At 72.2% G+C, this 114,124-nt stretch carries 102 protein-coding genes, 1 tRNA gene and 1 pseudogene (1 of these 104 cut by a window edge); 63 read left to right on the forward strand and 41 right to left on the reverse strand.

The window, feature by feature from the left end:
* Positions 1-73 precede the first annotated feature (73 nt).
* From Plo01_RS18205 to Plo01_RS18265, 13 genes are all read left to right on the forward strand, one after another.
* Positions 74-544, forward strand: coding sequence for a septum formation initiator family protein (locus tag Plo01_RS18205; RefSeq protein ID WP_239316592.1), 471 nt, complete (start codon positions 74-76; stop codon positions 542-544).
* A gap of 39 nt (positions 545-583) precedes the next feature.
* Complete coding sequence (locus tag Plo01_RS18210; RefSeq protein WP_203891821.1) at positions 584-1,177, forward strand: DUF501 domain-containing protein; 594 nt, start codon at positions 584-586, stop codon at positions 1,175-1,177.
* A complete protein-coding gene (locus tag Plo01_RS18215) occupies positions 1,174-2,136 on the forward strand; it encodes a Ppx/GppA phosphatase family protein (protein ID WP_203891822.1) in 963 nt (320 codons plus the stop codon). Before Plo01_RS18210 ends, Plo01_RS18215 begins: the two co-directional genes overlap by 4 nt.
* 202 nt (positions 2,137-2,338) lie before the next feature.
* The gene (locus Plo01_RS18220; RefSeq protein ID WP_203891823.1) at positions 2,339-3,703 is read left to right on the forward strand and encodes a hypothetical protein; all 1,365 of its coding nucleotides are present in this window, start codon (positions 2,339-2,341) and stop codon (positions 3,701-3,703) included.
* A 203-nt stretch (positions 3,704-3,906) separates the two neighbouring features.
* Complete coding sequence (locus Plo01_RS18225) at positions 3,907-4,704, forward strand: uracil-DNA glycosylase (RefSeq protein WP_203891824.1); 798 nt, start codon at positions 3,907-3,909, stop codon at positions 4,702-4,704.
* A gap of 172 nt (positions 4,705-4,876) precedes the next feature.
* On the forward strand, positions 4,877-6,193 hold the full coding sequence (locus Plo01_RS18230; protein ID WP_203891825.1) for an NAD(P)/FAD-dependent oxidoreductase: 1,317 nt from the start codon (positions 4,877-4,879) through the stop codon (positions 6,191-6,193).
* A gap of 94 nt (positions 6,194-6,287) precedes the next feature.
* Complete coding sequence (locus Plo01_RS18235) at positions 6,288-6,785, forward strand: glycine cleavage system transcriptional repressor (protein ID WP_203891826.1); 498 nt, start codon at positions 6,288-6,290, stop codon at positions 6,783-6,785.
* Positions 6,785-7,444 (forward strand): peptide deformylase, encoded by a 660-nt coding sequence (def, locus tag Plo01_RS18240; RefSeq protein ID WP_203891827.1) that lies wholly within the window; start codon positions 6,785-6,787, stop codon positions 7,442-7,444. The genes Plo01_RS18235 and def overlap by 1 nt, the downstream gene beginning before the upstream one ends.
* 39 nt (positions 7,445-7,483) lie before the next feature.
* Positions 7,484-7,556: transfer RNA gene (locus Plo01_RS18245), tRNA-Leu, on the forward strand.
* A gap of 354 nt (positions 7,557-7,910) precedes the next feature.
* Complete coding sequence (locus Plo01_RS18250) at positions 7,911-8,822, forward strand: SPFH domain-containing protein (protein WP_203891828.1); 912 nt, start codon at positions 7,911-7,913, stop codon at positions 8,820-8,822.
* Between the two features lie 4 nt (positions 8,823-8,826).
* The gene (locus Plo01_RS18255; protein WP_203891829.1) at positions 8,827-9,042 is read left to right on the forward strand and encodes a type II toxin-antitoxin system antitoxin; all 216 of its coding nucleotides are present in this window, start codon (positions 8,827-8,829) and stop codon (positions 9,040-9,042) included.
* A gap of 1 nt (position 9,043) precedes the next feature.
* Positions 9,044-9,664 (forward strand): GOLPH3/VPS74 family protein, encoded by a 621-nt coding sequence (locus Plo01_RS18260; protein ID WP_203891830.1) that lies wholly within the window; start codon positions 9,044-9,046, stop codon positions 9,662-9,664.
* 279 nt (positions 9,665-9,943) lie between these two features.
* A complete protein-coding gene (locus Plo01_RS18265) occupies positions 9,944-11,203 on the forward strand; it encodes a GAF domain-containing sensor histidine kinase (protein WP_203891831.1) in 1,260 nt (419 codons plus the stop codon).
* On the opposite strand, the gene Plo01_RS18270 is transcribed toward Plo01_RS18265, so the two are convergent.
* Entirely contained in the window at positions 11,200-11,760 is a 561-nt protein-coding gene (locus Plo01_RS18270; RefSeq protein ID WP_203891832.1) for a protein kinase domain-containing protein, read from the reverse strand. The genes Plo01_RS18265 and Plo01_RS18270 overlap by 4 nt on opposite strands.
* A 397-nt stretch (positions 11,761-12,157) precedes the next feature.
* Here Plo01_RS18270 and Plo01_RS18275 point away from each other — a divergent pair, with 397 nt between their 5' ends.
* The 3 genes from Plo01_RS18275 to Plo01_RS18285 all read left to right on the forward strand — a co-directional run bounded on the left by Plo01_RS18275 (position 12,158) and on the right by Plo01_RS18285 (position 14,051).
* Positions 12,158-12,940, forward strand: coding sequence for a Bax inhibitor-1/YccA family protein (locus Plo01_RS18275; RefSeq protein ID WP_203891833.1), 783 nt, complete (start codon positions 12,158-12,160; stop codon positions 12,938-12,940).
* 227 nt (positions 12,941-13,167) lie between these two features.
* Positions 13,168-13,392, forward strand: coding sequence for a DUF4287 domain-containing protein (locus Plo01_RS18280; RefSeq protein WP_203891916.1), 225 nt, complete (start codon positions 13,168-13,170; stop codon positions 13,390-13,392).
* Positions 13,393-13,640: 248 nt separating this feature from the next.
* The gene (locus Plo01_RS18285) at positions 13,641-14,051 is read left to right on the forward strand and encodes a PPOX class F420-dependent oxidoreductase (RefSeq protein WP_203891834.1); all 411 of its coding nucleotides are present in this window, start codon (positions 13,641-13,643) and stop codon (positions 14,049-14,051) included.
* Positions 14,052-14,059: 8 nt separating this feature from the next.
* Here Plo01_RS18285 and Plo01_RS18290 read toward each other — a convergent pair whose 3' ends face one another.
* The 3 genes from Plo01_RS18290 to Plo01_RS18300 all read right to left on the reverse strand — a co-directional run bounded on the left by Plo01_RS18290 (position 14,060) and on the right by Plo01_RS18300 (position 17,943).
* Positions 14,060-15,277 (reverse strand): acetyl-CoA C-acetyltransferase, encoded by a 1,218-nt coding sequence (locus Plo01_RS18290; RefSeq protein ID WP_203891835.1) that lies wholly within the window; start codon positions 15,275-15,277, stop codon positions 14,060-14,062.
* Positions 15,278-15,566: 289 nt separating this feature from the next.
* Positions 15,567-16,916 carry an outer membrane protein assembly factor BamB family protein gene (locus Plo01_RS18295; RefSeq protein ID WP_203891836.1) on the reverse strand — a complete coding sequence of 450 codons (1,350 nt, stop codon included), beginning with the start codon at positions 16,914-16,916 and terminating at the stop codon, positions 15,567-15,569.
* Positions 16,917-16,968: 52 nt separating this feature from the next.
* Positions 16,969-17,943: an SGNH/GDSL hydrolase family protein gene (locus tag Plo01_RS18300; RefSeq protein ID WP_239316594.1), complete on the reverse strand. Its 975-nt coding sequence runs from the start codon at positions 17,941-17,943 to the stop codon at positions 16,969-16,971.
* Between the two features lie 189 nt (positions 17,944-18,132).
* Here Plo01_RS18300 and Plo01_RS18305 point away from each other — a divergent pair, with 189 nt between their 5' ends.
* Positions 18,133-19,503: a cystathionine beta-synthase gene (locus tag Plo01_RS18305; protein WP_203891837.1), complete on the forward strand. Its 1,371-nt coding sequence runs from the start codon at positions 18,133-18,135 to the stop codon at positions 19,501-19,503.
* Between the two features lie 53 nt (positions 19,504-19,556).
* Here Plo01_RS18305 and Plo01_RS18310 read toward each other — a convergent pair whose 3' ends face one another.
* On the reverse strand, positions 19,557-20,732 hold the full coding sequence (locus Plo01_RS18310; RefSeq protein ID WP_203891838.1) for a sensor histidine kinase: 1,176 nt from the start codon (positions 20,730-20,732) through the stop codon (positions 19,557-19,559).
* A 139-nt stretch (positions 20,733-20,871) separates the two neighbouring features.
* On the opposite strand from Plo01_RS18310, the gene Plo01_RS18315 reads away from it, so the two are divergent.
* Together Plo01_RS18315 and Plo01_RS18320 are read left to right on the forward strand one after the other, a co-directional pair.
* Positions 20,872-21,087, forward strand: coding sequence for a hypothetical protein (locus tag Plo01_RS18315; protein ID WP_203891839.1), 216 nt, complete (start codon positions 20,872-20,874; stop codon positions 21,085-21,087).
* 126 nt (positions 21,088-21,213) lie between these two features.
* Entirely contained in the window at positions 21,214-22,353 is a 1,140-nt protein-coding gene (locus Plo01_RS18320) for a cystathionine gamma-synthase (RefSeq protein ID WP_203891840.1), read from the forward strand.
* Between the two features lie 43 nt (positions 22,354-22,396).
* Here the strand turns inward: Plo01_RS18320 and Plo01_RS18325 are convergent, their stop codons facing one another.
* The 3 genes from Plo01_RS18325 to Plo01_RS41000 are packed head-to-tail and all read right to left on the reverse strand — an operon-like array spanning position 22,397 to position 23,325.
* Positions 22,397-22,828, reverse strand: a complete 432-nt coding sequence (locus tag Plo01_RS18325) for a hypothetical protein (RefSeq protein WP_203891841.1) — start codon at positions 22,826-22,828, stop codon at positions 22,397-22,399.
* 10 nt (positions 22,829-22,838) lie between these two features.
* Complete coding sequence (locus Plo01_RS18330; RefSeq protein WP_203891842.1) at positions 22,839-23,144, reverse strand: hypothetical protein; 306 nt, start codon at positions 23,142-23,144, stop codon at positions 22,839-22,841.
* Positions 23,145-23,196: 52 nt separating this feature from the next.
* A complete protein-coding gene (locus tag Plo01_RS41000; protein WP_275415400.1) occupies positions 23,197-23,325 on the reverse strand; it encodes a hypothetical protein in 129 nt (42 codons plus the stop codon).
* 292 nt (positions 23,326-23,617) lie between these two features.
* Between Plo01_RS41000 and Plo01_RS18335 the strand changes: the two genes are divergently transcribed.
* Positions 23,618-24,034 carry a DUF6292 family protein gene (locus tag Plo01_RS18335; RefSeq protein WP_203891843.1) on the forward strand — a complete coding sequence of 139 codons (417 nt, stop codon included), beginning with the start codon at positions 23,618-23,620 and terminating at the stop codon, positions 24,032-24,034.
* Positions 24,035-24,152: 118 nt separating this feature from the next.
* Here the strand turns inward: Plo01_RS18335 and Plo01_RS18340 are convergent, their stop codons facing one another.
* Positions 24,153-26,102: a vWA domain-containing protein gene (locus Plo01_RS18340; protein ID WP_203891844.1), complete on the reverse strand. Its 1,950-nt coding sequence runs from the start codon at positions 26,100-26,102 to the stop codon at positions 24,153-24,155.
* A 47-nt stretch (positions 26,103-26,149) separates the two neighbouring features.
* The gene (locus Plo01_RS18345; protein ID WP_203891918.1) at positions 26,150-27,556 is read right to left on the reverse strand and encodes a sigma 54-interacting transcriptional regulator; all 1,407 of its coding nucleotides are present in this window, start codon (positions 27,554-27,556) and stop codon (positions 26,150-26,152) included.
* Between the two features lie 255 nt (positions 27,557-27,811).
* On the opposite strand from Plo01_RS18345, the gene Plo01_RS18350 reads away from it, so the two are divergent.
* Both Plo01_RS18350 and Plo01_RS18355 read left to right on the forward strand, forming a co-directional pair.
* Positions 27,812-28,972, forward strand: coding sequence for an FIST signal transduction protein (locus Plo01_RS18350; protein WP_239316596.1), 1,161 nt, complete (start codon positions 27,812-27,814; stop codon positions 28,970-28,972).
* Positions 28,973-30,019, forward strand: a complete 1,047-nt coding sequence (locus Plo01_RS18355; protein ID WP_203891845.1) for an ROK family protein — start codon at positions 28,973-28,975, stop codon at positions 30,017-30,019. It begins immediately after the preceding gene.
* A gap of 67 nt (positions 30,020-30,086) precedes the next feature.
* Here the strand turns inward: Plo01_RS18355 and Plo01_RS18360 are convergent, their stop codons facing one another.
* Together Plo01_RS18360 and hppD are read right to left on the reverse strand one after the other, a co-directional pair.
* Positions 30,087-31,559 carry a M1 family metallopeptidase gene (locus Plo01_RS18360; protein ID WP_203891846.1) on the reverse strand — a complete coding sequence of 491 codons (1,473 nt, stop codon included), beginning with the start codon at positions 31,557-31,559 and terminating at the stop codon, positions 30,087-30,089.
* A gap of 256 nt (positions 31,560-31,815) precedes the next feature.
* Positions 31,816-32,925: a 4-hydroxyphenylpyruvate dioxygenase gene (hppD, locus tag Plo01_RS18365; protein WP_203891847.1), complete on the reverse strand. Its 1,110-nt coding sequence runs from the start codon at positions 32,923-32,925 to the stop codon at positions 31,816-31,818.
* A 102-nt stretch (positions 32,926-33,027) separates the two neighbouring features.
* Between hppD and Plo01_RS18370 the strand changes: the two genes are divergently transcribed.
* Entirely contained in the window at positions 33,028-33,507 is a 480-nt protein-coding gene (locus Plo01_RS18370; protein WP_203891848.1) for an Lrp/AsnC family transcriptional regulator, read from the forward strand.
* Between the two features lie 105 nt (positions 33,508-33,612).
* Complete coding sequence (locus Plo01_RS18375) at positions 33,613-35,856, forward strand: transglycosylase domain-containing protein (protein ID WP_203891849.1); 2,244 nt, start codon at positions 33,613-33,615, stop codon at positions 35,854-35,856.
* A 27-nt stretch (positions 35,857-35,883) separates the two neighbouring features.
* Here the strand turns inward: Plo01_RS18375 and Plo01_RS18380 are convergent, their stop codons facing one another.
* Positions 35,884-37,917 carry a thioredoxin domain-containing protein gene (locus tag Plo01_RS18380; RefSeq protein WP_203891850.1) on the reverse strand — a complete coding sequence of 678 codons (2,034 nt, stop codon included), beginning with the start codon at positions 37,915-37,917 and terminating at the stop codon, positions 35,884-35,886.
* A gap of 479 nt (positions 37,918-38,396) precedes the next feature.
* Between Plo01_RS18380 and Plo01_RS18385 the strand changes: the two genes are divergently transcribed.
* The 4 genes from Plo01_RS18385 to fxsT all read left to right on the forward strand — a co-directional run bounded on the left by Plo01_RS18385 (position 38,397) and on the right by fxsT (position 46,301).
* Positions 38,397-38,570, forward strand: coding sequence for an FxSxx-COOH-like cyclophane-containing RiPP peptide (locus Plo01_RS18385; RefSeq protein WP_203891851.1), 174 nt, complete (start codon positions 38,397-38,399; stop codon positions 38,568-38,570).
* Between the two features lie 21 nt (positions 38,571-38,591).
* On the forward strand, positions 38,592-41,069 hold the full coding sequence (locus Plo01_RS18390) for an FxsB family cyclophane-forming radical SAM/SPASM peptide maturase (RefSeq protein ID WP_203891852.1): 2,478 nt from the start codon (positions 38,592-38,594) through the stop codon (positions 41,067-41,069).
* Positions 41,070-41,175: 106 nt separating this feature from the next.
* Positions 41,176-42,405 (forward strand): TIR-like protein FxsC, encoded by a 1,230-nt coding sequence (locus Plo01_RS18395; RefSeq protein ID WP_203891853.1) that lies wholly within the window; start codon positions 41,176-41,178, stop codon positions 42,403-42,405.
* 2 nt (positions 42,406-42,407) lie between these two features.
* Positions 42,408-46,301 carry an FxSxx-COOH system tetratricopeptide repeat protein gene (fxsT, locus tag Plo01_RS18400; RefSeq protein ID WP_203891854.1) on the forward strand — a complete coding sequence of 1,298 codons (3,894 nt, stop codon included), beginning with the start codon at positions 42,408-42,410 and terminating at the stop codon, positions 46,299-46,301.
* A gap of 118 nt (positions 46,302-46,419) precedes the next feature.
* Here fxsT and Plo01_RS18405 read toward each other — a convergent pair whose 3' ends face one another.
* Positions 46,420-47,286, reverse strand: a complete 867-nt coding sequence (locus Plo01_RS18405) for an alpha/beta fold hydrolase (RefSeq protein ID WP_203891855.1) — start codon at positions 47,284-47,286, stop codon at positions 46,420-46,422.
* 134 nt (positions 47,287-47,420) lie between these two features.
* Between Plo01_RS18405 and Plo01_RS18410 the strand changes: the two genes are divergently transcribed.
* The gene (locus Plo01_RS18410) at positions 47,421-48,569 is read left to right on the forward strand and encodes a hypothetical protein (RefSeq protein ID WP_203891856.1); all 1,149 of its coding nucleotides are present in this window, start codon (positions 47,421-47,423) and stop codon (positions 48,567-48,569) included.
* A 73-nt stretch (positions 48,570-48,642) separates the two neighbouring features.
* Here the strand turns inward: Plo01_RS18410 and Plo01_RS18415 are convergent, their stop codons facing one another.
* Positions 48,643-48,882 carry a hypothetical protein gene (locus Plo01_RS18415; protein ID WP_203891857.1) on the reverse strand — a complete coding sequence of 80 codons (240 nt, stop codon included), beginning with the start codon at positions 48,880-48,882 and terminating at the stop codon, positions 48,643-48,645.
* A gap of 34 nt (positions 48,883-48,916) precedes the next feature.
* Complete coding sequence (gene mca / locus Plo01_RS18420) at positions 48,917-49,801, reverse strand: mycothiol conjugate amidase Mca (RefSeq protein ID WP_203891858.1); 885 nt, start codon at positions 49,799-49,801, stop codon at positions 48,917-48,919.
* A 222-nt stretch (positions 49,802-50,023) separates the two neighbouring features.
* Here mca (Plo01_RS18420) and Plo01_RS18425 point away from each other — a divergent pair, with 222 nt between their 5' ends.
* The 3 genes from Plo01_RS18425 to Plo01_RS18435 all read left to right on the forward strand — a co-directional run bounded on the left by Plo01_RS18425 (position 50,024) and on the right by Plo01_RS18435 (position 52,723).
* Positions 50,024-50,452 (forward strand): DUF4307 domain-containing protein, encoded by a 429-nt coding sequence (locus Plo01_RS18425; protein WP_203891859.1) that lies wholly within the window; start codon positions 50,024-50,026, stop codon positions 50,450-50,452.
* A gap of 105 nt (positions 50,453-50,557) precedes the next feature.
* Positions 50,558-51,061 (forward strand): transcription elongation factor GreA, encoded by a 504-nt coding sequence (gene greA, locus Plo01_RS18430; protein ID WP_203891860.1) that lies wholly within the window; start codon positions 50,558-50,560, stop codon positions 51,059-51,061.
* 381 nt (positions 51,062-51,442) lie between these two features.
* Positions 51,443-52,723, forward strand: coding sequence for a C40 family peptidase (locus Plo01_RS18435; protein ID WP_239316598.1), 1,281 nt, complete (start codon positions 51,443-51,445; stop codon positions 52,721-52,723).
* 90 nt (positions 52,724-52,813) lie between these two features.
* Here the strand turns inward: Plo01_RS18435 and Plo01_RS18440 are convergent, their stop codons facing one another.
* Positions 52,814-53,413 carry an acyl-CoA-like ligand-binding transcription factor gene (locus Plo01_RS18440; protein WP_203891862.1) on the reverse strand — a complete coding sequence of 200 codons (600 nt, stop codon included), beginning with the start codon at positions 53,411-53,413 and terminating at the stop codon, positions 52,814-52,816.
* Between the two features lie 119 nt (positions 53,414-53,532).
* Between Plo01_RS18440 and abmR the strand changes: the two genes are divergently transcribed.
* From abmR to phoH2, 7 genes are all read left to right on the forward strand, one after another.
* Positions 53,533-54,060 (forward strand): ATP-binding transcription factor AbmR, encoded by a 528-nt coding sequence (gene abmR, locus Plo01_RS18445; RefSeq protein ID WP_203891863.1) that lies wholly within the window; start codon positions 53,533-53,535, stop codon positions 54,058-54,060.
* Between the two features lie 291 nt (positions 54,061-54,351).
* Positions 54,352-56,151 carry a phosphoenolpyruvate carboxykinase (GTP) gene (locus Plo01_RS18450; protein WP_203891864.1) on the forward strand — a complete coding sequence of 600 codons (1,800 nt, stop codon included), beginning with the start codon at positions 54,352-54,354 and terminating at the stop codon, positions 56,149-56,151.
* 167 nt (positions 56,152-56,318) lie between these two features.
* Entirely contained in the window at positions 56,319-57,305 is a 987-nt protein-coding gene (locus Plo01_RS18455; protein WP_203891865.1) for a TIGR04222 domain-containing membrane protein, read from the forward strand.
* Complete coding sequence (locus tag Plo01_RS18460; protein WP_239316600.1) at positions 57,298-58,104, forward strand: MbnB/TglH/ChrH family RiPP precursor modification enzyme; 807 nt, start codon at positions 57,298-57,300, stop codon at positions 58,102-58,104. Before Plo01_RS18455 ends, Plo01_RS18460 begins: the two co-directional genes overlap by 8 nt.
* Positions 58,097-58,546: an SCO6045 C-terminal-like domain-containing protein gene (locus Plo01_RS18465; RefSeq protein ID WP_203891867.1), complete on the forward strand. Its 450-nt coding sequence runs from the start codon at positions 58,097-58,099 to the stop codon at positions 58,544-58,546. Before Plo01_RS18460 ends, Plo01_RS18465 begins: the two co-directional genes overlap by 8 nt.
* A gap of 149 nt (positions 58,547-58,695) precedes the next feature.
* A complete protein-coding gene (locus tag Plo01_RS18470; RefSeq protein ID WP_203891868.1) occupies positions 58,696-59,463 on the forward strand; it encodes an isoprenyl transferase in 768 nt (255 codons plus the stop codon).
* A gap of 240 nt (positions 59,464-59,703) precedes the next feature.
* Positions 59,704-61,026, forward strand: a complete 1,323-nt coding sequence (phoH2, locus tag Plo01_RS18475) for an RNA 5'-3' helicase PhoH2 (protein WP_203891869.1) — start codon at positions 59,704-59,706, stop codon at positions 61,024-61,026.
* 18 nt (positions 61,027-61,044) lie between these two features.
* On the opposite strand, the gene Plo01_RS18480 is transcribed toward phoH2, so the two are convergent.
* The 3 genes from Plo01_RS18480 to Plo01_RS18490 are packed head-to-tail and all read right to left on the reverse strand — an operon-like array spanning position 61,045 to position 63,686.
* Positions 61,045-61,590: a hypothetical protein gene (locus tag Plo01_RS18480; protein ID WP_203891870.1), complete on the reverse strand. Its 546-nt coding sequence runs from the start codon at positions 61,588-61,590 to the stop codon at positions 61,045-61,047.
* Positions 61,587-62,993, reverse strand: a complete 1,407-nt coding sequence (locus tag Plo01_RS18485) for an ATP-binding protein (RefSeq protein ID WP_203891871.1) — start codon at positions 62,991-62,993, stop codon at positions 61,587-61,589. The genes Plo01_RS18480 and Plo01_RS18485 overlap by 4 nt, the downstream gene beginning before the upstream one ends.
* Before the next feature lie 18 nt (positions 62,994-63,011).
* Positions 63,012-63,686, reverse strand: a complete 675-nt coding sequence (locus tag Plo01_RS18490; protein ID WP_203891872.1) for a response regulator — start codon at positions 63,684-63,686, stop codon at positions 63,012-63,014.
* A gap of 303 nt (positions 63,687-63,989) precedes the next feature.
* On the opposite strand from Plo01_RS18490, the gene Plo01_RS40350 reads away from it, so the two are divergent.
* Positions 63,990-64,772, forward strand: a complete 783-nt coding sequence (locus tag Plo01_RS40350; RefSeq protein ID WP_239316602.1) for an aggregation-promoting factor C-terminal-like domain-containing protein — start codon at positions 63,990-63,992, stop codon at positions 64,770-64,772.
* Positions 64,773-64,842: 70 nt separating this feature from the next.
* Entirely contained in the window at positions 64,843-66,819 is a 1,977-nt protein-coding gene (locus Plo01_RS18500) for a glycosyltransferase family 2 protein (protein WP_203891873.1), read from the forward strand.
* Here Plo01_RS18500 and Plo01_RS18505 read toward each other — a convergent pair.
* The 5 genes from Plo01_RS18505 to Plo01_RS18525 form a co-directional block, all read right to left on the reverse strand.
* Positions 66,804-68,159, reverse strand: a complete 1,356-nt coding sequence (locus Plo01_RS18505) for a tannase/feruloyl esterase family alpha/beta hydrolase (RefSeq protein ID WP_203891874.1) — start codon at positions 68,157-68,159, stop codon at positions 66,804-66,806. The two genes, Plo01_RS18500 and Plo01_RS18505, sit on opposite strands and share 16 nt — an antisense overlap.
* Positions 68,156-69,487 (reverse strand): MFS transporter, encoded by a 1,332-nt coding sequence (locus tag Plo01_RS18510; protein ID WP_203891875.1) that lies wholly within the window; start codon positions 69,485-69,487, stop codon positions 68,156-68,158. The genes Plo01_RS18505 and Plo01_RS18510 overlap by 4 nt, the downstream gene beginning before the upstream one ends.
* A gap of 128 nt (positions 69,488-69,615) precedes the next feature.
* Positions 69,616-71,544, reverse strand: a complete 1,929-nt coding sequence (locus Plo01_RS18515) for a helix-turn-helix domain-containing protein (RefSeq protein ID WP_239316604.1) — start codon at positions 71,542-71,544, stop codon at positions 69,616-69,618.
* A 67-nt stretch (positions 71,545-71,611) separates the two neighbouring features.
* Complete coding sequence (locus Plo01_RS18520) at positions 71,612-72,370, reverse strand: 3-hydroxybutyrate dehydrogenase (RefSeq protein WP_203891877.1); 759 nt, start codon at positions 72,368-72,370, stop codon at positions 71,612-71,614.
* Between the two features lie 83 nt (positions 72,371-72,453).
* Positions 72,454-73,104 carry a TetR/AcrR family transcriptional regulator gene (locus Plo01_RS18525; protein ID WP_203891878.1) on the reverse strand — a complete coding sequence of 217 codons (651 nt, stop codon included), beginning with the start codon at positions 73,102-73,104 and terminating at the stop codon, positions 72,454-72,456.
* A gap of 88 nt (positions 73,105-73,192) precedes the next feature.
* Between Plo01_RS18525 and Plo01_RS18530 the strand changes: the two are divergent.
* Both Plo01_RS18530 and mca (Plo01_RS18535) read left to right on the forward strand, forming a co-directional pair.
* Positions 73,193-74,140 (forward strand): annotated as a pseudogene (locus Plo01_RS18530) (RNA polymerase sigma factor); the annotation flags it as partial.
* A gap of 135 nt (positions 74,141-74,275) precedes the next feature.
* Entirely contained in the window at positions 74,276-75,133 is an 858-nt protein-coding gene (gene mca / locus Plo01_RS18535) for a mycothiol conjugate amidase Mca (RefSeq protein ID WP_203891922.1), read from the forward strand.
* On the opposite strand, the gene Plo01_RS18540 is transcribed toward mca (Plo01_RS18535), so the two are convergent.
* From Plo01_RS18540 to Plo01_RS18565, 6 genes are all read right to left on the reverse strand, one after another.
* Complete coding sequence (locus Plo01_RS18540; protein ID WP_203891879.1) at positions 75,123-75,509, reverse strand: tautomerase family protein; 387 nt, start codon at positions 75,507-75,509, stop codon at positions 75,123-75,125. The two genes, mca (Plo01_RS18535) and Plo01_RS18540, sit on opposite strands and share 11 nt — an antisense overlap.
* 25 nt (positions 75,510-75,534) lie before the next feature.
* The gene (locus Plo01_RS18545) at positions 75,535-76,926 is read right to left on the reverse strand and encodes a class II fumarate hydratase (RefSeq protein ID WP_203891880.1); all 1,392 of its coding nucleotides are present in this window, start codon (positions 76,924-76,926) and stop codon (positions 75,535-75,537) included.
* 175 nt (positions 76,927-77,101) lie between these two features.
* Complete coding sequence (locus Plo01_RS41005; RefSeq protein ID WP_203891881.1) at positions 77,102-79,564, reverse strand: serine/threonine-protein kinase; 2,463 nt, start codon at positions 79,562-79,564, stop codon at positions 77,102-77,104.
* Positions 79,565-79,599: 35 nt separating this feature from the next.
* Entirely contained in the window at positions 79,600-80,742 is a 1,143-nt protein-coding gene (locus Plo01_RS18555; RefSeq protein ID WP_203891882.1) for a serine/threonine-protein kinase, read from the reverse strand.
* Positions 80,743-80,947: 205 nt separating this feature from the next.
* Positions 80,948-82,600 carry a fumarate hydratase gene (locus Plo01_RS18560; RefSeq protein WP_203891883.1) on the reverse strand — a complete coding sequence of 551 codons (1,653 nt, stop codon included), beginning with the start codon at positions 82,598-82,600 and terminating at the stop codon, positions 80,948-80,950.
* A 197-nt stretch (positions 82,601-82,797) separates the two neighbouring features.
* Complete coding sequence (locus Plo01_RS18565; RefSeq protein ID WP_203891884.1) at positions 82,798-83,841, reverse strand: DMT family transporter; 1,044 nt, start codon at positions 83,839-83,841, stop codon at positions 82,798-82,800.
* Positions 83,842-84,010: 169 nt separating this feature from the next.
* Here Plo01_RS18565 and Plo01_RS18570 point away from each other — a divergent pair, with 169 nt between their 5' ends.
* Positions 84,011-85,522, forward strand: coding sequence for an aminotransferase-like domain-containing protein (locus tag Plo01_RS18570; protein ID WP_203891885.1), 1,512 nt, complete (start codon positions 84,011-84,013; stop codon positions 85,520-85,522).
* Positions 85,523-85,573: 51 nt separating this feature from the next.
* Here the strand turns inward: Plo01_RS18570 and Plo01_RS18575 are convergent, their stop codons facing one another.
* The 3 genes from Plo01_RS18575 to Plo01_RS18585 form a co-directional block, all read right to left on the reverse strand.
* Positions 85,574-87,091: a PH domain-containing protein gene (locus tag Plo01_RS18575; RefSeq protein WP_203891886.1), complete on the reverse strand. Its 1,518-nt coding sequence runs from the start codon at positions 87,089-87,091 to the stop codon at positions 85,574-85,576.
* Between the two features lie 119 nt (positions 87,092-87,210).
* Positions 87,211-87,699 carry a PH domain-containing protein gene (locus Plo01_RS18580; protein WP_203891887.1) on the reverse strand — a complete coding sequence of 163 codons (489 nt, stop codon included), beginning with the start codon at positions 87,697-87,699 and terminating at the stop codon, positions 87,211-87,213.
* A complete protein-coding gene (locus tag Plo01_RS18585) occupies positions 87,696-88,322 on the reverse strand; it encodes a TetR/AcrR family transcriptional regulator (protein WP_203891888.1) in 627 nt (208 codons plus the stop codon). The genes Plo01_RS18580 and Plo01_RS18585 overlap by 4 nt, the downstream gene beginning before the upstream one ends.
* 155 nt (positions 88,323-88,477) lie before the next feature.
* Here Plo01_RS18585 and Plo01_RS18590 point away from each other — a divergent pair, with 155 nt between their 5' ends.
* The 6 genes from Plo01_RS18590 (at position 88,478) to iolD (ending at position 95,169) form a co-directional block, all read left to right on the forward strand.
* Entirely contained in the window at positions 88,478-89,461 is a 984-nt protein-coding gene (locus tag Plo01_RS18590; RefSeq protein ID WP_203891889.1) for a Gfo/Idh/MocA family protein, read from the forward strand.
* Positions 89,458-90,342, forward strand: a complete 885-nt coding sequence (locus Plo01_RS18595) for a TIM barrel protein (protein ID WP_203891890.1) — start codon at positions 89,458-89,460, stop codon at positions 90,340-90,342. Before Plo01_RS18590 ends, Plo01_RS18595 begins: the two co-directional genes overlap by 4 nt.
* A 41-nt stretch (positions 90,343-90,383) precedes the next feature.
* On the forward strand, positions 90,384-91,376 hold the full coding sequence (iolC, locus tag Plo01_RS18600) for a 5-dehydro-2-deoxygluconokinase (protein ID WP_203891923.1): 993 nt from the start codon (positions 90,384-90,386) through the stop codon (positions 91,374-91,376).
* Positions 91,369-92,265, forward strand: a complete 897-nt coding sequence (locus Plo01_RS18605; RefSeq protein ID WP_203891891.1) for a Cgl0159 family (beta/alpha)8-fold protein — start codon at positions 91,369-91,371, stop codon at positions 92,263-92,265. The genes iolC and Plo01_RS18605 overlap by 8 nt, the downstream gene beginning before the upstream one ends.
* A gap of 187 nt (positions 92,266-92,452) precedes the next feature.
* Positions 92,453-93,289, forward strand: coding sequence for a 5-deoxy-glucuronate isomerase (gene iolB / locus Plo01_RS18610; RefSeq protein WP_203891892.1), 837 nt, complete (start codon positions 92,453-92,455; stop codon positions 93,287-93,289).
* A gap of 38 nt (positions 93,290-93,327) precedes the next feature.
* Positions 93,328-95,169: a 3D-(3,5/4)-trihydroxycyclohexane-1,2-dione acylhydrolase (decyclizing) gene (gene iolD, locus Plo01_RS18615; RefSeq protein ID WP_203891893.1), complete on the forward strand. Its 1,842-nt coding sequence runs from the start codon at positions 93,328-93,330 to the stop codon at positions 95,167-95,169.
* Positions 95,170-95,289: 120 nt separating this feature from the next.
* Here the strand turns inward: iolD and Plo01_RS18620 are convergent, their stop codons facing one another.
* Positions 95,290-96,483: an MFS transporter gene (locus Plo01_RS18620; RefSeq protein WP_239316606.1), complete on the reverse strand. Its 1,194-nt coding sequence runs from the start codon at positions 96,481-96,483 to the stop codon at positions 95,290-95,292.
* A gap of 189 nt (positions 96,484-96,672) precedes the next feature.
* Between Plo01_RS18620 and Plo01_RS18625 the strand changes: the two genes are divergently transcribed.
* Positions 96,673-97,278 carry a TetR/AcrR family transcriptional regulator gene (locus tag Plo01_RS18625; RefSeq protein WP_239316608.1) on the forward strand — a complete coding sequence of 202 codons (606 nt, stop codon included), beginning with the start codon at positions 96,673-96,675 and terminating at the stop codon, positions 97,276-97,278.
* Between the two features lie 55 nt (positions 97,279-97,333).
* Positions 97,334-97,936: a DUF1707 SHOCT-like domain-containing protein gene (locus tag Plo01_RS18630; RefSeq protein WP_203891895.1), complete on the forward strand. Its 603-nt coding sequence runs from the start codon at positions 97,334-97,336 to the stop codon at positions 97,934-97,936.
* Positions 97,937-98,052: 116 nt separating this feature from the next.
* Here the strand turns inward: Plo01_RS18630 and glpX are convergent, their stop codons facing one another.
* Entirely contained in the window at positions 98,053-99,087 is a 1,035-nt protein-coding gene (glpX, locus tag Plo01_RS18635) for a class II fructose-bisphosphatase (RefSeq protein ID WP_203891896.1), read from the reverse strand.
* A gap of 83 nt (positions 99,088-99,170) precedes the next feature.
* On the opposite strand from glpX, the gene Plo01_RS18640 reads away from it, so the two are divergent.
* Both Plo01_RS18640 and Plo01_RS18645 read left to right on the forward strand, forming a co-directional pair.
* Positions 99,171-99,776: a TetR/AcrR family transcriptional regulator gene (locus tag Plo01_RS18640; protein WP_203891897.1), complete on the forward strand. Its 606-nt coding sequence runs from the start codon at positions 99,171-99,173 to the stop codon at positions 99,774-99,776.
* A 147-nt stretch (positions 99,777-99,923) separates the two neighbouring features.
* Positions 99,924-100,547: a DUF4245 domain-containing protein gene (locus Plo01_RS18645; RefSeq protein ID WP_203891898.1), complete on the forward strand. Its 624-nt coding sequence runs from the start codon at positions 99,924-99,926 to the stop codon at positions 100,545-100,547.
* Positions 100,548-100,614: 67 nt separating this feature from the next.
* On the opposite strand, the gene Plo01_RS18650 is transcribed toward Plo01_RS18645, so the two are convergent.
* Entirely contained in the window at positions 100,615-100,839 is a 225-nt protein-coding gene (locus tag Plo01_RS18650; RefSeq protein ID WP_203891899.1) for an exodeoxyribonuclease VII small subunit, read from the reverse strand.
* 50 nt (positions 100,840-100,889) lie between these two features.
* On the opposite strand from Plo01_RS18650, the gene Plo01_RS18655 reads away from it, so the two are divergent.
* Positions 100,890-101,363, forward strand: a complete 474-nt coding sequence (locus Plo01_RS18655; protein WP_203891900.1) for a GNAT family N-acetyltransferase — start codon at positions 100,890-100,892, stop codon at positions 101,361-101,363.
* Here Plo01_RS18655 and xseA read toward each other — a convergent pair.
* Entirely contained in the window at positions 101,338-102,549 is a 1,212-nt protein-coding gene (gene xseA, locus Plo01_RS18660; RefSeq protein ID WP_203891901.1) for an exodeoxyribonuclease VII large subunit, read from the reverse strand. The genes Plo01_RS18655 and xseA overlap by 26 nt on opposite strands.
* 51 nt (positions 102,550-102,600) lie before the next feature.
* Positions 102,601-103,596, reverse strand: a complete 996-nt coding sequence (locus Plo01_RS18665) for a hypothetical protein (protein ID WP_203891902.1) — start codon at positions 103,594-103,596, stop codon at positions 102,601-102,603.
* A 109-nt stretch (positions 103,597-103,705) separates the two neighbouring features.
* Between Plo01_RS18665 and Plo01_RS18670 the strand changes: the two genes are divergently transcribed.
* A complete protein-coding gene (locus tag Plo01_RS18670) occupies positions 103,706-104,677 on the forward strand; it encodes a 4-hydroxy-3-methylbut-2-enyl diphosphate reductase (protein WP_203891903.1) in 972 nt (323 codons plus the stop codon).
* Positions 104,678-104,743: 66 nt separating this feature from the next.
* Here Plo01_RS18670 and Plo01_RS18675 read toward each other — a convergent pair whose 3' ends face one another.
* Both Plo01_RS18675 and Plo01_RS18680 read right to left on the reverse strand, forming a co-directional pair.
* A complete protein-coding gene (locus tag Plo01_RS18675; protein ID WP_203891904.1) occupies positions 104,744-105,268 on the reverse strand; it encodes a DUF6542 domain-containing protein in 525 nt (174 codons plus the stop codon).
* A 79-nt stretch (positions 105,269-105,347) separates the two neighbouring features.
* Positions 105,348-106,661: a DNA recombination protein RmuC gene (locus tag Plo01_RS18680; RefSeq protein WP_203891905.1), complete on the reverse strand. Its 1,314-nt coding sequence runs from the start codon at positions 106,659-106,661 to the stop codon at positions 105,348-105,350.
* Positions 106,662-106,822: 161 nt separating this feature from the next.
* Here Plo01_RS18680 and Plo01_RS18685 point away from each other — a divergent pair, with 161 nt between their 5' ends.
* From Plo01_RS18685 to Plo01_RS18715, 7 genes are all read left to right on the forward strand, one after another.
* Positions 106,823-107,629, forward strand: a complete 807-nt coding sequence (locus Plo01_RS18685; protein WP_203891906.1) for a hypothetical protein — start codon at positions 106,823-106,825, stop codon at positions 107,627-107,629.
* A gap of 11 nt (positions 107,630-107,640) precedes the next feature.
* Positions 107,641-108,729, forward strand: coding sequence for a redox-regulated ATPase YchF (ychF, locus tag Plo01_RS18690; RefSeq protein WP_203891907.1), 1,089 nt, complete (start codon positions 107,641-107,643; stop codon positions 108,727-108,729).
* A gap of 197 nt (positions 108,730-108,926) precedes the next feature.
* The gene (locus Plo01_RS18695) at positions 108,927-109,100 is read left to right on the forward strand and encodes a hypothetical protein (protein ID WP_203891908.1); all 174 of its coding nucleotides are present in this window, start codon (positions 108,927-108,929) and stop codon (positions 109,098-109,100) included.
* A gap of 664 nt (positions 109,101-109,764) precedes the next feature.
* Positions 109,765-110,589: a conjugal transfer protein gene (locus Plo01_RS18700; RefSeq protein ID WP_239316610.1), complete on the forward strand. Its 825-nt coding sequence runs from the start codon at positions 109,765-109,767 to the stop codon at positions 110,587-110,589.
* Between the two features lie 127 nt (positions 110,590-110,716).
* Entirely contained in the window at positions 110,717-111,037 is a 321-nt protein-coding gene (locus Plo01_RS18705; RefSeq protein WP_141704251.1) for a hypothetical protein, read from the forward strand.
* A gap of 48 nt (positions 111,038-111,085) precedes the next feature.
* Complete coding sequence (locus Plo01_RS18710; RefSeq protein ID WP_203891910.1) at positions 111,086-113,635, forward strand: TcpE family conjugal transfer membrane protein; 2,550 nt, start codon at positions 111,086-111,088, stop codon at positions 113,633-113,635.
* A gap of 167 nt (positions 113,636-113,802) precedes the next feature.
* On the forward strand, positions 113,803-114,124 hold the beginning of the coding sequence (locus Plo01_RS18715) for an ATP-binding protein (protein ID WP_203891911.1). The gene runs 2,171 nt beyond the window's last position; only the first 322 of its 2,493 coding nucleotides appear in the window; its start codon is at positions 113,803-113,805; the stop codon falls past the right edge of the window.

Raw genomic sequence — 114,124 nt, forward strand, 5'->3', positions numbered from 1 at the left:
GTGCGCCCGCCGGTCGGTGGGCGCACGCCGTACCCGAGGAGCGAAGGAGCCTATGAACCCGCGAGGGGACGCCATGAGCCCGCGAGAGGACGCCGCACCGAACGCCGCGCCGACCACGGCGCCGACCACGGCGTCCGGGGGCAGGAGACGGCCGCAGCTGACGGGACGGGCCGCGGTGCTCGCGGTCGTGGTGTGCGCCATCGCCGTGAGCCTCGCCTATCCCATCCGGGAGTACATCACGCAGCGCCGCAACATCGCCGAGCTCGAACAGCAGCGATCCCAGCTGCTCGCCGAGATCAAGGTGCTGGACGACCGGCGCAGGCAGCTGGCGGATCCCGCCTACAAGGACCGGCTCGCCAGGGAGCGGCTCTTCTACTGCGAGCCGGGCATGACGTGCCACGTCGTCATGGGCGACGAGCCCGCCAAGGACGCGAAGGCCGCGCCGGAACGGCAGGTCGCCGCGCCGCCGTGGTACCAGACGCTCTGGGAGTCGGTCGAGGCCGCGGACACGGGCAAGGGCAGGAAGGCGATCGGCGGCCGGTGACCGATACCCTGGAGGCCGTTCTTCAGGAGGGGTCCGGCGATGGTGGATGACCGCGACGTGGCGGCGGTGCGACGGCAGCTCGGCCGGGCGCCGCGAGGACTGCGGGCGGTGGCGCACCGGTGCCCGTGCGGGCTGCCCGACGTGGTGGAGACCGCGCCGCGGCTGCCGGACGGCTCGCCCTTCCCGACGCTGTTCTACCTGACGTGCCCGCGGGTCAACTCCGCCATCGGCACCCTGGAGAGCACGGGGATGATGAAGGACATGCGGGCCAGGCTCGCCGAGGACCCGGAGCTCGCCGCGGCCTACCGGGCCGCCCACGAGGACTACCTCGCCCGCCGCGACAAGGCCGCCGCCGAGGAGGGCCTGGAGCCGCTGCCGCGGGGCATGCAGAGCAGCGGCGGGATGCCGGACCGGGTCAAGTGCCTGCACGCGCTGGTCGCGCACGAGCTGGCGGCGCCGGGGACCAACCCCTTCGGCCGGGAGGCTCTCGACGCGCTCGGCGAGTGGTGGGCCGAGGGGCCGTGCTGTTCCGCCGGACCCGAGGATCCCGCGGAGCTCGCGGAGCTCGACGGATCCGCCGGGACAGGCGGGCCCAGCGCGCCCGCGACGCTCGTTGAGGAGGACGACAAGTGACGCGCCGCGTCGCCGCGATCGACTGCGGCACCAACTCCGTCCGTCTGCTCATCGCGGACATCGCCCATGACTCCCTGCACGACGTCGAGCGGCGGATGGAGATCGTCCGGCTCGGCCAGGGGGTGGACGAGACCGGCAGGCTGGCCCCCGAGGCCCTGGACCGCACCTTCACCGCGATGCGGGGCTACGCCGCGCTGATCGAGCGGCACGGGGCCGTCGCGGTCCGGGTGGTGGCGACCAGCGCCACCAGGGACGCCGCCAACCGGCAGGACTTCACGGACGGCGTGCGGGAGATCTTCGGCGTCGAGCCGGAGGTGGTCTCGGGCGCGGAGGAGGCCGACCTGTCGTTCGCCGGGGCGACCCGGGAGTTCGGGCGCCTGTCGCCGGAGACCGGCCTGCCCACTCCCGACGGCACGCGCCCGCCGTACCTCGTGGTGGACATCGGCGGCGGCTCCACCGAGTTCGTGGTCGGGTCGACGCACGTGGACGCGGGCCTGTCGGTGGACATCGGCTGCGTCCGGCTGTCCGAGCGGCACCTGCGAGGCGCGGGAGACCCGCCGGGCGCCGAGGCCGTCGAGGCGATGACCGCCGACATCGACGACGCGCTCGACCGGGTGCCGCAGGAGGTCCCGGTGGAGCGGGCGCTGACTCTCGTCGGGCTCGCGGGCTCGGTGACGACCGTCGCCGGAATAGCGCTTGATCTGGACGAATATGACCCGCATAAAATTCATCACTCACGCATAGCGGCGAATGAAGTACACGCTGTTTCCCGGCGCCTGCTGGAGATGTCCCACGCGGAGCGGGCGGCGATGGGGGTCATGCACCCCGGCCGCGTGGACGTCATCGGGGCGGGGGCGCTCATCCTGGACCGGGTCGTGCGGCGGTACGGCTTCGCGGAGGTCGTCGTCAGTGAGCGCGACATTCTCGATGGAATCGCCTGGTCGATAGCTAAAGCGTAACAACATCTGGACAAAGCCCCCAAGCGGGAGTATTGGAGATCGTTCCGTTTTATGGTTAGGTAAAGAAGCTTTAGTGAGGCTTTGCCGTGGGGCCCGGCACAGCTGTTGTCGGGGCGGCAACCGTCTCCGGAGCGGACTTTCGCTTCCCAACGAAACGGAGCACCCCCTCATGAAGTCCGGATTAGCGCGCAGGTTAGCTGCCATGGGAGCCAGCGCGGCCATGCTGGCGACCATGGCGACGGGTCTGTTGGCCTCCCCCGCAGCGGCGGCCACCGGATCCACCCAGGGGAAGACGACTTCCTCGACCTACACCAAGCCCAAGGCCAAGCCCGCGGTCTTCGCCGGCACCCCCAAGGTGTCGTTCTCCGCGGGCAGGGGCGAGTGCCCGGTACGGGTCACCTTCTCCTCGAAGATCAAGGTGAAGGCCGTCAAGGGCAAGACCACCGTGGCCTACCGCTGGCTGCGCGGTGACGGGTCCAAGAGCAAGATCAAGACCTTCACCGTCGGCAAGGGCGTCAAGCACGTCACGGTGAAGGAGTCGGCCGTCTTCAAGAAGGACCTGAAGGGCTGGCAGGCGCTTCAGGTTCTGACCCCGCGCAAGGCGACCTCGGGGAAGGCCTACTTCAAGGTCTCCTGTGACGACTGGGACGGCGGCTGGGACGGCGGCCACGGGCACCACTGGTACGCCGACGCCGACGCGTGGGTGGACGAGGGCAACTGCAAGGCCGTCCTGATCGGCCGGATCAGTGTCTCCAGCCCCCGCTGGGTGCACTACCGCTGGGTCGTCAACGGCCGCGTGATCGCCAGCGACTCGGTCAAGGTCTACGACTCCCGCCGGGTCACCCACGTGATCCGCACGGACAAGAGCCTGCACGGCTGGGCTCAGCTGCAGCTCGTGGGCCCGCGCCACGGCGACTCCAACCGGGTCGGGTTCAAGATCTGGTGCAAGGACTGGTCGCCCAAGGCCACCGCGTCGGTCAGCGCCCCCGGCGCCTACGACGGCTCCTGCCCGGTCGACCGTACCTTCCTCGGTGAGATCAGGGTCTCGTACGGCCACCGGGGCCACGTGAAGTACCGCTGGATCCGCAACGGCGTCCCCGGCGCCTGGGAGACCGTCTACGTCAGCGGCACCCGCACGGTGTCCGACACCTGGCGGGCGAGCGAGTCCGGCACGGCCACCCGCGCGATCGAGCTCTACCACGGCTCGACCACCGGGACCGTCACCGGCAAGGTCACCTGCACCGCCCCGGTGAACGTCACGCTCTCCAACGTGACGGCCGTCCACACCGCGGCCGGGTGCCCGAAGGGCGCGCTCAACCTCTCCGGCACCATCACCGCCACCGGCGCCACGACGGTCAGCTACGTCTGGACCGTCAACGGCAACGAGGTGAAGAAGGGGCAGATCACCTTCGGTGCGGGCGGCGGCAGCGAGCAGGTGCCGTTCTCCGCTGAATCGAACGGCCTGAAGAACGGCACGGCGACCCTGACGGTCGGCGGCAAGTCGCAGTCGGCGAACTACGACGCCGTCTGCGTCTCCGCCCAGGGGGACAACGAGGCCGGCGCCTGAGGATTGTGAAGGCTCCAGCCTGAGCTGAGAGAAGGCGGCGTCCGCTCCGTGCGGGCGCCGCTTTTCCATGTCCGCGGCTCCTCCCGCGGTGTCCGTGTCCGGTGGCCTCCCCTCCGCGGTGTCCGTGTCCGCGGCTTCCCCTCTGCCGTGTCCGTGGCTTCCCCCCGCGTCTCGGGCCGGGCGGGGGCTGGCACGATCGGGGCATGACCTTCGTTCCTCCGGGGTCCGGGTGGCCGGACGACCCCGCCCAGCCGGACACACCCGTCGCGCACGACCCCGCCGAGGTGGGGGAGCTCGCGTCCTCCAGCAGGGTCCTCGCCGACCTCACCGCCCGGCAGTCGGTCTGCCGCGCCTGCCCCCGCCTGGTGGCCTGGCGGGAGGAGGTCGCCACGGTCAGGCGCCGGGCGTTCGCCGAGGAGACCTACTGGGGGAGGCCCATCGCCGGGTGGGGGGAGGAGAAGCCGGAGATCCTCATCGTGGGGCTGGCTCCGGCGGCGCACGGCGGCAACCGGACCGGACGGATCTTCACCGGCGACCGGAGCGGGGACTGGCTGTTCGCCTCGCTGTACCGGACGGGCTTGGCCGTACAGGAGACGAGTGTCCGCGCCGGTGACGGGCAGCGGCTCATCGGCGCGCGGATGGTGGCCGCGGTCAGATGCGCGCCGCCGGACAACAAGCCGCTGCCCGAGGAACGGGCCGCGTGTTTCCCCTGGCTGGCCCGGGAGATCGCGCTGGTGGCCGAGAGTGTGCGGGTGGTGGTCGCGCTCGGGGGCTTCGCGTGGCAGGCCGTGTGGCCGGCGCTGAAGGACGCGGGCTACACCCTGCCCCGTCCGAGGCCCGCCTTCGGGCACGGGGCCGAGGTGGAGATCGCTCGGGGCGGAACTTCCGCTCATCTTCTCGGGTGTTACCACCCCAGCCAGCAGAACACATTCACCGGCCGGGTGACCGCTGAGATGCTCGACCAGGTCTTCATCAGGGCGAACGCGCTTCGGCACATGTGAACTCCATCACAAAGGGGAATTTTTGCCGAACTTTCCTCCGGAATTGAGACGAGTTCTGCTTTTTCTGGAAATTAGTGATGAAGTTATCAGGAGGTGCCCTGGTGTCGGCGGGAGTCGGGGACGTATGCTTGTGAAAGCTTTCACAAAGTCTCGGACCTAGAGGGGCGCCGAAGTGAACCGCAACTCCAAGCACATCGTGGTCGTCGGTGGCGGCTATGTCGGTCTCTACACGGTGCTACGGCTCCAGCGCACGCTCCGCAAGGAGCTGCGCGACGGCAGCGTGCGCATCACCGTCCTCACTCCCGAATCCCACATGACCTACCAGCCCTTCCTGCCCGAGGCGGCGGCGGGGAACCTCTCCCCCCGGCACGTGGTGGTCCCGCTCCGCCGGGTCCTGAAGAAGGCGGCGATCCTCAACGGCAAGGTCGCCAAGGTGAACCACGCCGACAAGACCGTGCTGTTCGAGCCGAACGTCGGCACCCCCCACGAGATCTCCTACGACCTCGTGGTGATGGCCGCCGGCTCGGTCTCCCGCACCCTGCCGATCCCCGGCCTGGCCGACGCCGCGATCGGCTTCAAGACGGTCGGCGAGGCGATCGCCCTGCGCAACCGGGTGCTCGGGCTCCTCGACCGGGCCGAGACGAACGACGACGAGGCGGTGCGCCGCCGTGCGCTGACGTTCGTCGTGGTCGGCGGCGGGTTCGCCGGCATCGAGGCCCTCGCCGAGCTGGAGGACATGGCGCTCGACGCGGTCCGCTACTACCACAACGTCAAGCGCGAGGACATGCGCTGGGTCCTGGTCGAGGCGACCGACCGGATCCTGCCCGAGGTCGGCCCGGAGATGGGCCGCTGGACCGCCGAGCAGCTGCGCGAGCGCGGCATCGAGGTCAAGATGAACACCCGCCTGGAGTCCTGCGAGGGCGGCCTGGTCAAGCTCTCCGACGGGGAGGAGTTCGAGTCGGCCACCATCGTGTGGACCGCCGGGGTGAAGCCCAGCCCGGTCGCGAACGCCGGTGACCTGCCGCTGGACGAGCGCGGCCGGATCAAGACCAGCACCCGGCTGACCGTGGTGGGCGCCAAGGACGCCTTCGCCGCGGGAGACGTGGCGGGGGTCCCCGACGTGACCAACCCGGGTCAGTACTGCGCGCCCAACGCCCAGCACGCGGTCCGGCAGGCCAAGGTGCTCGCCGACAACATCACCCGGTACCTCCACGGCAAGGAACTGGCGGATTACCGGCACAAGTACGTCGGATCGGTCGCGGGCCTGGGCCTGCACAAGGGCGTCGCCAACGTCTACGGGGTCAAGCTTCGTGGATTGCCTGCGTGGTTCATGCACCGCACCTACCATCTGTCCCGGGTGCCTACCGTGAACCGCAAGGTCCGCGTCATGGCCGACTGGACTCTGGCGCTGTTCTTCAAGCGGGAGACCGTCTCGCTCGGAGAGATCGAGGAGCCGCGGGCGGAGTTCCGCGCGGCGGCGACGGCCTGAGTTCGGGCACCCGAGGGAGGGAGCCGCTGGGCCACCTCGGGACGCGTCGCTGACTCTCTCCCGAGCCCCAGCCCGGGCCGGGAGGGAGTCGCGGATGAGCTTGTCAGCGGTCACCGTGCTGGGGGCCGACAGGCCGGGAGTGATCGCCGAGGTGACCTCGGCGATCACCCGGTCCGGTGCGAACATCGAAGACTCGGCGATGACGTTGCTCGGCGGCCATGTCGCGATGATGCTGCTGGTCTCCGGCGAGGTCCCGCCGGCTTCCGCCTTCCCCGGCCTGACCGTCACCGCCACGGAGGTGACCTCCCGTCGCCCTCCCGGAGGGGACGCGCCCGGTCTCGGCTACGTTCTCACCGCCCACGGGCCTGACCGCCCCGGGATCGTCTCGGAGATCAGCGGCGCGCTCGCCGCCGCCTCCGGGGTCATCACCGGCATGACCACCCGCCTGTGCGGGCGGCTGTACGTCCTGATCGCGGACGTGAGACTGCCCGAGGCGGTGGACGTGGCCGCCCTGATGCGTCACCTGTCCGCCGTGTGCGCCGGGCTCGGCTGCGAGATCACCTTCCGTCCCGCCGAGGCGGAGGTGCTCTGATGACCACCGGCGCCCGCGACGACGCGCCGCCCGGTGACATCCGCCGGGAGGCGGCGCAGGACGGCACCCGCCGGCAAGCACCCGCGGACAGCGTGCGCCGGGAAGCCCCGCCGGACGGCATCTGCCGTGAGGCGCTGCCGGACGGCGTCCGCCGCGAACTGGTCGGCGCCCCGCATCCCGTCCTGACCGCACGGGCCCTGCCCGTCGATCCCACCGATCCGCAGGTCGTCGCCGCCGCGGCCGACCTGCTGGCCAGCATGCGGCGATCCCGCTGCACGGGCCTGGCCGCGCCCCAGATCGGCCTGGGCTGGCGGCTGTTCTCCATCGACGTCTCCAGGCACCCGGGAACGCGCTCCTGCGCGGGAGAACTCGTCGTGGCCAACCCCCGCCTCGTCGCCGCCTCCCACTGGGCGACGGCCCGGGAGGGCTGCCTGTCCGTCCCGGGCCTCACCGGCGACGTCTCCCGCGCCACCCGCGTCACGATCCAGGGGGAGCGCCCGGGCAGCGGCGCTCCCCTCATCGTCCATGCCGACGCCTTCGAGGCCCGTTGCATCCAGCACCAGATGGACCACCTCGACGGAGTTCTCTTCCTCGACCGTGTCACGGGCACCCGGGCGGTCTACCGTGTTGTCCAGAAGGGGGTGAGACAGGTGACATGAGCAGTTACGCCCGAGTGTTCCGTTACGTATGATTGCGGCGCCCCCGTAGCCCAATGGCAGAGGCATACCCCTTAAAAGGGTCGTAGTGCGGGTTCGAGTCCCGCCGGGGGCACTCATGCCTTTCGCCGGAAAATCGCCTCTGACCAGCGGATAGGCCCTCAGGGATCTTCGCTGCCCATCGGGCGGCCCGTGACCGTCCCCGATCGTCTCCGGCTTGCCCGGGCACAGGCGGGTCCGAAAATCCGAGGGTTACCCAACTGTGATCACCCTCCCGGGGCGCCCGCGATCCACCTGCGGGCCGCCGTCGGCGCCCGGCCGTGCCCGCGGGCGCATCGGCGGCCCCCCCGGCGGCCTCATCCTCCTCCTCGGCGTCCCAGTCGTCCGGCACAGGACAGGCGGGTGTTCATCCGCCTGAAAAAGTGATATCACTTTGCTAATGCCAAGACATCACTTCTGAAGGAGCCTCATGACGGAACACCTCGACCTGCCCGCCCCGCAGGTGCGCGAGCGCATCGCCCGGGGCGCCTCGGGCTGGCTGGTCCTCTCCCTGTCCGTCCTGGTGATCCTCCTCAGCGTCGTGACCTTCATCGTCGGCGTGCAGCAGGAGGAATTCGCAGTCGTTGCGAGCGTCGTCGGCCTCAGCCTCCTGTTCGGGCTGGCCGCTCTGATCGCCCTGGCCGGCCTCACCCCCGTCGCACCCGGCGAAGCCCGCGTCCTTCAGCTCCTCGGCCGCTACACCGGAACCGTGCGCACCGACGGACTGCGCTGGGTCAACCCGTTCACCGCCAGGCGCAAGGTCTCCACCCGCATCCGCAACCACGAGACCGACGTGCTCAAGGTCAATGACGCCGACGGCAACCCCATCGAGATCGCCGCCGTCGTCGTCTGGCACGTCGAGGACACCGCCCGCGCCGTCTTCGAGGTCGACGACTTCATCGAGTTCGTCGCCATCCAGACCGAGACCGCCGTACGGCACATCGCCAACAGCTACGCCTACGACTCCCACGACACCGCCCAGATGTCCCTGCGCGACAACGCCGACGAGATCACCGCCCGGCTGTCGGAAGAGATCGGCGTGCGTGTCGCCGCCGCAGGAGTGAAGATCATCGAATCCCGGCTGACCCGTCTCGCCTACTCGCCCGAGATCGCCCACGCGATGCTCCGCAGGCAACAGGCCAACGCCATCGTCGCGGCCCGTACCCGCATCGTCGAAGGCGCGGTCGGCATGGTGGAAATGGCGCTGGTCCGCCTCGCCGAGAACGACGTCGTCGACCTCGACGAGGAACGCAAGGCCGCGATGGTCAGCAACCTGCTGGTGGTTCTGTGCGGCGACCGGGACGCCCAGCCCGTGGTCAACACAGGCACCCTCTACTCCTAGACCCATGGCCGCCGAACGGAAGAAGCTCCTCCTCCGGCTCGACCCCGCCGTGCACGACGCGCTCGCACGCTGGGCCGGCGACGAACTGCGCAGCACGAACGCCCAGATCGAGTACCTCCTGCGCAAGGCGCTCGCCGACGCCGGCCGCCTCCCCGGGGGACTCGGCCGGATCCGCGGACCCGGCAGGCCCCCCGCCGTACCCGACCCGGAAGAAGAATGACGTGGAAGTGCCCGACAGCCTCCCCCAGCGCATCTTCCTGCTGGCCTACAACCCGGACAAGGGCAGGGTCGGCGTGGACACCAACCTCGGCGCCATGCTCCGCGCCGCGGCCCTCGCCGACCTCTACCTGGGCGGCCACCTCACCGACGAACGCGGCCGCGTCGCCATCGGCGTCCGGCCCTCCCGCCGCGATCCCGTCCTCGACGCGCTCCTCGAAGAGATCGCCGGCTCCAGGCCGCGCACATGGCAGTCCTGGATCGACCGCCGGCAGCGCGCCGCACGCAGCGCGGTACGCCGGCAGCTCGGTGATCGCGGCTGGGTCCGCCTCCAACCCCGCCGGATCCTCGGGCTGTTCCCCACGACCAAGGTGACCATCCGCGACCCCCGCGTCCGCAAGGAACTCCTCGGCCGGGTCAGCGCCGCCCTGAAGAAACCCGTCGGCAGGGTCGACCCCGCCGACGCCGCACTCGTGGCCATCGTCGCCGCGGGCGACCTCACGCTCGTCCTCGACCGTAAGACCAGACGCGCCAACAAACGGCGCATCCAGGAACTCACCGAGCTCAGCGGACCGGTCGGCCCCGCCCTGCGCAAATCGATCCAGGCGGCCGCCGCTGCCGGTTAGTCGTCACCGGGAGGAGGGGAGCGACATGACTGACAGGCTCGACATCGACTGCGTCGCCGAGGCGGAGACCTCCTGCGAGCTCGATTGAGCCGTGCCGTGGCAGGCGACGCGCCGGCATCGGAGACCGATCGGAACGCCTCTGCCTGCAGATACAGCGGTTATGCCGACGAGGCGAGTGGGTAGGAATCATCTGGCCCGGAGTTCGGCCAGTACGGCTGTAGCGGGGCATCACCCACCACGACCGTTCCGCACCGATCAAGAGCGTGAGTGGAGGACCCGATGGCTTCCATACCTATACCTGTCGACGAGGCCGAACGTGTGGCGGAGCTGGCCACTCTGCAGTCTCTGACCACCGTTCCCGAACCCGACTTCAACGCCGTCGCCCGACTGGCCGCGACCGTCTGCCAGACACCGCTCGCGCTGGTCACCCTCATCGACGGCGAAGGTCAGGACTACAAGGGGCGCGTCGGCGTCACCGCGACCCGCGGCGGCCGGGAGGCGACGGCGTGCTCGTACGTCATCTGCAGTCGCGAGGTGCTGGAGATACCCGACGCACTGGCCGATGAGCGTTTCCTCGAGAACCCGTGGGTGACCGGTGAGCCGTACGTGCGCTTCTACTGCGGCGCGCCGATCGTCACCAGCCACGACCACGCCCTGGGCGCGGTGTGCGTGATGGACCACACGCCGGGCCGCCTGACCGGGGACCAGCACGAGGCGCTGACCACGCTGGCCGCCGCCACCGCCGGCCTGATGGAGGCCCGCTACTACACCCAGCGCGCCGACGAGATCATCACCCGGCTGAAGGAGACGGAGGAGCTGAAGAACCAGTTCCTGAGCACCGTCAACCACGAGCTGCGCACCCCGCTGACCTCGATCTCCAGTTACCTGCAGCTGATCCAGGACGACGAGCTGGACGAGGTGACCGAGCAGAAGTTCCTGCGGGTGATCGAACGCAACAGTCAACGCATCCTGACGCTGATCGACGACCTGCTGCTGGTGGCCAGTCTCAACGCCCGCACGGTCACCCACCGCCCGAGTGAGGTGGATCTGGCCGAGCTGGTCAGGCGCGCGGTGGAGAAGGTCATGCCCGCCGCCCGCGAATGCCACCTGATCGTGGCCGTGCACGCGCCCGCCTCGCTGAGGGTGTGGGCCGACGCCGCCGGGCTGGAGCACGCGCTGGCCCAGGTTCTGGACAACGCCATCAAGTTCACCGCGCCCGGCGGGAGCGTCGTGGTCATCGTCGAGGGCGGACCGGTCCCGACGATCGAGGTGCGCGACACCGGGATCGGCATCGCCCCGGCGGAGCTGGAGCACGTGCTGGAGGACTTCTACCGCGGCAGCCAGGCGGAGGAGCGGGCGATCGGCGGCACCGGCGTGGGGCTGTCCATCACCAACAAGATCGTCCAGTTGCACAGCGGACAGGTGCACATCGACAGCCGGCCCGGCCACGGCACCCGGGTGCGCATCAGCCTGCCCGGCACGGCCGGCGACGCGCCGCCGGAGCTCACCCGGCGGAACGGCCGGGCCGCGCGCCGCTAGGGTCCGCATCGAAGTCCTCGACCCGGCGGGCGGGCGGTCACGGCGGGGGCGTCGCCGGTCAGGGCCGCCAGTAGCTGCCGGGCGGTGGGTCTGGCCTGGGGCTGCTTGGCCAGTGCGGCGGCGACCAGGTCGCGGAGCGTGGCGGGGAGCGCGCCCAGGCCGGGGTCGACCGAGAGCACCAGGTGCATGAGGCAGCCCGCGCTCCCCGCCCGGAACGGGTCCTCTCCGGTCGCGGCGAAGACCATGACGCACCCCCAGCCGAACACGTCCGCCGGGATCCCGGCCCTCCGGCCGGTGAACACCTCCGGCGGCATGTAGGTCCGGACGTCCGTCGCCGGCCCGGCCGCGGTCACGGCCGTCTCCAGCGTCCGGGCCGTGCCCGGCCCGACCACCCGCGGGCCGTCCGGGCCGAGCAGCACGTTGTCCGGTTTCACGCCCCGGTGGGCCACGCCGGCGTCGTGGACCTCGGCCAGCGCCGCGGCGATCGCCGTGCCCAGCCGGAGCAGCTCGTCGCCGGTGACCACGCGGCCGCCCGCGACGGCCGCGCGCAGGCTCACCTCACGCGCGCCGAGGGGGGACGGCCCGGAACCGCCGACGCCTCCCGCATCCGGGTGGTCCGTCCCCGGTCGTCGCGAGTCATCGCCGATCGCTCCCGCCGCCATGCCGTCCCCCTGCCGTCCCCGACTTCTTCCGCAGCATTGGATGCGCGGGGCGGCGGGGAAGTTGCGGGTGAGGGGGGACGCGATGCACGGCGGAAGGACGGTACGGTGCAACCCTGGTGAGAGGCCGGTGAGGACGGTGGGGAAACCGGGAACTCATGGCGTGGACAGCGCGTTGAGGATATCGGCGGTAGCCGTACGGCCACGCACACGAAAATATAGATATAGGCACGATACGGCCGTGTGACAACCGATCTAATACGCTGATCGTGTAGGTCGCAGCGTGGAGGCAGCGATGGAAAGCAAGAACCCCGTATTCAACCGGATGCCCCAGGGCCAGCAGCCCGGGGGCTATCCGACCCCGACCCCTGAGCAGCTTCAGGGCATGTACGACAGCCCGTCGTACGCACCGCCCGCGCAGCGGCCCATGACGATCGACGACGTGGTCGTGCGCGGTTTCATGACCCTGGGCACCCTGGTCGTCTCGGCCGCCGTGGCCTGGACCCTCAACCTGGGCTACGGCGCGGCGATCGCCGGCGTGCTCGTCGGGCTGGTCCTCGCCCTGATCATCACGTTCAAGCAGAGCACCAACCCGGCCCTGATCCTCGGCTACTCGGTCGCCTACGGCGTCGCCGTCGGTGTGATCAGCCACCAGTTCAACAACTTCTACGACGGCATCGTCTTCCAGGCGGTGCTGGGCACGGCACTCGCCTTCGGGGCGATGCTCACGGTCTACTCGCTCCGGATCATCCGGGTCACGCCGAAGTTCACCAAGTTCGTCGTGGGGGCGGGTCTCGCCCTGATGGGCGCCCTGCTCGTCAACATGCTCGTGAGCTTCTTCGTCCCCGGGGGCCTCGGCCTCCGCGACGGCAGCCCGCTGGCCATCGCGGTCAGCGTCATCGCGATCCTCGTCGGCTGCTTCTTCCTGCTCCTCGACTTCGACCAGGTCGAGCAGGGCGTGAAGTACGGCGCCCCGGCGAAGTACTCCTGGCTGATGGCCTTCGGCCTGACCATGACCCTGGTCTGGATCTACCTGGAGGTCCTGCGCCTGCTGAGCTACTTCTCGGGCGACGACTGATCGAAGGCCGGCCGCGCCGGATGATCTGAGGCCGGCAGCCGCCTACCCGTGAAGAACCCCGTCGGAGCAGCTCCGACGGGGTTCTTTTATGCGGTGAAGCCGGGGCATCCGTGAACGAAACGCAACCGAAGGCAACCGAAGCGTGACAGGAGCGTGTCGTCGGGTCTTGCCATCTGCGGTTCCGTGATGCACTGTCAATCCAAGGAGCCCTATCCGTGGAGGTGCCCATGTCGTTGAACCACTCACCGGAGACGCAGAGCAAACTGATCGCAAGGGTCCCGACTATCACGGGACGCGCACTCCCAGAGTGGTTTCAAGCTATCGACAACGGTCCGTCGTTCCTCCGCTGCGATGAGCGTGCCAACTGGCTCGCGGACGAGCACGGGCTGACCCACGGCTACGCCGCCGCCATCGTGCACGAGCACGAGCGGCAGCGCCGCCACCACCTGTAGCAGCCGCCTTCTCTCCGAGGGCCCGTGCCGCCACCGGGTGGTGCGGGCTCTCGCGCATTCCGGGCCCTTCGCGCGACCCGGCGGCGCCGTCCGCACGCGGGTCCTCTCGTGGGTCCTCACGGGTTCTCGCGGGCTCCCGCCGGGCTCTGCGGGCCCTGCGCGCACCTTCCGAGGCGCGCCCCGAGGATGCGGCTCTCCCGCGTCACCCGGTGGTGCGCCCTCTCGCCTGTCCGAGGATGATGGGGATCATGGATCTCGACAAGGCATGCGAATTCCTCCGCTCCAACCACCGCGCGGTCATGCTGACCTGGCACGTCGACGGGAGACCCCAGCTCTCCCCGGTCACCGTGGGGATCGACGCCCAGGGACGCGCGATCATCAGCACCCGGGAGACCTCGGTGAAGGTCCGCAACCTCCGCCGGGACTCCCGGGTGGCGCTCTGCGTGACCACGGACGCCTTCTTCGGCCAGTGGATCCAGATCGAGGGGACGGCGGAGATCGTTTCGCTGCCGGAGGCGATGGACCTCCTGGTGAGCTACTACCGCGACATCTCCGGTGAGCACCCCGACTGGGACGACTACCGGGCGGCCATGGAACGGGACCGGCGGGTGATCGTGCGTTTCGACATCACCCGGGCCGGTCCCGACGTCCACGGCTGAGGGAAGGACTAGCCCAGGCGCTCCAGGACCATGGCCATGCCCTGGCCGCCGCCCACGCACATGGTCTCCAGGCCGATCGACTTGTCGTGGAACCGGAGGCTGTTGATCAGCGTGGAGGTGATCCGGGCGCCGGTCATGCCGAACGGGTGCCCCACCGCGATGGCGCCGCCGTTGACGTTGAGCCGGTCGAGGTCGATGCCCAGGTCCTTGTAGGACGGGATGACCTGGGCGGCGAAGGCCTCGTTGATCTCGACGAGGTCCACGTCGCCGATGGACATGCCGGCCCGCGCCAGGGCCTGCTTGCTGGCCTCGACCGGGCCCAGCCCCATGATCTCGGGGGACAGGCCGGTCACACCGGTGGAGACGATCCGGGCCAGCGGGGTGATGCCCAGCTCGGCGGCCTTGGTGTCGCTCATCACGATGACCGCGGCGGCGCCGTCATTCAGCGGGCAGCAGTTGCCCGCGGTGACCGTGCCGTCGGGGCGGAAGACCGGCTTGAGCTGGGAGACGGCCTCGTAGGTGGTGCCGGCGCGGGGGCCGTCGTCCTTGCTGACCACGGTCCCGTCCGGCAGGGTCACCGGGGTGATGTCCTGCTCCCAGAAGCCGTTGGAGAGGGCCTTCTCGGCCAGGTTCTGGGAGCGGACGCCGAACTCGTCCTGCTCCTGGCGGGAGACGCCCTTGATCCCGGCGAGGTTCTCCGCGGTCTGGCCCATCGCGATGTAGATGTCGGGCAGCGCGCCGTCCTCGCGGGGGTCGCGCCAGGTCTGGCCGCCCTCGGCGGCCTTGGCCGTACGGCCCTGCGCCTCGGCGAACAGCGGGTTCTGCGTGTCGGGCAGCGAGTCGGAGTTGCCCTTGACGAAGCGGGAGACGACCTCCACGCCCGCCGAGACGAACACGTCGCCCTCGCCGGCCTTGATCGCGTGGAACGCCATCCGGGTGGTCTGCAGCGAGGACGAGCAGTAGCGGGTGACGGTGGTGCCCGGCACGGTGTCGAGCCCCAGCAGGGTGGAGACCACGCGGGCCATGTTGAAGCCCTGCTCGCCGCCGGGCAGGCCGCAGCCCAGCATCACGTCGTCGATGGTGTTCGGGTCGAGCTGGGGGACCTTGGCCAGCGCGGCCTTGATCATCTGTACGGTCAGGTCGTCGGGACGGATGTCCTTGAGTGACCCCTTGAAGGCGCGTCCGATGGGCGAGCGCGCGGTCGCGACGATGACTGCCTCGGGCATGTGCTCTCCTGTGGTCATGGCAACGCTGACGCGTCGCGGCTCGGGGGTGAGAGCCGGCTCCCGCCCTCGCCGCGCCCGCAGCGCGGCTGCGGGCGTGCCTCGGACGGTGTGCCGGAGCCCCCTCGCGGGTCTGTTCGCTAATCGCTCCTTCTGCGGAGATTACCCTTCGGTAGTCCGCCCATCATGACCCGGGGGTGGAAGAAACAGAACTTTGTTACGTGATGCCAAAGGGGTGCGTTGTTCGGAGGTCATCCGTACAATGCCGACGCGTCCGCGGCTGGGCCGGAGGTCATCCGTACATGCCCGGTGAGGTGACGGTGGCGTCGTTGACCGCGTGCAGGCCGCCCTTCTCGTCGCGCCAGACCCGCCAGCCGCCCTGGCTGCCGGTGAACCAGCCGGGCGGGGGGCCGGCGTTCGCCGTGCGCTTGCCGGTGGCCAGGTCGAACTCGCACAGCGAGGCCACCGAGTAGAACCCGGGGTGCTGTCCCTTGAGGGGGAGCGGCTTGGGATCGGTGACGCAGAAGGACCAGCCCTTCGGCTCCCTGTCCTCCAGGCTCTTGCCGGTGGCCAGGTCGAAAGCGGTCCCGGGCTTGCCGTGGCGGAGGAAGCCGATCTTGTCCATCCGGGAGGGGAAGGCCAGCCACCAGCCCGAGGCGGGGACCTGGCTCGCCGGGATCTGGCCGAGGACCCGGCCGCTCTCGGCGTCCAGCCGGGCGAACCCGCCGTACTGGCCCCGCTGGTCGACGGGGCGGACCACCGGGACGTAGCCGGGGTTGCCGCTGGGGTAGACGCGCACCACCGAGGGGCGCATCCAGTTGACCCCGCCGTCGGAGAGCCGCACGGAGAAGAGCCCGAAGGTGGAGACCTTCTTGGTCCGGGGATTGGTGTAGGGGGCGACGTAGCCGACGAGGTCCTCGGAGGTCGCGCCGAAGGACCAGCCGCCCGACAGGTCCACTCCGGCGCCGAGCGCCCGCTCGATCGGCTGCCGCCACAGGGGCTTGCCGGTCCGCAGGTCGTAGGCCTCCAGGACGGGGTTGCGGGCCATGCGCAGGAACACCGCGCGGGTGGCGTCGGCCCACTCGACCTCGGCGATCCCGGGGATCTTCCACGCCGGCGCGCCGGTGGCCGGGTCGAGCACGACGACCCGGGCCGCCGAGAGCGCGGTGTGCTCCGGCACGCAGACGAACGGCCCGCACTGCTGCGGGCCGAAGGTCGAGTGCACCGGGCGGGCCCACTTCGGGGCCCCGGTCCGCACGTCGCGGCCGACGAGCCGGGCGTTCCAGCGGCCCTTGCGGAACGGGTCGAGGGTCACCGCCACGGCATGGCCCTTGCCGGTCTCGACGATCGCGGGGGGCGGCACGCCCATCCCCGGCAGACGGCCCGCCATGGTCGTGGGAGAGGACCACAGCCGCTTGCCCGAGGCGAGGTCGAGGGCGACGTTCTCCAGTGTCCCGTCGGGCTTCATGGTCGTCGCCATGACGACGCCCCCGGCGACGACCGTGCGGCTCACCGTGTTCAGTCCGGTGTCGTGCCAGGTGGGGTACTCCTGCGTGGCCGCTTCACTGCCGGAGCAGCCGGCCAGGGACAGGGCGCAGGCGAGCGCCAGAGCCGGTTTCGCATGAGGCCGGATCACGGTCATTCCACTCCAAAGAGGCGAGGCGTGACGGCATCGCCGCGGAGCGTGACCGAGCTCAGGCGTCGTGAGGCAGCGCTCCGGGCCGCCGACGGAGCCGTGTCACCCACCGCCCGTGGGGACCCATCGCTCGGCCGGCGACGCGGGTCGCGGACACCTCGGCGCCGGGCTCCTCCGCGGCTCTGGCCGCCGCGAGGTAGATCGACTCACCGCGCGCGGGCCGGGGCTCTGGCCACAGCTCCAGCGCGGTGCACACAGACGGTAGCACCGCGTAAGCGGCTTGTAGGTAGCCTCGGCGAGATGGGTGGTAACGGTCTGGTCCGAACATCTCGCCCGGATTTGCGGCGAATTCTGGTCCGAGAAGGTCCGCGAACGCCACCGTCCGCCCGCCCGCCTCCACGACCGCGACGGTCTGCGCGGCGGCGAGCTCCCGGCTCCAGCGGCGGGCCACCCAGCGCAGCGGCTGCGCCAGCGGGCGGACCGTGCCGAGATCCGGGCAGGTGCCCACGACCACCTCGGCTCCGGCCTCGCGCAGCCGCCGCACGGCCTTCTGCAGGTGCCGTACGGCCTGCGCCGGAAACGTCTGGGTGGTGATGTCGTTGCTGCCGATGAAGATGACCGCGATCTCCGGGTTCGCGTTGAGCGCCCGGTCGACCTGCTCGCCGAGCTCGGCGGAGGCCGCCCCCGAGACGCCGACCGCGACGAGCCGGACCGGCCGCTCGGCCACGGCCGCCAGGCCGCACGCGATGAGCACGCCGGGAGTGTCGGCCGGGTCGGTCATGCCCAGGCCGATCGAGGTGGAGTCGCCCAGCATGGCCAGGCGGATCGGCTCGCCCGCGAAGTCGCCGTAGACCCCGTCGGAGGGCGGGCCGTCCAGGCCGTGCGGACGGCCGATGACCCGGCGGGCCAGGATGCCCTGGGCGTACAGGAGCCCGTACGTCGCCACGCCGAGGGCGGTGAGACCGCCTCCCCCCACCGCCGCGGTGGCCGCGATGCGCCGGGCGGCCCGCGCCACCCCCGGTGTCCAGATCACAGCACATTCTCTTCCCTGATCGTCCTGGGATTCACCTGCGCACCTGCGGCGGTGCGGTCCAGCGGTCGCGCGGTACGGCTCAGCGGTAGCTTTGGGTGGAAAACCGGCCGCGTCCCGTCACCCCCTGGGGACCGGCCTCCCACACGACAAGCCGACCCCGGCTTTTGGCAATTCGAGGTGATCATCACGATGCGCGTGTACGACTCGCTCGTGGAGCTGATGGGCAACACCCCGCTCGTACGGCTGCACAAGGTGACGGCGGGTCTGCCCGCCCAGGTGCTCGCCAAGGTCGAGTACTTCAATCCCGGCGGCTCGGTGAAGGACCGGATCGCGGTACGCATGATCGACGCCGCGGAGAAGTCCGGCGAGCTCCGGCCCGGGGGGACGATCGTCGAGCCCACCTCGGGCAACACCGGCGTGGGCCTGGCCATCGTGGCCCAGCAGCGCGGGTACAAGTGCCTGTTCGTGGTGCCGGACAAGGTGGCCCAGGACAAGATCGCGGTGCTGCGGGCCTACGGCGCCGAGGTCGTGGTCTGCCCGACCGCCGTCTCGCCCGACCACCCGAACTCCTACTACTCGGTCTCCGACCGGCTGGCCAGGGAGGTTCCCAACGCCTGGAAGCCGGACCAGTACTCCAACCCGAACAACCCCGACAGCCACTACCACTCCACCGGGCCGGAGATCTGGGAGCAGACCGGGGGACGGATCACCCACTTCGTCGCGGGCGTCGGCACCGGCGGCACGATCAGCGGCGCCGGCCGCTACCTCAAGGAGGTCTCCGGCGGCCGGGTGAAGGTCATCGGCGCCGACCCCGAGGGCTCGGTCTACTCCGGCGGCAGCGGCCGGCCGTACCTGGTGGAGGGCGTCGGCGAGGACATCTGGCCGGCCACCTACGACACCACGATCTGCGACGAGATCATCGCGGTCTCCGACAAGGACTCCTTCGGCATGACCCGGCGGCTGGCGCGCGAGGAGGCCCTGCTGGTGGGCGGCTCCTGCGGCATGGCCGCGGTCGCGGCCCTGCGCGTGGCCAGGCAGGCCGGGCCGGACGACGTGGTCGTGGTCCTGCTGCCCGACGGCGGCCGCGGCTACCTGTCGAAGATCTTCAACGACGAGTGGATGGCCGACTACGGCTTCCTGACGACCTCCTCCGAGGAGGGCCTGGTCAAGGACGTGCTGAGCGGCAAGGGCTCCGGCCTGCCGGAGTTCGTGCACACCCACCCGCACGAGTCGGTGGAGACCGCCATCTCCATCATGCGGGAGTACGGCGTCTCGCAGCTGCCGGTGATGAAGGAGGAGCCGCCGGTCATGGCCGCCGAGGTGGTCGGCTCGATCGTGGAGCGCGACCTGCTCGACGCCCTCTACCGCGGCCGCGTGCGCCCGCAGGACCCGCTGGCCGACCACATGTCCCAGCCGCTGCCCATGATCGGCTCCGGCGAGCCCATCTCCCACGCGGTCGAGGCCCTGGAGAAGGCCGACGCCGCCGTGGTCCTCGACGACGGCAAGCCCGTGGGCCTGCTCACCCGCCAGGACCTGCTGGCCTTCCTGGCGAACCGCTGACCCGCGAGGCGCCCCCTCGCCCGGGACCCGCGAGGGGGCGCCTCTCCCGGTTGTCAGCCCCCGAGCCGCGACGCGTCAGTGTCGCCATGGACAGGGAGTTCGGCGAGGACCTCCCAGGCGCCCTGCGGGGTGAGCCCCGCGTAGAGACGGCCGCCGAGCGCCTCGACGCGCTCGGCCATGCCGACCAGGCCGAAACCGCCGCCGAGGCCGGAGACCCTGGAGTCGGCGGCCGAGCCGTAGTTGCGCACGCGCAGCCGTACGCACGGGCCTGCCAGCCGCAGTTCGGCCTCCACCCAGGCGGTGCCCGGGGCGTGGCGGCGCACGTTCGTCAGGGACTCCTGCAGGACCCGGTGGAGGGTGGTCAGCACCTCGGGGGCCAGGGTGTCGTCGCTGACGCCCTGGCCGACCTCGAAGGCCACCTTCGGGCCGCCGGCCGAGAAGCGCTCCACGAGCGCGCGCATGTCCGCCAGCCTGGTGCCGGGGGTGCGGGCGGCGTCGTCCTCGGCGCGCAGGACGCTGACCAGGCGGCGCATCGAGGTCAGCGCGTCGGCCCCGGCCCCGGCGATCGCGTCGAGCGCGGGCAGGACGGCCTCGGGTTTCTGCTCGGCGACGACCCGGGCGGCCTGGGCCTGGACGACGATCCCGGTGATGTGGTGGGCGACCAGGTCGTGCAGCTCCCTGGCGAGCTCCAGGCGTTCGGACCGCCGTACCGAGTGCACGGCCTCCTTGCGGCGCTCCAGCTGGAAACGCAGGTAGGCGCCGACGCCCGCCGCGACGGACCAGCCGACGAACAGCAGGAAGCCCCCGGCCAGCGAGGCGTCGTCCTGTCCGGTCCGTCCCGCCGACGCCTCCAGCACCACCATCGAGGCCAGCGCGAACACCACGGCGTTCCTGATCGGCTCGATCCAGCGCAGTCCGCCGATGGTGAGGATGAGCAGCGATCCCGTCTCGGCGAACCCGGGGAGGCCGCCGTCCTTGACGATCCCGATGGCGAGGCTGGCCGTGAACGACAGCGCCAGCAGGATCACGAAGGGCCGGATCCGGCTGCGCTGCCGCCGCCACACCGCGTAGATCCCGTAGGCCCCGCAGACGGGGGAGAGGAACTGGGGGCCGTAGGAGGCCGTCACCGCGATCGCGATGTCGAACAGGAGCAGCAGCCCGAGCCAGCACAGCAGGGCGATCTCGCTGAGCCGCTGGATCCAGTAGACGAGCCGGTTGCTTTCCCCCACGGGCATCGAGCCTAGTCCCGGTGGCTGATGCGGCATATCAACCGTTTGGACGAGCTCTGTCCCGGCGAACCGGTCCTTCAGCGGAGGTGCGGCGACGCCCCCGGGACCGATGCTTGAGAGGTCGAAGGGGGAAGAGGAAATGACTGTCATCGGGATCGTGCTGCTGGGCCTCGGGCTCGTCGTCGTGTTGTCGCTGGTGATCGCCGACCCGGTCCTGCTCTCGCGGATCAACGGGGAGCCCGCCGAGGGCGGCAGGGGCCGCCACATCAAGGCGCCGCGCGTCACCGGCGGGGACGCCGACGTGGTCTCGCTCCGGCCGCGTCCCGCGGACGGCTGGGAGTCACGGGCCGCCTAGCCCTCCCGCGCCGCACGGACGGCGGGAGCCGCCTGGTCTCCGCCGCGCCGGACGGGACGGCGGGAGCCGCGTGCCGCCCGCCCTCCGTACACGGCCCGGGCGCCGGGGCGGAGTAGCGTGGGCCGTATGAATGAAGGATTCGAGACCCTGGCCATCCACGCCGGTCAGGAGGCCGACCCCCAGACCGGGGCCGTCGTGCCGCCGATCTACGCGGTGTCCACGTACAAGCAGGACGGCGTGGGCGGGCTGCGCTCCGGATACGAATACAGCCGGTCGGCCAACCCGACCAGGACCGCCCTGGAGGAGGCCATGGCGGCCGTCGAGGGCGGCGTGCGCGGCCTGGCCTTCGCCTCGGGGCTGGCGGCCGAGGACGCCCTGCTGCGTGCGGTCTGCAAGCCGGGCGACCACGTGATCATTCCGAACGACGCCTACGGCGGCACCTACCGGCTCTTCGCCAAGGTGAACGAGCGCTGGGGGCTGCACTACGACCCGGTGGCGCTGGACGACCTGAGCGCGGTGGCGGCCGCCATCACGCAGAAGACGAAGATCGTCTGGGTTGAGACGCCCACCAACCCGCTGCTCGGCGTCTCCGACATCGCCGCCCTGGCCGAGCTCGCCCACGACTGCGGCGCGCTGCTGGTGGTGGACAACACCTTCGCCTCGCCGTACCTCCAGCAGCCGCTGGCGCTGGGCGCGGACATCGTCGTCCACTCCACCACGAAGTACGTCGGCGGCCACTCCGACGTGGTCGGCGGCGCGCTCGTCGCCAAGGACCCCGAGCTGGGCGAGCGGCTCGCCTACCACCAGAACGCGATGGGCGCGGTGGCCGGCCCGTTCGACGCCTGGCTGACGCTGCGCGGCCTCAAGACGCTCGCGGTGCGCATGGATCGCCACTGCGACAACGCCGAGCGGGTGGTCGACCTCCTGCTCGCCCACCCCAAGGTGACCTCGGTGCTCTACCCGGGCCTGCCCGAGCACCCCGGCCACGAGGTGGCGGCCAAGCAGATGAAGCGCTTCGGCGGCATGGTCTCCTTCCGGGTCGCGGGGGGCGAGGCCGAGGCGGTGGAGATCTGCAACCGCGCCAAGCTGTTCACGCTGGGCGAGTCGCTCGGCGGCGTGGAGTCGCTGATCGAGCACCCCGGCCGGATGACCCACGCCTCCGCGGCCGGGTCCCCGCTGGAGGTCCCCGGCGACCTGGTGCGTCTCTCGGTCGGCATCGAGACCGTCGACGACCTCCTGGCCGACCTCACCCAAGCCCTGGGATAGGGCCGCTGTATTCACGGCGGCGCTGCGCGTCGCGGCCCGGGGGTCACGGAGTGGGGTCGCCCCAGACCATCAGCACCAGGATGACCAGCCAGATCACCGAGACCAGCCCGGAGAGCATGGCGATCCGGGCGGTCTGCCCCTTGGCGTCGTCGCCGTCCGCGTCCTCGTCGCCGAGGGCCCGGATGGCGGTCCGCTGGTCCCGCTCCACGATGAACAGGAGCACGGCGGCGACGATGAACAGCGTCATGGAGACCGACAGGTACGGCCTGCCGAGGAACTCCCGGCCGAGCAGCGCGCCGAACAGGAAGACGCCGACGGAGGCGATGGCGTAGGCGCGTGTCGTCCTGTTCAGATAGCGCAGGACGTCGACGTTGCGGGCGCGGATGAACCGGGGAGTGGAGACGGTCGCGGCGGTGACCGGTCCCAGGGCGAAAATCGCGAAACCGATGTGCAGCCAGAGCAGCAGGTCGTTCATGCGCCAGACATTAGCTCCCGGCGATCTCGTCCGGGTACGGCTTGGCGGACCTCGATCGGCCGGGAGTGTCGTCCATCCCCTCCTCCTGCAGGAGGTGGTGGCAGAGCGGGCACGCGTTCCACGGTCTCGCCCGGCAGAGGCCGTGGTCGACCTTCACGCCGAGGAGGCGCCGGGCTCCCGCCGTCGTGACGCCGGGAGCCCGGCCGGTGATCGTGGTCCGGTTGTCCTCGACGTGAATGCTGATCGCGACGAGTGTGAGGACGACGAGGAAAACGGCGAGCACGGCGCCGCCGACTATCAAAGCCGCTGTCCACATGAGCGCCTCCGGGGAAGGCTGGAAACCAGCCTTCCCCGGATATCGCCGTCTTTCAAGACAGGCCGGAACCCTCCCGCTCACGGTCGGGAGTGTCCTGCCGGGTGCGCGGGCGCGAACCCATGATCAGCTCGAACCCCACGATAGCGACGATCATCAACGCGATGAGAATGATCGCGATCATCTGACTCCCTCCCTCCGGGCGGTCGGCGGAAAAACGTTCTCGATAAGAAGGACGGAGGGAACGGGGAATTCGTTGTCACCGGAGGATTACGTTTCGGGTGACAAATGGATTCGGTGGCTTTGCGAGCATCTCGTCCGTTCTGCTCAGAGCACTGCGGCGGTGTGAGTAGGATCACTGGGGAGCTCGTCCCCGTGTGATGGGCCGCCGCCGATCGCAGCGCCGATCGCAGCCGCGGCCGTGCCGGGCGGGCGCCGTGTTCGAGACCGTTCATAAGGCACAAAGGAGTGCCCGTATGGCCGTGGAGCATGTGGAGCCGTACACCGCCGAGTGGCGGCACCAGCCCGTTTTCTACCTGCGCAGGGTCGCGCAGGTGCTGGGCGCGGAGGCCGAGACCTGGTGGGACGGCCCGTGCGATCCGAGGGCCGGCACCATCCGCCTGGCCGGCGGGGAGGCCCTGGTGTGGGACGAGGAGAGCGGCTGGCGCTGGGGGCGTTTCGTCTCCGGCGGCCCGGACGCCTGCACCGTCCTGGCCGGGTCCCGCTATCTCGGCGGCGGCCTGCTGCTCCGCCCCGAGCGGGTTCCGGCGGCCGTGGCCGAGGCCAGGGCCGGGGTGGGCAACAGCACGGCCTGGCGCCCCTGCTACCGCTCCTACCGGCACTACCGCGACGGCTTCGACGTCGCGCTCAACGGCTACATGGCCCACGCCTGACCCCACGGGCCCGCTGACCTGACGGGCCCGCTGACCTGACGGGGCCGCGCCCGGACGTCCGGGCGGCCCCTTCGCGGAGTCCCGCGCCCGGCGCGCGACCGGCGGGCCCCGGGAGGGCCTACCGGGCGCGGCGGGCGCGCAGGAAGTCGCTGACGACATACTCCCCGAGGCGCTCGGGGCTGGGAGAGAAGACCCGGCCGCCGTTGCGCCGGGCGACCTCGTCCACGAACTCCTTCAGCCGCTCGTCCTCGGCGAGCATGAACACGTTGAGCGTCGCCCGGCGCCGGGTCATCTTGTCCACCTCGGACAGCGTCAGCTCCAGGGTCTCCGGAGTGGGCGGCCACTCGAAGGCGTAGGAGCCGTTGCGGCGCAGGTGCGAGGTCGGCTCGCCGTCGGTGACCACGAGCACGACCGGCTCGAAGTCGGGATGGCGGTCCAGATGGCGGCCCGCGATCAGCAGGGCGTGGTGCAGGTTCGTGCCCTGGACCATGTCCCACTCCAGCCCGGCCAGCTCGTCGGGCGCAAGGACCCTGGCGTAGTTGGAGAAGCCGATGATCTGCACCGAGTCCTGCGGGAACTTGGAGCTGACCAGGGCCTGCAGGGCCATCGCGGTCTGTTTGGCCGCCGCCCAGGTGCCGCGCAGGGCCATCGAGTAGGACAGGTCGACCAGCAGGCAGACCGCCGCGGCCGTGCGCCGCTCGGTCTCGGCCACCTCGAAGTCGTCCACCGACAGGGTCACCGCGCCGCCCCGGCCCGCGCCGCGCCGTACGCCGTTGACGACCGTGCGGACCACGTCGATGGGCTGCTCGTCGCCGAACCGCCAGGGGCGGGTGGAGCCGGTGAGCTCCCCGGCGGCGCCCGCGTCCGTCTGGTCGTGGTCGCCGCGGCGGCCGGCGTCGAGGGAGGCGAAGACGCGGCGCAGGGCGGTCTCGCCGAGGCGGCGGACGGCCTTGGGGGTGAGTTCGAGCCTGCCGCGCTGGCGGCGGAGGTAGCCCTGCTGCTCCAGCTCGCGCTCGATCTGCTTGAGCGCGTTCAGGTCGTCGACGGCCGAGCGGCCGAGCGCGCGCCGGACCGCCGCCTCGTCGACGTCGTCGATGCTGGCGCCCGGGTAGTCCTGGCGGAGCGCGGCCTCCAGCTGGGTCAGGTCGGCGAGCTCGTCCAGCGCGGTCACCGCGTCGCCCATGCCCAGCGGCTGGTCGCCGGTGAGGCGCTCGGGGGTGTGCCAGGCCAGGTCGGGGCGGCGGGCGTAGAGGGAGTCGCCCAGCCGGCGCATCTGCTCGGCCAGTCCCGTCTGCTCCAGCGTCTGGTTGATCAGATTGGCGAGCTCCTCCCGCTGCTGCGGAGTGAGCGAGGCCAGCAGGCGCTGGGTCGCCGCGGCCCGGCGGGCCAGGCTGTCGACGAGCTCCTCCAGGTTCCGCGGGGAGTCCGGGAACATGTCCCCATATTTCGACATGAAGCTATCGAAATCATCCTGGGTGTGCTCGCCCCGGGCGTCCCGGTCGAGCATGTCGTTCAGCTCCGACATCATCTGGCGGACCCGCTCCATGGCCGCCGGGTCGGGATCGGCCAGCGCCTGCCGCATGCCCTGGAACTGGCTGTCGAGCACCTCCCTGCGCAGCAGGTCGCGCAGCTCCTCGAAGGTCCGCCGGGCGGCCTCCGAGCGCCAGTCGTAGGCGCTCAGATCCTGGATCGCCCCGGCCGGGTCGTCCGGAACGGCGTCGAGCCGGGTCTCGCGGAACCGGGCGTCGTCGGAGGGATCGGGGAACAGCTCCGCCCGCTCCTGGCCGATCGCCTTGTCCAGCAGCGCCCTGGCCCGCTCCAGGGTCCCGTCCAGCCGGCCGCGCTCACGCAGCTCGCGGCGGCGGCGCCGTACCTCGCGGAGCAGCTCGTCCAGCCCGCGCCGGTTGTCCGCGTCGGGCAGGCCCTGCCGGAGCAGGTCGCGCAGGGCGTGACCGGGGTTGGACCCGGACAGGATGGAGTCGCCCATCCTGTCCAGCGCCGAACGCACGTCGTACGGCGGGGCGAGCGGGTCGGGCCCGTCGCGGTACTCGCCATAGCGGTAGCTCATGCCACTCCGCCCTCACAGCTCATGTACTCAGGTACGGCCTTCGCGGCTCACGTGCGGTAGACCGCCGCGCCGTCCGCCTCGTCCTTGGACAGGCGGCGCAGGAGGTAGAGCCCCTCCAGGGTGAACTCCAGCGCCGCCGCCGCGTGCCCGGGGGACTCGTCGCCGATGCCGAGCCGCGACATGATCTTGGCCAGGCCGGTCACCGGGCCGATCGCGCGGAGCAGCTCGGCGGCGGGCACCATGGGCCCGGACTCCACCTGCGCGCCCTCGGAGAACTTCTCCAGCAGCACCGTCAGGTCCATGCCGCCGAGCGTGCCGCGGAAGGTCTCGGCCACGGCCCGGCGGAGCAGGTGCGCCAGGACGTCGGTCTCCCGCCCCTCCTCGCTGACCTCGAACTCCACCTTGCCGCGGAGCGTGTGCACGATGCCGGGGAGGTCGGCCACCCGGGTCACCGCGTGCTCCTCGCCGGTCAGCGCGGCCCGCCGTACGGCGGAGGCGGCGGCGGTCTCGGCGGCGGCGATGGAGAAACGGACCGAGACGCCGGAGCGCGAGTCGACCGCGGTGGACTCGCGGACCAGCCGGGTGAAGCGCGCGATCACCTCGATCAGGTGGTCGGGGAGGTCGGCGCCCACGTGGTCGAGCGCGGCCTCCTGGCGGATGAGCGTGAGCTCGGCCTCGACCGAGAGCGGGTAGTGGGTGCGGATCTCGGCGCCGAAGCGGTCCTTGAGCGGGGTGATGATCCGGCCGCGGTTGGTGTAGTCCTCCGGGTTGGCGCTGGCGATCAGCAGGATGTCCAGGGGCAGGCGCAGGTTGTAGCCCCGGACCTGGATGTCGCGCTCCTCCAGCACGTTGAGCAGCGACACCTGGATGCGCTCGGCCAGGTCGGGCAGCTCGTTGACGGAGAAGACGCCCCGGTTGCTCCGCGGGACCAGGCCGTAGTGCACGGTCTCCGGGTCGCCGAGCGTGCGCCCCTCGGCGATCCTGACCGGGTCGATGTCGCCGATCAGGTCGCCCACGGAGGTGTCGGGGGTGGCGAGCTTCTCCCCGTAGCGGGCGTCGCGGTGCCGCCAGGAGATCGGGAGGTCCTCGCCCGCGGACTCCGCCAGGCGGCGGCAGCGGACGCAGGAGGGGGCGTAGGGGTGGTCGTTGATCTCGCAGCCGTCCACGACCGGGGTCCACTCGTCGAGCAGCCCGGAGACGGTGCGGATGAGCCGGGTCTTGCCCTGGCCGCGCTCGCCCAGCAGGACGAGGTCGTGCCCGGCGAGAAGCGCCCGCTCCAGCTGGGGCAGGACGGTGTCGTCGAAGCCGATGATGCCCGGGAACCGCGGCTGCCCCGACCGGAGGCGGGCCAGGAGGTTCTCGCGGATCTCGGCCTTGACGGTGCGGTGGATATGGCCACTCGCGCGAAGCTCGCGCAGAGTCTGTGGCTCTGGGATGTTCCGTGGCTCTGGAATGTCAGGCACGGGAACGAGACTACGTCGCCGGAGGCGAAACCGGCAGCCTCATCACTCTCCTCCCCCCTCCTCCCGATTTCGGATCTTGACCATTGCGTGACGGTCGGCATGCGTGCTCTTCCGCGCAGTGGGGAGAATCGCTCCAGGAAAAGCTTTGAGGAGTCAGGGAAGTCACTCCGGACGTGAAGGCTTCGGACAAGAGGGGAGGCGAGACGGGTGGCATTGTTGACAAGTCGCTTCTCCGATGGTCTCGCCGTGGACTCCGACCTGGTCGCGGCGGCCGAGTCGGCGGTGGGCCAGGCCCTGCGCGGGCTGAGCGGGCCACCGGACCTGGTCTGTTTCTTCGTCTGCGGTGACGACCCGGAGGAAGTGGCCCGCGCCGGCCGGCGCGCGATGAGCCTGGCCTCGGGCGCCACGGTGATCGGCTGCAGCGCGACCGGGGTGATCGGGGCGGGGCAGGGGGTCGAGGTGGCGCCGTCGGTCAGCGCGTGGGCCGCCACCCTCGACGGAGCCCGGCTGACCACCTTCGCGCTGGACAGCCTGCGCGCCGAGGACCGGTTCGTCGTCGTCGGCCTCCCCGAGCGCCGCGCCGACGACCGGGTGGCCATCCTGCTCGCCGACCCCTACAGCTTCCCCGCCGACGGCTTCGTCGAGCGCTCGGACGAGGTCCTCGGGAACCTCCCGCTGGTCGGCGGCCTGGCCAACGCCTTCCAGGGCCGGGACGCGGTGCGGCTCTTCGCCGACGGAGAGGTCTACACCGAGGGCGCCGTCGGTGTGATCATCGGTGGCGCGGTCAGCGTCAGCACGGTGGTCAGCCAGGGCTGCCGCCCGATCGGCCCGTCCATGGCGGTCACCCGTGTCGAGGACAACCTGCTGCTCGAACTCGCCGGGCAGCCCGCCCTGGCCCGCCTGGAGGAGATCGTCAGCGCGCTGGACGAGGAGGACCGCGACCTGGTCGCCGCGGGCCTGCAGATCGGCATCGCGATGAACGAGTACGCCGAGCGGCACGAGCACGGCGACTTCCTGATCCGGGGGGTGCTCGGCATCGACCCCGACCGGGAGGCCGTGGCGATCGGCGACGTCGTCGAGATCGGCCGTACCGTCCGCTTCCAGGTCCGCGACGCCGCGACCGCCGACGAGGACCTCTACGAACTGCTCGACACCCACCGCGAGCAGTTCGGGCGGGTGGACGGCGCGCTGCTGTTCGCGTGCAACGGCCGCGGATCGGCCATGTTCGGCACCGCCGACCACGACACGATGGCGGTCAACGACACGCTGGGCCCCATCGGCGTGGCCGGCTTCTTCGCGGCCGGGGAGATCGGTCCCGTCGGCGACCAGAACCACGTGCACGGGTTCACCGCGTGCCTGCTGGCCTTCTCCTCCCGCGCGCCCGGTGATCACCCTTATGATCGGTGAATGTCCGATTCTGTGCTCGCCATCGACATCGGCGGGACGAAGCTCGCCGCCGCCCTGATCGGCCCGGACGGAGACATCCGGGTGGCGGAGCGGGTCGCGACGCCGCCCGGCGGTGACGCCCGCACGCTGTGGGAGGCGCTCGACGGGCTGGTCTGCGACGTCACCGGCGACACCGCGGTCACCGGGGTCGGGATCGGCTGCGGCGGGCCGATGACCTGGCCTGAGGGGGCGGTCTCCCCGCTGAACATGCCGGGCTGGCGGGCCTTCCCGCTCCGGGACCGGCTGGCCGGGCGTTTCCCCGGCGTCCCGGTCCGCATCCACAATGACGCCGTCTGCGTGGCGGCGGCCGAGCACTGGCGGGGCGCCGGGCGGGGCAGCTCCAACATGCTCGGCATGGTCGTGTCCACGGGCGTGGGCGGCGGACTGATCCTCGGCGGCCGGCTGATCGACGGCGGCAGCGGCAACGCGGGCCACATCGGGCACGTCGTGGTCGACCCGGACGGCCCCGCCTGCGAGTGCGGCGGCCGCGGCTGCCTGGAGGCCGTCGCCCGCGGCCCCGGCCTGGCGGCGTGGGCGGTCGGGCAGGGGTGGGTCCCGGGCCGGGCGACGGCCGAGGGTGCCGAGACTCCGGCCTACGCCGAGGCGGCGACCGCCACCGGGCGGCAGCTCGCGCTGACGGCCGAGGGCGTCGAGACTCCGGCTTACGTCGAGGCGGCGACCGCCACCGGGCGGCAGCTCGCGCTGGACGCCGCGGCGGGGGACGCCGTCGCCCTGACCGCCATGCGCAGGGCCGGGCGGGCGCTCGGCCTGGCCATCGCCTCCGCCACCCACCTGTGCGATCTCGACGTGGTCACCGTCGGCGGCGGCCTCTCCCAGTCGGGATCCCTGCTGTTCGACCCGCTGGAGGAGACCCTCCGCGCCCACGCCGGGCTGGACTTCGCCCGGCGCGTCCGCGTGGTCCCGGCCGCCCTCGGCCAGGACGCCGGCCTCGTCGGCGCCGCCGCCCTCATCCTCGCCGCCGACCGCTACTGGTCCCCCGAGGACTAGCGGCTCTCCCGGGATCGGCGGCGCCGGGCTCCGCCGGATGAGACGCGGTCGCCGTGCGGACCCCGGCTCACCAGGTGGCGGGCTTGCCCTGCCGGAAGAGCCAGACGTCGAAGAGGGCGTCGAGCTGCTTGCCGGAGAGCCGCTCGGCGAGGGCGATGAACTCCTCGGTCGTGACGTATCCGTACTTGTGGTCGGTGGTCCACGTCTTCAACAGGTCGAAGAAGACCTGGTCGCCGATGCGCTGCCGGAGGGCGTGCAGGGCCATCCCGCCGCGGGTGTAGACCGAGTTGTTGAACAGGTCGTCGGGCTCGGCGCGGCCCGGGGGGTAGGACCAGATCGGGTCGTCGTCGTCCGCCGAGTAGTGCCGGCGGAAGATCTGCTCGGCGGTGGACTTGCCCTGGTGCTCGGACCAGATCCACTCGGAGTAGGTGGCGAAGCCCTCGTTGAGCCACAGGTCCTTCCACCGGGTGATGCTCAGGCTGTTGCCGAACCATTGGTGGGCCAGCTCGTGGGCGATGATGTCCTCGTCGGGGTCGAACCCCCCGTACATGGGCTTGGTCTGGTTCTCCAGGGCGTAGCCCGCGGAGAAGTCGTCCACCACGCCGCCGGTCGAGGAGAACGGGTAGGGGCCGAACACCGTGGCCCAGTGATCGGTGATCTTCCCCGAGAGGGTGTAGAGGTCGTCCAGCGAGTCGCGGTAGCGCGGATCGACGGCGGCCAGGTTCTTGATGCCCGAGGCCGTCTCGCCCTCGCGCAGCTCGAACCGGCCCAGCGTCATGGTGGCCAGGTAGGTCACCATCGGGTGCTTCTCCCGCCAGACGTAGGTCGTCTTGCCGTCGCGGGTCACCGGCTCGCCGTCCAGCTCGCCGTTGGCCAGCGCGGTCAGCCCGGCCGGGACGGTGATCTCGAAGTCGAACAGGGCCTTGTCGGCCGGGTGGTCGTTGCCGGGGAACCAGGTCTTGGCGCCGTTCGGCTCGCAGGTGACGAAGGCCCCGTCGCGGGTCGGGATGAACCCGTAGGTGCCGAGGTTGGAGGAGCCTCTGACCGGCTTGGGCTCCCCGGCGTAGACGACCTCGACGGTGAAGGCCGCGCCCGCGGGGATCGGGTTGACGGGGGCAACGGTCAGCTCGTCTCCGGACCGTTCGAACGCGAGGCCCCGCTGCCACGAGTCGCCGCCGTCGCTCACCGAGATCCGCTCGATCGTGAACCCGGACAGGTCGAGGTTGAAGCTGGTCAGCTCGTGGAGGGCCTTCGCCTTGATCGTGGCCACCCCGGACAGGTGCCTGGACTCCGGGGTGTAGCCGAGCTTCAGGGCGTAGTGCTCGACGTCGTAGCCGCCGTTGCCGTCGCCGGGGAAGTCGGGGTCGCCGATCCCGGGCGCGCCCGGGCCCGCTGCGGCGGGCGGGGGGCTCGCGGGCGAGGCGATGCCGGGCGGCGCGGTGCTCTGCGCGGCGGGGGCGCCGGTCTCGCCGGCCCCGGAGCAGCCCAGTGCGAACAGAAGGACGGTGGTTGCCGCGACGGCCGGCCGACCCGACGCCATGCCGAGAGTCCCCTTTCCGGCCCGGACGGTGCCGGGGCGCAGATTCGCAAGCCTACGCGAGCTCGCGTTTCCGGGCACTCACTTAGCGTGACGGACTGGAAAGTGTGACGGGGCCGTCGCCGGGACCCGCGGCGGGGCCTCTGCGGGAACGGCCCTGCCGCGGCTCGTCACGGCTCGTCGCGGTGGCGCCGCCCGCCGCCGCGTCCGCGCCGCCGTGTCGTCGCACGGCGACGCGGGTCACGGACCGTCACGCGGCTCACAGGTTGCCGCGGAGCTCCTGCTCGCGCTCGATGGCCTCGAACAGGGCCTTGAAGTTGCCCTTGCCGAAGCCGAGCGAGCCGTGGCGCTCGATGAGCTCGAAGAACACCGTCGGCCGGTCCTGGACCGGCTTGGTGAAGATCTGCAGCAGGTAGCCGTCCTCGTCGCGGTCGACCAGGATCTTGCGCTTCTTCAGCTCCTCGATCGGGGCGCGGACCTCGCCGATGCGGGCGCGCAGCTCCGGGTCGTCGTAGTAGGAGTCGGGCGTGTCCAGGAACTGCACCCCGGCCGCGCGCATGTGGTCGACGGCGGCGAGGATGTCGTTGGTGGCCAGCGCGATGTGCTGCACGCCCGGACCGCCGTAGAAGTCGAGGTACTCGTCGATCTGCGACTTCTTCTTGGCGATCGCCGGCTCGTTGAGCGGGAACTTCACCTTGCGGGTGCCGTCCGCGACGACCTTGGACATCAGCGCGGAGTACTCGGTGGCGATGTCGTCGCCGATGAACTCCGCCATGTTGGTGAAGCCCATGACCCGCTTGTAGAACTCCACCCACTCGTCCATCTTGCCGAGCTCCACGTTGCCGACGCAGTGGTCGACGGCCTGGAAGACCCGGTTGTTCTTCACGTCCGGCGGGGCGACCATCGGCTCGGCGGCGACGTAGCCGGGCAGGTACGGCCCGCTGTAGTTGGAGCGGTCGACCAGCGTGTGCCGGGTCTTGCCGTAGGTGGCGATCGCGGCGATGACGACCTTGCCGTGGTCGTCCTCCAGGGTGTACGGCTCCGCCAGGCCCTTGGCGCCCTGGGCGAGGGCGTGGGCGTAGGCGGCCTCCACGTCCGGGACCTCGATGGCCAGGTCGATCACGCCGTCGCTGTGCTCGGCCACGTGCCGGGCGAGGTCGGTGCCCGGGCGCAGCGAGCCGCGCAGCTCGAAGCGGGCGCTGCCGGAGGTGAGGACATAGGCGACCTCGTCACGGCTGCCGTTCTCCGGGCCCTTGTAGGCCACGAGCCGCATTCCGAACGCGGTGGAGTAATAGTGGGCGGCCTGCTTGGCGTTGCCCACGGCGAAGACCACGGCGTCCATGCCGTTCACGGGAAAGGCGTCACTCATGCCCCCACTGTCTGTTTTGCTGGGCTGGTTGTGCAACAGTTACTTATTTGGGTGGACAATCTGTACAGCTACTGACCAGTCAGCGCGAAGGCTCTGTACACCATGACGATCGATCGGCTCGACGCCCGGCTCATCTCCCTGCTGACCGAGGAGCCGAAGCTGGGCGTGCTGGAGTGCTCCCGGCGGCTCGGGGTGGCGCGGGGGACCGTCCAGGCCCGCCTCGACCGGCTGGCCGAGCGGGGAGTGATCACCGGTTACGGTCCCGACGTCGCCCCCGCCGCGCTCGGCTACGACGTGACCGCCTTCGTCACCCTGCAGATCCGCCAGGTCAGCGGGCACGACCCGGTCGCCGACCAGCTCGCGGGGATCCCGGAGGTGCTGGAGGTCCACACGATCACCGGCGGCGACGACATGCACTGCCGGGTGGTGGCGCGCAGCAACGCCGACCTGCAGCGGGTCATCGACCTGATCGTCGACGTCCGGGGAGTGGTCAGGACCTCCTCGGTGATCGCCCTCGACACGCCGGTGCCATATCGGATCCTGCCTTTGGTGAATGATGTCCCGCGCAGGGGGAACTCGTAGCCGTACCATCCGAGAAGGAATCAGACTTCGTTATCCATCGTTTACCCTTAACGGTTCGCGCAGCTGAGGGGGGCGGCGCGGCCTCGAACGGGGGGTGTTGGACAGGTGGGGAAGGGCAGTCGCGGGAAAAGACTGCTGCGGGCCGGGCTCGTCGTCCTCGGCGTCGGTTTCGTCGCGGCTCTGGGCCTGTTCGCGGTGGCCTGGGCGATGACCCCGATTCCGGACAGCACGCAGGACGGCGCGACCGCGCAGGGATCGGTGATCTACTACCGCGACGGCAAGACCGTCCTCGCCAAGCAGGGGGTCAACCGCAGGACCGTGAGCCTGGACAAGGTTCCCGAGAGCCTGCGGAACGCGGTCATCGCCGCCGAGAACCGCTCTTTCTACACCGACAGCGGCGTGTCCCTGAAGGGAAGCGCGCGGGCCGTGTGGTCCACGGTCACCGGGCAGCAGCTCCAGGGCGGCTCCACGATCACCCAGCAGATGGTCCGCAACTACTACAGCGGCCTCAGCCAGGAGCGGTCCGCCGTCCGCAAGCTCAAAGAGATCATGATCTCCCTGAAGGTCGACCGGTCCAAGTCCAAGGACTGGGTCCTGGAGCAGTACCTCAACACGATCTACTTCGGCCGGGGCGCCCACGGCGTCCAGGCCGCCGCCGACGCCTACTTCCGCAAGGACGTCTCCAAGCTGACCGTCGCCGAGAGCGCCTACCTGGCCTCGGTGATCCAGCAGCCGACCCGGTTCGCCGAGCCCCAGGGCGCCGACCTGGAGGCGGTCAGGGCCCGCTGGCAGTGGGTGATCGACGGCATGGTGCAGACCGGCGCGCTGTCGGCGGACGAGGCCGCCGGGGTCCGGTTCCCGAAGCTGAAGGAGGCCCGGGAGGTCTTCACGCCCAAGGGGCAGGAAGGCTACATGCTCGACCAGGTCATGACCGAGCTGGCCCAGATGGGATACACCCGCGAGGTCGTCAACCAGGGCGGCCTGAAGATCGTGACCACCTTCGACCGGAAGCTCATGGCGGCGGCCGAGCAGGCCGTCAACTCGGTCCTGCCGGAGGACACCCCCAAGAAGGTCCGCACCGGACTGGCCGCGGTCGACCCCGCCACCGGTGAGGTGCTGGCCTTCTACGGCGGGCGGAGCTACGCCGCCAACAAGTACGACAACGCCTTCTCCGCCAAGGTCCAGGCGGGCTCCACCTTCAAGGCGTACGCGCTGGCGGCGGCCCTGGAGGACGGCCGCTTCACCCTCGACACGCGGGTCGAGGGCAACTCGCCCATGCGGGTCGCCACCGCCCCCAAGGGCATCCCCAACTCCGGCGGGGTCTCCTACGGCCAGGTCAACCTGGTCAAGGCCATGCGGCATTCGGTGAACACCGCGTTCGTGGACCTCGGCCAGCAGGTCGGCCTCGACAAGGTCGTCAAGGCCGCCGAGGTCGCGGGCATCCCGGCCGCCCAGCTCGCGCCGCACCAGGGGGCGGCCACCCTGCCGCTGGGCGTGGCCTCGGTGAGCGCCGTGCAGAACGCCTCCGGCTACGCCACCTTCGCCGCGGACGGCGTCTACCGCAAGCCCCACGTGATCCGCTCGGTCAGGGACGCCGACGGCACCGACAAGGTGTCCGTCAAGGGCGTCCAGGCGTTCTCCGAGCAGACCGCCGCCGACGTCACCTACACGCTGACCAAGGTCGTCACCGGGGGCACCGGCACCGCCGCCCGCCTCTACGAGCGCCCCGCGGCCGGCAAGACCGGCACCACCGACAAGTCGGCCGCCGCCTGGTTCGCCGGATACACCCCGCAGCTCGCCGTCGCGGTGGACATGTTCCGCGACGACAACAAGCCGGTGGTGGTCGGCGGGAGCGTCCAGTACGGCGGGCAGTACCCCGCCCAGATCTGGCGCGCGTTCATGGCCGAGGCGATGGAGGGCGAGCCCGTCGAGCAGTTCCCCGAGCCCTCGACGCGCGGCTACTCGCCCCCCTACGGGTACGACCCCTTCCCCGACCAGGACGGCGAGTACGGCGGCGACGAGTTCATCGAGCCGACTCCGCAGCCGGAGCCGACGCCCGTCCCGACCCCGGAGGAGACGGAGGAGCCGGCCCCCGACGTGACGGTCGTCCCCACCCCCGACGGCCCGGGCGACGGCACCGGCGACGGCGGGGGCGGGAACGGTGACGGCACCGGCAACGGCAACGGCGGGGGAGGCGACGGCACCGGCGACGGCAACGGAGACGGCGGAGACTGGTCCGGCGGCGGTGGCGACGGGACCGGCAACGGAGGCGGCGGAGACAGAGGCGACAGCGGCCTCCCCACCGGCGGCCGGACGGGCCAGGTGGCCGAGCCCCGCATCACCGGCTGACCCGGAGCTAGTTCCGGGGCGGGTCCGTCAAGACCGGCGCAGTTCCTCCTCCAGGGCGGCCGGGGTGGTCACGGGCAGCCTGCAGGCGAAGTTCCGGCAGACGTACGCGGCCGGGGAGCCGTCCACCAGGCCGCGTCCCTCCAGCAGGGGGACGCCGGACGAGCCGGGCTCGCCGAGTGCGACGACCAGGCCGGGGACGGCGGACGACAGGGCGGCCCGGTGCAGTGCGGCGGTGGCGGCGTCGTCACGGGGGCCGACCACGGCCACCTCGACCGGACCCGAGACGGCCGCCTGCGCCACGGCCAGCCCCCACCCGGCGAACCGGGCGTGCCGGGAGGCCAGGACGCTCACCGTGCCCAGGGCGGCCTCCGCCGCCTCCCGGTGCCGGGCCGACCCGGTCAGCGCGGCGTAGGACATCAGCGCCCCGGCGGCGGCGAACTGGCCGGAGGGGGTGGCGTTGTCGGTGGGGTCCTGCGGGCGCTGGAAGAGGCGTTCGGCGTCGTCGGCGGTGTCGAAGAACCCGCCGGAGCCGTCGGGGAAGCGGGTGAGCACGGTCTCCAGCAGCTGCCCGGCGCGCTCGAACCAGCGTGTCTCCCCGGTCACCCCGTACAGGGCGAGCAGTCCCTCGGCCAGGTCGGCGTAGTCCTCCAGGACGCCGGCGTTGCTCCCGGCCCGCCCGTCGCGCGAGGTGCGCAGCAGCCGGATGCCACCGGAGACCCCGGCGCCCTCCGCGTCCGCGTCCCGGATGTGCAGCTCGTCCAGCAGGACGGCCGCCGCCCGCGCCGCCTCCACCAGGTCGGGCCGGTCGAACAGGGCGCCGGTCTCGGCGAGGGCGGCGATGGCCAGGCCGTTCCAGGCGGCGACCACCTTGTCGTCGCGGCCGGGCCGCACCCGGCGGGATCGGGCCGACAGCAGGGCGGCGCGGACCCGCTCGAACCGCGCGGGGTCGTCCGGGTCGGACAGCAGCTGGAGCACCGAGGCGCCGTGCTCGAACGTCCCGACCCCCGTGACCTCGAACACCCCGGCGGCCCAGTCGCCGTCCTCCTCGCCGAGGAGCTCCTGGAGCTCGTCCACGGTCCAGACGTAGAACTTGCCCTCGACGCCCTCGCTGTCGGCGTCGAGCGCCGAGGCGAAGCCGCCCTCCGGGGTGCGCATCTCCTCCAGCAGGAAGGAGGCGGTCTCCAGCGCCACCCGTCGGGCCAGGGCCGAGCCGGTGGAGCGCCACCAGTGCGTGTAGACCCGCAGCAGCAGCGCGTTGTCGTAGAGCATCTTCTCGAAGTGCGGCACGATCCACCCGGCGTCCACGCTGTAGCGGGCGAACCCGCCGGCGAGCTGGTCGTAGATGCCTCCCCGGGCCATGGTCTCCAGCGTCCGCCCGGCCATCGAGAGCGCCGTCTCGGTCTCGGGGGCCCCCGCGGCTCCGGCGGCGGCGCCGTACCGCAGCAGGAACTCCAGGACCATCGAGGGCGGGAACTTGGGCGCGTCGCCGAACCCGCCGCGGTCGTGGTCGAAGGAGACGGCGAGGTTCCGCACCGCCGCGGTGAGGACCTCCGGGGTGGGCAGCGGGCCCGCCGGGAACGCCGCGTGCCCGCTCAGCGCTTCGACGATCTTCCCGCTCTGGGTGAGGACGGCCTCGCGATCACCGTTCCAGGCGTTGGACACCCCGGTCAGCAGGCGCTGGAAGTGGGGCCGGGGGAAGTAGGTGCCGGTGTAGAAGGGCAGGCCGTCCGGGGTGGCGAAGACGGTCATCGGCCACCCGCCGTGACCCGTCATCGCCTGGGTGGCGTTCATGTAGACGGCGTCGACGTCCGGCCGCTCCTCGCGGTCCACCTTCACGTTGACGAAGTGCTCGTTCATCAGCGCGGCCGTGCCCTCGTCCTCGAAGGACTCGTGCGCCATGACATGGCACCAGTGGCAGGCCGAATAACCAACACTGATCAGCAGCGGCACATCCCGCCGCCGGGCCTCGTCGAAGGCGTCCTGGCCCCACTCGAACCAGTGGACCGGGTTGTCGGCGTGCTGCAGCAGGTAGGGACTCGTGGCGTCCTTGAGCCTGTTCATCGAACGCTCCTGGGTGCGTGGTGCGTGTGCTCTCGTGGCGCGGGCGCCGAGGGCCGTGTCCTGAACTCTTTCCCGGATGAGTCTTTCCCGGATGGCGCCGTTCCACTAAATCAGGGGGCGGTCCGGTGGATCGAGCACGGCCCGGCGGGCGGGAGCGGGACGGGCGGCCCATGGGACGTTCCCGGGGCCGGGAGCCGGTGGATTCGGTAAAACGTGCTCCGTCTCTTGTCCACGTCGTTTATCTCATCAGCGAGGCACTATGATCACAAAAAATCACAAAAAGGACGAACTGCTCTTTAATCTCACCAGTTAGCTAGCTTCCTATAACGGGTGTGTAATGTTTCACTGTCTTCCCGCCTGCGGCTCGCGGAGGGAGGTACCTTTGGCGCGTTAGAATTCGCTTGAGTTCTGACTTTCTTTGCATCCCCCGGCCCAGGCTCCTGCCGTGCCTGGTAGGCCCTATAGAGCGGTTTGAGGATATGAACGCGACGGATGAGAAGCAGACCGAGATCGCATCGGGCGTCAGGGATCTGCGTGATGTGCCGCTCTCGCTCGTCCGTGAAGCGGAGTTCGACGACATCGTGCGCCGGCTCCTCCCCGACGCGTCGGGTGTCCGGCGCGTTCCGGTGGCCGCTTTCAACTCGTCGATCTGACGTGCGGGGAGGGCCGCCGTCGTGAGCGGGCCCTTCGTGCCTTTCCGGCAGTTCGTCCTCAAGGTCCACAGCCGGTGCGACCTCGCGTGTGACCACTGCTACGTCTACGAGCACGCCGACCAGAGCTGGCGCGGCAGGCCCAAGGTGATCTCCGACGAGACCGTCTCGTGGGCCGCCCTGCGCATCGCCGAACACGTCAAGGAGCACGGCCTCGACGCCGTGCACGTGGTCATGCACGGCGGCGAGCCGCTGCTGGCCGGGCGCGACCGGCTCGCCCGGACCGCGGCCGAGCTCCGGACCCGGCTCGACGGGCTCTGCACACTCGACCTGCGCATCCACACCAACGGCGTCCTGCTCGACGAGCGTTTCTGCGACGTGTTCGCCGAGTACGGCGTCAAGGTCGGCGTCTCGCTCGACGGCGACCGGGCCGCCAACGACAGGCACCGGCGCTTCGCCGACGGCCGCAGCAGTTACGACCCGGTCGTCCGCGCCGTGCGGTTGCTGCGCTCCCGGCCCGAGCTGTACGCCGGGCTGCTGTGCACGATCGACGTGGCGAACGATCCGATCGCGGTCTACCGCGCGCTCGCCGATCTCGACCCGCCCCGCATCGACTTCCTGCTCCCGCACGCCACCTGGGACGATCCGCCGCCGCGCCCGACGCCCACCGCCTACGCCGACTGGCTGATCGCGATCTTCGAGACCTGGGCGGCCGAGGGCGGCGCCCCGCCGGTCAGGATGTTCGAGTCGATCATCAGCACGCTCGGCGGCGGGTCGAGCCTCACCGAGTCGCTCGGCCTGCAACCGTCCGACCTGGTCGTCATCGAGACCGACGGGAGCTACGAGCAGGCCGACTCGCTGAAGACGGCCTTCGAGGGGGCGCCCGAGACCGGTCTGCACGTGCTGCGCCACACCCTCGACGAGGTCGCCCGGCACACCGGCATCCTCGCCCGCCAGCAGGGTCTCGGCGGGCTCTGCGACGAGTGCCGCGCGTGCCCGGTCGTGGACAGCTGCGGGGGCGGGCTCTACGCCCACCGCTACCGGAGCGGCTCGGGGTTCGCCAACCCCAGCGTGTTCTCCGCCGACCTGTTCAAGCTCATCACCCACGTCCGCGGCAGGAAGAGGATGTCCACCCCGACGCACACCGTGCCCGCCTCGGCCGTCGACACGCTGGCCTCCGGGCTGGGCGGGCGGCACGAGGTCTTCCACCTGGCCGAGTCGCAGCGCAGCCTGCGGCGGGCGCTGCTGGCGGCGGTCAACAGGGCCGTGAGCACGGCCGCCGACCCGGTCTCGGACGCGGCTGCCCATCCGGTCCCGGGCCCGGCCGCCACCGCCGGCCGGGCCGCCGGTGAGGACCCCGGCCACGACATCCGGGCGGCGTGGGAGCTGATCGCCACGCTGGACGGCACGCATCCCGGCGCGGTCGACTCCGTGCTCGCCCATCCCTACGTGCGGGTCTGGGCCACCGAGTGCCTGCGGGACAGGGGACACGCGGGCCACCTGGCCAACATCGCCGCGGCCGCCGCGATCCGCGCGGGCGTCACCGCCTCGCTCGACGTGCAGGTGCTCGGCGGCTCGGTGCACCTGCCCACGCTCGGCGTCCTGGCCGTGGACCCGGGCGGCGCGGCGCCGGGCTCCCGCCGTACGGCGCGGCTGGAGACGGCGGGCGGCTCCTTCCGGCTGCCCGGGCACGGAGCCCTCGGCACGATCACCCCGGACGGCGGCCACCGCGACGGTCAGCGGGGCTGGCACCCCGTCCGGCGGCTCTCGGCCGGCGGCTTCTCCGTCGCGCTGGAGGACACCGACCCGTTCCGGGACTGCCACCAGTGGCCCGCCGCCGGCCGCCTCACCGCCGAAGAGGCCGCCGCCTGGCAGCGGGCGTTCGAGGGCGCCTGGGCGCTGATCGAGTCCGATCACCCCGAATACGCCCCGGGACTGCGCGCCGGGCTCACCACGCTGATGCCGCTCACCCCGGCGCCCGAGGGCCGGGAGGTCAGCTCGACCGCGCGGCACGCCTTCGGCGCGGTCGCCGCGGCGCTGCCCGACGGTCCCGCCACGCTCGCGCTCCTCATGATCCATGAGTTCCAGCACGTCAAGATGGGCGCCGTCCTGGACATCCTCGATCTCTACGACGAGAAGGACACCCGGCTGTTCTACGCGCCCTGGCGGGACGATCCCCGGCCGCTGGAGGGCCTGCTCCAGGGCGCCTACGCGCACATCGCGGTCACCGGCTTCTGGCGGGCCCGCAGGCACTCCGAGCCCGATCCGGCGCAGGCGCAGTTCGCCCGCTGGCGGCGGGACACGGCCGAGGCCGTCGAGACGCTCGCCTCGTCCGGCGCGCTGACCCCGCTGGGCGCGCGGTTCGTGGAGCGGATGCGGCAGGCGGTCACCCCGTGGCTGGACGAGCCGGTCCCGGCGGAGGCCCTGGAGGTCGCGGCCCGTTCCGCGCGCGACCACAGGGAGAGGTGGACGGCCGCCTCCTCGCTCCCGGAGACCCCGTAGCCTCCGGAGGTCTCCCCCTTCTCGCAGGAAACATGGAAAACGCGGATCTGGCACTTTTCCAATAAATGCCGCGTTTCTATAGTGTCTTGCATACGGGAGGAGGCGGATGGCTGCGCCGTACCCTGCGGGGAGTTCTCCGGGGCCGTATTTTTTCTTCAGTTATGCTCATGTCCCGCCGCATGACGGGCCGGACTCCGGCGATCCGAACCAATGGGTCGAGAAGCTTTTCCGCGCGCTCTGCGACTACATCATGCACCACACCGGCCTGCCCGCCGGCGCGGCGGGATACATGGACCGGGGATTGCGGACGGGTGAGAACTGGCCGCGCGCCCTATCCGAACAGCTCTCCACCTGCCGGGTCTTCGTCCCCCTCTACTCGCCCCGGTATTTCGAGAGCGAGGCGTGCGGCAAGGAGTGGGCCTCCTTCGTGAACCGGGCCAGCGACCACATCGCGGCCGGCGGAGTGATGCCCGAGGCCATCGTGCCGGCGCTCTGGACGCCGGTCCGGCTGGAATGGATGCCGCAGGTGGCGCGGGACATCCAGTTCAACCACGCCGATCTCGGCAGGCACTACGCCGAGAAGGGCTTCTACGGGATCATGAAGCTCAAGAAGTACCGGGACCACTACCAGAACGCCGTCCACGAGCTCGGACGGCGGATCATCGAGGTGGCGGAGAACACCCCGATGCCGAGGGCGGACGTCCCCAACTTCACCGAGGCCCGGAGCGTCTTCGCCGACATCACGCCGGAACGGCCGCTCACGGTGACGGTCGTGGCCCCCGACCACGCGACCCTGCCGCCGGGCCGCAACCCCTTCTACTACGGGGAGACGCCGTCCCAGTGGGACCCCTACCGGACCGGCGACGAGCCGAGGCCGCTGGCCGCGTGCGTCGCCGAGGTGGCGCGGTCGCGCGGGTTCCTGCCGGAGGTCGGCTCCCTGGACGAGCACGCCGAGATGCTCGCCGCCGACGACTCCCACGCGCCCGGGGTGGTGCTGGTGGACCCGTGGTCGACGCGCGAGGAGGCGTGCAAGCGGGTGCTGCGCTCGGTGGACCGGACGGGCCGGCCCTGGGTGACGGTCATGGTCCCCTGGAACCGGGACGATCCCGAGACGACCGAGCACCAGGAACCGCTCATGGGCCATCTCCGGGCGGCCCTGGGCAACAAGCTCGCCGAGCCGGAGGCCAAGCCGTACGTCTCCACGTTCGACGACTTCAGGGGCATGCTCCCGGACGTCTTACGCAGGGCGGAGCAGCGCTATCTCAACCGCGCTCCCGCCTACCCGCCCGAGGGGGACAAGATCGATCGCCCGAAGCTGACCAGGCCCGAGGAGTGACCATGAGCGAAGGACAGGTCATCACCTTCTACTCGTACAAGGGTGGCACCGGGCGCACCATGGCGCTGGCCAACACCGCGTGGATCCTCGCCAGCGCGGGCAAGAGGGTGCTCGTGGTGGACTGGGACCTGGAGTCCCCCGGTCTGCACAAGTTCTTCAACCCGTTCCTCGCGCCGGGGGTCGTCGCCACCACCGCGGGCGTCATCGACCTGATCGCGGACTACCAGTGGGCCGCGATGCGCAACGAGCCCCGCCCCGGCGACTGGCACAAGGAGTACGCCAAGGCGGAGAAGCACGCGATCTCCCTCGACTGGGAGTTCCCCGACGGCGGCAGTCTCGACTACCTCTCGCCCGGCCGGGCCAACCGCGACTACTCCTCGCCGGTGTCCGGGTTCAACTGGGACAACTTCTACGACCGGCAGGGCGGCGGCCAGTTCCTCGACGCGCTGCGCGCCGACATGAAGGCCTGCTACGACTACGTCCTCATCGACAGCCGCACCGGGACCAGCGACATCGCGGGGATCTGCACGGTCCAGATGCCCGACGTCCTGGTCGACTGCTTCACCCTGGCCAACCAGGGCATCGACGGCGCCTCGCAGATGGCCAGGGACATCAGCGAGCGCTACCGCGACCGCAACATCAGGATCCTGCCCGTCCCCATGCGCATCGACATGGGCGAGAAGGAGCGGTGCGACGTCGGGCGGGCCCTGGCGCGCCGCAAGTTCGACGGCTTCCCCAAGGGCATGACGGCCGAGGAGTCGGACGAGTACTGGGGCGCGGTCGAGATCCCCTACACGCCCTTCTACGCCTTCGAGGAGATCCTCGCGACCTTCGGCGACGACGCGGCCCGGCCGGGCTCGCTGCTGGCCGCCTTCGAGCGGCTCACCGCGGCGATCACCAATGGCGAGGTCTCCGCGTTCCCGCGCATGGAGGAGGCCGTACGGCTCCGGCACCTGGAGCTGTTCGTCCGGCGGCACCCCGCGCTCCAGACCGACGTGCACGTCAGCTACGCGCACGAGGACCGGATGTGGGCGGACTGGCTCGCGGCGGTGCTCGACCGCCAGGGCTACCGGGTCATGCTGCGCGGCGTCGACGTGGACGAGACCGCGGACGCCGAGGCGGACGCGCCCAGGACCCTGGTGGTGCTCTCCGACGCCTACGTGCGCGCTCCCCGGGCGCTGGACAGGTGGGCGCAGACGACGGCCGCGGAGGCGGCGGGCCGGGGCGAGCTGATCCCGGCACGGGTCTCGGAGTCCCGCTTCCCGCCGCCGTTCGGGGACCGGGCGCTGACCGACCTGACCAGACTCGGTGAACGCCAGGCGGCCGAGACCCTGCTGAAGGCCTTCGGCAGGATCGAGGAGGTCTCGGCGGCGGACCTGTCCGCCGTGGGCGCGCGCTTCCCGGGCAGCGAGCCGAGGGTGTGGAACGTCTCCACCCGCAACGCCGCCTTCACCGGGCGCGGCATCGTGCTGGAGACCCTCCGCCGGCACCTGACGGGCGGCAGCACGGCGGTGGTGCTGCCGCAGGCGCTGTACGGCCTGGGCGGCGTGGGCAAGACGCAGGTCGCCCTGGAGTACGCCCACCGCTTCAAGGCCGACTACGACCTGGTCTGGTGGGTGCCCTCCGAGAACCGCGAGCGGATCAACTCCTCCTTCGAGGAACTGGCCCGCGAACTCGACATCCGGGTCGGGGAGAACATCGCCGAGGTCGTGGGGGCGGTGCGGGAGGCGCTGCGGCTGGGGGCCCCGCACTCCCGCTGGCTGCTGATCTTCGACAACGCCGGCGACCCCGACGAGCTGCGGGACTTCTTCCCCGGCGGCACCGGTCACGTGGTGATCACCTCCCGGAACCAGGCCTGGTCGAGCGTGGCCGCGCCCCTGGAGGTCGACGTCTTCAGCCGGGAGGAGAGCCTGGAGCACCTGAGCCGCCGGGTCCCCGGTCTGGCGGCCGAGGACGCGCTGCAGGTGGCCGCGGCCCTGGGCCACCTGCCGATCGCGGTGGAGCAGGCCGCGGCGTGGCTCGCCGAGACCGGCATGCCCGCGGCCACGTTCGTGGAGCAGCTGGAGTCGGAGACCGCCCGGGTCCGGGTGTTGTCGATGAAGCAGCCGGCCGACTACCCCCACCCCGTGGCCGTCACCTGGAACCTGTCGCTGAGCAAGCTCCGGGAGAACTCGCCCGCGGCGGTGCGGCTGCTGCAGCTGTGCGCCTTCTTCGCCCCCGAGCCGATCTCGATGTCCCTGCTCTACAGCGACGAGATGATCCGCTCGCTTCTGCCGTACGACGACTCGCTGCGGGAGAAGCTCGTGCTCGGCCAGGTGATCCAGGAGATCGGCAGGTTCGCGCTGGCCCGGGTGGACCAGGGGAACAACACCATCCAGGTGCACCGGCTGGTGCAGTCCGTCATCCGCAGCCAGATGTCGGCGGAGGAGCAGGAGAAGGCCTGCCACGAGGTGCACGTGATCCTGGTGGGCGCCAGGCCGCGCCAGGGCGAGGTGGACGACCCGGAGAACTGGACCCGCTACGACCTCATCTGGCAGCACCTGCAGCCGTCCCGCGCGACCGAGTGCGTGGAGGAGGAGACGCGGCAGCTCCTCACCGACCGGGTGCGCTATCTGTGGAAGCGGGGCGACTTCGACAGCGCGCTCACGCTGGGCGACCTCCTGGCCGGCTACTGGGAGGAGAAGTTCGGCCTGGAGGACCGCCAGCGCCTGCACCTGCTGTTCAACGTGGCCAACGTCAAGCGCTCCCAGGGCAAGTACCAGGAGGCCCACGACCTGGACGAGTGGGTCAGGGACATGCAGCGCAGGGTGGTCGGCGAGCGGCACCCGCACGCGCTCATGACCGCCGGAGGCCTCGCGGCGGATCTGCGCGGCCTGGGCAACTACACCAGGTCGCTGGAGATGGACAAGGTGACCTTCGACCGGTGGAAGACGCTGTACGGCGAGGACCACCCGCGCACCCTCGCGGCCGGGCACAACCTGGCGCTGTCCTACCGGCTCGTCGGAGACAGCCGCAACGCCCGCGAGCTGGACGAGGAGACCTTCCGGCGGCGTGACCGGGTGCTCGGCCCCACCCACCCCTACACGCTCTACTCCGCCTCCCAGCTCGCCCGGGACCTGCGCGAGCTGGGGAACTACCGCGAGTCGGTGGAGATCCTCAAGAGCACGCTCCAGCACTACAGGGAGACCCTGGGGGAGAACTTCGTCGACACCCTCAGGACGGCCAAGAGCCTGGCGGTCTCCCTGCGCCGGGCGGGCGAGCAGAACGAGGCGTGGCAGCTGGCCAAGGACACCGAGGAGCGCTACCGGCTGCGCTACCCCGGCACCCCCGACGCGCTCGCCGCCACCCTCGAGCTGGCCTGCTGCGAGTCGGCCCTGGACGACAAGGAGGGGGCCCGCGACCGCGCCGCGGCCATCGTGCGCATCTACTGGGAGAGCCTCGGCGAGACCCACCCCGGCACCCTGATCGCCCGGAACAACCTGGCGATCTACCTGCGCGGCACCGGGGAGGCGAGCCGGGCGGCGGGGCAGGCCGAGGAGGTGCTGCGGGGCCTGATCGACCGGCTCGGCGACACCCATCCCTTCACCCTGTCCGCGGCGATCAACCTGGCCAACTGCATGGCCGACGAGGGGCGGCGGGCGGAGGCCGAGGCGCTGGAGCGCCGCACGCTCGACGCGCTGCGCGACACGCTCGGCCCCGAGCATCCGGACACGCTCGCGTGCGAGGCCAACCTGTCGGTCACGCTGCACACGTCGGACCGTACGGCGCAGGCCGAGCGGCTCCGGGACCGGGTGCTGTCCGTCAAGGCCCGCGTGCTGGGCGAGGACCATCCCACCCTGGCCCACCTGCGGCAGTGGCGGCGGATCAACCGCGACCTCGAACCGCAGCCGTTCTGACGGCCCGGACGCCGCCCCGCTCCGGCCGGAACGGGGCGGCGTCCGCGGCGGCGGCCGGTCATCCGCCGGCGTCGGCCGTGGCGGCCGGTCACCCGTCGGCGTCGGTCGCGGCGGCGGGTCACCCGTCGGCGAGCCAGGTCAGGATGTCGGGAAGAACGTAAAGCGAGCCGAAGTGCGCGGCGCCCTCCTGGATGATCACCGTGGCGTCCGGGATCCGCTGCCCCAGCCAGCGGGCGTGACCGACGGGGGAGAAGACGTCCTCGTCCCCGTGCCAGAGCAGGGTCGGCACGGAGATGGCGGCCGGGTCGAAGCCCCACGGACCGCTGAAGGCGACCGCGTCGTCCACCCAGCCGCCCGCGGACTGCCGGAGCGCCTCGGCGAAGTTCATGGCCAGCATCCGCCGGATGCCGAAGTCGGCGACGACGTGCCGGTCGGGTTCGGGAAGCTCGGCGTCGAGCGCCGGGACCAGCTGGGTCGGGTCGGCCCTGACCCGGTCGGCGACACCGGCCAGCAGCACGGTGAGCGCGCCCGCGCCCCGGGCCGCCGCGGTGTACTCGATCACGTTCGACCGTGACATCCCCTCGAACCAGTCGAGTCCCTCGGCGCCGCGCGGGGCCAGCGGGACCAGCGCGGCCAGCCGGGTGATCCGCTCCGGCAGCAGGGCCGCGCAGGCCAGCGCGTGCGGCGCGCCGCCCGAGCGGCCGGTCACCGCGAAGCGCTCGATCCCGAGGGCGTCGGCCACCGTCGCCACGTCGGCCGCCACGTCGGCGACGCTCCTGCCCATGAGCCGGTCGGAGAGCCCGTACCCCGGCCGGTCATAGGTGATCAACCGGATCCCCATGCGGTAGAGGACCGTGGGGCGCGGCGACGGCCCGATCCGGCTGCCGGGCGTGCCGTGCAGCAGGAAGATCGGTTTCCCGTCCGGCACCCCACTCTCCTCGACCGCGAGCACCCTTCCGTCCGGCGTCCGCACCAGTGCCGTCAAGGTCGACCTCCCCGTCATCCGACCCTGAAGATATTTCCCGTTTTGTGGATTTCCGTACCCGGAGTTGACCCATCGGGTGGCGGCGGCGTCCGCCATCTCCCGCGGGCCCCGGGGGAGGCGTAGGCTCACGGAGCGTGGATCTCGACTTCGTCTGCACGCACTCCGGCCGGCCGGCCGCCGAGCTGACTCGGCGCGATGTGGCGCGCGCCCTTCTCGCGGTGCCCTCGGGGGTCGCCCTGGTGGCCCTCCCCGATCTCCGGCGCGCCATGCTGGCGGCGGGCAACCCGTTGTCGGTGACCTTCTGGGAGTCCGCCAAGGCGACGCTCAGCGCGATCGAGTCGGGGAACGCGACGGTGGGCGACGTGCAGTGGTGGCTGGAGTCGACCGGGACCGAGCCGCTGCTGCTGACCCGGAGCTTCTTCGTCTGGCCCGAGGAGGACGAACGGGGGCCGGTCGCCGCGGAGATGTACAGCCGGCTGGTCGCCTACCTGGAGGAGCGGGTCGTCGCAGGCGAGATCGACCCGGACGCCCTCGTGCGCCGGGAGGGCGGCGCCCGCGGCGCCTACGAGGAGCTGCAGGAGCGCTGGCTCGGCAGCCCGCTCCCCGACGGCCGGGTCCCCAGGACGGTGGTGAGCGACGAGCAGGACGAGGAGATGTTCGCCGCCTGGGACGAGGAGGAGGCCTACGCCCTCGCCGAGCTGCGGCGCATCCTGGCGGAGCTGCCCGAGCCCGCGCGGCCCGCCGCGGAGCTGCGCGCCGCGTGCGCGCGGCTGCGCGAGGTGCTGGTCGCGCCCGGATACCCCGGGAACGTGCTGCGGGCGTGCGCCGGATACGAGGGGCAGCCGCTGCCCGAGGACGACGAGGATCTCTGGCTGTCCGTCGTGGCGGGCATCGCCGGGCCGGTCTCCGACCTGTCGGAGGAGGACGACACGCCGGAGGTGTTCTCCGATCTGGAGAGCGAGCTCAGTCACGAGGACTCGGTGCTGGCCGCGCTGTGCGCCATCCACCACGCGGACTGGCTGGCGGTGGTCGCCGCTCTGGCGCGGCGCGGCCCGGGGGTGCTGGCCTCGCCGGAGCGGATCGCCCGGTTGATCGCCGAGTCCGACGACATCGACGTCGACCTGGACGACCCGGACGACCTGGAGGCCGCCGAGATGCTGTTCGGTTCGGTGACGCCGCTCTGGGCCTCACTGGGGATCGTGGACAAGAGCGAGATCCTGACCCCGCTGGGTCACTGGGGGCTGCCCCGGGCCCTGGAGCGGGCCTGGTCGTCGCCGGCCTGAGCCGCGCCGCGGGGCGGTCAGCGGGGCAGGGGCGTCAGCGGGGCAGGGGCGTCACAGTGGGGCGCGGAGGCGGTCAGCCCGGCTGGTCGCCGCTCTCCGGGCCCTGCGGCGCGGGCGGCTCGCTCCGCGCGGGGAGCTTCTGCGCCGGGACCTTGCGCAGCTCCGCCTCGGAGGGGACCTCGATCTTCGAGATCTGCCGCTTCATGGACTTGATGAGGAGGAACAGCGCGAACCCCAGCGCCGCCACGACGAGGAACCCGAGCAGACCCGGGCTGACGTCGCCTTTGGGGACGGTGTCGACGAATGCAATCACAGCTCAAGTCTGCCACCGCCCCCCCATGGTCGTGTCAGGGGCAGGCGTGCGACACCTCGTCGGCGTGGATGCCGGCGAACAGGTCGTCCTCGGGGAGCTCGGTGTCCACGAGCGAGCGGGCCAGGTGGTAGTCCTCGGTCGGCCAGACCTCCCGCTGCAGGTCGCAGGGGCAGACGAACCAGAACCCGTCCGGGTCCACCTGGGTGGCGTGCGCGAGCAGGGCCTTGTCGCGGGTCTCGAAGTAGTCGCCGCAGGGGACGCGGGTGGTCACCTCCCACTTCTGCGGGCGGTCCTCCCAGCGGGCGATCCAGTCGGCGTACGGCGAGCCGATGCCGCGCGCGGTCATGGCCTCGTGCAGCGCCTCGAAACGCGCCCTGGTGAACCCCATGTGGTAGTAGAGCTTCAGCGGCTGCCACGGCTCGCCGGCCTCGGGGTAGCGGTCGGGGTCGCCGGCGGCCTCGAACGCCTCCACCGAGACGCGGTTGGTCATGATGTGGTCCGGGTGCGGGTAGCCGCCGTCGTCGTCGTAGGTCAGGATGACGTGCGGCCGGAACTCGCGCACCGCCGCCACCAGAGGCGCCGCGGCGATCTCCAGGGGCTGGAGGGCGAAGCAGCCCTCGGGCAGCGGCTCGCTCTCGTCCTCCGGGAGGCCGGAGTCGACGAAGCCGAGGAAACGCTGCTCGACGCCGAGGATCTCGCGCGCGCGCTCCATCTCCAGCCGCCGCACCTCGCCGATGTTCGCAAGGATCTCGGGGCGGTCCATCTTGGGGTTCAGGATCGATCCCCGTTCCCCTCCGGTGAGGGTACACACGAGCACGTCCACGCCTTCGGCCACGTAGCGCGCCATCGTGGCGGCGCCCTTGCTGGACTCGTCGTCGGGGTGCGCGTGAACGGCCATCAGCCTCAGCGGTGCACTCACGGGCTCGGTGTCTCCTCTGTGACGGTCGCGCTGAACCCTCGCTCGCCTCGCGGGCGGGCGCTCGCGGCGCCGTCCGCGGGATGAGCTCCGGTCTCTCCGCTTCCTGGTTGGTGTGGATCACTCCAGGAAGAGGTTAGTTTCTCTAAGGCGGTGGCGGGGGCGAGGCCCCCGCGCGGGACAATTGTCTCGGATAACGCCGAGGGAGTGCAGGGAGATTCCGCCATGGCCACCAGCGAGGCCGAGCAGGGCCGATTCGAGGGCCCCGTGCTCGGCACCCCCGGTGATTTCCCGGACCGCCCGCAGCGCAGGGGGCGCTTCGTGGTGCACGGCGTCATCGCGATCCTCTGCGCGGTCCTGGCCGGCGGCTGGGGCTACATCATGTGGGCGGCCAAGGGCGACACCGAGGTCATCAGCCAGGTCGTGGCCTTCGACCTCGACCGGGCCGACCACGTCCGGATCACCTTCGAGGTCGTCAAGCCCGACGACCGGGCGGCCCGCTGCCGGTTGCACGCCATGGACGTCAATCACATCGAGGTCGGGGGCCGCGAGGTGGACATTCCCGCTGGTGAGGGATATGTCCGGCTTACCGAACGGATAGAGACTAGTGCCCAGGCTACTTCCAGCGACGTGGAGTACTGCTATCTCGTATAGTGAGACATTTGGGGAAGCGTTCGAGTCGTTAACTTGCTAGCCTGTCGAGATTCGACCGTCCGCTACCCGAAGCACGAAGCCCCACAGAGGAAGCAAGGAGAACCCGTGGCCCACTCCCAGAACGAGAGCGTCACCTGGCTCACTCAGGAGGCGTACGACCGCCTGAAGGCGGAGTTCGAATACCTCTCGGGGCCGGGACGCGTGGACATCGCGAAGAAGATCGAGGCGGCTCGTGAGGAGGGCGACCTCAAGGAGAACGGCGGCTACCACGCCGCCAAGGACGAGCAGGGCAAGATGGAGGCCCGCATCTTCCACCTCCGCCAGATCCTCGACTCGGCCAAGGTCGGAGAGGCGCCGCGCACCGAGGGCGTCGTCGGACCCGGCATGACCGTCACCGTCCGCTTCGAGGGCGACGAGGAGGAGGTCGCGTTCCTGCTGGCCTCCCGGGAGGAGAGCGGCGCCCCGATCGACGTCTACTCGCCCAAGTCCCCGCTCGGCGCGGCGATCAACGGCAAGAAGGTGGGCGAGAAGGCCACCTACACGATGCCGAACGGCCGCTCCAACACCGTGGAGATCCTCGAGGCCGTGCCGTACACCGGCGGCAACTGATTCCCGGTGCGCGTGCGCGCCGGGTCATAGCGAGACGGAAACGGACGATCCGCCGGGACCATGTCCCGGCGGATCGCCGCGTCTGCGGGTTCTCCCGCCCGCGGGCCGGGCGGCCACCCGTCCGGGCGGTCCGCGGCGCGGTGACGATCCGCGTCGTGGCGGAGCTTCGGTGCGGATGAGGGTCCGGATCGTGGCGGAGCTTCGGTGTGGACGGGGATTCACATCGTGGCGAAGCCTCAACGGACATCCTTTAGTGTCACGAGTGGACCGCTTTTCGGTGGGTTCGCGTGCGCCCGGGGGGCGATGTGCGGCAAGCTCCGACATACGGCGGGCCTCGACGCGGGATTCTTCGGGGCCCGGCAGGGCGTGAAGGGGGATGAGGTGTTCGAGCGGCGGGGGCGTGGCTCCGGACTGATCCGCCAGCTCCGTCAGGACTTCGCCTACCGCCCCAGGATCCGGTACGGCCACCGCGCCACCCGCCTGACGGCACAGGCCGTCCCGGCCATCGCGGTCCTCCTCGTCGCGGTCCTGACGGCCGACGTGGTGGTCCTCGCCCAGCTGTCGCCGGAGCGGGCCGGGGAGACCGTCGCCCTGACCAGGCCGGCGGCGAGGGAACCGGTGGCCGGGAGCGACGAGGCCGCCGCGGAGACCGGCCGGCCGCCGGCCCAGGCGTCCGCCGAGCCGGCCCCGCAGCCCGTCGCGCCGCTGACCGTGATCCGCAGACCGCACCTCTTCGTGGTCGCGAACCGGCCGCTGAGCTCGGTCGTGGTGGCGAAGGTCGCCCAGGTCGCCGGGGTGCGCGCGATCGAGCGCGCCGACGCGGCCGAGGTGCTCCTGGACGGCAAGCGGGTGCAGACGCTGGGGGTCGATCCCTCCACGTTCCGGGCCTACACCCCCCGGCCCACCGCGACCTCCGACCGGCTCTGGAACAGCCTGGCGGGCGGGGAGATCGCGGTCTCCTTCGTCCTGGGCAACGACGGGGGGATGACGCTGGGCAAGACCGTCACCGCCCCCGGGCACGCCCTGCGGGTGGGCGCCTACGCGACCATGGGCATGGGCGCGATCGACGCCGTGGTGTCCCGCCCGACCGCGCGCGCCCTCGGGATCCCGGAGAACAACGCGCTGGTGATCAGCGCTCCGGGGGCCGACACGGCCGGGCTCCGCAGGGCCCTGCTGAAGATCCTGCCCAAGGGCAGCCAGGTCGCCACGGTCAACCCGGTCTTCGCGCCGTCCCCGCGGAAGGTCTGGCCGGCGGAGGCGTTCATGACCGCGGACCAGGTGCGGACCGCGCTCACCGCGGCGATCGGCAAGCTCGGCCGCCCGTACGTGTGGGGCGCCGAGGGCCCGGACACCTTCGACTGCTCGGGTCTGGTGCAGTGGGCCTACGCCCAGGCGGGCGTCAGGGTGCCCCGCGTGACGCACCAGCAGTTCGTGTCGGGCCCGCAGATCCCCCTCGACCAGGCCCAGCCGGGCGACCTGCTGTTCTGGCGGCACGACCCGACCAACCCCGGATACGTCTCCCACGTGGCGATCTACTGGGGCGGCGGGAAGATGCTGCACGCCCCGAGGACCGGCGACGTGGTCAAGCTCGTCCCCGTCACGACGAGGAACTTCGCCGGGGCCGTCCGGGTCAGTCCGCAGATCGCCGTCCGCGTCCGGTAGCCGCACCCGCGCCCGGCGCTCAGGGGCGCGACCCGCGCCCGGCGGTCGGGGGAGCGGCCCGGGTCCGGTAGCCGTACCCGGGGCCGGCGGTCAGGGGCGCAGGCCGGATTCCAGGAGGGCGAGGGCCTCGTCGGCCACGTCGGCCAGGCGGCGGGCGCCGTCGCCCGCCGTCCAGGAGAACAGCGCCGGGATCAGGGCGCCGACCACGGCCCCGGCGACCGTGCGGGCGAGCGGGTCGGCGGCGTCCCGGCCCAGGCGGCCGGCGACGCCCTCGGCGAGCACGCCGACGGCGCCGACGAGGTGGTCGACGGTCCGGGCGCGCAGGGCGGGGTGGCCGAGCAGGAGCTTGGCGCGGGCGAGGATCCGCCGCTCCTCCTCCGCGGAGATCCGCGCGAACGCCTCCCGCGTCGCGGCGCGCAGCGCGGGCACCGGCGCCAGTCCCGCGGGCTGCCCGGCCAGGAGGGCGGCCACGGGCGGGTCGTAGTCGTCCTGGAGGACCACGTCCTCCTTGGCGGGGAAGTAGCGGAAGAACGTGCTGGGCGAGATCTCGGCCGCCTCGGCGATCTGCTCCACCGTCGTCGCCTCGTAACCCTGCTCGGCGAACAGCCGCAGGGCCTGCTCCCGGATCGTCCGCCGGGTCCTGGCCTTCTTGCGTTCGCGCAGCCCCTCGGCGTGCGGTGGTGAGCTCATCCGCAGATTCTCGCCCCTGTACGGCGCACGTGAACACCGGCGCGTCGCAGCCACCGCAAGTGATTTCTGTCCGCGGAGGAAGGTGGTCGCGTGAGTCAAAGAGACGTAATCTTCATTACATGGAAAACGAGGAAGCAATTGAGAAACTCCGGGGCTGGTTCTCCGGCAGGCTGCCCGACGGCTGGTTCGAGGGCCCGCCGGAGATCGTGCTCGACCGCGAGGAGATCACGGTGATCGGCGCGCTCGGGGTTCCCGCCCTGGCGGAGGACGCCTCGGAGGTGGAGCGGGCCGCCGCCGTGGAGGGCGGGGTGCAGCGCTTCCGCGAGGAGACGCGGGACCGGCGCATCGAGATCGCCAGGGAGGCGGAGCACCGCTTCCGGCGGAAGGTCTCCTGGGGCGTGCGTGCGGGTGACCAGACGGTGATGTTCACCACACTGTCGGTTCCCGTTATGACGCGGTTGCGGCAGCCGGAGCGCCGCGTGCTGGACACTCTCGTCGCCGCCGGGGTGGCCCGCAGCCGCAGCGACGCCCTCGCCTGGTGCGTGCGTCTGGTGGGCGCCCACACCGACACCTGGCTGGCCGACCTGCGCGACGCGCTGCAGCAGGTCGACCGGGTTCGCGCCTCGGGCCCCGACCTGACTTCCTGAGGCTGGACAGGGGGAACGGCCGATGAATTGGTCTGAACCACTCTGAATAATGGTTTAGACCTCCGCTATTGGCCTATACCACTGCCGGAAACGCTTTCTTTAGAATCCTCTTCTCTGGGTAGGTCCCTCCGAACGCCACGGTCCCTGCCAGGTCATACGCCCGATGGCAGGCGTCGGACCGGGGTCGTGACGACACCTGACCGGACGCATTCACTGGTCTACGCCAATTGGATTAAGTCTGGTTTCGTCGTCAATGATGATTTGGCCCTGAGAGCGTGAGGAGCTGCCACAGTGACCGCAACCGTTGACGTATCCACCTCCACCCCGACCACCCACGAGGGACTCGCGGCCTGGGTCCGGGAGATCGCCGAGCTCACCCAGCCCGACAGGATCGAATGGTGCGACGGCTCCGAGGCCGAGTGGACGCGCCTGACGAATCTGCTGGTCGAGCAGGGCACGTTCACGCGGCTGAGCAAGCGGCAGAACAGCTTCTACGCCGCCTCCGACCCGAGCGACGTCGCCCGCGTCGAGGACCGCACCTACATCTGCTCCGAGAAGGAGGAGGACGCGGGCCCGACCAACAACTGGATCGCCCCCGCCGAGATGCGCGCGACCTTCGGCGAGATCTTCGCCGGGTGCATGCGCGGGCGGACCATGTACGTCGTCCCGTTCTGCATGGGCCCGCTCGGCGGTGAGATCTCCCAGCTCGGCGTCGAGATCACCGACTCGCCGTACGTGGCCGTGTCGATGCGGGTCATGACCCGGATGGGCGAGCCCGCCCTGCGGCTCATCGAGGAGCGCGGCGACTTCGTCAAGGCCGTTCACTCGGTCGGCGCCCCGCTGGAGCCGGGCCAGGCCGACGTGCCCTGGCCGTGCAACTCCACCAAGTACATCAGCCACTTCCCCGAGACCCGCGAGATCTGGTCGTACGGCTCCGGCTACGGCGGCAACGCCCTGCTCGGCAAGAAGTGCTACGCGCTGCGCATCGCCAGCACCATGGCCCGCGACGAGGGGTGGCTGGCCGAGCACATGCTCATCCTCAAGCTCACCCCGCCGAACGGGGAGACCCGCTACGTCGCGGCGGCCTTCCCGTCGGCGTGCGGCAAGACCAACCTGGCCATGCTCCAGCCGACCATCCCCGGCTGGAAGGTCGAGACGATCGGCGACGACATCGCCTGGATGCGCTTCGGCGAGGACGGCCGCCTGTACGCCATCAACCCCGAGGCCGGCTTCTTCGGCGTCGCGCCCGGCACCGGCGAGTCCACCAACGCCAACGCGATCAAGACGCTCTGGGGCAACAGCGTCTTCACCAACGTCGCCCTCACCGACGACGGCGACGTGTGGTGGGAGGGGCTCACCGACGAGCCCCCGGCGCACCTGACCGACTGGAAGGGCCGCGACTGGACCCCGGACAGCGACGAGCCCGCCGCCCACCCCAACGCCCGCTTCGCGGTGCCCGCCGGGCAGTGCCCGACGATCGCCCCCGAGTGGCAGGACCCCAAGGGCGTGCCGATCTCGGCGATCCTCTTCGGCGGCCGCCGCGCCTCCGCGGTCCCGCTCGTCACCGAGGCGCTGAGCTGGAACCACGGCGTCTTCATCGGGGCGAACATCGCCTCGGAGAAGACCGCCGCCGCCGAGGGCACGGTCGGCGAGCTGCGCCGCGACCCCTTCGCGATGCTCCCGTTCTGCGGCTACAACATGGGCGACTACTTCGCCCACTGGGTCAAGATCGGTCAGCGCGAGGGCGCGAAGCTGCCGCGCGTCTACTACGTGAACTGGTTCCGCAAGAACGCCGACGGGAAGTTCATCTGGCCCGGCTTCGGCGAGAACAGCCGCGTCCTCAAGTGGATCGTGGAGCGCCTCAACGGTGAGGCCGGGGCCGTCCCGACGCCGATCGGCCTGCTCCCGGACGAGCTGGACACCGACGGCCTCGACATGCCCGCCGAGGACCTGAAGACGCTGCTCAGCGTGGACACCGAGATCTGGAAGGAGGAGGCGGCGCTGATCCCGGCCTTCTTCGAGACCTTCGGCGACCACCTTCCCAAGGAGCTCTGGGACGAGTACAACGCCCTGGTCGACCGCCTGGGCTGATCGCCTGACCGGGACCCCGCCTCTCGCCGTGTGCGAGAGGCGGGGTCCCGTGCGTACCCTGGTCACGGACCTGACTGGACCGTGACATACGGGCTGCAACTTCCGTGCCCTCCCGTACGTCTATCTGCTACGGGGGCGTGCGCCCCCGGCGTTTCCCGGAGGTGGGCATGGACATCGTCCTGGTCGTCATCGCGGCGATCCTCCTCGTGGTGGTCCTCACCACGACGACTGCTCTGAGCGCCGAGCAGCGCAGGGTCCGCAACGCCGCGGCCAACTACCGCGGCGGCCCGCTCAGCCCCTACGAGCTGGCCTATCTGGCCGGAGGACCGCTCCGCACCGTCAACACCGCGCTCGGCATGCTGGCCAAGGGCGGCGGCATCCGGGTCTCCCGGGGCGCTCAGGTCTCCCTCGTCGCCGGGGCGCCGCCGTCCCCGGACCCGGTCGAGCAGGCCGTCCTCGACGCCCTCGCCGCCCGCTCGGGCGTCTCGCCGGTCGGGGAGCTGCGCCGTGCGGTGGCCGACGGGGAGGCCATGAACGGCCTGCGCTACCGCCTGCTCGGCATGGGACTGCTGGTGCCCGACGGGGCCCTGGCCGGGATGGGGGGCCGGCTGAACCGGCTGGTGACCGTCTCGGTGCTCGCGGCGATCTTCACGATCGGCACGCTCGTCATCGGGCTGTCCAGCGGTCTGACCGTGGTCGCGATGCTGGTCGGCGCCCTGGCGACGGTGCTGGGGCTGTCCGCCTACCGCAGGCAGAAGCGGACCCTGCGCAACGTGCTCAGCAGGGCCGGGCACGACGTGCTCGACTCCGCCCGCCGCGTCCACGTCCGCGGCGCCCGTCCCGCCACCGCCGACCTGGCCTTCGCGATCGGCGCGCCCGTGGCCCTGTACGGCCTCAGCGAGCTCGACGACCCGGCCCTGACCGAGGAGCTGGCGCACCGCGACCAGGCCACCGGCTCCGTGGGCGGAGCCTGCGGCGGCGGGTCGGGCGGCTCCGGCGACGGCTCCTCCTACGGTGACAGCTCCTCCTACGGCGGCGGGGACATCGGCTCCGGCGGCTGGGGCGGTGACTCCGGCGGCGGGTCGAGCGACTCCGGCGGCGGATCGAGCTGCGGCGGCGGTGGCGGCTGCGGCGGAGGCTGCGGCGGTGGCTGAGCGGCTGGGCGTCGGCATCGGCTGGCGGCCGGAGATCGACCTCACCGTGGAGCGGCTGCCCGGCATCGGGTTCGTCGAGGTCATCGCGGAGAACATCCGCCCCGACCGGCTCCCGGAGTCGCTGCGGGTGCTGCGCGCCCGGGGCGTGCCGGTGATCCCGCACGGCGTCGGGCTGGGAGTGGGCGGCGCCGAGCCGCCGGATCCGGCCCGGCTGGCGCATCTGGCCGCGTGCGCCGAGGCGCTGGGCGCGCCGCTGGTCAGCGAGCACCTGGCCTTCGTCCGCGCGGGCGGGCTGGAGGCCGGCCACCTGCTGCCCGTGCCGCGCACCCGCCGGGCGCTCGGCGTGGTGATCGAGAACGTGCGCCGGGCGCAGGACGCGCTCGACGTCCCGCTGGCCCTGGAGAACGTGGCGGCGCTGTTCGGCTGGCCCGAGGACGAGATGACGGAGGCGGCCTTCCTCGGCGAGCTGGTCGCCGCGACCGGGGTCAAGCTCCTGATCGACGTGGCCAACCTCTACACCAACCAGGTCAACCTGGGCCTGTCCGCCGTCGAGGCGCTGGACGGCCTGCCGCTGCAGGAGCTGGCCTACGTCCACGTCGCCGGCGGTCACGCGCATGACGGCGTCTGGCACGACACCCACACCGCGCACGTCCCCGGCGACGTGCTCGCCATCCTGTCGGAGTTGTGCGCCCGGGTGGATCCGCCCGGCGTGCTGCTGGAATGGGACGACCGATATCCCAGCGACGAGGAGCTGGAGGCCGAGCTGGGCCGGATCCGCGGGGCGATGGCGCGTGCCTGAGCCCGGTCCCCGGCCCGCGCCCGGCCCGCCGTCCGGCCTCGGCTCCCCGTCCGGTCCCGGCTCCCCGGCCGCTCCCGAGGCCCGGGACGAGCTGGCCAGAGCGCAGGCCGAGCTGCTGGCCGCCCTGGTCGCGGGCGGGGAGACGCCCGCCGGGTTCGACGAGGAACGGCTGCGCATCCAGGCCTCCAGCCTGATCGCCAAGCGGCGGGGCCAGGTGGCGCGGCTCCGGCCCGACCTGGTCAGAGCCCTCGGCGGTGACTTCGCGGCCGAGTTCGCCGCCTACGCCCGGGGCCGGCCCAAGCCTCCCGGGGGGTCCCGGGCCGACGCCCGGGACTTCGCCGAAGGACTCAGGGCGGCGGGGCGGATCCCGGGAGACCCGGATCCGGAGCCGTCTCCGCGGCCGGGATGGTGGTCCCGCCTGGTCCGGCGCCGGGGACGGTGACCGGCGGCGGGAGCCGGTGGGAATAGTCAGACCCGAAAAGTCCGTCAATTCCTGATGAATCCGTAGAGAGGGCGAGAGCGGTCCGCAGGGCGGCGATAATTGCCTGTCAGCGCCCCTCGACGGCGGGCGTTGAGGGGAGGGCTCCAGACATGGGCGTGCGCGACATCGTCTACCGGCTGTACGAGCGGCGGCTCGAGGCGAAGCTGTCCCGGGAGCGGGACATGGTTCCCCGTCACGTCGGCGTGATCGTCGACGGCAACCGCCGCTGGGCCCGGGCGATGGGCATCGAGGACGTCAGCCGGGGGCACCGCAAGGGCGCCGACAAGATCTCCGAACTCGTCTGCTGGTGCCGGGAGGCGGGCGTCGAGGTCGTCACCGTCTGGCTGCTGTCCAGTGACAACATCAACCGCTCCAAGGACGAGCTGGAACCCCTCATGAAGATCATTGAGGACGTGGTCCAGGAGCTCGTGGACGCCGGCTGGCACATCAAGCCGATGGGCGCGCTTGACCTTCTGCCGGATCACACGGCTCGTGTCCTGAAAAATGCAAAAGAAGCCACGGCGCACCGTCCGGGTTTGATTGTGAACGTTGCGGTTGGGTATGGAGGAAGGCGTGAGATCGCTGATGCGGTGCGCTCCCTCCTCCTGGAGCACGCCAGCAAGGGGGCGACCATCGAAGACCTGGTCGAGGTCCTCGATGTGGAGCACATCGCGGAGCATCTCTACACGCGCGGCCAGCCCGACCCGGATCTGGTCATCCGGACCTCGGGAGAGCAGCGGCTCTCCGGCTTCCTGCTCTGGCAGAGCGCCCACTCCGAGTTCTACTTCTGCGAGGCCTACTGGCCTGACTTCCGCAGGGTCGACTTTCTGCGGGCTCTCCGCTCGTACGCCGCTCGGCACCGACGGTACGGAACCTGAAACGCAACGTGAACACCCCCTTTCGGTCAGGATTATCCCATTGGAATGGGGGAATTCAGGACGTACCGTAAGAGGTAGGCGGATAAACCCCGCCTACTCCGGAGAGGGCCCGCCTTTGCGTCACGACCCGCGAAGAAGGGCCGGTCTCCGGTCCCTCCTCGGCGTGTCGCGAGCGTGGGCCCGGGTCCGGTCCGCATCCCACCTCATGGCAGGGCGCCTGTGGCGCCCGGGGGAGAACGCGTGGCACACCCTTCGTCCTCATCCGCGTCGCCGGTCGCCGGTCGGCGTACGTACGTCCTGGACACCTCGGTCCTCCTGGCGGATCCCGCGGCGATCAGCCGCTTCGCCGAGCACGAGGTCGTCCTCCCGATCGTCGTCATAACCGAGCTGGAGGCCAAGCGGCACCACCCCGAGCTCGGCTACTTCGCGCGCAAGGCGCTGCGGCACCTCGACGATCTGCGGGTGACACACGGACGTCTGGACGAGCCCATGCCGGTCGGCGAGGGCACCGTCAGGGTCGAGCTGAACCACAGCGACCCGTCGATCCTGCCCGCCGGCTTCCGGCTCGGCGACAACGACACCCGCATCCTGACCGTCGCGCGCTCCCTGGCCGCGGAGGGTCTCGATGTGGTTCTCGTGTCCAAGGACCTCCCGATGCGGATCAAGGCCGCGTCCATCGGGCTCGCCGCGGAGGAATACCGGGCCGAGCTCGTCGTGGAGTCCGGCTGGACCGGGATGGACGAGCTCCAGGTGACCGACGAGGACGTCGAGACGCTCTTCGATCGCGGCAGCGCGGAGCTGGCCGAGGCGCGCGACCTGCCCACGCACACCGGCCTGCGGCTGCTGTCCAGCCGGGGATCGGCGCTGGGCCGCGTGATGCCGGACAAGTCGGTGCGCCTGGTCCGCGGCGACCGCGAGGTGTTCGGCCTGCACGGACGCTCCGCCGAGCAGCGCATCGCCCTGGACCTCCTGATGGACCCCGAGGTCGGCATCGTCTCGATGGGCGGCCGGGCCGGCACCGGCAAGTCCGCGCTCGCGCTCTGCGCCGGGCTGGAGGCGGTGCTGGAGCGCCGCCAGCACCGCAAGGTCATCGTCTTCCGCCCGCTGTACGCCGTGGGCGGCCAGGAGCTCGGCTACCTGCCCGGCACCGAGAACGAGAAGATGGGCCCCTGGGCCCAGGCGGTCTACGACACCCTGGGCGCGGTCACCACGCCCGAGGTGATCGAGGAGGTCATCGACCGGGGCATGCTGGAGGTGCTCCCGCTCACCCACATCCGGGGGCGCTCGCTCCACGACGCCTTCGTGATCGTCGATGAGGCCCAGTCGCTGGAGCGGGGGGTGCTGCTCACGGTCCTGAGCCGGATCGGCGCCAACTCCCGGGTCGTGCTCACCCACGACATCGCCCAGCGCGACAACCTGCGGGTGGGCCGGCACGACGGCGTGGTCGCGGTGGTGGAGAAGCTCAAGGGCCACCCGCTGTTCGCGCACGTCACGCTGACCCGCTCGGAGCGCTCGCCGATCGCCGCGCTGGTCACCGAGATGCTGGAGGACGTGACGATGTGACCCGGGGCCGTCGGGGGATCACGGCGGGAGCCGTACTCCCTCGGCGGCCAGGTCGCGGAAGTCGGAGCAGTTGTGCTCGCCCAGCGCCTCCGGGAGGCCGGGGAACAGCCGGGTGACCTCGACACTCCAGATGCTCTCCTGCTTGTTCTGCCTGACCGTGCAGGTGATCTGGGCCAGGCCCAGCCGGGACACCCGGCCCTCGCCGGAGATGACCACGTTCAGCCGGTACCCCACGTTCCCCGCCAGGTCGTCGTGCTGGGGGACGTCGGTGTAGCGGGTGGTCTTGCTGTCGTAGTGGCTGAAGCGGGTCAGCTCGCTCGTCAGGCCCGGTCTCGGCGGCTGCTTCCCGGCGCGGAACAGGGTGTCGACGACGTTCTTGGCGGAGTCGGAGATCACCGGCACCTGGGCGGGCTCCAGGCGTCCGTCGCGGACCAGGTAGACCGTGACCCACGCCGGGCTGTAGCTGATCACCGGGGGCCGGCCCCGGTCCACCACCCCGGTGGGCTCGACGCCGCACCCGCCGAGCAGCAGGACGGCCGCGACCAGGCAGGCGATCCTTCTCATGCCGGGGGCAGCCAGACCGTGAAGAGCGTGCCCGGCTCCTGCGGGCGCACCGAGATCGTGCCGCCGTGCAGCTGGGCGTTGGAGCGGGCGATGGACAACCCGAGCCCGCTGCCGTCGCCGCGCGTGCCGGCCTTGTAGAAGCGGTTGAAGACGTGGGGCAGGTCTCCCGGGGGGATGCCCTTGCCGTGGTCGCGCACCTTCACCTCCAGTCCGTGGGGCGTGACGCGGGCGGTCACCAGGACGGGCGGCTCGCCGTGCCGCAGGGCGTTGCCGACCAGGTTGGCGAGGATGACGTCCAGGCGTCGCGGATCGACGGTGAAGGCCAACCCGCGGGGGGCCTTCACCTCCACCTTCTCCGACCAGCCCCGCATCTCCAGGCAGTCGTGGATCGCGTCGGAGATGTTCATGGTCTCCAGGTTCAGCGTGGCCGTGCCCGAGTCGAACCGGCTCGCCTCGATGAGCTGCTCCACCATGGTGCGCAGCCGTTCGATCTCGCGCAGCACCAGCCGTACGGCCGCCGCCGACTCCCGCGGCAGCCGGTCGGCCTCCTCCGACAACATGTCGGTCACCGCCGTCATCGCGGTCAGCGGGGTCCGCAGCTCGTGGGAGACGTCGGCCACGAACCGGCGGGACATCGCCTCCAGGGTCCGCAGCTCCGACACGCTGTGCTCCAGCGCGGCGGCGGTGTCGTTGAACGTCGCGGTGAGCTCGGCCAGCTCGTCCTGGCCGTGGACGGGGAGCCGGGTGTCCAGGTGCCCGGCCCCGAGCGCCCGGGCGGCCGAGCCCAGCCGGCGGACCGGGAGCAGCACCCGCTGGGCCGAGACCAGGGCCACGGCGAGCGCGATGACCAGCATGATGGTCCCGGCGGTGGCCAGCGACCTGCGCATGCCGTCCAGGAGCTGCTCCTCCGTGTCGAGGGGGACGAACACGAAGACGCTCATGCCGGTCGGCTGCGGCAGGTGGATGGGCTCGACCCGCCACACGGGAGTGCCGATCACCAGCCACATCCGGCCGTCGACCCGCTCGCGCTTGGACGCCGTGCGGTCGGCGGACCGCGCGCGCAGGTCGGAGGGGACGTCGTCCATGCCGAACTCGCCGTCGGGGTACAGGTACTCCTCGAACCGGACCACCACGCCTCCCCGCTGCGGCCGCAGGCTCTTCTGCAGGACGGTGATCTCCAGGTCGGTCGGCGGGCTGTCCCCCGGCCACAGCGCGCCGATGGGCACCCTGGCGCCCTCCAGGGTGGCCCGCATGTCCGCCAGGGCGTCCTGCTCGGCGCGCTCGATCACCCGGTGCTTGACGAGCTCGTAGCCGATCCCCGCGACGAGGGCGGAGGCCGCGACGGCGATCAGGGTGAAGGCGATGACCAGGCGTCCGCGCAGGCTGGCGTAGACGCGCCTCACGGCGACCTCACAACGATCTCACGGCGGGCTGAACCGGTAGCCGAACCCGCGCACCGTGTGGATGAACGCCGGCTCGGCCGGCACCGGCTCTATCTTGGCGCGGATCCGCTGCACGCAGGCGTCCACCAGCCGTGAGTCCGCGACATGGGTGTGGTCCCAGACGGCCCGCAGCAGGTATCTGCGGTTGAGCACCTGGCCGGGGTGGCGGACCAGCTCCAGCAGGAGCCGGAGTTCTGTGGGGGTCAGGTGGATCTCCCGGCCGGCCAGCGCGACCTTCAGCGCCCCGCGGTCCACGACCAGGTCGCCGAAGGTGATGCGGTCGGAGGAGACGGACTCCACCCGGCGCAGGACGGCGCGGATCCGGGCGTCCAGCACGCGGGGCTCGACCGGCTTGACCACGTAGTCGTCGGCTCCGGCCTCCAGGCCCACGACCACGTCGAGGTCGTCCCCCCGGGCGGTGAGGAGGATCACCGGGAGCTGGTCCATCTTGCGGATCCGGCGGCAGACCTCGACCCCGTCGATCCCGGGCAGCATGACGTCCAGGATGGCGATCTCGGGGCGACGGGACCGGACGTGGTCCAGCGCCTCCTCGCCGGTGGAGTAGGAGGTCACGGAGTGGCCCTGACGGGTCAGCGCCAGCTCGAGAGCGGTGCGGACCGAGGGATCGTCTTCAACGAGGAGAATGCCGGCCACCTGGTCATTATTCTTCCCGCATCACATAACGCCCGCTATGTCATGAAACTGTGACATGGAGGGCATACCGCCACCATAGTGATCAGGAACCCTGGTCAAGGTCCTCCTCCGGCGAACAGGGGACTGTGGGCGAGGTTCGCCATGGCAAGTGTGAGGAAAATCACAACGGCCGGTCAAGTGTCGGAAAAGTCCTTTTAACCAGGGGATCAGTCACCGGCCGCCGACCCCGCCACCCTCCGATGCCATCCGAATTCCCCGTTTCGGTTGCGGAGCACCCCCCGGTTCACGGCAAGCTCATAGGTCGTGAGTTCAGGATCGTCCCCCGAGCAGGGGAATTCCCCCTCCCGGGGGCGCAGGGCGTCCACTTCCCGCCGGAGCGGCAGGAGGTCCGCGACCACCGGGAAGGCCTCCGCCGCGGAGAGACCGCCCGCGGTCGGCAAGCCTCGCTGGCTGTCTCCCAAGCGCGCCGCCATCCTGGCCGTGACGGCGGTGGTCATCGTCGGGGGAGGCGGGTTCACCGTCTACACCGCGGTCCAGAACGCCTCGGCGGCGACCGAGCCCACGCTCACCCTCCGTGATGTGGCGAAGGCGTTCGGCGGCGGCGACCCCTTCGGTCCGGACCCCGAGTCCGACGCGCTCAAGGCCCAGGCGGTCCAGGCGCTCAAGGCGGACGAGCTCGAGCGCAAGCGCGAGGGGCGCGACCCGCTCGATCCGATCAAGATCGTCAAGGAGGCTCCCGGCGGCGGCGGGTTCGACCCGGCGCAGTTCCCGCCCGGCAGCGCCAACCCGACCGGCAACAAGGCGCTGGGCAAGCAGATGCTGGAGGCCCGCGGCTGGGCCGACCAGTGGGGCTGCCTGGAGAAGCTCTGGATGAAGGAGAGCGGCTGGAACGAGCGGGCCATGAACCGCTCCAGCGGCGCCTACGGCATCCCGCAGTCGCTGCCCGGCCACAAGATGGCCAGCGCGGGCTCCGACTGGCAGACCAACCCGGCCACCCAGATCGAGTGGGGCCTGAGCTACATCAAGGGCCGCTACGGCTCGCCCTGTGGCGCGTGGGCCCATTCGCAGGCCAAGGGCTGGTACTGAAACCCCCAGGAAAGCCTACGGATCGGCTGGTCAGGCCTGCTGAGCGCGAGCGGCGACGCATCCTGGACGTATGGGTGCGAAGGTCAGCGTGATAGTGCCGGTTCACAACCCTGGGGACACGGCCGACGCGTGTCTCCGCACGGTGGTCGAGCAGTCGATGCCCCCGCAGGACTACGAGGTCATCTTCGCCGACGACGGGTCGGACGACGGGATCGAGGAGCGCCTCGACGCCATCGCCGGAACGCATCCCAACGTCCGCGTCCTGCACCTGAAGCACATCGGCTCGCCGATGCGCGGCCGCAACGCCGCCCTAGAGATCGCCACCGGTGAGTACGTCTACCTGCTCGACCAGGCCGACCACCTGGAGCGCACGGCCCTGGAGCGGATGTACCGGCGCGCGGTGGAGACCGGCGCCGACGTCCTCGTCGGCCCGCTGTCCATCGGCACGGGACCGCCCCCGGTCGTGTTCGGCAAGGACCGGGAGCACGCCGACGTCCTCGGAGACCGGCTGCTGTCCCTGCTCACCCCGCACAAGCTCTACCGCCGGGCCTTCCTGGCGGCCGAGGGGCTCGCCTTCCCCGGTTCCGGCGGGATCCTGGCCGAGCAGGCCTTCGCCCTGCGGACCTACCTGCGGGCCGCGGCGGTGACCGTCATGGCGGGCCCGGTCTGCTGCCACGTCGGGCGGCGGCCGGAGCCGCCGGTCACTCCGCACGCCCACGTGACCGAGCTGCGCAAGCTGCTCGACGTCATCGACGAGTCGGTCCCCCGGGGACGCAGGCGCGACCGCATGTACGCGCACTGGTTCCGCACCTCGGTCCTGCGCCGGCTCGGCGGCGCCCGGTTCGTCGCGTCCTCGGCGGAGCGGTCCGTCACCTTCACCACCCTGCGCGAGCTGACCGTCCAGCGCTTCCCCGAGCGGCTGGACCACTACCTCCCGGTCAGCCTGCGGGCCCGCGCCACGCTGCTGCGCGCCGGACGGCTCGACCAGCTCGTCGCGCTGGCCCAGGCCACCCAGGGCACCCACCTCCGGGCCGAGGTCAGGGACGTCTCCTGGCGTGACGGCGCCCTCGTCATGAGCCTGACCGGCGAGATCATGTGGGGCGACGGCCGGCCGGTGAGGTTCCTCCCCCACGGCGAGGACCGCCTGCTGTGGACGTCGCCGCTCCCGCTCGACGGGCTCAGCCTCCCGCCCGACGTGGCCGACGTCACCTCCGCGGTCTCCCACAGCCGGTTCGAGGTCTACGTCCGCGACGACGCCACCGGGGCCGTCCACATGCTCCCGGTGACCTGCGCGGTGACCCGCGTGCGGGAGGATGACGGGATCAGGGTCCAGGTCACCGGAACGGCCACCTTCGACGTCGCCTCCGCGGCCCTCGGGGCGCCGCTCCCGGGCGGGCTGTGGGAGGTCCACATGCGGGTGCACGGCGGGGTCCACCAGGCCCGCGCCCGCGTGACCGGCTCGCCGGTCAACTGCACGGGAACCCCGGCGGACCAGGACAGGCGGCTGGTCGTCCCCTGGTGGTCGGACCGGGGGGAGCTGGGGATCTGCGTGGACCCCCGGTCGTTCCCCGAGTCGGTCGTCCTCGTCTCGCCCGGGACCACGGTGACCCGCCAGCACGACCAGGTCTTCGTCGTGGTGCCCGTGCCGTACCTGCCGCCGAGCGAGGGCCCGGCCGCCGAGCTGGTGCTGCGCCAGGCCCCGGACGGGACGCGCGAGGTCCGCGCGCCCGCCCTGGTCGAGCCGGGTATGCCGGGCCAGGCCGCCGCGCGGCTGATCGCCAGGATCCCGATGCGGCGGCTGCCCCGGCAGGGCTACCTGGCGCCGGGCGCGTGGATGCCGTACCTGCGGGTGGACGACGAGGAGATCGGGCTCCGCTTCGGGGTGGAGATGAGCCGCGGCGGCCGGGTGGAGATCCGCCAGGCCACCGCGCCCGCCGTCCCCGAGCGCCGGTACCCGCGGCTGCGGCGCATCGCCCAGCGGATCCCCGGCGCCCGGAACATGATCCGGGCCACCCGGACCGTGCAGCAGCGCTACATGCCCAGCTGACACTCGTTGGCGAGGTCGCCGCCGGCCGGACGCGGCAGCGTCGCGCTCGGCGGCGGGCTCTGCCGCCGCTCCACCCAGCCCTCCATGGCCTCGAACGCGCTGCGGAAGCACGGCAGCAGCGGGCGGAGCCGGTCGGGGTAGGAGGCGTACAGGCCGTCGGTGTGGGTGCCGTCGGCGATCCGGTAGTAGCGGAAGGGACGGTCGCCGACCATCTCCGCGTAGACGTCGCTGGAGCGGGAGATCGGCAGCAGCGCGTCCAGCGTGCCGTGCACGGTGATCAGCGGCTTGCCGATCCGCCCGGTCAGCGCGATCTTCCGGACGGCCCGGTACGGCTTGCGCGCGTCGTAGTCGTAGTCGGCGTCGCACGCCGGGGTGCCCGGGGCGCAGTACGGCGTGCCCGCCTCGGTGTCGCCGTCGAAGCCCGGGTCCAGCTCCTCCCGGTAGACCCGCTGGGTCAGGTCCCAGTAGAACTGGTGGTGGAACGGCCACAGGAACTCCGAGCCCCTGGCGAACCCGGCGTCGTACATCGCCTGGTCGTCACCCTCGGGGTAGGCCCGCAGCGCCGGGGGCAGGAAGTTGAGCAGGTTGTCGCCCTTGACCCGCCAGAGCGTGCCCTCCCAGTCGATCCCGCCGTCGTACAGCCACGGCCGGTTCTCCAGCTGCCAGCGGACGAGGTAGCCGCCGTTGGAGACGCCCGCCGCGTAGGTGCGCTTCGGGAGCCTGCCGTACCGCTGCCTGACGACGGCCTTGGCCGCCACGGCGATCTGCGTGACCCGGTGGTTCCACTCGGCGATCGCGTCCCCGGGCTCCCGGCCGTCCTTGTAGAAGGCGACGCCGGTGTTGCCCTTGTCGGTCACCGCGTAGGCGTAGCCCTTGGCCAGCGCCCAGTCGGAGATGGTGAAGTCGTTGGCGTACTGCTCCCGGTTGCCGGGGGTGCCCGCCACGACCAGCCCGCCGTTCCAGTCGTCGGGGAGCCGGAGCACGAACTGGGCGTCGTGCTTCCAGCCGTGGTTGGTGTTGGTGGCGGAGGTGTCCGGGAAGTAGCCGTCGACCTGGATGCCGGGGACGCCCGTCGGGTTGACCGCGCCCACCGGGTGCAGACCCGCCCAGTCGGCGGGGTCGGTGTGCCCCGAGGCCGCGGTCCCCGCGGTGGTGAGGTCGTCCAGGCAGGCGACGACCTGCTTCTCCGCCCCGGGCACCGCGATCCGGCCCTGCCGGTCGCAGTGCCCGCCCGTGGCCGCCGTCCCCGCGCCGGCGGCCGGCGCGCTCACCGTCAGCACGGCGGTGGCGGCGACCGCGAGCCCGGAGGCGAGCGCGGTCAGCCCGCGCGACCGGCTCACGACTTCACGCTCTCGGCGGCGGAGGCGGTCTCGGGGGCGTCGAGGGTGACGAGGTCACGGCCCTTCGTCTCCTTGGCGACGAAGACGGTGATCAGCGTCAGGACGGCGGCGGCGGCCACGTAGAGCATGACCGGCAGCGCGGAGCCGTACGCCTGGAGCAGGGCGACCGCGATCAGCGGGGCGAGGCCGCCGGCGACGATCGAGGCGATCTGGGCGCCGAACGACACACCCGAGTAGCGCATCCGGGTGCCGAACAGCTCGGAGAAGAACGCCGCCTGCGGGCCGTACATCGCGCCGTGCAGGACCAGGCCGACCGTGACCGCAAAGGTGATCGCGGCGAAGTTCCTGGTGTCGATCAGCGGGAAGAACGCGAAGGTCCACAGGCCCACGCCGGCCGCGCCGATCAGGTAGACCGGGCGGCGGCCCAGCCGGTCGGAGAGCGCGCCCCACAGCGGGATCGAGGCGAAGTGCACGGCCGAGCCGATCAGCACCGCGTTGAGCACGAAGCCCTTCTCCAGCTGGGCCGGCCCGGTCGCGTAGGTCAGCACGAACGCGGTGATCACGTAGTAGGAGACGTTCTCCGCGAAGCGGGCGCCGATCGCGGTGATCACGTCACGCCAGTGGTACCGGAAGACCTCGACGATGGGCAGGGTCGTGCTCGGCTTGGCGTTGGCCACGGCCTGCTGGAAGACCGGCGACTCGCTGATGGACAGCCGGATCCAGAGGCCGACCAGGACCAGCAGGCCCGAGAGCAGGAACGGGATCCGCCAGCCCCAGGAGTTGAACGCCTCGTCGGACTGGACCGCGGCCAGCACCGCCAGCACCGCGGTGGCCAGCAGGTTCCCGCCCGGCGCCCCGGCCTGCGGCCAGGAGGCCCAGAAGCCGCGCCGCGCGGGGTCGCCGTGCTCGGAGACGATGAGCACCGCGCCGCCCCACTCGCCGCCGAGGGCGAAGCCCTGCACCAGCCGGAGCGCGGTCAGCAGCAGCGGGGCCGCCGAGCCGATCGCCGCGTGGGTCGGCAGACAGCCGATCAGGAAGGTCGCGCCGCCCATCAGCAGCAGGCTGATCACCAGCAGTTTCTTGCGGCCGAGCCGGTCGCCGTAGTGGCCGAAGACCAGGGCGCCCAGCGGGCGGGCGACGAAGCCGACCGCGTAGGTGAGGAACGAGAGCAGGGTGCCGGTGAGCGGGTCGGACTTGGGGAAGAACAGCGCCGGGAAGACCAGTGCGGCGGCAGAGCCGTACAGGAAGAAGTCGTACCACTCGATCGTGGTGCCCACCAGGCTGGCGCCGACGATCTTTTTGATGGGGGTGCGGGATTTTTCTGCCATCTCACTCACCAAGGGGAGTCGCTGACGGGGGGATGTCGGCTCACCGTACGTAGTGACCGGCGTCACTCCTATGGGGCTGGCCTCCATACCGGGTGGCGCCGCTATGTGGGCGGTCCGCGGCGTTCCGCTCAGCCGCGCAGGCGGTGCAGGCGCAGGGCGAGCTGGATCTCCAGCGCGCGCTCCGGATCCTGCCAGTCGGCCCCCAGGAGCTGGGAGATCCGGTCGAGGCGCTGGGTGACGGTGTTGACGTGGATGTGCAGGGCGTCGGCCGTGCGGGACAACGAGCCGCCCGCGCTGAAGTACGCCGTGAGGGTGCGCACCAGCGCCGTGCCCCTGCGGGTGTCGTAGTCGATCACCGGGCCGAGCGCCGTGCCGAGGAAGGAGCCGATGTCGCGCCCGTCGCCGATGAGCAGCCCGACGAAGCCCAGCTCCGCGGCGCCGGCGCCCTCCCCGGCCCGGTCCAGGGCCAGCAGCGCGTCGGCGCAGCGCCGCGCCTCGCGGTGGGCGGCGGCGACCCCGGCGTGGCCGCGGACCGGGCCGCAGGCGCCCGCCGTGGCCGGCCGGCCGAGGGAGGCGCTCAGCTCGGCCGCGATCCGCTTGGCGAGCGGTCCCGGCCGGTCGCCGGGGAGCAGGAGCACCAGCTCGTCGCCGCGCTGGGTGGCGAGCCCGTGCTCCAGCGTGGCCCGGGAGGAGGCCCAGAACGCGGCGCGCTCGCGCCCTCCCTCGTGGCGGACCACGGTCACCACGTGGTCGCGGTCCAGGTCCACCCCCACCCGCCGGGCCCGCTCGGCCAGCCCGTCCAGCTCGGGATGGGAGATCAGGTCGTCGAGCAGCTCGCCCCGGACCCGGCCCTCCGCCTCGGCCACCGTACGGCGGAACAGCAGCAGCAGCGCGGTGACCAGCGCGGCCCGCTCCAGGATGCGCTGGTCGGTGTCGGCCACCTGGCCCTCGGCCCGCAGCGCGAGCGTGCACAGCGGCTCGGCTCCGACGTCCACCGAGGCGACCAGCAGGTTGTCCTTGCGCACGGTGCGGCCCAGCGCCCGGGACGCCTGCGCGGCGTCCGCGATCATCGCCGCGGTCGCGGCCGGTCCGCGCGGGCCCTCCCCGGGCCGGTGCCGCCGCGCGCCCGCGCCGTCCGGCCCGATCCGCGGCTCCAGGTCGTCCACGTCGCCGGTGATCGGCCGCCCGGTGCCGTCCAGCACCACCAGCGAGCCGCCGAGCACCTCGGTGACCACGGCGGCCACGTCCTCGACCCCGCCGCCGCGCAGCACCAGCCCGGTCATCCGGTCGTGCGCGAGCGCGGCGCGCTCCACCGCCTCGCTGTGCGCGTTGACCTGCCGGTTGGCCTCGCTGAGCTCCTCCAGGGCGTTCCTGGTCTCCTGCAGCAGTCGGGCGTTGTCGATGGCCACCGCCGCGTGGGCGGCCAGCGAGCCGAGCAGCACCACCTCGTCCTGGGTGAACGGCCGCACGCTCCGGTTGGCCGCGAACAGCACCCCGATGACCCGCCCGCCGAGCTTGAGCGGCACGCCGAGGATGGCGACCAGGCCCTCCTCCTTCACCGCGTCGTCGATGTCGGTCATGTGGCGGAAGCGCTCGTCGGCGAAGTAGTCGGCCGTGGCGTACGGCGTGGCGGTCTGGGCCACCAGCCCGCCCAGCCCGGCCCCCATGGCCAGCCGGAGCGCGCGGAACTTGGCCGAGACCGAGCCGTCGGTGACCCTCATCCAGGTGTCGCCGCGGACGGGGTCGTGCAGGGTCATGTAGGCGGCGTCGGTGCCGAGCAGCTGCCGGGCCCGGCGCACGATGGCCTCCAGGACGGCGTCCAGGTCGCGCAGTCCGGCCAGGTCGCCCGCGGTGTCGAACAGCGCCGACAGCTCCGCCTCGCGCCTGGCCCTGCGCCGCAGCAGCTCCCGCACCTTCAGCGCGGTGAGCTTGGCCTCCTCCAGCTCGGCCAGCTTCTGCGGGGACGCCCCGGCGGTCCGGGCGGCCAGGACGGGCCCCTCGAACTCCACCGCCGACGCCTCCCTGGCCAGCAGGTCGAGGAACACCCGTGCGCTCATGTCGTCCATTGTCGGTCCATCACAGACATGCCGGTCAGCGGGCAGGCGGGTCGGCGGCCGGGGACGGTCAGCGGGCGGTCCAGCCGCCGTCCACGGGCAGGGAGACGCCGGTGATGAAGGAGCCGTGCGGGCCGCACAGGTAGGCGACCAGCTCGGCCACCTCCTCGGGCTCGATCAGCCGCTTGATCGCGGCGGGTGCGAGCATGATCCGCTCGACGACCTCGTCGCCGCCGATGCCGTGGGTCTCGGCCTGGGCGTCGATCTGCCGCTCGACCAGCGGGGTGCGGACGTAGGCGGGGCACACGCAGGTGGAGGTGACGCCGTGCGGCGCGCCCTCGAGGGCGATGACCTTCGACAGCCCCTCCAGCGCGTGCTTGGCGGTGACGTACGCGGCCTTGTACGGCGAGGCGCGCAGGCCGTGGATGGAGGAGATGTTCACGATCCGGCCCCACCCCCGCTCGTACATCCCCGGCAGGACCGCGCGCACCAGCAGGAACGGCGCCTCGACCATGACCTTGAGGATCTTGGAGAAGATCTCCGGGGGGAACGCCTCGACCGGCGCCACATGCTGGAACCCGGCGTTGTTCACCACGATGTCCACGCCGTCGAGGAGCTCGCGGGGCAGGGCGTCCAGGAAGCCCGGATCCGACAGGTCCGCGACGGCGGGGGTCCCCGCCACCTCGGCGGCCACCTTCCCGGCCGCCTCGGCGTCCACGTCGACCACCACCACATGCGCGCCCGCGCCGGCCAGCCGGCGCGCGCAGGCGTGCCCGATCCCGCTGCCCGCTCCGGTCACCACGGCCCGTCGCCCCGTCAGGTCAATCATGGTGTGAATCTAGGCAACCATCCGAATCCCCGCCCATGTAGCCGATCGACACAGTGCCCTCACGGATTATGTGTGGCGCGCCCTCACCGCTGCCCGGCGGGGCGTGTCGCGTAGTCGCCGAGGGCGGGTTCCAGCAGGCCGAAGACGGTGACGGCGCGGGCGGCGACGGCGGGGGCGATCTCCTCGGGGCTCTCGCCGTCCAGTGTGCGGTTCAGCACCTCCCGGAAGAGCACGCGAAGCGCCCCGACGAGCTGGACGGCGGCCGCCCGGGGGATGACGTCGTCCGGGGCGGCGCCCGTCTCGGCGGCGAGGACGGCGGCGAGGGCGTCCTCGCGCAGCTCGTGGAGCTCGCGCAGGCGGGCGACCAGCGTGGGGCTGCCGGTGATCATGCGGGCGAACGGGAGTCCGCTGAAGCCGATGACCGGATCGTGCCGCCGCGCCGCGTCGAGGAAGTCCCGCCGGAGCGCGGTCAGGGCCGACTCCCCGGGGAGACGCGCTGTAACGGCGCGGGCCGGACCGGCGGTGAACTCCTCGTGATGATCGAGAGCCAGATCCTCCTTGCGTGGGAAATAGTTGGTGACGGTCATTTTCGCCACCCGGGACGCCGCCGCGATGTCGGCGATGGTCGTACGATCGAAACCGTGTTCGATGAAAAGGCGAGTGGCGTGATCGGAGATCGCCTGGCGGGTCTCCCGCTTCTTGGACTCCCGGAGGCCGATCGTCTGCGTGGTCATGCCTCCACTCTCTCATGGATCCGACCAATTTTTAGGTTCGACATATTTTTTCTTGACAGATTGATGTGTCGGTCATAACTTTAGGTCCGACACAACTTCGTGTGAGGAGACGCTCCTGATCACCACCACCGCGGACTCGGTCAAGGACTACCTCAAGCAGATCGGCACGATCCCGCTGCTCACCGCCGAGCAGGAGGTCGAGCTGGCCCGACGGATGGAGGCGGGCGTCTTCGCCCGGGAGCGGCTGGAGGCCGCCGGCGGGAAACTGCCCCCGGAGACCCGCGCCGAGCTGGAGTGGGTCGCCGCGGACGGCCTGCGCGCCCGGGAGCACATGCTGGAGGCCAACCTCCGGCTGGTCGTCTCGGTCGCCAAGCGCTACACCGGCCGCGGCCTGCTCCTGCAGGACCTGATCCAGGAGGGCAACCTCGGGCTGATCCGCACCGTGGAGAAGTTCGACCACACCCTCGGGTTCAAGTTCTCCACCTACGCCACCTGGTGGATCAAGCAGGCCATCGGCCGGGCCGTGGCCGACCAGGCCCGGACCATCCGGGTCCCGGTCCACATGGTCGAACTGATCAACAGGCTGACCCGCGCCCGGCGGGAGCTCCTGGTCGACCTCGGCCGCGAGCCCACCGTCGAGGAGCTGGCCCGCGCGCTCGACCTGACCCCCGCCAAGGTCGCCGAGGTCCAGGGCTACGACCGCGAGCCCGTCTCGCTGCACACCCCGCTGGGCCAGGAGAGCGACGGCGAGTTCGGCGACCTCATCGAGGACACCGCCGCCGTCACGCCCGACGACGCCGTCACGGCCGACCTCCTGCGCGAGCACCTGCGCTCGGTGCTGGACACCCTCACCGAGCGCGAGGCCGGGGTGGTCGCGCTCCGCTTCGGCCTCGACGACGGGCGGCCCCGGACCCTCGACGAGATCGGGAAGATCTACGGTGTGACACGGGAGCGCATCCGCCAGATCGAGGCCAAGGCCATGTCCAAGCTCCGCCACCCGTCCCGGTCGCGCGCCCTGCGCGGCTACCTCGGCTGACGGCGCGCCCCGCGCCCGAGGCGCTGACGGAGCGTCCCGCGCCCGAGGCGCTGACGGAGCGTCCCACACCCGAGACGACGACCAGACCTTCCCCACCCCCGAGGAGAAACCGTGGACACGAACACTTTGCGGCTGATGGCGGTGCACGCCCACCCCGACGACGAGTCGAGCAAGGGGGCGGCGACGCTGGCCCGTTACGCCGCCGAGGGGGTGGACGTGCTGGTCTGCACCTGCACCGGCGGGGAGCGCGGCGACGTGCTCAACCCGGCCATGGACCGGCCCGGCGTCCTGGAGAACATGGCGGAGATCCGGCGCGGGGAGATGGCCGAGGCCGCCGCGATCCTCGGCGTGGAGCACCGCTGGCTCGGCTTCGTCGACTCGGGCCTGCCCGGGGAGGGGGAGCCGCTGCCGGAGGGCTGCTTCGCCGTCCAGGACCTGGAGGTCGCCGCGGCGCCGCTGGTGGCGGCGGTGCGGGAGTTCCGGCCGCACGTGATCCTCACCTACGACGAGACCGGCGGCTACCCGCATCCCGATCACATCATGACCCACCGGGTGTCCGTCGAGGCGTTCGAGGCGGCGGGCGACCCCGGCCGCTACCCGGACGCCGGCGAGCCGTGGCAGCCGTCGAAGCTCTACTACATGGTCTCGTTCTCCCGGGAGTGGTTCACCGCGATCCACGAGGGGCTCCTCGCCCGGGGGCTGGAGTCGCCGCTGGCGGAGATGATCACGGAAGACTGGTTCGAGGGCATGCCCCAGCTGACCGCGACCACCCGGATCACCTGCGACGACTACTTCGAGACCCGGGACCGGGCGATCAAGGCGCACGCCACCCAGATCGACCCCGAGGGCCCCTGGTTCTCCACGCCGCGCGACGTGGAGCGGGAGATCTGGCCCACCGAGGACTACCAGCTCGCCCGCTCCCACGTCGAGACGGAGCTCCCGGAGACCGACCTGTTCGCCGGACTCCGGAAGCTCCGCGAGCTCAGAGCGTGACCGGGTAGGTCAGGGCCAGCTCGTCGCCCGGGACGCCGCGGATGCCCCAGTTCACCTTGGGCGCCTCCAGGATGACGATCTCCAGATCCTCCGGGGCGAGGCCGAGCGCCTGCCCGGTCCGGTCGAACAGCGTCCGGATCAGATCGCGCTTGGCCTCCTCCGACCGGCCCTCGAAACAGACGATCTCCACGATCAGATAGCGCTCGCTCCGCTGCGGGCAGAGCAGGTCGTCGGCGTCCAGCAGCAGGAAGCGGTGGAACCGCTTGTCCTGGGGGAGCTTCCACACCTCGGCCAGGCAGCCGTGCACGACGTCGGACAGCTCCCGCCGGAGCGGGGCCCACACGTCACGGCGACCGTAGAACTTGATCTGCGTCATGGGGCGAGTCTTCCAGGATTCCCGGCTACGCCGGCGGGCGGGTCATGGAGAGCACGTCGAGCAGGGCGTCGAGCTGCTCCTCGCCGATGGTCCCGTTCGCGACGTGGCCGCGCTCGATGACGACCTGGCGGATGGTCTTCCGCTCGGCCAGCGCCTGCTTGGCGATCTTCGCGGCCTCCTCGTAGCCGACGTGGCGGTTGAGCGGGGTGACGATGGACGGCGACGACTCGGCGTACTCCCACAGCCGGTCGGCGTTGGCCGTGATGCCGTGGACGCAGCGGTCGGCCAGCAGCCGGGAGACGTTGGCGAGCAGCCGTACGGACTCCAGGACGTTGCGCGCCATGACCGGGAGCGCCACGTTGAGCTCGAAGCTGCCCGAGGCCCCGGCGAAGGCGATGGCGGCGTCGTTCCCGACGACCTGGGCGGCGACCATGCACACGGCCTCGGGGATGACCGGGTTGACCTTCCCGGGCATGATCGAGGAGCCGGGCTGCAGGTCGGGGAGGTTGATCTCGCCGAGCCCGGCGCGCGGGCCCGAGCCCATCCAGCGGAGATCGTTCGCGATCTTGTTGAGGGAGACCGCGACGGTCCGGAGCTGGCCGGAGAGCTCCACGACCGCGTCCCGGGCGCCCTGGGCCTCGAAGTGGTCGGGGGCCTCGGTGAACGGGAGCCCGGTGGCCTCGCGGAGCTTCTCGATGACCTTCGGCGCGAAGCCCGGCGGGGTGTTGACGCCGGTGCCGACCGCGGTCCCGCCCAGCGGGAGCTCGGCCAGGCGGGGCAGCGCGCTGCGCACCCGGGCGACGGCGTTGTCGATCTGGGTGGCGTAGCCGCCGAACTCCTGGCCCAGCGTGACCGGGGTGGCGTCCATCAGGTGCGTGCGGCCCGCCTTGACCACCTGCTCGAACTCCATCGACTTCTGGCGCAGCGCGGTGGCCAGGTGCCGCAGGGACGGGATCAGGTGGTAGGTGACCTCGGTGAGGGCGGCGACGTGGATGGAGGTCGGGAACACGTCGTTGGACGACTGGGAGGCGTTGACGTGGTCGTTGGGATGGACCGGCCGGCCCAGCCGCTCCTCGGCCAGCGTGGCGATCACCTCATTGGCGTTCATGTTGGAGGAGGTTCCGGAGCCGGTCTGGAAGACGTCGATCGGGAACTCGCCGTCCCACTCGTTCTCCGCGATGTCGGTGGCGGCCTCGGCGATCGCCTGGGCCAGCTCCTTGTCGAGCACGCCCAGCTCGGAGTTGACCTCGGCGGCCAGCGCCTTGATCAGTCCGAGGGCCGCGATGTGCGGGCTCTCGAGGCCCCGCCCTGAGATCGGGAAGTTCTCGACCGCCCGCTGCGTCTGGGCCCGCCATTTCGCGCTCGCCGGAACGCGCACGTCACCCATCGAGTCATGTTCGATCCGATACTCGCTCATGGACTCAGTCTGCAACGTGCGGGATAAGGGGATCGTTCGGCGGTGAGGTGTCCCCGCCGTCACGTCCGGGCGCGTCCGGAGTCACCGCCCCGGGTTCGGCCCGGTTCGGCCCGGTTCCGCCAGGTGCCGTCCCGGCGTCGGGCCGGGCGCCGGGCGGATGCCGGCGCCCGGACGCTCAGGCGTCGCCCCCGTCCTCCTGCCCGGTGATCCGGAAGGAGGTGAGCACCGCCTCGCGCAGCCCGCTCTGCCCTTCCCACGAGACCTCGGGAACCGCCCAGTAGACGGCGTGGTCGTCCTTCGCGCCGGGGAGGCTCACGAAGCGGGCCAGGACGTGGACGGTGTCGCCGCGGGCGACGTAGGTGAACTCCCAGTCGGCCACCCGCGCCCCGGGGTACGGCGCCGGCTCGACCTCGGTGACGCCGATGCGGCGGTAGCCGGGGAAGGTCCCGGCCTTGGCCGCGGCCTTCTCCGCGGCGGCGACGGCCTTCTCGACGTCGTCGGAGCGGTGCGCGGAGGTGTTCACCCGGATGTAGCGGATGTCGTCGGAGTCGCTGAAGACGACGTCGTCCCCGTCGGCCGCCGTCTTCAGCGCGGCCGGGACGTCGACCGTGAACCCCGAGGGGTCCTGGTGCCGCCGCAGCTCCACCGCGGAGGACGAGTCCGGGACGGCGGAACCCTTCGGCTCGGTGTCGGCGAAGGCCGCGGCCACCAGGATCACGATGATCACCAGTGCGGCGGCCGCCACCCCGAGCAGCACGAGGATCCCGATCCGGACGTTCTTCGGCCGGGCCGGCTTCGCGGTCTGCCCGCCCGTGATGGCGAACAGGTCCGTGCCCAGCCCGGACGGCGGGGCGAACCCGCCGCCGGCCGGTCCCGGCTCCGAGCCCGGCGGGGGACCGGGCTGCTGCCAGGCTCCCTGGAGGCCCGGGGGCCGGCCGGGGAACGGGCCGGGATGCGCGCCGGGGACGGGACCCGGGTAGGGGCCGGGGCCCGGCATGTGACCCGGGTGCGGGCCCGGACCGGGGACCGGCCCGCCGGGGCCGGGGTGACCGGGGTGACCGGGCAGCATGCCGGCCTCGGTGACCTCGTCGTCCGGGGAGCCCCCGGCGGGTCTCGCCGGCTGCGGCGCCGCGTGGGACGGCGGCCGCACGGGGCCGCCCGGCCTGCCGGCCACCAGCGTGCCCGGCTCCCGGGAGACCGGGAACCCCTGCGGAGGCGTCGCGGCGGGGTCGTCGGCCGGGAACCCGGGCCGCGCGCCGCCGGGCGGCTGAGTCCCGGTCGCCGGGGCTCCGGACCGCACGTCGCCGGGCGGGTGGGCCCCGGCCGCGGGGGCTCCGGGGGCGGAGGCGGCGGGCCAGGCCGGGACCGCGGACGGCGCCGCCGCCGGAGGCACGGCGAGACCGGGGGCCTCGGCGGCGTGGGGGAGGCGGAGGCCGTCCTTGGGCCGGGGGATCACTACGGTGCGGTTGGCGTCGAACTCCTCGTCCGCCGTGGGCTCGCCGCCGTTCCCCGAGACGGGGGCGGCGTCGCTCCCGTCCTCCCGCAGGGCCTCCGGGGCGGGGGCGGCCGGGGCCGCGGGCGCCTCAGCGGCTGCGAGAACGGCCGGAGCCGTCGGAACGGGGGCGGGCTCGGGCGCCGCGGAGCGCTCGGGCGCCGTGGGGGTCGCCGGGACCGCCGGGGACTCGGGTGCCCCGGAGGCCGCCGGAGTCGCAGGGGGCTCGGGCGCCGCGGCGGCTGCCGGAGCCGCTGGAGCCGCCGGAGCCGTCGGGGACTCGGACGAGGCGGAGGCGAGGGATCGCGGAGGCTCGGCCCCCGTGGGGGTGTCGGCCACGGCCCGGAGCATGGCGGTGGCCTGGGCGGGCGTGGGCCGCGCCGTGTAGTCCTTCTCCAGGAGCTGCGCGAGCACCGGGCGGAGCGGACCCGCCTGGACCGGCGGGTCGGCGTTCTCCGTCATCAGCGCGGCCAGCGTCTCGGCCACCGAGCCGCGCTCGTAGGCCGGGCGTCCTTCGACCGCGAAGTACAGCGTGGCCCCGAGGGACCAGAGATCCGACTCGGGCCCGGTGTGCTCGCCCCGCGCCCGCTCCGGCGCGGTGTAGCCGGGGGAGCCGATGACCATGCCGGTCTGGGTGAGGCTGGTGTCGCCCTCGGCCTTGGCGATGCCGAAGTCGGTCAGCACGACGCGGCCGTTCTCGGTGATCAGGACGTTGCCGGGCTTCACGTCGCGGTGGAGGACGCCCTGCGCGTGCGCGGCGCGCAGCGCGCCCAGCAGGTCCACCCCGATCTCGGCGACCAGGCGGGGCGGGAGGGGGCCCTCCTCCTCGACCACCTCTTCCAGCGAGCGTGCCTGGACCAGCTCCATGATGATCCACGGACTGCCGTCCTCGAGGATGGCGTCGTGGACGGTGGCGACTGAGGGGTGACTGATGCGGGCGGCCGTACGACCCTCACGGATCATGCGCTCCCGCAGTTCGGCGCGTTGTGCCTCGCTGAGCCCGGGCTCCTGACGGATCTCCTTGATCGCGACCTCGCGGCCCAGGGATCGGTCGTAGGCACGCCAGACCGTACCCATCGTTCCCCGGCCAAGCGGCGTGATCAGCTCGTAGCGGTCAGCGAGCACGCGCGTCTGCTGTTCCGGCATGAGAAAAAGATAGCGATTATTCCTAGAGCACCGCTTTACCCTCGCTTGCGAAGTTCCCTAGGCCATAGGCGACGTGGGAGCATCAGGCGGATAAAAGGTGACATAAATCTCACAAAAGGGCGCGGTGTGGGCCACGGATCGAGTGGCTTGCGGTGCGTCCCCTCGGCGGGCCGGCGGTGCGCGCGCGGCATCGGCACCGGTGTCGGGACGGACGGCGGACCCGGGACCGGGGCCGAACCCGCGCGGTGCAAGCCCCGATGCTGCGGCCGGCGGCCGAACGGCGGGAACGAGGGCACCCCGATCGCCGTGGCGTTGCGGACGGCCTTGCCCGCCGCGCGGGCGAGCGGCTCCTCGGCCGACCCTCCGGCCGCCACCCGGGCCAGCATCAGCGAGGCGCGGACCGCGTCCAGCCGGGTGGCCGGGTCGATCGAGAGCAGACCCTGGAGCACGGGGGCGAGCGGCCCCGCCTTCTCCATGGGGATCGGTTCGCCGCTGGTCAGCGCGGCCAGCGCGGCGGCGGCCGTACGGCGCCCGTGCAGGCCGCGGCCCTCGACGGCGGTGTAGAGGGTCGCCCCGAGCGACCACAGGTCGGCCGCCGGGCTCGCCTTGGAGCCGAGCACCCGTTCGGGCGCGATGTATCCGGCCGAGCCGAGGACGATGCCCGCCTGGGTGATCGACACCTCGCCCTCCAGCGCGGCGAGGCCGAAGTCGGTGAGGATCGCCCGCTCCTCGGTCACCAGGACGTTGCTGGGCTTCACGTCGCGGTGGAGGATGCCCTTGGCGTGCACGGCCCGGAGCGCGCCCAGCACCTGCCGCCCGATCTCGGCCGTCCGGCGGGGCGGCAGCGGGCCCTCCTCCTTGATGAGCTGCTCCAGGGACCTGCCGCGGAGCAGCTCCATGACGATCCACGGGCGGTCGTCCTCGGTGACGACGTCGAAGACGGTGATCACTGACGGATGCGCGACCATCGTGGTCGCCCGCCCCTCGCGCTCGGTCCTGGCGCACAGCTCGGCCCGCAGCTCCTCGTCGAGGACGAGGGGCAGCCGGACCTCCTTGACCGCGACCTCGCCTCCGAGCAGCTCGTCGTGCGCTCGCCAAACGGTGCCCATGCCGCCGCGCCCGACCGGCTCCACGAGCCGATAGCGCGCGGCAAGTAGGTATCCGGACGGCGCACGCATGAGGGGCAGCTTACCTATTCGCGCAATGCGACCAGTAGAGACAGGCCCGAAGTTTCTTTCCTAATGTGGTCAGATTTTCTGTCTTGTAACTGTGGGGACGCGTTCCGTCACATCGGACGCCGTGGCCGCCGAGACCTGCGATCTCCGGTCCGGGGATCCGTCCCGGGAACGGCGCTCCGGGCGCGGCGGCCGTCCGGCGCCGGGGTCAGCGGCGGCCGATGGACAGCACCGGGCCGGTGGTGTCCTGGAAGAAGTCGTCGCCCTTGTCGTCGACCACGATGAAGGCCGGGAAGTCCTCGACCTCGATCTTCCAGACGGCCTCCATGCCGAGCTCCGGATACTCCAGGACCTCGACCTTCTTGATGCAGTCCTGGGCCAGGCGGGCGGCCGGGCCGCCGATCGAGCCGAGGTAGAAGCCGCCGTACTTCTGGCAGGCCTCGGTGACCTGCTTGGACCGGTTGCCCTTGGCGAGCATCACCATGGAGCCGCCCGCGGCCTGGAAGCGCTCGACGTAGGAGTCCATCCGGCCGGCGGTGGTCGGGCCGAAGGAGCCGGAGGCGTATCCCTCGGGGGTCTTGGCGGGGCCGGCGTAGTAGACGGCGTGGTCCTTCAGGTACTGCGGCATCTCGCCGCCCGCGTCGAGCAGCTCGCCGATCTTGGCGTGCGCGATGTCGCGGGCGACGACCAGCGGGCCGGTCAGCGACAGGCGGGTCTTGACCGGGTACTTCGTCAGCTCGGCGAGGATCTCCGGCATCGGCCGGTTGAGGTCGATCTTCACGACGTCGTCCGACAGGTGCTCGTCGGTGGTCTCCGGCAGGAAGCGCGCCGGGTCGGTCTCCAGCCGCTCCAGGAAGATCCCCTCCGGAGTGATCTTCGCCAGGGCCTGGCGGTCGGCGCTGCAGGAGACCGCGATGGCCACCGGGCAGGAGGCGCCGTGCCGGGGCAGGCGGATCACGCGGACGTCGTGGCAGAAGTACTTGCCGCCGAACTGGGCGCCGATGCCGAGCTTCTGGGTGAGCTCGAAGACCTTGGCCTCCAGCTCGGTGTCGCGGAAGCCGTGACCGCTCGGGGAGCCCTCGGTGGGGATGGAGTCCAGGTAGCGGGCGCTGGCGTACTTCGCCGTCTTCAGGGCGTACTCGGCGGAGGTGCCGCCCACCACGATCGCCAGGTGGTACGGCGGGCAGGCCGCGGTGCCCAGGGAGCGGATCTTCTCCTCCAGGAAGGCCAGCATGCGCTTCTCGTTGAGGACCGCCTTGGTCTCCTGGTACAGGAACGACTTGTTGGCGCTGCCGCCGCCCTTGGCCATGAACAGCAGCTTGTACTCGTCCGGGTGGCCGTGCGGGTCCTCGGCGTACAGCTCGATCTGGGCGGGGAGGTTGGAGCCGGTGTTCTTCTCCTCCCACATGGTGATCGGGGCCATCTGGGAGTAGCGCAGGTTGAGCTTGGTGTAGGCGTCGTACACGCCGCGCGAGAGGTGCTCGGCGTCGGCGCCGTCGGTGAGCACGTGCCGGCCGCGCTTGCCCATCACGATCGCGGTGCCGGTGTCCTGGCACATGGGGAGCACGCCGCCGGCCGAGATCGAGGCGTTCTTCAGCAGGTCGAGGGCGACGAACCGGTCGTTGCCGCTGGACTCCGGGTCGTCGATGATCTTCCGGAGCTGGGCGAGGTGCGACGACCGGAGATAGTGGGAGATGTCGTGGATCGCCGTCTCGGTGAGCAGGCGCAGCGCCTCGGGCTCGACCTCCAGGAACCGGCGGCCCGCGGCCTCGACGACACGCACCCCCTCGCTGCTGATCAGACGGTATTCCGTCTCATCCGATCCCAGCGGGAGCAGGTCGGTGTAGTCGAATTCGGGCATCGTCGTTGATCCTCCGTGCCGGGGGTCTTCTCCGGATCCTCGCCGTTCTCCGGATCCTCATAGAGGGTACGGCCTCCCGCCGGCCGTTCCGGAGCCCCCCGCCACGGGACCCCCCGATCGCCGCCGGAGAAATGGCGAAGCCTTTGCCGGGGTTTGGCCGGAGAATGCGTCCCCGCGACGTGAGGCCGCGAAGATGGTCATGAGGACTCTAGCCGTCTCTGCGGGGAGGAATCATGGAGATCGGTTACCTGGTTCTGTACGCCATCGGGGTGCTCATCATCGGAGGGCTGGTGGGGTCGCTCCTCACCATCGTCCTGCACATGGTCGCCGACGAGAACAAGTTCCAGCGGCCGCTGCACCACTGACGTCCCGGCCGCGGGGGCCGAGAGCCCGATGACGATGCCGGTGACGACCAGCGCGGCTCCGGCCAGGTCGGCGACCGACGGCGCGCCGAGCCCGAGCACGGCGCCCGTGGCGATCGCGCCGACGGGGATCAGTCCGGCGAAGAGACCGGCCCGGCCGGGGCCGAGCCGGGGCAGCGCGTCGTACCAGAGGAAGAACGCCACGGTGGTCACGATGATCGACTGGTAGCCGAGGCCCGCCGCCTCGCCGAGGGTCGGCACGCGCAGCATCGCGGTGCCGTCGATCAGCAGGCCGGTCGCCGCCAGGAGCGGCACGGCCAGCGCCGCCGAGTACGCCGAGACCCGCACCGCGCCCAGCTTGGGCAGGAGCGGGAGGGCCAGCAGCGAGAAGCAGACCTCGCAGACCAGCGCGCCCAGCGACCACAGCAGGCCGGGCAGGTCGCCGCTGCCCAGGCCGGTGGCCACCGTCGCCCCGGCGACCACCACGGTCGCCGCCCCGACCACCCGGGGCGAGGGACGGCCGTCCAGCAGGGCGAGCGCCAGCGGGACGGTGCCGAGCACGGTGCCGACCAGGGCGGGGCCGCCGTGCCGGGTCGCCTCGATCACGCAGACGTTGAAGATGACGAGCCCGGTGAGGGAGAGCGTGACCAGAAGGGCGGTCTCCCGGGGTGTCAGCCGTACGAACTTCAGGCCCGCCAGGCGTGTGACGGCCAGCAGGACGGCGGCGGCCAGGAGGTAGCGCAGCGCCTGGCCGCCGTAGAGCGGGTAGTCCTGGATCGCGCCGGCGACCCCCGCGAGGGTGCCCACCAGGAACATCGCTCCGGCCGCCTGGGCGAGTCCCCGGGTCTGTGCGGGGCGGATGCTGACATCAGTGCTCATTCCGGGAATGCTAGGGACCGAATGGTTCACCCACCGAGACCAATCGGCGCATGAGATAGTGGGCCAATCAAATCGCGGCCGCATGATCGTCAGCTGCGGGACGCACGCCTCCGGCCTCGGCCCGGCGGGCGCCTCACGGCCGGCGGTCATCCGATCGGGGCGGGGCACGTTGGCGGATCTGCATCTGAGCATCGACCGGGCGGCGGGCGGCATCGCCGGGCAGGTCGTCCGTGAGCTGCGCGAGGCCGTACGGCACGGCAGGCTGGCGGCCGGGGAGCGGCTGCCCGCCAGCCGGGAGCTGGCCAGGGACCTGGGGTTCTCGCGCGGCGTGATCGTGGAGGCGTACGAGCAGCTGGTCGCCGAGGGGTTCCTGATCTCCAGGGTCGGCGCGGGGACGCGCGTCGCCCCGATGGCCTCCCGGGGCGCGGGCGGCGCGGGCCCGGCCGAGGCGGGTGAGGGCTCGACGAAGGCGGGTGAGGGCCCGGCGGGAGAGGATGACGCCGCGGATCCCCGGTCACCCGCCCACGAGTGCGACTACGGCCGCCGCCCCACCTCGCCCGATCTGCGGTCGTTCCCCCGCGAGCGGTGGCTGGCCTCGGTGCGGCGGGCGCTCTCCGCGCTGTCCGCCGACGCCCTGGACTACGGCGACCCCGGCGGTGTGCCGGAGCTGCGCGAGGAGCTGGCCGCCTACCTGCGCCGGGTCCGCGGGGCCGACGTCACGCCGGAGAACCTGGTGATCGTCGGCGGGGTGGCCCAGGGACTCAGCCTCACGGTCCAGGCGCTGGCCGGACGGCTCCCGCAGGCCGGCGGGTCCGGACAGGACCTGGGCTGGTTCGTGGACGGGGACGCCCGCCCGGCGCCGCGTCCCGGCCGGGTCCGGCTCGCGGTCGAGGATCCGACCGGCCTGCGCCAGCTGCCGCTGCTCAGGTCGGCGGGGGCGGATCTGGTCGCGGTCCCGGTGGACGGGGAGGGCGTCGACGTCGGAGCCCTGGCCGCGACCGGGGTCCGGGCGGTGCTGCTCACCCCGGCCCACCACTACCCGAGCGGGGTCGTGCTCTCCCCCCGCCGCCGTGCCGAGCTGATCGAGTGGGCCGCGGCGACGGGCGCGACGATCCTGGAGGACGACTACGACGCCGAGTTCCGCTTCGACCGCGACCCGGTGGGCTGCCTGCAGGGCCTGGCCCCGGACCGGGTGGTCCTGGCCGGCAGCGTCAGCAAGTCCCTGGCCCCGGGGCTCCGCCTCGGCTGGGCGGCGGCCCCGCCGGAGATCGCCCAGGCGGTGCGGCGGGGGCGGGCGCAGATGGACATGGGATCCCCGGTGCTGGAGCAGTACGCGCTGGCGGACTTCGTGCGGTCCGGCGCCTACGACCGGCACCTGCGGCGGATGCGCCGGGAGTACCGCGCCCGGCGCGACACCCTCGTCAGGGCCCTGGCCGCGCACCTTCCCGAGATCACCGTGCACGGCGTCTCCGCCGGGCTCCACCTCCTGGCCGAGCTGCCCGAGGGGTGGGACGAGGGGGCCGTCGCGACGGCGGCGCGGGAGTGCGGCCTCGCCGCCGAGCCGGTGGGCCCGATGCGCCGCAGGCCCGGCCCGCCCGCCCTGGTCGTGGGCTTCGCCCGGCTCCCGGTCCACCGCACCGGCGAGGTGGTCCGGGCCGTCGCGGAGCGGATCTCCCGCTGATCACGCCCCTTCCGGGTGCGGGGGCCATCGGCGGCCCGCGCGGAACCGGCGTCAGCGGCCGCCGCCGGACGGGTGGTGTACGGCGGCGAGTCCGCCGGCGGGCGCGACGAAGGGGGCGAGCAGACCGGGGACCGCCTCTTCGGCGAACGCGAGCCCCTGCCCGACGCCGACGTCCTTGACCCGGTGGGTGCCCGCGGACGTCGCGGCGGTGAGGGTCATCAGGTCCCGGCGGCGCTGTGCCGGGGACCTGCTGACCGTCCAGCCGATGACCGCGTCCCTGCGCAGCGCCGTCGTCCTGCGCCTGGCCGCGCCGTGGCGGGTGATCAGGTAGCGGCCGGACACGCCGTGGCCGAGGCTGCGGTAGGCGCCGGCCGCCAGCGGCAGCGTGACGAGCAGGCAGGCCGGGGCGAGCAGCCACAGGGCGTCCGGGATCCAGCCCACCCACAGCCCGAGTCCGGCCAGCGGCGCGGCCGGCAGCGCCGCCCCCCAGACCACGCGCGACACCCGCAGGCGCAGCGCCGCCCGCGGGTGCGGGCGCAACGGGGTCTCCAGTACGGGAGCGCCGAGCACCTGCTCGGCCACCCGCAGCGCCGCCCGCCGGGGCGCGGGCGGCAGCAGCGCGGCGGAGGTCCGCTCCTCTCGATCGTCGGGGTCGACGCCGGCGACGAGCGCGTTCAGGCGGGCGCCGCCTCCCCAGCGCAGCGGCAACGGCTCGGCCACCTCGACGCCGCGCACCCGGCTCTCCTGGAGCGACGACGACCGGGTGGTGAGCAGGCCGCGCCGTACCCGATAGGCGCCGTCGGCCTCGCGGGTCAGCCGGAAGCGCCACCACACCTCCGTGTGCAGCAGCAGCGCCCCCAGCAGTCCGATGGCCAGGACGGTCCCGACGGCGAATCCGGCCACCGCCACGGGCGGGAGCCGGGTCGCCGCCTCCCAGGCGTCCCGGAGGAACCCGACCTCGGCGGGCTCGACGCCGAAGATCTCCAGGGCGCGGAAGAACGCGCCGAACGGCGCCAGGCCGATGAGCGGCGTCCAGCTGCTCAGCAGGGCGAAACCGATCCAGGCCGGAGAGACCGTCACCAGGGCCGTATCCGCGGGCGTCGCGCTCTCCCGGCCGGACAGCAGCCGCAGGCGCTCGGCCCGGGCCCGGGAGACCGCGTCGAGGCGCAGCCCCGCCTCCCGCTCGCCGGCGCCGATCCGCACCGCGGTCACGCCGAGCAGTCGGTGCACCGGTCCCGCCGTCGCGTCGACGGAGCGCACCCGATCGCGCGGGACCGAGCGGTGCCGGCGGAACAGCAGACCGGACCGGATCTCGACGCGCTCGTCGGTGACCCGGTAACGCGTGGTGGCGTGTCGCAGGACGCCCTGGGCGGCGATCCCGGCGAGGACGACCAGCAGGGTGGCGAGCGGGATGACGGTCCGCGCCGAGGGGCCCACGGTGACCACGGCGGCAGTGGCGGGGATCGAGGGTCCGATCAGCCAGCTCAGGCCGACCCCGACCGTCCGCGCGTCGAGCCGTTCCCACCCGTCGTCGGGCCGTCCCCCCGCGTCGTCAGGTCGTCTCCACACGTCGGCAGGTCGTCCCCCCGCGTCGGCAGGTCGTCTCCACACGTCGTCGGGCCGTCCCTCCGCATCGTCGAGCCGTCTCCCCGCGTGGTCGGGTCGTCTCCCCGCCTGGTCGCGGCGGTTCACGTGGCGTCCCCGGGCACGGCCTGCGCCCTGGCCGTCAGCCGCTCGACGAGGTCGGCGGCCAGCTGCCGGTCCAGCCCCTGGATCTTGATGGATCCCGCGGCCGAGGCCGTGGTGACCTTCACCCCGGACAGGCCGAAGACCTGCTGGAGCGGGCTGCGCAGGGTGTCGACGGTCTGGATGCGCGACATCGGCGCCACCCGCCACCTGTGCCACAGCCAGCCGGAAGCGGCGTAGACCGCCTCATCGGTGATCTCCCAGCGGTGGATCCGGTACCGCTGACGCGGCATGAGCAGGGTGTACGCCAGGCCGGGCACCGCGATGACGAGCAGGGCCAGGAACAGCCACAACCGGGCGGGCGCGATCAGCGCGGCCAGCAGGGCCAGCACGAGCACCGGCGGCAGCGTCCAGACCAGGGCCTGCGTCGTCCACCAGCGGACCGTCCTGGGATCGACGGGGTGACGAGGGGGGCGCAGGTTCACCTTCATCGGCTCTCCTCACGGGTGGCGCGGTCGAACAGACCGGCCAGCTCCCGGGCGTAGGTGTCGAAGTCGAGGTCGTCGTAGGCGGCCATCAGGAGGAGCACGCCGTCGACCGCCTGCTTGACGGCCACGGCCGTCACCCGGGTGGAGAAGTCGCCGAACTCGCCGGTGGCCTGGCCGAACTGCAGGATCTGCTCGACGACGGTCATCTCGGCCTCGTTGTCGCGCACGCCGAGCCGCTGCCGGTCGTCCTCGGTGCGGAAGTTCGTCCAGATGTCCAGCAGGGCGAGCATGTGCCGGCGGTGGTCGCGGTAGAACTCCACGCTCGCCTCGATGTAGACCCGCAACATGCCGGCGGCCGTGGTCTGCGCCTCGACGCGCGGGCGGACGAAGGCGTCTCCGGCGGTCATCGCGTCGTCGACGATCTGCTGGACGAGCTCGTCCTTGCCGGTGAAGTGGTAGGAGATGACGCCCTTGCTGATCCCGGCGCGTTCGGCGATCCGGGCCAGCGACGCCTGCGCGTAGCCCAGCTCGGCGATCACGTCGATCGCCGACCGCACGATCTGGGCGCGGCGGGCCGTCTCGATGAACGAACGCTCTTGGCCGCTTGCCTTATTTTTTGGCCGCATGGACAAAAATTAGCACGATTGGTCAAATCGTGTCCTCCGAGCAGGCGATACGGCAGGGTTGATAGATAGTCCGAATGTCAGGACAAAGTCTTGACGGGCGCGGAACCGTCGCTTAGAACTGGAGACCAGCCGCTCTCTTCGCCGGAGGCGTCAATATGCGTGTTGGTCTGGTTGGTCTCGGACGGATAGGGGCGTTCCACGCGGCGACGCTGGCCGCGCATCCCCGGGTTGACGAGGTGGTGGTGGCCGACGCGGACGACGCGCGGGCGGCCGACGTGGCCGCCGGGCTCGGGGCGCGGGTCAGGGTCGGGGACGCCTTCCGGACCGACGCCGTGGTCATCGCCACCCCCACCGCCACGCACGCGGCACTCCTGCTGCGCGCCTGCGCCGACGGGATCCCGGTGTTCTGCGAGAAACCCGCCGCGGCCGGCGTGGACGAGACGGTCCGGGTGATGGAGGCGGCCAAGCAGAGCGGGACGGTGGTGCACATCGGCTTCCAGCGCCGCTTCGACGCCGGATACGCCGCGGCCCGCGCGGCCCTGCGCGGTGGCGCGCTGGGCACGCTGCACCGGGTCCATGTGATCACCGCTGACCCCTGCCCGCCCGCCGCCGAGTACATCGCGGCGTCCGGCGGGATCTACCGCGACTGCCACATCCACGACTTCGACATCCTGCGCTGGGTCACCGGCCGCGAGGTCGAGACCGTCTACGCGGCGGGCGCCAACCGGGGCGAGGCGTTCTTCGCCGCGGCCGGGGACGTCGACACCAGCGCCGCGCTCCTGACCATGGACGACGGCACGCTGGTCACGCTGCAGGGTTCCCGCTACAACGGCGCCGGATACGACGTGCGGATGGAACTGGCCGGGACCCTGCGGACCCAGGTGGTCGGCCTGGACCCGCGCTCCCCGCTGACCAGCGCCGAGGGACTCCAGCCCGGCGCGGAGCCGTGGCCCGACTTCGCGACCAGGTTCGCGCCCGCCTACGTGGCCGAGCTCGGCGCGTTCCTCGCCGCGGCCCGGGGTGAGACGGACAGCCCGTGCACGGTCGAGGACGCGCTGGCCGCGCTCCACGTCGCGGAGGCGGCCGACCTGTCGCTCCGAGAAGGGCGCGCGGTCCGGGTGGCGGAGGTGGCCGGATGAGCTCGGAACGATCATCCGGTGCCGGCGGCGCGCTCAGGACGGCGGGCGCGCCCATCTCCTGGGGAGTCTGCGAGGTCCCCGGCTGGGGCCACCAGCTGGACCGCTCGCGCGTCCTGGCCGAGATGGCCGAGCTGGGGCTGGGAGCCACCGAACTGGGCCCGACCGGGTTCCTGCCGCTCTCGCCGTCGCGGTGCCGGTCTCTCCTCGCGGAGTACGGCCTGCGCGCGGTCGGCGGCTTCGTCCCCGTGGTCCTGCACGACCCCCACCACGACCCTCTTCCGGAGGTGCGCGCCACCATGCGGGCCTTCCGGGACGGGGAGGTGGACGTCGTCGTGCTGGCCGCCGCCACCGGGAGGAGCGGCTACGACGCCAAGCCCGAGCTGGACGCGAGCGGCTGGAAGACCCTGCTGGGCAACCTGACGAAGATCATCCGTAACGCCAAGGAGTTCGGCCGCACCGTCACCCTGCACCCGCACGTCGGGACCATGGTGGAGACGGAGCGGGAGGTGGAGCATGTCCTCGACGGCAGCGCGATCCCGCTCTGCCTGGACACCGGTCACCTGCTCATCGGCGGCGCCGACCCCGGCGACCTGGCCCGGCGGGCCGCGGGACGCGTCGCCCACGTCCATCTCAAGGACGTCGACGCATCCCTGGCCGAGCGGGTCCGGACCGGTGAGCTCACCTACACCCAGGCCGTGCGGGCGGGGATCTACCGCCCCCTCGGCCGGGGGGACGTGGACATCGCGGGCATCGTGACCGTCCTGACGGCCGCGGGCTACTCCGGCTGGTACGTCATGGAGCAGGACGTCGTCCTCGACTCCGAGGCCGCCGACCCCAAGCGGGACGTGCGCGAGAGCCTCGCCTACCTGGAGGGGCTGTGACCTCCGGCGCGACCTCCGGCGCGGTCCCCGAGGTGCTGACCATGGGGCGGGTCGGGGTGGACGTCTATCCGCTCCAGGTCGGGGTCTCGCTGCGGCACGTGGAGACCTTCGGCAAATACCTGGGCGGCAGCCCGACCAACGTGGCCGTGGCCGCCGCCCGGCTGGGCCGCTCCAGCGCGGTGATCACCCGGACCGGGGCCGACCCGTTCGGGCTGTTCGTCCACGACGCGCTGCGCGAGTACGGCGTCGGCGACCAGTACGTCACCGCGGTGCCCGGCCTGCCGACCCCGGTGACGTTCTGCGAGATCCGGCCGCCGGAGGACTTCCCGCTCTACTTCTACCGCTACCCCAAGGCCCCCGACCTGGAGATCCGCCCCGAGGAGCTGGACCTGCCCGCCGTCGCCGGGGCCCGGCTGTTCTGGGCCACCGTGACCGGGCTGTCGGACGAGCCGTCGCGCGGCGCGCACCTGGCGGCGTGGCGGGCCCGCGGGCGGGCGCCGTACACGGTGCTGGACCTGGACTACCGGCCGATGTTCTGGCCGGATGAGGAGACGGCCCGCGAGCGGGTGCGCGAGGCGCTCGGGCACGTCACCGTCGTGGTCGGCAACCTGGAGGAGGTGGAAGTGGCCACCGGCACACGGGAGCCGCGGAAGGCGGGCAGGGCGCTGCTGGAGGCGGGCGCCGAGCTGGCCGTCGTCAAACGGGGGGCGGCCGGGGTGCTCGGCATGACGGCGACCGAGACGGTGGAGGTGCCGCCGGTCCCGGTGGAGGTCGTCAACGGGCTGGGCGCGGGCGACGCCTTCGGCGGGGCGCTCTGCCACGGCCTGCTGGCGGGCTGGCCGCTGGAGCGCACGCTACGGTTCGCCAACGCGGCCGGGGCGATCGTGGCCGGGCGGCTGGCCTGCGCGCCCGCGATGCCCACGGCGGCCGAGGTGCTGGAGGTGCTGGAGGTGACCGGTGAGGGGCGGACGGACCGGGGCAAGGTGACCGATGAGGAGCGGGCGGACCGGGGCGAGGGGGCCGGAGATGAGTGAGCCCGGCCCCGGGGAGGCGGGCTACCGCAAGCTGATCGAGACCAGGGCGCGCCAGCCCTGGCGGATCGCCGAGGCGGCCACGGCCCGGCGGCGGCGGAGCCTGCTGGAGGAGCGCGAGCAGCTGCTGATCATCGCGGCCGACCATTCGGCCCGGGGCGCGCTCGGCGTCGGCAACCGGCCCCTGGCCATGGCCAGCCGGGCGGACCTGCTCCGGCGGCTCTGCGTGGCGCTGGACCGGCCGGGCGTGGACGGGGTGCTGGCCACCCCCGACGTCGTGGAGGACCTCCTCCTGCTCGGCGCGCTGGACGGGAAGATCGTCATCGGGTCGATGAACCGGGGCGGCGTGCACGGCACGGTGTTCGAGTTCGACGACCGCTTCACCGCCTACGACGCCGCCACCATCGCCCGGATGGGCCTGGACGGGGGCAAGATGCTCTGCCGGATCGGCGTCGACGAGCCCGCCACCGCGGCCACCCTCGAATCCTGCGCCCGCGCGGTCAGCGAGCTGGCCGCGCGCGGGCTGACGGCGATGGTGGAGCCGTTCTGGTCGCGGCGGGTGGACGGGACGGTCACCCACGACCTGTCCCCGGAGGGCGTCATCCGGGCCGTGCACGTCGGGCAGGGGCTGGGCGCGACCTCCGCGCACACCTGGCTGAAGATCCCCGTGGTGGACGAGATGGAGCGGGTGATGGCCGCCACCACCCTGCCCACGCTGCTGCTCGGCGGCGATCCCGGGGACACGCCCGACCTGGCGTACGCCGCCTGGCGCAAGGCGCTGCGGCTTCCCGGCGTCCGGGGGCTTGTGGTCGGCCGCGCGTTGTTGTACCCCTCCGATGACGATGTGGCGGCGGCGGTGGACACCGCGGCGGCGATGCTGGAGGCGGCATGAGGCGACGATCACATCGGCACGGCGCGGCCGTGCCAGGTCCGGGCGGGCGGCGGTCCGGGAGAGACGCCGGGCGGCGGTCCGGGTGGAACGCCGGATCACGCTTCGGAGAGGAGACCGGGTCGCGATTCGGGCGGAACGCCGGATCACGCTCCGGAGAGGACACCGGGTCGTGCGCCGGGGAGGCACGATGACGTTCATCCCGGCCGGCAGCACGGCCCTGTCCCCGTGGGCGCTGTGGATCACCCCCGAGTCGGCCGGCTGGACATACGCCGGTCTCCGCCTCCTCAACCTGTCCGGCGAGACCGTCGAGTTCGCCACCGGCGACGAGGAGATGCTCGTCCTGCCGATGTCCGGCTCGTGCGCGATCGAGTGCGACGGGGTACGGCTGACGCTCGACGGCCGCGTCTCCGTCTTCGACGAGGTGACCGACTTCGCCTACCTCCCGGTCGGGGCCACGGCCCGCATCACCGGCGAGGGCCGCTTCGCCTTCCCCTCGGCCCGCGCGACCCGCCGCCTGCCCGTCCGGTACGGCCCCGCCGACCGGGTCCCGGTGGAGGTGCGCGGCGCCGGGCAGGCCACCCGGCAGGTCAACAACTTCTGCGCGCCCGACGCCTTCGACTGCGACAAGCTCGTCGCGGTCGAGGTGCTGACCCCCGGCGGCAACTGGTCGTCCTACCCGCCGCACAAGCACGACACGGCTTCGGAGCACGAGGCCGTCCTGGAGGAGATCTACTACTTCGAGGGCGGCCCCGGCTACCAGCGGGTGTACGGCACGCACGACACCCTGGCCGAGGTGAACGGCGGCGACGCGGTGCTCGTCCCGCACGGCTACCACGGCCCGTCGATGGCCGCCCCCGGCTACGACCTCTACTACCTCAACGTCCTGGCCGGGCCCGCCGGGAAGCGGTCCATGGCCTTCTGCGACGACCCCCGGCACGCGTGGATCCGCTCCTCCTGGACGGATCAGCCGGCCGATCCCCGGCTCCCCATGACGCGGGCCTCCCGCCAGGGGAGTCCCCGTTAGGAAGTCCTGTCAGGAAGACCTCCCGCTAAGGAGTCACGATGAGGCTCACGGTGGCACAGGCGCTGGTGCGGTTCCTCGCCGCCCAGTGGTCGGAGCGCGACGGCGTCGAGCAGCGGCTGGTGGCGGGCGTCTTCGGCATCTTCGGCCACGGCAACGTGGCCGGTCTCGGTCAGGCCCTGGCCGAGCGGGGCGCGGGCACCGGCGACGCGCTCCCGTACTACCTGGCCCGCAACGAGCAGGCCATGGTGCACACCGCCGTCGGCTACGCCCGCACCCGTGAGAGGCTCTCCACCTTCGCCTGCACCACCTCCATCGGCCCCGGCGCCACGAACATGGTCACCGGCGCGGCGCTGGCCACGATCAACCGCGTCCCGGTGCTGCTGCTGCCCGGCGACGTCTTCGCCACCCGGGTCGCCGGCCCGGTGCTGCAGGAGCTGGAGGATCCGCGCTCCTACGACGTGACGGTCAACGACGCGCTGCGCCCGGTCTCCCGGTTCTTCGACCGGATCAACCGGCCCGAGCAGCTGCCCGCCGCGCTCCTGGCGGCGATGCGGGTGCTGACCGACCCGGCCGAGACCGGCGCGGTCACCCTGGCGCTCCCGCAGGACGTGCAGGCCGAGGCGTACGACTGGCCCGAGGAGCTGTTCGCCCGGCGGGTGTGGCACGTGGCCCGGCCGGCGCCCGAGCCCGCCGCGCTGGCCCGGGCGCTGGAGCTGATCCGCGGCTCGCGCCGGCCGCTGATCGTCGCCGGGGGAGGGGTCGCCTACAGCGGGGCGTGCGAGGCGCTGGCCGCCTTCGCCGGGCGGTGCGGGGCGCCGGTGGCGGAGACGCAGGCGGGCAAGGGCGCCGTGCCGTACGACCACCCCCGCTGGGTCGGCGCGGTCGGCCACACCGGCACCGCCGCGGCCAACGAGCTGGCGCGGGAGGCGGACCTGGTGATCGGCGTCGGGACCCGCTACAGCGACTTCACCACCGCCTCCCGGACGCTGTTCGGGCGGGCCCGGTTCCTCAACGTCAACGTCGCCGCCTTCGACGCGGCCAAGAACTCCGGGGAGATGCTCGTCGCCGACGCCCGCGCGGCGCTGGAGGCGTTCGGGGCGCTGGGGGACTGGCGGGCCGAGGAGGGGTGGACCGGCCGGGCCGCCGAGCTCGCCCGAGGCTGGCACGAGCAGGTCTCCCTGGTCACCACGGGGGAGGAGCTGACCCAGCCGGTCGTGCTCGGCCTGCTCAACGAGGTCGCGCGGGACGGCGTGGTGGTCAACGCCGCCGGGTCGATGCCCGGGGATCTGCACAAGCTGTGGATGGCGCGCGAACCCCGGGGCTACCACGTGGAGTACGGCTACTCGTGCATGGGCTACGAGATCGCCGGAGGGCTCGGGGTGAAGCTCGCCGCGCCGGAGCGCGAGGTGTTCGTGCTGGTCGGCGACGGCTCCTACCTGATGATGGCGCAGGAGATCGTCACCGCGGTGCAGGAGGGGCTCAAGCTCGTGATCGTCCTGGTGGACAACCACGGCTTCGCCTCGATCGGCGGCCTGTCGGAGTCCGTCGGGGCGCGGCGGCTGGGCACCGCCTACCGGATGCGCGGCGCCACCGGGGAGCTCGACGGCGCGTTCGTCCCGGTCGACCTGGCGGCCAACGCGGCCAGCCTGGGCGCCGACGTGTTGCGCGCCGACGGCCCCGAGTCGCTGCGCGTGGCCCTGACCAAGGCCCGCGAGTCGGCCCGCACCACGGTCGTCTACGTCGAGACGGTCCCCGGCCCGGCCCCCGCGACCACGGCCTGGTGGGACGTGCCGGTCGCGGAGGTCTCCGAGGACGACGGCGTACGGCGGGCCCGCGCGGCCTACGAGGCGGCCAAGCGGGACCAGCGGCCCTACCTGTGACACCCCGCCCCGTGCGGTGACCGGCTGTCCCCGCTGCGGCGGTGGCCGCTCAGGCGCCGGTACGGCGGGCGGGCCGGCGCCGATGAGCGGCGCCCGGCCCGGTGCCGTTCCCGGTGACCGCTACCCCTGACGCGCCGCGGCCTCGGCGGTCCGGGGCCGGAAGCCCCCGGCCAGGAACACGATCAGCGCCACCACCACCGCGGCGGGGATGAACGCCACCCGCACGTTCACCAGGTCGTTGACCGTCCCGACCACCGCGGCGCCGACGACGAAGCCGACGTAGTTGAACAGGTTGACCCGGGCGATGGCGGTCTCGGCCCCGGCGCCCAGGCGGCCCGCCGCGGAGAACGACTGCGGGGCGATGATCGACAGGCCGATGCCGACGAGGCCGAAGGCGGCCACCGCCACGAAGGGGCCGGGGGCGACGACGACGCCGAGCGTGCCCAGCGCGGCGACCACCGCGCCCAGCCGGACCACCGGGGCCGGGCCGTACCGGCGCACGGCGAAGTCCCCGGGGATCCGCGCGAGGAGCATCGCCGCCTGGTAGACGAGGTAGGCGAAGGGCACCAGCCAGCCGGTCGCCCGCAGCGCGCCCTCCATGTAGACGGTGCTGTAGTTGGAGACCGCCGCGTCGCCGACGTAGAGGAAGGCCATCGCCAGGCAGAGCGGGATGATCGGCCGCCACGGCGCCCGGACCGCCGCCGTCTCCACGGCGTGGGCGGTCGCCCGCTCCTCCTCGCGTCCGTAGAGGCGGGGGAGAGCGGCCAGCGAGACGACCGCGCCGATCACCACGGGAACCGTGAAGGACCAGGCCAGATCCACTCCGAGCGCGCTGAAGGCGGAGTTGATTCCGGCGCCCAGCATCGAGCCGACGCTCCACACCGCGTGGAAGCCGGTCAGCACGCTCATGCCGTAGGTGCGCTCGACCGCGACCGCCTGCATGTTCATCGCCGCGTCGACCGCCCCGACGGCGAGGCCGAAGGCGGCGCTCAGCAGGTACAGGCCGGTGAGGTCGCCGTTCCAGCCCAGGAGGATCACGACGGCGCAGACGGCCAGCTGGGAGATCCGCAGCACCGGGGCGCTGCCGTACCGGGCGGCGAGGAAGCCCGCGGCGGCGCTCCCGACACCCGCGATCACCGGCACCAGCAGCAGGACCAGGGTGAGGTCGCCGTCACTCAGCTTGAACGTGCGCTGCAGGTCGGCCACATGGGTGAGCAGGGTGGCGAAGCAGAGGCCCTGGACGAAGAACGCGGCCCAGGTCGCCACCCGTGCCTGCCTGTCACGCGGGGTCGGCACCACGACCTCCAGAAACATGAGGGGAGTTCAAGTTTTCCGCAGATTCCCGCCAGAGTAGGGGCGCCCTTCCCCCCGGTCAATGGCCGGATGCGAGCCGTCCGCGGCAGACGGCGGCCGGGCCGGTGCGCGGGCCGCGGACCGGACCGGCCAGGGGCGCCGATCGCCCGGCGCCAGGGGCGCGGGGCGGGCGCTGTTAGGGTGCTTCACGTGCGGGCGGCAGGGCGGCGGGGATACGCGGCGGGACAGGCGCGCAGGGAGCGCATCCTGGCGATCGCCCTGCAGGAGTTCGCGGAGAACGGCTACCGCGGCACCTCGCTCGCCCGCGTCGCCGAGCGGGCCGAGATCTCCCAGGCGGGGCTGCTCCACCACTTCCAGAGCAAGGAACGGCTGCTGGTCGCGGTGCTCGAATACCGCGACGAGCTCGATCTGCGCCGCTACCCCTTCGGCTCCGTGCGGACCGGGGCCGAGGCCCTGCGCGTCCTGGTCGACGTGGTCGAGTACAACTCCCGCGTCCCCGGCCTCGTCCAGCTCTTCACCGTGATGAGCGGTGAGGCCGTCACCGCCGACCACCCCGGCCACGAGTGGGCCCGCGACCGCTACCGGAGACTCCGCGACGAGACGGCCGGGGCCATCGCCCGGGCGGTGGAGAGCGGCGAGTTCCGGGCGGACATCGACCCGGAGGTCCACGCCACCCGGCTGATCGCGGTGATGGACGGCCTGCAGACCCAGTGGCTGCTGGACCCCGACCGGGTGGACATGGCCGCCGTCTTCCGGGGTCACGTCGAAGACCTCCTCACCGCCTTCCGGCCGTGAGGAGCCGTCCGCACGTCCCGGCCGCGGAGCCCGCCGCAGGGCTTATCGTCGAAGGGTGGACTTCTCCTGGCCTCCCGCGATCCGCGGGAACACACCCGAGCCGCGCCCCGGCGACCTGCGGGCCGGGGACTCCGACCGGGAACGGGTGGCCGCGGTCCTGAACGACGCGCTCGCCGACGGGCGCCTGACCCACGACGAGCACGAGGAACGGCTCGAACAGCTCTACCGGGCCCGCACGCTGGGCGAACTCACCGTCCTCACCGCCGACCTGCTCCCGCCCGAGGCCCAGCCGCTCCAGACCGACGTGCGCCCGGTGGCGGCCTTCTTCGGCTCGGACGAGCGCTCCGGCCGGTGGGTGGTGCCCACGCGCTTCACCGCCACCGCCGTCTGCGCCAACGTCACCCTCGACCTGCGTGAGGCGCTGCTCCAGTCCAGCCACGTGACCCTCCAGGTCACCGTGATGGCCGGGACGCTCACGCTGATCGTCCCGGAGGGCGTGCGGATCGAGATGCCGGCCTCGGCCGTCCTGGGCGGGAAGAAGAACCTGGTCCCGCCCTCGCCCGACGGCCCGGTCATCGAGATCACCGGTCTCGTCTCCCTGGGCAGCATCGTCGCCAAGTCGCCCAAACGCCCCCGCCGCTCCTGGTTCCGCCGCTGACCGTCCCGGCGGATCCGCCGCTCCCGCCCGCGACCGGCATGCTCCCGCCGGGCCGCCGGACTCCCCCGGAAGGGGCCCGGCGACCCGAACGCCCGGACAGCCCGGACGGCGGCGTCTCAGACGGCGGTGTCGAAGTTGATCGCGCTGTAGGCGCGCAGCTTCCAGAGCTGGTGCTCGGATTCGATCTTGCGGATCGTGCCGGACCGGCCGCGCATGACCAGCGAGTTCGTGATGGCGTGGCCGCCGCGGTAGCGCACGCCCTGCATGATCTCGCCGTCGGTGATCCCGCTGGCGGCGAAGAACACGTCGTCGGACCTGACCAGGTCGTCGGTGGTCAGCGTGGCGTCCAGGTCGAGCCCCGCGTCCAGCGCCCGGCGGCGCTCGGCGTCGTCCTGCGGCCACAGCCTGCCCTGGATCACGCCGCCCAGGCACTTGAGCGCGCAGGCCGCGATGATGCCCTCGGGCGTGCCGCCGATGCCGAGCATCAGGTCGACGCCGGTGCCCACCCGGGCCGCCATGATCGCGCCGGCCACGTCGCCGTCGGTGATGAGCTTGATCCGCGCGCCGGTCTCGCGGATCTCCCGGATGATCTTCTCGTGGCGGGGCCGGTCGAGGATGACCACGGTCACGTCCGAGGAGGCGCACCCCTTGGCACGTGCCACCGCGGCGATGTTGTCGGCGACCGGCGCGTTGATGTCCACCGAGGAGGCGGCCTCGGGGCCGGTCACCAGCTTGTCCATGTAGAAGACGGCCGACGGGTCGTACATCGAGCCGCGCTCGCTGACCGCGATGACCGAGATCGCGTTGGGCATGCCCAGGGAGGTCAGGCGGGTCCCGTCGATCGGATCGACGGCCACGTCGCACTCGGCGCCGCTGCCGTCGCCCACGGACTCACCGTTGTAGAGCATCGGCGCGTTGTCCTTCTCCCCCTCGCCGATCACCACCACGCCGTTCATCGACACCGTGTTGATCAGCTGGCGCATCGCGTTGACCGCCGCGCCGTCCGCGCCGTTCTTGTCGCCGCGCCCCACCCAGCGGGCCGCGGCCATCGCGGCGGCCTCGGTCACCCGGACAAGTTCGAGGGCCAGGTTTCGATCAGGCGCGTGCTCGCCCGTGGCGAGGGCGGCGGGGACGGACGTCTGCTCGGACATGGCGGAAAGCCCCTCTCGTGGATTCTGCTCCGATCGTAGTTGCCCCTTCCTTGCCGGGCGGAGGAGGATAATGTGTGGCCACTATGAGCAGCGACACGGAACGGCCGGTGACGAAGGCGACCGCGCGAACCTCCGAGAGGGGTGCCGCCACACGGGTCGCGCTTCTGGAGGCGGCCAGGGAGACATTCGTCACGAGTGGTTTCGCCGAGGCGGGTGTCACCGACGTGGTCGCGCGCGCGGGTGCGAGCGTGGGCAGCCTCTACCACCACTTCTCCGGCAAGGCCGACCTCTACCTGACGCTCTTCGAGGAGTTCCAGGCCCGCCAGACGCAGCGCACCAAGCAGGCGGTCCAGGCGGCCAGGGCCGGCGGCGAGACCGACCCGATGCGGCTGTTCGTCGCCGGCGCCCGCGCCTACCTGGAAGGCTGCCTGGACGAACGCGAGCTCGCCGCGCTGTTCCTGCGCGGGGACGGCCCGCCCGGGTTCGAGGTCATCATGCGCGACCGGCTGCGCCAGTGGGCCAAGCGGAACGCCACCCTGTTCGAGGGGGACGAGGGCGCGCTGGTCGTGGTCCTCACCGGCGCCCTCGCCGCGGCGGTCTCCGAGGTCGCCCTGTCGGAGGACGAGAACGCCTCCCGCAGGCTCGCCGACGACGTGCTGGGGATCATCGGGCAGATCCGCCGCCCGTGACCGTCCCGCCGCCCCGGACCGGCCGGATCCCCGGCCCCTGACACCCGACCGGCCCGCCGCCCCGCTCCGCTCCGGGCCCCCGCCCCGACACCCGACAGCCCGCCCCTGAGACCCGACCGGCCCTCCGGGCGGGTAGTCTCGCCAGTCGTGCAACGGTTCACCCAGGGCTTCTACGGTTACGCCTTCGCGATGTTCATCTGCCTCGCCGGTGTCGTGATCTTCCTACTGGCCGCCGCCCCCGGCGGACCCGCCCGCATCCCCGAGGTCAACTACTCGATCGACGTGGCCAACATGCGCCGCGCCGCGCCGTACCAGGCGTGGACGCCGGAGCCGGTTCCCGCCACGTGGATCGCCAACAGCTCCCGGATGACGAACCAGAAGGGCGTGGTGACCTGGCGGCTCGGCTTCGCCACCGCCACGCGCAAGCACGCCATGCTCATCCAGAGCGACGAGAAGCCCGCCGCGGACTTCGCCAGCCGGATGGCCAACAGCGACCGGGGCACCGGCACCGTCCAGATCGGCGGCGCGACCTGGGAGCAGCGCTACCGCGAGGACAAGGACCAGCGCACGCTGGTACGGCTCCTGCCGGACGCCACCCTCGTCGTCACCGGCACGGCCGGCTGGGACGAGCTGACCGCCCTGGCGGCCTCCCTCAAGCAGCAGCCCAAGGCCACCGCGAGCCCCACAACGACCCCCACCGCGAGCCCGGCCGCCACCTCCAGCCCCGCCCCCGGCTCCACCGCCACGCCCAGCCCCTCCGCCACGGGTTAGGAAGGCGCCGTCCCGGGCGGCCGGTTCGCCCGCCGGCCCCGGCGGCCCAGAAGGCCGCCCCGGCGGCTCAGAAGGGGGAGTCCGGATCGGGCTGGCCGCGCTTGGCCATGGCCGCGGCGAGCTTCACCCGGGCGCCCTGGAGCCACTCCTCGCAGATCGCGGCGAGCCGCTCGCCCCGCTCCCACAGCTCGATCGACTGCTCCAGCGTCAGCCCGCCCGCCTCGAGTCGGCGGACCACCTCGGTCAGCTCCTCGCGCGCCTGCTCGTACGACGGTGTCTTCTCATCGGCCACGCGTCAACCCTAAGGGGTGGGACGCAGGGGGCGGGTGGGAGAATGCGGCGATGAGCGTGCGCGAGGCGACCCCCGACGACATCCCCGAGCTGGTCCGCCTCCGCGAGATCCTGGCCGACCGCATGGCCCAGGACGGCAGCCTCCCCGTGGAGAGCCGCTGGCAGGAGTCCTACGCCGACAGCCTGAGGGACCGGCTCGGCACCTCCGACACGGCCGTCTTCGTGGTGGACGCCCCCGCGGGCGGCCTGGCCTCCTGCGGGATCGGGCTCATCTTCGACCGCTTCCCCGGGCCGAGCCTGCCCGACGGCAGATACGGCTACATCCAGGGCATGACCACCGACCCCGGCCACCGGCGCCGGGGGCACAGCAGGGCCGTCATGACCGCGCTCATGGAGTGGTACCGGGCCAGGGGCATCCGCAAGGTGGACCTGCACGCCATCTCCGACGGCGAGCCGCTCTACCGGGAGTTCGGCTTCGTCGAGGACGGCTACCCCTCGCTCACGTGGCGGGCTCCTCGCTCCTGACGGCGACCCGGTCGTCGGGGAAGCGGAGCGTGAGCCCGTCGCCGGGGGCGACTTCGGCGGCGCGCCGTACGACCTCGCCCGAGGGACGCTGCACGATCGCGTAGCCCCGCTCCAGGGTGGCGGCGGGGGACAGGGCGACCAGGCGGGCGCGCAGGTGGTGCAGGGAGTCCTCGGCGCGGTCCAGAGAGCCGGTGAGCGCGCGTCGGGCCCGGTCGCGCAGCTGCTCGGCCTGCTCGGCCCGGCGCTCGATCTCGCGGACCGGGTCGGCGAGGGACGGCCGGGAGCGCACCGCGGTCAGCCAGGCCATCTCGCGCTCCAGCCAGCCGCCGGCCACCCGGCGGCCCCGGTCGCGGAGCTGGCGGATGAGCGTGAGCTGCTCGCCGACGTCCGGCACGATCTTCTTGGCGGCGTCGGTGGGGGTGGAGGCCCGCACGTCGGCGACCAGGTCGAGCAGCGGGCTGTCCTGCTCGTGGCCGATCGCGCTGACCACCGGGGTACGGCAGGCGGAGACCGCCCGGACGAGCGCCTCGTCGGAGAAGGGCAGCAGGTCCTCCATCGACCCGCCGCCCCGCGCGATGACGATCACCTCGACGTCGGGGTCCGCGTCGAGCCTGCGCAGCGCCTCGGTGACCTCGCCCACGGCGTACGGCCCCTGCACGGCGGCCTGCTCGACCGTGAACCGCACCGCCGGCCAGCGGCGGCGCGCGTTCTCCAGGACGTCGCGCTCGGCCGCCGAGTCGCGGCCGCAGATCAGCCCGATCGTGCCGGGCAGGAACGGCAGGCGGCGCTTGCGGTCGGCGCTGAAGAGCCCTTCGGCGGCGAGCACCTGGCGCAGCCGCTCCAGCCGGGCCAGCAGCTCGCCGACGCCGACCGGGCGCATCTCCAGCGCGGTGAACGCGAAGGAGCCCCGGTTGACCCAGAAGTCCGGCTTCAGGTTCATGACGACCCTGGCCCCGTCGACGGGGCGGGGGACGGTCGCCTCGTACACTCCGCGCGGGCAGGTGACCCGGGCGGACATGTTGGCCACCGGGTCACGCAACGTCAGGAACACCGTGCCGCCGCGCGCGGTCAGCTCGGTGATCTGCCCCTCGACCCAGATCGTGCCGAGTTTGCCGATCCAGCCGCCGACCATCTGCAGCACGGTGCGGACCGGCAGCGGCTGCTCCGGCGTGGTCTTCGCGCTCATGCGGAAGACCTTACGGAAAAATCTCCGGTCGGACCTTCCGCGCGGGGCACGTCACTCGGCGGCGTCGAGCTTGGTCAGGCGGTTCTCGTACATCCGCACGACCTCGGGACGGGCCGAGGTGGCCTTCTCGTACTCGATGAGCTCCTTGATCTGCTTGGCGCTCTTGCCGCGCATCCGGGCGCGGAGGGAGGCGACGGTCAGGTCGGCGTAGCCGGGCAGCGGCTCGGCGGGCACGGCCGCGACCCCGGCCTTGACGGCCTCGACCGTCTCGGCGGCCTCGGCGGCCTCGGGGGTGGTCTTGCCGGCCTTCGTCGTCTTCGTGGTCTTCGCGGCCTTCGGCTTCGCGGTCCCGGCGGCCTTCGGCCTGGTGGTCGCGGCGGTCCCGGCGGCGGGCTTCGACCTGGTGGTCCTGGGCTTGGCCGGCTTGGTCTCCACGACCTCGACGGCGGCGGCGCCGTCCTGGCCCGGCTCGGCGACGTCGACCGCGGTGACCTCGACCCGCACGGCCGGCGGCACGGCGATCTCGGCGCCGGCCTCCGGAGCGGTCCCGGCCTTGACCGGCTCGACCCCGGCGGGCTCGGCCGCGACGGACGCGATCACGGCGGGCTCGGTCCCCGCCTTCACCTCGGCGGCCGCAGGCTCGGGCTTCACCTTGGGCTTCGCCTTGGCGGCCGCGGGCTCGGCGGGCTCGGTCTCCGCCTTCGTCTCGGGCTCGGCCTCGGCCTCGGCGGCCTTGGACCCGGCCTTGCCGTCGGCCTCGGCCTCGGCCTCGGCGGTCTCCGGCTCGGTCTCGGAGGGGGCGGGCTTGGACTTGGCCGGGGCGAAGATGACCGGCTCGCGGCGGGCCGGCTTCTCCTCGGTCTCGGACAGCTGGTCGGCGGCCGTGACGCGGGTCTCGTCGAGCTCCTCGTCGGTGGAGCCGGCGCGCTTGATCCGGTTGCGGACGCGGTCGCCGAGGAGCAGGGCCTGGCCGACGCCGCTCAACGCGGCCTGCAGCGCCTGCAGCGGCAGGTCCTTCGCCTTACGGAAGAGATCGGGGACTGACATTTCGTCTCCCTGGGAGGTCTGTTTGGACATATTGTCTAGCAAGACGGAGCCTTGCGAGGTCAAGGGGCGCATGGGCAGTCCCCATGGGCACTCCACGTAGCATAAGAACATGACTTCAGAGACCCGCGCGACCCGTCGCGTACTTGTGGCGAAGCCCCGCGGTTACTGCGCGGGGGTCGACCGTGCGGTCCAGGCGGTCGAGAAGGCCCTGGAACGCTACGGCGCGCCGATCTACGTCCGCAAGCAGATCGTCCACAACACCCACGTGGTGAAGACGCTGGAGGAGCGCGGGGCGATCTTCGTCGAGGAGACGGAGCAGGTCCCCGAGGGCGCCATCGTGGTGTTCTCCGCCCACGGAGTCTCCCCCGCGGTCCACCAGGAGGCCGCCCGGCGCCAGTTGAAGACGATCGACGCCACCTGCCCCCTGGTCACCAAGGTGCACAACGAGGCCAAGCGCTTCGCCTCCCAGGACTACGACATCCTCCTGATCGGGCACGAGGGCCACGAGGAGGTCGAGGGCACCGCCGGCGAGGCCCCCGACCACATCCAGCTCGTGGACGGCCTCGACGCGGTCGACTCCGTGCGGGTCAAGGACCCCGACCGGCTGGTGTGGCTGTCGCAGACCACGCTGTCGGTGGACGAGACGATCGAGACGGTCTCCCGGCTCAAGGAGCGGTTCCCCAACCTCATCGACCCGCCGAGCGACGACATCTGCTACGCCACCCAGAACCGCCAGGTCGCGGTGAAGGAGATCGCGGCCGAGGTCGAGCTGGTCATCGTCGTCGGCTCGGAGAACTCCTCCAACTCCAAGCGCCTGGTCGAGGTCGCCCTCGACCACGGGGCCGAGGCCTCCTACCTGGTCGACAACGCCTCCTTCATCAAGGACGAATGGCTCGACGGCGTCACCACCGTCGGTGTGACGAGCGGCGCCTCGGTCCCCGACGAGCTGGTCGCCGGGGTCCTGGAGCGTCTCGCCGGGCACGGCTTCGACGACGTCGAGGAGGTCCACTCCGTCGAGGAGAACGTGCGTTTCGCGCTCCCGCACGAGCTCCGCAAGGACCTGCGGGTCACGACGGCCTGAGCGTCGCGCCGCCGTACGGAGGCGTCCGCCGCCTCCGTACGGCGCCGCGCGGAGAGCGGCGCCGGGTCACGGCTCCCGGGGGGTGCCGTACACCCGGGGCTCGAAATATCCCTCAGGCTCGGGCACGAAGCCCTTGTCGTCGACGCCGGCCCGCGGGCGCGGGACGTCGGGGGCGGCGGCGCGGATCTCCTCGCGCAGGTCGCGGACGCACCGGGCCAGCCCGCGCCGCCAGGCGACGAGCAGGACCAGCGCCGAGCCGACGAACAGCCACGGGGCCCCGCCGGACAGCGCGGTGAACATGCCGAGGCCGAAAGCCTGGACGGGGGAGGGCGCGGTCAGGGAGCGGACCGCCTCGGAGATCAGCGCGGCGAGGAGGAACACCAGCGGCGGGGAGACCACCAGCGAGAGCAGGTCGCGCGGGTTGACCAGGGCCACCGCGACCGCGCACCCGCCCAGGAAGGCCAGGCCGACCGCTGCGGGCAGCCCGAACAACGCGTGCAGCAGGCTTCCCAGCAGCGTGAACACCAGCACGGACGCCACCGCGCCCCGCGCGGTCAGCCGGATGCCGGCCGCTCGGTCCCGCTCACTCATGCGATCACCTCGCCCGTCGCCCCCTCACACCGCCCCGCGGTCTCCAGTGTCCGGCTCCCCCCGGTTCCAGGAAACACCCTCAAGGCAGGTCGTTGGCCAACTTACCGTTCAACCGGGAGATGAGGGACGAGCTTGACTCCTCTTCTCCCACCAGTTCGGGTGAGGTGAGGGTGCGCGGCATGTCCTCGACCGCCGGGGGAGCGTCCAGTCCGGTCTCGACCAGGCCCAGGTCGTTGAGCTTGCGGGCGCTCACCAGGACCCGTGTCTCCAGGGATCCGACCGCCCGGTTGTAGGACTCCACGGCCCTGCCCAGCGAGCGGCCCACGGCCTCCATGTTCCGCCCCATGCTGCCCAGCCGCTCGTAGAGCTCCTTGCCCACCTCGAAGACCGCGCGGGCGTTCTCGCTGAGCGCGGCCTGCTGCCAGGCGTACTGCGCGGTGCGGAGCATGGTGATCAGCGTGGTCGGGGTGGCGATGTGGACCCGGCGGCGCATGGCGTGCTCCAGCAGGCCTGGGTCGCGCTCCAGCGCCGGGGCGAGGAACGCCTCGCCGGGGATGAACAGCACGACGAACTCCGGCGCGGGGCTGAACGCCTGCCAGTAGGTCTTCGCGGCCAGCCGGTCCACGTGCTCGCGCACGTGCCGGGCGTGGGCGTCGAGCCGGGCGGACCGGTGGTCGGCGTCGGCGGACTCCGCGGCCTCCAGATAGGCGGCCAGGGACACCTTGGAGTCGACCACGATGTTCTTCCCGCCCGCGAGCCGCACCACCATGTCGGGGCGGAGCGCGCCGTCGGCGGTGGCCGCGCTCGCCTGCTCGTCGAAGTCGCAGAAGCGCTGCATGCCGGCGATCTCGGCGACCCTGCGCAGCTGGAGCTCTCCCCACCGGCCCTGGACGTCGGGTCGCTGCAGGGCCCGGACGAGGGCGGTCGTCTGCGCCCGGAGCCGGTCGTTGCTCTCGCGCACGATGTCGATGTGCCTGGTCAGCTCGGCATGGGCGGCCCGCTGGCCCGCCTGGGTGTCGCGCAGCTGCGCCTCGACCCGGGCCAGGGTGTCCTTGAGCGGCTCGATCAGGTGCTCGACGGCCTGCTTGCGCTGCTCCAGCTCCCCGGCCGCCTCGGCGCGGCTCGCGGCCAGCCGTCCCTCGGCCAGCTCCAGGAAGCGCAGGTTGTTGACGTCGAGCGCGCGGGCCGACAGGGCCTGGAACCGGTCGGCGAGCTGCTCCTCGACGTAGGCGACCTTCTCCTCGGCCGCCCTCGCGCGGGCCTCGGCCTCCGCGAGGCGGGCGACGGCGTCCCCGGCGCCGGCCGAGGCTCGCGCCCGGCCCAGCAGGAATCCGATCGCGAGCCCCGCCGCGAGTCCCACGGCGAGCTGGAAGGCGAGTGCCATGACGTCCATTCATCGCATGATCCCAGGCCCAACGGCTTCCAGCGGCGCGACACGCCTTCCGTTAAGACACGCCCAACCCGCTTGCGCGAAGGCAAGCTGTCACTCAAAGTTTCATAGTGAACACGGAAAGTGGGGGATGGTCTGTGGGCACGCGGGGCTGGGGAACGAGAATGGCGCCGGCGCTGGGAGTGACCGCCGCCGCGGTGGTGGTCATGGTCACCGCCACGGGCGTGCTCATCGCGGGGCGCGCCGCCCCCGAGCCGGGAGCGGCCCGGGCGGAGGCGGCCACGGTGCGGCTCGCCTGGGAGCAGGGCGCCTGCGTCGAGCGGGAGAGCGGCAGGTTCGAGCTGGCCGCCTGCGGGGAGGCCGACGGGAAGGTGATCTCTCTCGTCGGCGCGGAGGCGGCGGACTGCCCCGTGGAGACCGACGAGCTGGTCAGGGTCAGGCCCCTGCCGGGCGCGGGCGGGACGCACGCCCAGGCGGTCCCGCGCAGCCCTGAGCAGGGCCGTACGGCATGCGTGCGCAGCCTCCGGCCGCCGCACCCCGGAGACCCGGGCGGCGGCGGGGGGACGCTGCGCGCGGGCGACTGCCTGGCGCTGCGCGGCGGAGAGCGGCCCTGTTCCGCGCCCGGGTGGTACGGCAAGGTGCTGGCCGTGGTGGACCGGGCGGACGCCTGCCCGGCGCGCGCGCTCGACGCGCTGGTCGTCGGCGAGCGGGAGGTCGCGTGCCTGGGCGGGGGCGGTCGGATGCTCCGGCTGGGAGACTGCGTGGCCCGGCCCGAGAGCCGCCTGGTGAGCCGCGAGGCGCTCGTCAAGGCGCCGTGCGGCTCCGCCAGGTCCTGGGCGCAGGTGACCGGCAGGGCGGCCACGCGGGGCCGCTGCCCCGAGGTCTCCGACCGTTACCTGCGGGTCCGTGAGCCGGGCGTCCAGCGGCCGGTCACCTGCCTGCGGCGGACAGCACTTCACGGTTCCCCGTAAACTCAGATCACGTGAGCCTGAGCATCGGCATCGTCGGATTGCCCAACGTCGGTAAGTCCACGCTTTTCAACGCGCTGACCAAGACCGCCAACGCCCTGGCGGCGAACTACCCGTTCGCCACCATCGAGCCCAACGTGGGCATCGTCGGTGTCCCCGACGCGCGCCTGGAGAAGCTGGCCGAGATCTTCGGCTCCGCGAAGATCATCCCCGCGAAGGTCGAGTTCGTCGACATCGCCGGGCTGGTCAAGGGAGCCTCCGAGGGTCAGGGGCGGGGCAACCAGTTCCTCGCCAACATCCGTGAGACCGATGCGATCTGCCAGGTCATCCGGGTCTTCAGCGACCCGGACGTGACCCACGTGGACGGCGCGGTCGCCCCGGAGCGCGACATCGAGACGATCAACACCGAGCTGATCCTCGCCGACCTGCAGACCCTGGAGAAGGCGATCCCGCGCCTGCAGAAGGAGTCCAGGACCAACAAGGACCGCAAGGCCGCGCTGGACGCCGCCGAGGCGGCGTCCAAGCTCCTCGACGGCGGCACGACCCTGTACGCCGGGGCCAAGGGCGCCGGCATCGACCTGGCGGACCTGCGCGAGCTGCACCTGCTGACCGCCAAGCCGTTCCTGTACGTCTTCAACCTCGACGCCGACGAGCTGGTCGACGAGGAGCTGCGGGCCCGGCTCTCGGCGCTGGTGGCCCCGGCCGAGGCCGTCTTCCTCGACGCCAAGATCGAGTCCGAGCTGGTGGAGCTCTCCGACGAGGAGGCGCTGGAGCTGCTGCAGTCCGTGGGCCAGGAGGAGTCCGGCCTGGCGCAGCTCGCCCGGGTGGGCTTCGAGACGCTCGGCCTGCAGACCTACCTGACGGCCGGTCCGAAGGAGACGCGGGCCTGGACGATCCGCAAGGGCGCGAGCGCCCCCGAGGCGGCCGGGGTCATCCACACCGACTTCCAGCGCGGCTTCATCAAGGCCGAGGTCGTCTCCTTCGACGAGCTGGTGGAGGCGGGGTCCATCGCCGCCGCCCGGCAGGCGGGCAAGGCCCGCATCGAGGGCAAGGACTACGTGATGCGCGACGGCGACGTCGTGGAGTTCCGCTTCAACGTGTAGTCCCCCGCCGCGGGCTCCTCTCCCCGGATCTCCCCGGCGCTCCTGGAGGGGGGACCCCCACCCGTGATCGGGGCTCACGCGGGGCGTGGAGCGCGTCCAGCCGGCCCGCCGGAGCCGATGTCCCCGCGAGGGGACATCGGCATTCCCGGCTCCGCGGCTCGCTGGACATCCGCGGGACGGCGGCGCAGGCTGCGGGTATGAGCTCCCACAGACGCGAGACCCCCGAACCCGCCGATCCGCGCGAGGCGGGCGGCCTGCCTCTCCAGGTGCTGGAGCAGATGGATCCCGACCTGGTGCGGAAAGTCCTCGGCGCGCGGCTGCCCCGCGCGTGGACGCTCCAACCCTGCACGGGCTTCGATCCGCCTGACTGAACCCGCCCTCCTCCCGGTGGCCGCGCCGGCCCTCCCCGGTCTCCGTACCGCCCTCCGCGCCCCGCCGGTCCCATCCGGGACGGCCGGGCCCTTCCCCGGGAGCGGACGGAGACGACGCGTCGTGACGCTGCGTCACACCTCCCGGACGGCCCCTCTTTCAAAGGCGCAGGTCGCGACACTCCCGGTGCGCTATGGATAGCAATGGGTGGCGTTTCGGTAATCAACGCCTGCGCTGGCCAGGGGCGATGTGTTCCTTTCGTCCCTCTGGAGGGGGTAACCGCTTCCGCCCCGTCTCAGATCCGGTTTGCTCAGTGAGGGCGATGCCTGCAGCATGGGCGTGGTTTTCCTGGAAGAATCAGCTGAGCGGTTAGGGTAATTGCCTCACCATGGCTAATGGGATCGGGAGTAATACGACACCGCGCCAGCCGGGGGAATCGGCGCGAGCGGAGGCGTGATGGCTCGAAGGTCAGCGGTCCAGCGGGATCCTCGGATCTCCGATGACCCCGAGCTTTCGGCATACCCGGATGCGTTCGACGATCCCGAGCCCCGGAGCGCCCCGGCCCGCGGGCGGCGCGTGCCGCGCCGCGGCGGCTGGTCCGGAGGCGGCGGTCGCTGGCTGGTGTGGGTCGGCCGCGCCATCCTCTGGGCGTTAATCGTAGTTATCGTGGTGAATGGGGTCCGTGCGCCTTTTGAGAGGTTCACTCGGCAGGGTACGGCGAATCAGCCTGCCGCCGCCCCCGCCGACCAGGGATTCCCCGTCACCCAGGCCACCTCTTTCGCCAGCCAGTTCGCCGCCGTCTACTTGAATTTCGACGCCGTGCGCGCCTCGGAGCGGGCCGGCAGGCTGGCGCCTTTCCTGCCCGACGGGGCCGAGCCGCAATTCGGCTGGGACGGGCTCGGCAGGATGAGCGCCGGGGCGATCCAGCCGTACGGCGTGAAGGTCGAAGACGCGCAGAACGCCGTGGTGACCCTGGTGTTCCAGGCGGGCAACCGCCGCCAGCTGCTCTCCGTGCCGATCTTCCACGACGGCGAGACGAAGAGGTTCGTGGTCTCCGGGCGGCCGGGCATCCTGCCCGCCCCGGCCGCGGCGGCCCTGCCCGCCGAGGGCGAGCCCCGGCGGGACGCGACCGCCGAGCAGGAGCTCCGCACGTCCATGGCCAACTTCTTCAAGGCCTACGCCGCCAGTGACACCGCCTCCCTGCAGCAGTACGCCGCGGCCGGGGTCACCCTGGAGGGGTTCGGGGGCGCGTTCACCTTCGTGGAGCTCAAGGATCTCGTCGTGCCGCTCAGCAGCGAAGCCAACCGGAAGGTGACCGCCACGGTCGTGTGGGGCGTGCCCGCCGGCGGGTCGCCGACCGCGGAGCCCGCCGCGGGAGATCCGGGCGACATGAGCGGGAAGCTGGAGCAGTCTTATCTTCTCTCCGTGGTCAAGCAGGGCGACAAATGGTTCGTCCAGAGCATCAGCGGCGCCGAACGGTCTGTGGGGTGACGCATGATCGAACGGTGCCAGTCCACAGTGAACAGAGCCCCCCTGGCCGGCGAGCCGGCGGCGAGGCGGTCCGCATGCCGCGGGCCCGTCGCCCGGCGCGCGCGGTCATGAGCACGGAGGACGAGAAGTGACCTTGAAGACCATCCTGCTGAGCGTGATCGACATGAGTGCGATCGACCTCGCCCAGCAGCCGACCGGCCAGCCGACCGCCCCACCGGCCGGCGTGAACACCGAGGGGCTGGCTGACTTCCTCCGCCGGTTCTTCGCCCCGCTCTTCCTCGTCATCGTCTCCGTGGTGGCGCTGTTCTTCCTGTTCACCCGTGAAATCACCAGGTTCGTGCAGTTCATCATCCTGGCCATCGCCATCGGTGTGATCTTCTACGTGCCCAACATCATCGAGGTGACGGCCAAGGCGATCGCCGGAGCCTTGGGGATCACAGGAGGCTGAGAGCGCACCTGAAGGCACGGGACGGCGAGCGGCGGAGAGGAGGAACGGGTGGACCTGCCCACATATACCAATATCTGGCGTATTGAGAAGCGGCTCTACAAGCTGTACGACCTACGGCTGCCGATGCCGCTTCCGATTGTCTGGATCGGTGTGTTCGTGGGTGTGATCGCGCCCTGGTCGCTGCTGCTGTACCTGGTCGGCGTGCCCTTCGACGCGCCCTGGCACGTGGTCTACCTGGTGCCGCCGGGGGTGGTGACCTGGCTCTCGACCCGCCCGGTGATCGAGAGCAAGCGGCTCACCGAGCTGCTCCAGTCGCAGGTGCGCTATCTGGGCGAGCCGCGGACCTGGTGCCGGATGGCCCCGGAGGCGGAGCCCGCCGAGATCACCCTGACCGGCCGGGTCTGGCGGGCGGCACCCCGGCAGGCCGCGCCGGCCCGCGTCAAGATCGCCCGCAAGGCCCGCCACGCGCAGCCCAAGCGGGCCGCCACGCCGTCCCGGGCGGTCCGTCCCGCGGTGGCGGCGGCCGCGGCGGCCGCGGCGGGAGCCCCGGTCACACGCGACCGCGTCGTCTGGGGATCGGCGCACGCTCCCCGCAGGGGCGCAGCCCCCGCCCTCGGCCAGGCGGTCGCGGCCCCCGGCGCTCCGGCGGCCCCGATCACCGGTGCGTCCCGGATCGGGGCCCAGGAGAGGCCACCGGCCCCGGAGCGGCCGTTCGCGCCGGTCTCCGAGACGCCCGCCGCGACGCCGGAGCGGCCGTTCGCCTCGGTTTCCGAGACGTCCGTTCCCGAGACGTCCGTTTCCGAGACGTCTGCGGCCGTGGTGCCGGAGCGGCCGTTCACCGTGATTCCCGGGACGCCCCCGGCGGCGGTCTCCGAGACGTCCTCGCCTCCGTCGGCCCCCGCCGCTCCGGCCGCTTCCGTGGCTTCGGAGTCTCCGGCCGCCCCGGGGCCCCCGGTCACGGACGCAGGGAACGCCGCCCCCGGATCCAAGCCTTCCGCTCCCGCTCCCCCCTCCGCGCCCGCTTCCCCCGAGACCGTCGGAGGCCGACCGGCCGGGCGGGCCACCTCGGTCGACACCGAGGCGCTCCGCCGCCTGCGCAGGCTGGCCGCCGCCACCGGGACCGACCGCTTCTCCCCGCCTCCCGGCCCGCCTTCGCCTCCGGCTCAGACGCCCGGAGTCCCCGCGGGCGGAGACAGGGCGCCCGCCGCGCCGGACAGGGGTCAGGCCGCCGCACGCGGCGTGGACGAGACCCCGGCCGCTTCCGGGCGGGAGGAGGCGCCCGCCGCATCGGAGGGGAGCCAGGGCATCGCCGGGCAGGGTGCGGGTGAGACGCCGGCCGCCTCTCGGCGGGAGGAGACGCCCGCCGAGTCCGCGGGGAGGGAGGCGGCCGTCCGGAGGCTCGCCGGGTCTTCTCCGGCGGAGCCCCGATCCGGGACACGGGCGGAGACGGACGAGAGCGTCCTGGCGCAGCACCGGAAGGGACAGCCGCCCGTCGGCGGGGAGGGGAAGGTGTGGCCTCCGACGCGGCCGGGGCTCGTGCCGGGCAGCTCGGGGCTCGTGCCGGGGAACGCCATGAACGTGTCGATCCGGGCCGTGCCCCGCGGCGGCGCGTCGCAGCCCGACGCGCCGCCGGTTCCCGTGCCCAGGCCCGGACAGGGCGAGACCAGGGTCCGCCGGGTGGAGTCGGTCGTCGGCCGGGACTCCGAGGGCGGGTGGCGCCGCCTGGCCCAGGTGGTGATGGGACCGGGCGGGGGCCGTACGGACGGATCGGAGGTCGACGAGGCGCGGGCCAAGGGGGTCTTCAGCGGCAGCCGCAGAGTGGTGGTCCTGGGATGCACCGGCGGCGCGGGCCAGACCACGACGGCGCTCATGCTCGGCCACACCCTGGCCCGTTACCGTGAGGACCGGGTGCTCGCGGTGGACGCCGGCACCGGGTCCCACGCCCTGTCCTCCCGGATCCAGGCGGAGTCCCCCGAGACGCTGAGCTCCCTGCTGGCCGGTCTGGACGGCGTCCACGGCTACCTGGGCATGCGCGCCTACACCAGCCGCTGCGCCTCCGGCCTGGAGGTCCTGGCGGGTGACGCGGACGCGGGCGCCGAGCAGCGGATGGCCGATCGCGGGCTCTTCTCCGACCGGCGGCTCGGCCGGGCCATGGACCTGCTGGACGCGCACTACAAGCTGATCGTCATGGACCCCGCGGCGGCGCTGGCCGCCCGCGTCCTGCCCCACGCCGACCAGCTGGTCCTGGTCGTCCCGGCCAGCGAGGACGGGCCGGACGCGGTCGCGATGACGTACGAGTGGCTCGACGGCCACGGCTGCGCGGACCTCCGCCGGCGGGCCGTCCTGGTCGTCAACGGAGTGAGTCGCCGGAGCATGGGCGACGTGGAGCAGGCCGAGGCGGTCGCCCGCGGCAGGTGCCGGGCGATCGTCCGGGTGCCCTGGGAGGACGAACTGGCTCCCGGAAGGGCCGACCGGGTGGAACCGTCCCACCTGCGGGCGCCGGGGCGCCGGGCGTACCTCGCGCTGGCCGGTGTGGTGGTGGCCGGTCTCGGAGCGGCACGGACGGCACGCATGAGCGAGGAGGAAGTGGCCCAGTGATCCCCGGGGCGCGAGAGAACACGGAGAAGGGCCTGTGAACGAGCGAGCCGGTGAGAACGGCGGCCGGAGGCCCGCGCGGCCGGCGCGGGAGGACCTGTGAGCGAGCGTGGCGAGCGAGCCGATGAGCACGGCGGCCGGAGGCTCGTGCGGCCGGCGGAGGAGGGCGGATGAGCCGCGGGTCGAGGACGCGCAGCCGTCTCGCCGTCCGGTACTTCGACGACCGGATCCTGCTGACCGACTCGTCGGCGTGGGCCTACTTCCGGCTGCCGACCGTGAGCTACGAGTTCGTCACGCCCGAGGAGCGGGAGGCCCTGGCCACCAACATCACGATCGCGCTCGCCGCGATCAGGATGCCGGACGCCGAGGTCCACCTGCGGGTGGCGCACCGCACCTACCCGGCGGCGGAGTGGGCGATGGCGCTCAACGCCACCTCCGACGAGGGCCCCGGCTGGCGCGACTACCTCGAGGAGATGTACCGCCACGTCTGGG

The organism is Planobispora longispora (assembly GCF_016863135.1).
Lineage (GTDB): Bacteria > Actinomycetota > Actinomycetes > Streptosporangiales > Streptosporangiaceae > Planobispora > Planobispora longispora.

Bases quoted from the DNA above. Each gene is read 5' to 3' on its own strand.
- Plo01_RS18205 (WP_239316592.1), top strand. From the start codon at position 74: ATGAGCCCGCGAGAGGACGCCGCACCGAACGCCGCGCCGACCACGGCG.
- Plo01_RS18210 (WP_203891821.1), top strand. From the start codon at position 584: ATGGTGGATGACCGCGACGTGGCGGCGGTGCGACGGCAGCTCGGCCGG.
- Plo01_RS18220 (WP_203891823.1), top strand. From the start codon at position 2,339: ATGGGAGCCAGCGCGGCCATGCTGGCGACCATGGCGACGGGTCTGTTG.
- Plo01_RS18225 (WP_203891824.1), top strand. From the start codon at position 3,907: ATGACCTTCGTTCCTCCGGGGTCCGGGTGGCCGGACGACCCCGCCCAG.
- Plo01_RS18235 (WP_203891826.1), top strand. From the start codon at position 6,288: ATGAGCTTGTCAGCGGTCACCGTGCTGGGGGCCGACAGGCCGGGAGTG.
- def (WP_203891827.1), top strand. From the start codon at position 6,785: ATGACCACCGGCGCCCGCGACGACGCGCCGCCCGGTGACATCCGCCGG.
- Plo01_RS18250 (WP_203891828.1), top strand. From the start codon at position 7,911: ATGACGGAACACCTCGACCTGCCCGCCCCGCAGGTGCGCGAGCGCATC.
- Plo01_RS18255 (WP_203891829.1), top strand. From the start codon at position 8,827: ATGGCCGCCGAACGGAAGAAGCTCCTCCTCCGGCTCGACCCCGCCGTG.
- Plo01_RS18265 (WP_203891831.1), top strand. From the start codon at position 9,944: ATGGCTTCCATACCTATACCTGTCGACGAGGCCGAACGTGTGGCGGAG.
- Plo01_RS18275 (WP_203891833.1), top strand. From the start codon at position 12,158: ATGGAAAGCAAGAACCCCGTATTCAACCGGATGCCCCAGGGCCAGCAG.
- Plo01_RS18280 (WP_203891916.1), top strand. From the start codon at position 13,168: ATGTCGTTGAACCACTCACCGGAGACGCAGAGCAAACTGATCGCAAGG.
- Plo01_RS18285 (WP_203891834.1), top strand. From the start codon at position 13,641: ATGGATCTCGACAAGGCATGCGAATTCCTCCGCTCCAACCACCGCGCG.
- Plo01_RS18290 (WP_203891835.1), bottom strand. From the start codon at position 15,277: ATGCCCGAGGCAGTCATCGTCGCGACCGCGCGCTCGCCCATCGGACGC.
- Plo01_RS18295 (WP_203891836.1), bottom strand. From the start codon at position 16,916: ATGACCGTGATCCGGCCTCATGCGAAACCGGCTCTGGCGCTCGCCTGC.
- Plo01_RS18305 (WP_203891837.1), top strand. From the start codon at position 18,133: ATGCGCGTGTACGACTCGCTCGTGGAGCTGATGGGCAACACCCCGCTC.
- Plo01_RS18315 (WP_203891839.1), top strand. From the start codon at position 20,872: ATGACTGTCATCGGGATCGTGCTGCTGGGCCTCGGGCTCGTCGTCGTG.
- Plo01_RS18320 (WP_203891840.1), top strand. From the start codon at position 21,214: ATGAATGAAGGATTCGAGACCCTGGCCATCCACGCCGGTCAGGAGGCC.
- Plo01_RS18325 (WP_203891841.1), bottom strand. From the start codon at position 22,828: ATGAACGACCTGCTGCTCTGGCTGCACATCGGTTTCGCGATTTTCGCC.
- Plo01_RS18330 (WP_203891842.1), bottom strand. From the start codon at position 23,144: ATGTGGACAGCGGCTTTGATAGTCGGCGGCGCCGTGCTCGCCGTTTTC.
- Plo01_RS41000 (WP_275415400.1), bottom strand. From the start codon at position 23,325: ATGATCGCGATCATTCTCATCGCGTTGATGATCGTCGCTATCGTGGGG.
- Plo01_RS18335 (WP_203891843.1), top strand. From the start codon at position 23,618: ATGGCCGTGGAGCATGTGGAGCCGTACACCGCCGAGTGGCGGCACCAG.
- Plo01_RS18340 (WP_203891844.1), bottom strand. From the start codon at position 26,102: ATGAGCTACCGCTATGGCGAGTACCGCGACGGGCCCGACCCGCTCGCC.
- Plo01_RS18355 (WP_203891845.1), top strand. From the start codon at position 28,973: ATGTCCGATTCTGTGCTCGCCATCGACATCGGCGGGACGAAGCTCGCC.
- Plo01_RS18360 (WP_203891846.1), bottom strand. From the start codon at position 31,559: ATGGCGTCGGGTCGGCCGGCCGTCGCGGCAACCACCGTCCTTCTGTTC.
- hppD (WP_203891847.1), bottom strand. From the start codon at position 32,925: ATGAGTGACGCCTTTCCCGTGAACGGCATGGACGCCGTGGTCTTCGCC.
- Plo01_RS18370 (WP_203891848.1), top strand. From the start codon at position 33,028: ATGACGATCGATCGGCTCGACGCCCGGCTCATCTCCCTGCTGACCGAG.
- Plo01_RS18380 (WP_203891850.1), bottom strand. From the start codon at position 37,917: ATGAACAGGCTCAAGGACGCCACGAGTCCCTACCTGCTGCAGCACGCC.
- Plo01_RS18385 (WP_203891851.1), top strand. From the start codon at position 38,397: ATGAACGCGACGGATGAGAAGCAGACCGAGATCGCATCGGGCGTCAGG.
- Plo01_RS18395 (WP_203891853.1), top strand. From the start codon at position 41,176: ATGGCTGCGCCGTACCCTGCGGGGAGTTCTCCGGGGCCGTATTTTTTC.
- fxsT (WP_203891854.1), top strand. From the start codon at position 42,408: ATGAGCGAAGGACAGGTCATCACCTTCTACTCGTACAAGGGTGGCACC.
- Plo01_RS18425 (WP_203891859.1), top strand. From the start codon at position 50,024: ATGGCCACCAGCGAGGCCGAGCAGGGCCGATTCGAGGGCCCCGTGCTC.
- Plo01_RS18440 (WP_203891862.1), bottom strand. From the start codon at position 53,413: ATGAGCTCACCACCGCACGCCGAGGGGCTGCGCGAACGCAAGAAGGCC.
- abmR (WP_203891863.1), top strand. From the start codon at position 53,533: ATGGAAAACGAGGAAGCAATTGAGAAACTCCGGGGCTGGTTCTCCGGC.
- Plo01_RS18455 (WP_203891865.1), top strand. From the start codon at position 56,319: ATGGACATCGTCCTGGTCGTCATCGCGGCGATCCTCCTCGTGGTGGTC.
- Plo01_RS18470 (WP_203891868.1), top strand. From the start codon at position 58,696: ATGGGCGTGCGCGACATCGTCTACCGGCTGTACGAGCGGCGGCTCGAG.
- Plo01_RS18480 (WP_203891870.1), bottom strand. From the start codon at position 61,590: ATGAGAAGGATCGCCTGCCTGGTCGCGGCCGTCCTGCTGCTCGGCGGG.
- Plo01_RS18500 (WP_203891873.1), top strand. From the start codon at position 64,843: ATGGGTGCGAAGGTCAGCGTGATAGTGCCGGTTCACAACCCTGGGGAC.
- Plo01_RS18510 (WP_203891875.1), bottom strand. From the start codon at position 69,487: ATGGCAGAAAAATCCCGCACCCCCATCAAAAAGATCGTCGGCGCCAGC.
- Plo01_RS18515 (WP_239316604.1), bottom strand. From the start codon at position 71,544: ATGAGCGCACGGGTGTTCCTCGACCTGCTGGCCAGGGAGGCGTCGGCG.
- Plo01_RS18520 (WP_203891877.1), bottom strand. From the start codon at position 72,370: ATGATTGACCTGACGGGGCGACGGGCCGTGGTGACCGGAGCGGGCAGC.
- Plo01_RS18525 (WP_203891878.1), bottom strand. From the start codon at position 73,104: ATGACCACGCAGACGATCGGCCTCCGGGAGTCCAAGAAGCGGGAGACC.
- mca (WP_203891922.1), top strand. From the start codon at position 74,276: ATGGCGGTGCACGCCCACCCCGACGACGAGTCGAGCAAGGGGGCGGCG.
- Plo01_RS18540 (WP_203891879.1), bottom strand. From the start codon at position 75,509: ATGACGCAGATCAAGTTCTACGGTCGCCGTGACGTGTGGGCCCCGCTC.
- Plo01_RS18545 (WP_203891880.1), bottom strand. From the start codon at position 76,926: ATGAGCGAGTATCGGATCGAACATGACTCGATGGGTGACGTGCGCGTT.
- Plo01_RS41005 (WP_203891881.1), bottom strand. From the start codon at position 79,564: ATGCCGGAACAGCAGACGCGCGTGCTCGCTGACCGCTACGAGCTGATC.
- Plo01_RS18555 (WP_203891882.1), bottom strand. From the start codon at position 80,742: ATGCGTGCGCCGTCCGGATACCTACTTGCCGCGCGCTATCGGCTCGTG.
- Plo01_RS18560 (WP_203891883.1), bottom strand. From the start codon at position 82,600: ATGCCCGAATTCGACTACACCGACCTGCTCCCGCTGGGATCGGATGAG.
- Plo01_RS18565 (WP_203891884.1), bottom strand. From the start codon at position 83,841: ATGAGCACTGATGTCAGCATCCGCCCCGCACAGACCCGGGGACTCGCC.
- Plo01_RS18580 (WP_203891887.1), bottom strand. From the start codon at position 87,699: ATGAAGGTGAACCTGCGCCCCCCTCGTCACCCCGTCGATCCCAGGACG.
- Plo01_RS18585 (WP_203891888.1), bottom strand. From the start codon at position 88,322: ATGCGGCCAAAAAATAAGGCAAGCGGCCAAGAGCGTTCGTTCATCGAG.
- Plo01_RS18590 (WP_203891889.1), top strand. From the start codon at position 88,478: ATGCGTGTTGGTCTGGTTGGTCTCGGACGGATAGGGGCGTTCCACGCG.
- Plo01_RS18595 (WP_203891890.1), top strand. From the start codon at position 89,458: ATGAGCTCGGAACGATCATCCGGTGCCGGCGGCGCGCTCAGGACGGCG.
- iolC (WP_203891923.1), top strand. From the start codon at position 90,384: ATGGGGCGGGTCGGGGTGGACGTCTATCCGCTCCAGGTCGGGGTCTCG.
- Plo01_RS18605 (WP_203891891.1), top strand. From the start codon at position 91,369: ATGAGTGAGCCCGGCCCCGGGGAGGCGGGCTACCGCAAGCTGATCGAG.
- iolB (WP_203891892.1), top strand. From the start codon at position 92,453: ATGACGTTCATCCCGGCCGGCAGCACGGCCCTGTCCCCGTGGGCGCTG.
- iolD (WP_203891893.1), top strand. From the start codon at position 93,328: ATGAGGCTCACGGTGGCACAGGCGCTGGTGCGGTTCCTCGCCGCCCAG.
- Plo01_RS18620 (WP_239316606.1), bottom strand. From the start codon at position 96,483: ATGTTTCTGGAGGTCGTGGTGCCGACCCCGCGTGACAGGCAGGCACGG.
- glpX (WP_203891896.1), bottom strand. From the start codon at position 99,087: ATGTCCGAGCAGACGTCCGTCCCCGCCGCCCTCGCCACGGGCGAGCAC.
- Plo01_RS18640 (WP_203891897.1), top strand. From the start codon at position 99,171: ATGAGCAGCGACACGGAACGGCCGGTGACGAAGGCGACCGCGCGAACC.
- Plo01_RS18655 (WP_203891900.1), top strand. From the start codon at position 100,890: ATGAGCGTGCGCGAGGCGACCCCCGACGACATCCCCGAGCTGGTCCGC.
- xseA (WP_203891901.1), bottom strand. From the start codon at position 102,549: ATGAGCGCGAAGACCACGCCGGAGCAGCCGCTGCCGGTCCGCACCGTG.
- Plo01_RS18665 (WP_203891902.1), bottom strand. From the start codon at position 103,596: ATGTCAGTCCCCGATCTCTTCCGTAAGGCGAAGGACCTGCCGCTGCAG.
- Plo01_RS18670 (WP_203891903.1), top strand. From the start codon at position 103,706: ATGACTTCAGAGACCCGCGCGACCCGTCGCGTACTTGTGGCGAAGCCC.
- Plo01_RS18675 (WP_203891904.1), bottom strand. From the start codon at position 105,268: ATGAGTGAGCGGGACCGAGCGGCCGGCATCCGGCTGACCGCGCGGGGC.
- Plo01_RS18680 (WP_203891905.1), bottom strand. From the start codon at position 106,661: ATGGACGTCATGGCACTCGCCTTCCAGCTCGCCGTGGGACTCGCGGCG.
- Plo01_RS18685 (WP_203891906.1), top strand. From the start codon at position 106,823: ATGGCGCCGGCGCTGGGAGTGACCGCCGCCGCGGTGGTGGTCATGGTC.
- Plo01_RS18695 (WP_203891908.1), top strand. From the start codon at position 108,927: ATGAGCTCCCACAGACGCGAGACCCCCGAACCCGCCGATCCGCGCGAG.